The sequence below is a fragment of the Enterococcus sp. DIV1758 genome (genome assembly GCF_051711985.1).
GTDB lineage: Bacteria > Bacillota > Bacilli > Lactobacillales > Enterococcaceae > Enterococcus > Enterococcus faecalis.
In genome coordinates this window covers 1-115,343 of sequence record NZ_JBIOOA010000001.1, presented here as the reverse complement: position 1 = coordinate 115,343, position 115,343 = coordinate 1, and the positions used below count along the sequence as shown (strand labels likewise).

The 115,343-nt window shown below is 38.0% G+C and carries 98 protein-coding genes and 1 other annotated feature (1 of these 99 running past the window's edge); of the genes, 16 read left to right on the top strand and 82 right to left on the bottom strand.

All coding sequences use genetic code 11. The features are described 5' to 3' along the window. Window positions 1–361: the 3' portion of a type 1 glutamine amidotransferase domain-containing protein gene (locus IGJ52_RS00490; protein ID WP_002359260.1), read on the top strand. 320 nt of this gene lie to the left of the window's left edge; only the last 361 of its 681 coding nucleotides appear in the window; its start codon lies off the left edge, out of view; it ends in the stop codon at window positions 359–361. 90 nt (window positions 362–451) lie between these two features. Here IGJ52_RS00490 and IGJ52_RS00485 read toward each other — a convergent pair whose 3' ends face one another. The 6 genes from IGJ52_RS00485 to IGJ52_RS00460 all read right to left on the bottom strand — a co-directional run bounded on the left by IGJ52_RS00485 (window position 452) and on the right by IGJ52_RS00460 (window position 6,789). Then, on the bottom strand, window positions 452–1,903 hold the full coding sequence (locus IGJ52_RS00485; RefSeq protein WP_002383451.1) for a YfcC family protein: 1,452 nt from the start codon (window positions 1,901–1,903) through the stop codon (window positions 452–454). Between the two features lie 47 nt (window positions 1,904–1,950). Further along, window positions 1,951–2,643, bottom strand: a complete 693-nt coding sequence (locus IGJ52_RS00480) for a Crp/Fnr family transcriptional regulator (protein ID WP_002363490.1) — start codon at window positions 2,641–2,643, stop codon at window positions 1,951–1,953. A 24-nt stretch (window positions 2,644–2,667) separates the two neighbouring features. Continuing rightward, complete coding sequence (gene arcC / locus IGJ52_RS00475; protein WP_010822022.1) at window positions 2,668–3,600, bottom strand: carbamate kinase; 933 nt, start codon at window positions 3,598–3,600, stop codon at window positions 2,668–2,670. 105 nt (window positions 3,601–3,705) lie between these two features. Continuing rightward, window positions 3,706–4,728 carry an ornithine carbamoyltransferase gene (argF, locus tag IGJ52_RS00470; RefSeq protein ID WP_160747730.1) on the bottom strand — a complete coding sequence of 341 codons (1,023 nt, stop codon included), beginning with the start codon at window positions 4,726–4,728 and terminating at the stop codon, window positions 3,706–3,708. 25 nt (window positions 4,729–4,753) lie between these two features. Beyond that, a complete protein-coding gene (arcA, locus tag IGJ52_RS00465) occupies window positions 4,754–5,980 on the bottom strand; it encodes an arginine deiminase (protein WP_002356129.1) in 1,227 nt (408 codons plus the stop codon). 296 nt (window positions 5,981–6,276) lie between these two features. Continuing rightward, window positions 6,277–6,789, bottom strand: a complete 513-nt coding sequence (locus IGJ52_RS00460) for an arginine repressor (RefSeq protein WP_002387472.1) — start codon at window positions 6,787–6,789, stop codon at window positions 6,277–6,279. 218 nt (window positions 6,790–7,007) lie between these two features. On the opposite strand from IGJ52_RS00460, the gene IGJ52_RS00455 reads away from it, so the two are divergent. Continuing rightward, the gene (locus tag IGJ52_RS00455) at window positions 7,008–7,487 is read left to right on the top strand and encodes an arginine repressor (protein WP_002356125.1); all 480 of its coding nucleotides are present in this window, start codon (window positions 7,008–7,010) and stop codon (window positions 7,485–7,487) included. 155 nt (window positions 7,488–7,642) lie between these two features. Here the strand turns inward: IGJ52_RS00455 and IGJ52_RS00450 are convergent, their stop codons facing one another. From IGJ52_RS00450 to IGJ52_RS00430, 5 genes are all read right to left on the bottom strand, one after another. Beyond that, window positions 7,643–9,766, bottom strand: a complete 2,124-nt coding sequence (locus tag IGJ52_RS00450) for a peptidase domain-containing ABC transporter (protein ID WP_002416131.1) — start codon at window positions 9,764–9,766, stop codon at window positions 7,643–7,645. Further along, window positions 9,759–10,391 carry a hypothetical protein gene (locus tag IGJ52_RS00445; RefSeq protein ID WP_010714982.1) on the bottom strand — a complete coding sequence of 211 codons (633 nt, stop codon included), beginning with the start codon at window positions 10,389–10,391 and terminating at the stop codon, window positions 9,759–9,761. The genes IGJ52_RS00450 and IGJ52_RS00445 overlap by 8 nt, the downstream gene beginning before the upstream one ends. Beyond that, the gene (locus IGJ52_RS00440) at window positions 10,388–11,065 is read right to left on the bottom strand and encodes an ABC transporter ATP-binding protein (protein ID WP_002383460.1); all 678 of its coding nucleotides are present in this window, start codon (window positions 11,063–11,065) and stop codon (window positions 10,388–10,390) included. The genes IGJ52_RS00445 and IGJ52_RS00440 overlap by 4 nt, the downstream gene beginning before the upstream one ends. 15 nt (window positions 11,066–11,080) lie before the next feature. Beyond that, complete coding sequence (locus IGJ52_RS00435) at window positions 11,081–11,542, bottom strand: hypothetical protein (RefSeq protein ID WP_002383461.1); 462 nt, start codon at window positions 11,540–11,542, stop codon at window positions 11,081–11,083. Between the two features lie 86 nt (window positions 11,543–11,628). Then, window positions 11,629–11,778, bottom strand: coding sequence for a hypothetical protein (locus IGJ52_RS00430; RefSeq protein WP_002367605.1), 150 nt, complete (start codon window positions 11,776–11,778; stop codon window positions 11,629–11,631). Between the two features lie 212 nt (window positions 11,779–11,990). Here IGJ52_RS00430 and IGJ52_RS00425 point away from each other — a divergent pair, with 212 nt between their 5' ends. Beyond that, window positions 11,991–12,941, top strand: a complete 951-nt coding sequence (locus IGJ52_RS00425; RefSeq protein ID WP_438792173.1) for an alpha/beta hydrolase — start codon at window positions 11,991–11,993, stop codon at window positions 12,939–12,941. Between the two features lie 36 nt (window positions 12,942–12,977). Here IGJ52_RS00425 and serS read toward each other — a convergent pair whose 3' ends face one another. Genes serS through IGJ52_RS00405 form a run of 4 tightly spaced genes read right to left on the bottom strand, consistent with a single transcriptional unit; the run spans window position 12,978 to window position 16,972 of the window. Continuing rightward, the gene (gene serS, locus IGJ52_RS00420; RefSeq protein WP_002361511.1) at window positions 12,978–14,249 is read right to left on the bottom strand and encodes a serine--tRNA ligase; all 1,272 of its coding nucleotides are present in this window, start codon (window positions 14,247–14,249) and stop codon (window positions 12,978–12,980) included. A gap of 26 nt (window positions 14,250–14,275) precedes the next feature. Beyond that, window positions 14,276–15,169 (bottom strand): L-serine ammonia-lyase, iron-sulfur-dependent, subunit alpha, encoded by an 894-nt coding sequence (gene sdaAA / locus IGJ52_RS00415; protein ID WP_002356122.1) that lies wholly within the window; start codon window positions 15,167–15,169, stop codon window positions 14,276–14,278. A gap of 14 nt (window positions 15,170–15,183) precedes the next feature. After that, complete coding sequence (gene sdaAB, locus IGJ52_RS00410; RefSeq protein WP_002392236.1) at window positions 15,184–15,879, bottom strand: L-serine ammonia-lyase, iron-sulfur-dependent subunit beta; 696 nt, start codon at window positions 15,877–15,879, stop codon at window positions 15,184–15,186. Beyond that, window positions 15,866–16,972, bottom strand: coding sequence for a PTS sugar transporter subunit IIC (locus IGJ52_RS00405; protein ID WP_002383466.1), 1,107 nt, complete (start codon window positions 16,970–16,972; stop codon window positions 15,866–15,868). The genes sdaAB and IGJ52_RS00405 overlap by 14 nt, the downstream gene beginning before the upstream one ends. 316 nt (window positions 16,973–17,288) lie before the next feature. Here IGJ52_RS00405 and IGJ52_RS00400 point away from each other — a divergent pair, with 316 nt between their 5' ends. Continuing rightward, window positions 17,289–17,909, top strand: coding sequence for a helix-turn-helix transcriptional regulator (locus IGJ52_RS00400; protein WP_002383467.1), 621 nt, complete (start codon window positions 17,289–17,291; stop codon window positions 17,907–17,909). Window positions 17,910–17,967: 58 nt separating this feature from the next. Here the strand turns inward: IGJ52_RS00400 and IGJ52_RS00395 are convergent, their stop codons facing one another. From IGJ52_RS00395 to fss1, 7 genes are all read right to left on the bottom strand, one after another. Beyond that, window positions 17,968–18,753, bottom strand: coding sequence for a hypothetical protein (locus IGJ52_RS00395; RefSeq protein WP_002416129.1), 786 nt, complete (start codon window positions 18,751–18,753; stop codon window positions 17,968–17,970). A 155-nt stretch (window positions 18,754–18,908) separates the two neighbouring features. Further along, window positions 18,909–19,670: a formate/nitrite transporter family protein gene (locus IGJ52_RS00390; RefSeq protein ID WP_010714980.1), complete on the bottom strand. Its 762-nt coding sequence runs from the start codon at window positions 19,668–19,670 to the stop codon at window positions 18,909–18,911. A gap of 176 nt (window positions 19,671–19,846) precedes the next feature. Next, entirely contained in the window at window positions 19,847–22,807 is a 2,961-nt protein-coding gene (locus tag IGJ52_RS00385; protein ID WP_438791822.1) for a glycosyl hydrolase family 28-related protein, read from the bottom strand. Next, complete coding sequence (locus tag IGJ52_RS00380) at window positions 22,804–23,043, bottom strand: hypothetical protein (protein ID WP_002383474.1); 240 nt, start codon at window positions 23,041–23,043, stop codon at window positions 22,804–22,806. Before IGJ52_RS00380 ends, IGJ52_RS00385 begins: the two co-directional genes overlap by 4 nt. A 339-nt stretch (window positions 23,044–23,382) precedes the next feature. Continuing rightward, window positions 23,383–24,888, bottom strand: a complete 1,506-nt coding sequence (locus IGJ52_RS00375; protein WP_002419422.1) for a helix-turn-helix domain-containing protein — start codon at window positions 24,886–24,888, stop codon at window positions 23,383–23,385. A gap of 81 nt (window positions 24,889–24,969) precedes the next feature. After that, window positions 24,970–25,884, bottom strand: a complete 915-nt coding sequence (locus IGJ52_RS00370) for a diacylglycerol/lipid kinase family protein (RefSeq protein WP_002419423.1) — start codon at window positions 25,882–25,884, stop codon at window positions 24,970–24,972. A gap of 282 nt (window positions 25,885–26,166) precedes the next feature. Next, window positions 26,167–32,265: a fibrinogen-binding MSCRAMM adhesin Fss1 gene (fss1, locus tag IGJ52_RS00365; protein WP_438791821.1), complete on the bottom strand. Its 6,099-nt coding sequence runs from the start codon at window positions 32,263–32,265 to the stop codon at window positions 26,167–26,169. A gap of 710 nt (window positions 32,266–32,975) precedes the next feature. On the opposite strand from fss1, the gene IGJ52_RS00360 reads away from it, so the two are divergent. Continuing rightward, entirely contained in the window at window positions 32,976–34,463 is a 1,488-nt protein-coding gene (locus IGJ52_RS00360) for a helix-turn-helix domain-containing protein (protein ID WP_002419425.1), read from the top strand. After that, window positions 34,457–35,941 carry a helix-turn-helix domain-containing protein gene (locus tag IGJ52_RS00355; protein WP_002383479.1) on the top strand — a complete coding sequence of 495 codons (1,485 nt, stop codon included), beginning with the start codon at window positions 34,457–34,459 and terminating at the stop codon, window positions 35,939–35,941. Before IGJ52_RS00360 ends, IGJ52_RS00355 begins: the two co-directional genes overlap by 7 nt. A gap of 209 nt (window positions 35,942–36,150) precedes the next feature. On the opposite strand, the gene IGJ52_RS00350 is transcribed toward IGJ52_RS00355, so the two are convergent. The 8 genes from IGJ52_RS00350 to IGJ52_RS00315 all read right to left on the bottom strand — a co-directional run bounded on the left by IGJ52_RS00350 (window position 36,151) and on the right by IGJ52_RS00315 (window position 41,045). Further along, window positions 36,151–36,330, bottom strand: a complete 180-nt coding sequence (locus tag IGJ52_RS00350; RefSeq protein WP_002381345.1) for a hypothetical protein — start codon at window positions 36,328–36,330, stop codon at window positions 36,151–36,153. A 20-nt stretch (window positions 36,331–36,350) separates the two neighbouring features. Beyond that, on the bottom strand, window positions 36,351–37,586 hold the full coding sequence (locus tag IGJ52_RS00345; RefSeq protein WP_002356101.1) for an MFS transporter: 1,236 nt from the start codon (window positions 37,584–37,586) through the stop codon (window positions 36,351–36,353). Window positions 37,587–37,952: 366 nt separating this feature from the next. Next, a complete protein-coding gene (locus IGJ52_RS00340; RefSeq protein ID WP_002356092.1) occupies window positions 37,953–38,195 on the bottom strand; it encodes a GlsB/YeaQ/YmgE family stress response membrane protein in 243 nt (80 codons plus the stop codon). Between the two features lie 23 nt (window positions 38,196–38,218). Beyond that, on the bottom strand, window positions 38,219–38,779 hold the full coding sequence (locus IGJ52_RS00335; protein ID WP_002383482.1) for an Asp23/Gls24 family envelope stress response protein: 561 nt from the start codon (window positions 38,777–38,779) through the stop codon (window positions 38,219–38,221). Window positions 38,780–38,837: 58 nt separating this feature from the next. Beyond that, window positions 38,838–39,350 (bottom strand): Asp23/Gls24 family envelope stress response protein, encoded by a 513-nt coding sequence (locus IGJ52_RS00330; RefSeq protein ID WP_002383483.1) that lies wholly within the window; start codon window positions 39,348–39,350, stop codon window positions 38,838–38,840. 12 nt (window positions 39,351–39,362) lie between these two features. Beyond that, window positions 39,363–39,554: a DUF2273 domain-containing protein gene (locus IGJ52_RS00325; protein WP_002356087.1), complete on the bottom strand. Its 192-nt coding sequence runs from the start codon at window positions 39,552–39,554 to the stop codon at window positions 39,363–39,365. A 12-nt stretch (window positions 39,555–39,566) separates the two neighbouring features. Beyond that, window positions 39,567–40,139, bottom strand: a complete 573-nt coding sequence (gene amaP / locus IGJ52_RS00320; protein WP_002381343.1) for an alkaline shock response membrane anchor protein AmaP — start codon at window positions 40,137–40,139, stop codon at window positions 39,567–39,569. A gap of 12 nt (window positions 40,140–40,151) precedes the next feature. Further along, entirely contained in the window at window positions 40,152–41,045 is an 894-nt protein-coding gene (locus tag IGJ52_RS00315) for an SDR family oxidoreductase (protein WP_002367586.1), read from the bottom strand. Between the two features lie 273 nt (window positions 41,046–41,318). Between IGJ52_RS00315 and IGJ52_RS00310 the strand changes: the two genes are divergently transcribed. Beyond that, window positions 41,319–41,972, top strand: coding sequence for a Crp/Fnr family transcriptional regulator (locus tag IGJ52_RS00310; RefSeq protein ID WP_002356081.1), 654 nt, complete (start codon window positions 41,319–41,321; stop codon window positions 41,970–41,972). Between the two features lie 41 nt (window positions 41,973–42,013). Here IGJ52_RS00310 and IGJ52_RS00305 read toward each other — a convergent pair whose 3' ends face one another. The 5 genes from IGJ52_RS00305 to ruvA all read right to left on the bottom strand — a co-directional run bounded on the left by IGJ52_RS00305 (window position 42,014) and on the right by ruvA (window position 48,479). Continuing rightward, a complete protein-coding gene (locus IGJ52_RS00305; RefSeq protein WP_438791820.1) occupies window positions 42,014–42,931 on the bottom strand; it encodes a helix-turn-helix domain-containing protein in 918 nt (305 codons plus the stop codon). A gap of 546 nt (window positions 42,932–43,477) precedes the next feature. Further along, window positions 43,478–45,817, bottom strand: a complete 2,340-nt coding sequence (gene ygjK, locus IGJ52_RS00300; protein ID WP_192444897.1) for an alpha-glucosidase — start codon at window positions 45,815–45,817, stop codon at window positions 43,478–43,480. A gap of 178 nt (window positions 45,818–45,995) precedes the next feature. Continuing rightward, window positions 45,996–46,694 (bottom strand): N-acetylmannosamine-6-phosphate 2-epimerase, encoded by a 699-nt coding sequence (locus IGJ52_RS00295; protein WP_002370615.1) that lies wholly within the window; start codon window positions 46,692–46,694, stop codon window positions 45,996–45,998. A gap of 141 nt (window positions 46,695–46,835) precedes the next feature. Continuing rightward, on the bottom strand, window positions 46,836–47,852 hold the full coding sequence (gene ruvB, locus IGJ52_RS00290; RefSeq protein ID WP_438791819.1) for a Holliday junction branch migration DNA helicase RuvB: 1,017 nt from the start codon (window positions 47,850–47,852) through the stop codon (window positions 46,836–46,838). A gap of 12 nt (window positions 47,853–47,864) precedes the next feature. Then, window positions 47,865–48,479 carry a Holliday junction branch migration protein RuvA gene (gene ruvA / locus IGJ52_RS00285; RefSeq protein WP_002359241.1) on the bottom strand — a complete coding sequence of 205 codons (615 nt, stop codon included), beginning with the start codon at window positions 48,477–48,479 and terminating at the stop codon, window positions 47,865–47,867. Between the two features lie 218 nt (window positions 48,480–48,697). Here ruvA and IGJ52_RS00280 point away from each other — a divergent pair, with 218 nt between their 5' ends. Both IGJ52_RS00280 and IGJ52_RS00275 read left to right on the top strand, forming a co-directional pair. Continuing rightward, complete coding sequence (locus tag IGJ52_RS00280) at window positions 48,698–49,684, top strand: LLM class flavin-dependent oxidoreductase (RefSeq protein ID WP_016614448.1); 987 nt, start codon at window positions 48,698–48,700, stop codon at window positions 49,682–49,684. A 14-nt stretch (window positions 49,685–49,698) separates the two neighbouring features. Then, the gene (locus IGJ52_RS00275) at window positions 49,699–49,923 is read left to right on the top strand and encodes a DUF896 domain-containing protein (RefSeq protein WP_241708932.1); all 225 of its coding nucleotides are present in this window, start codon (window positions 49,699–49,701) and stop codon (window positions 49,921–49,923) included. A gap of 48 nt (window positions 49,924–49,971) precedes the next feature. Here the strand turns inward: IGJ52_RS00275 and IGJ52_RS00270 are convergent, their stop codons facing one another. The 20 genes from IGJ52_RS00270 to IGJ52_RS00175 form a co-directional block, all read right to left on the bottom strand. Then, window positions 49,972–51,651, bottom strand: a complete 1,680-nt coding sequence (locus IGJ52_RS00270) for a peptide ABC transporter substrate-binding protein (RefSeq protein WP_438791818.1) — start codon at window positions 51,649–51,651, stop codon at window positions 49,972–49,974. 135 nt (window positions 51,652–51,786) lie between these two features. Further along, complete coding sequence (locus tag IGJ52_RS00265; protein ID WP_438791817.1) at window positions 51,787–55,776, bottom strand: 5'-nucleotidase C-terminal domain-containing protein; 3,990 nt, start codon at window positions 55,774–55,776, stop codon at window positions 51,787–51,789. 440 nt (window positions 55,777–56,216) lie between these two features. After that, window positions 56,217–57,602 carry a bifunctional UDP-N-acetylglucosamine diphosphorylase/glucosamine-1-phosphate N-acetyltransferase GlmU gene (gene glmU, locus IGJ52_RS00260; protein WP_002356067.1) on the bottom strand — a complete coding sequence of 462 codons (1,386 nt, stop codon included), beginning with the start codon at window positions 57,600–57,602 and terminating at the stop codon, window positions 56,217–56,219. Window positions 57,603–57,803: 201 nt separating this feature from the next. After that, window positions 57,804–58,625, bottom strand: coding sequence for a pur operon repressor (gene purR / locus IGJ52_RS00255; RefSeq protein WP_002381336.1), 822 nt, complete (start codon window positions 58,623–58,625; stop codon window positions 57,804–57,806). 143 nt (window positions 58,626–58,768) lie between these two features. Next, window positions 58,769–59,608 carry a metal ABC transporter permease gene (locus IGJ52_RS00250; RefSeq protein ID WP_002383493.1) on the bottom strand — a complete coding sequence of 280 codons (840 nt, stop codon included), beginning with the start codon at window positions 59,606–59,608 and terminating at the stop codon, window positions 58,769–58,771. 161 nt (window positions 59,609–59,769) lie between these two features. After that, on the bottom strand, window positions 59,770–60,462 hold the full coding sequence (locus IGJ52_RS00245; protein ID WP_202254134.1) for an ATP-binding cassette domain-containing protein: 693 nt from the start codon (window positions 60,460–60,462) through the stop codon (window positions 59,770–59,772). A 25-nt stretch (window positions 60,463–60,487) separates the two neighbouring features. Further along, window positions 60,488–61,441: a metal ABC transporter substrate-binding protein gene (locus IGJ52_RS00240; RefSeq protein WP_002383496.1), complete on the bottom strand. Its 954-nt coding sequence runs from the start codon at window positions 61,439–61,441 to the stop codon at window positions 60,488–60,490. A gap of 167 nt (window positions 61,442–61,608) precedes the next feature. Further along, window positions 61,609–62,460, bottom strand: a complete 852-nt coding sequence (ispE, locus tag IGJ52_RS00235) for a 4-(cytidine 5'-diphospho)-2-C-methyl-D-erythritol kinase (protein ID WP_002356061.1) — start codon at window positions 62,458–62,460, stop codon at window positions 61,609–61,611. A gap of 180 nt (window positions 62,461–62,640) precedes the next feature. Continuing rightward, window positions 62,641–62,943, bottom strand: coding sequence for a Veg family protein (locus tag IGJ52_RS00230; protein ID WP_002383497.1), 303 nt, complete (start codon window positions 62,941–62,943; stop codon window positions 62,641–62,643). A gap of 57 nt (window positions 62,944–63,000) precedes the next feature. Beyond that, window positions 63,001–63,567, bottom strand: a complete 567-nt coding sequence (locus tag IGJ52_RS00225) for a sigma-70 family RNA polymerase sigma factor (protein WP_002356059.1) — start codon at window positions 63,565–63,567, stop codon at window positions 63,001–63,003. 85 nt (window positions 63,568–63,652) lie between these two features. Further along, window positions 63,653–64,183: an NYN domain-containing protein gene (locus tag IGJ52_RS00220; RefSeq protein WP_002383499.1), complete on the bottom strand. Its 531-nt coding sequence runs from the start codon at window positions 64,181–64,183 to the stop codon at window positions 63,653–63,655. Between the two features lie 14 nt (window positions 64,184–64,197). Then, window positions 64,198–65,055 carry a 23S rRNA (guanosine(2251)-2'-O)-methyltransferase RlmB gene (gene rlmB / locus IGJ52_RS00215; RefSeq protein ID WP_002378685.1) on the bottom strand — a complete coding sequence of 286 codons (858 nt, stop codon included), beginning with the start codon at window positions 65,053–65,055 and terminating at the stop codon, window positions 64,198–64,200. Further along, window positions 65,045–65,443 (bottom strand): Mini-ribonuclease 3, encoded by a 399-nt coding sequence (locus tag IGJ52_RS00210; RefSeq protein WP_002356056.1) that lies wholly within the window; start codon window positions 65,441–65,443, stop codon window positions 65,045–65,047. The genes rlmB and IGJ52_RS00210 overlap by 11 nt, the downstream gene beginning before the upstream one ends. Then, a complete protein-coding gene (gene cysS, locus IGJ52_RS00205; RefSeq protein WP_002370606.1) occupies window positions 65,440–66,852 on the bottom strand; it encodes a cysteine--tRNA ligase in 1,413 nt (470 codons plus the stop codon). The genes IGJ52_RS00210 and cysS overlap by 4 nt, the downstream gene beginning before the upstream one ends. Then, window positions 66,845–67,384 (bottom strand): serine O-acetyltransferase EpsC, encoded by a 540-nt coding sequence (epsC, locus tag IGJ52_RS00200; protein WP_002356054.1) that lies wholly within the window; start codon window positions 67,382–67,384, stop codon window positions 66,845–66,847. The genes cysS and epsC overlap by 8 nt, the downstream gene beginning before the upstream one ends. A 64-nt stretch (window positions 67,385–67,448) precedes the next feature. Further along, window positions 67,449–67,655, bottom strand: a binding site (T-box leader). After that, window positions 67,654–69,111 carry a glutamate--tRNA ligase gene (gltX, locus tag IGJ52_RS00195; RefSeq protein ID WP_010706819.1) on the bottom strand — a complete coding sequence of 486 codons (1,458 nt, stop codon included), beginning with the start codon at window positions 69,109–69,111 and terminating at the stop codon, window positions 67,654–67,656. Its footprint overlaps the feature before it by 2 nt. 52 nt (window positions 69,112–69,163) lie before the next feature. Continuing rightward, window positions 69,164–69,637 carry a 2-C-methyl-D-erythritol 2,4-cyclodiphosphate synthase gene (gene ispF / locus IGJ52_RS00190; protein ID WP_002367570.1) on the bottom strand — a complete coding sequence of 158 codons (474 nt, stop codon included), beginning with the start codon at window positions 69,635–69,637 and terminating at the stop codon, window positions 69,164–69,166. 18 nt (window positions 69,638–69,655) lie between these two features. Next, complete coding sequence (locus IGJ52_RS00185) at window positions 69,656–70,801, bottom strand: PIN/TRAM domain-containing protein (RefSeq protein WP_002383500.1); 1,146 nt, start codon at window positions 70,799–70,801, stop codon at window positions 69,656–69,658. Between the two features lie 100 nt (window positions 70,802–70,901). Further along, window positions 70,902–72,272 carry a DNA repair protein RadA gene (gene radA / locus IGJ52_RS00180; RefSeq protein ID WP_002356050.1) on the bottom strand — a complete coding sequence of 457 codons (1,371 nt, stop codon included), beginning with the start codon at window positions 72,270–72,272 and terminating at the stop codon, window positions 70,902–70,904. Between the two features lie 78 nt (window positions 72,273–72,350). Next, complete coding sequence (locus IGJ52_RS00175) at window positions 72,351–72,836, bottom strand: dUTP diphosphatase (protein WP_002361472.1); 486 nt, start codon at window positions 72,834–72,836, stop codon at window positions 72,351–72,353. A gap of 319 nt (window positions 72,837–73,155) precedes the next feature. Between IGJ52_RS00175 and proB the strand changes: the two genes are divergently transcribed. Both proB and IGJ52_RS00165 read left to right on the top strand, forming a co-directional pair. Then, a complete protein-coding gene (gene proB, locus IGJ52_RS00170) occupies window positions 73,156–73,971 on the top strand; it encodes a glutamate 5-kinase (protein ID WP_010714974.1) in 816 nt (271 codons plus the stop codon). Continuing rightward, window positions 73,958–75,211, top strand: coding sequence for a glutamate-5-semialdehyde dehydrogenase (locus IGJ52_RS00165; RefSeq protein WP_025189152.1), 1,254 nt, complete (start codon window positions 73,958–73,960; stop codon window positions 75,209–75,211). Before proB ends, IGJ52_RS00165 begins: the two co-directional genes overlap by 14 nt. A gap of 91 nt (window positions 75,212–75,302) precedes the next feature. Here the strand turns inward: IGJ52_RS00165 and IGJ52_RS00160 are convergent, their stop codons facing one another. After that, window positions 75,303–76,250, bottom strand: a complete 948-nt coding sequence (locus IGJ52_RS00160) for a helix-turn-helix transcriptional regulator (protein ID WP_002419440.1) — start codon at window positions 76,248–76,250, stop codon at window positions 75,303–75,305. Window positions 76,251–76,314: 64 nt separating this feature from the next. Here IGJ52_RS00160 and IGJ52_RS00155 point away from each other — a divergent pair, with 64 nt between their 5' ends. The 3 genes from IGJ52_RS00155 to IGJ52_RS00145 all read left to right on the top strand — a co-directional run bounded on the left by IGJ52_RS00155 (window position 76,315) and on the right by IGJ52_RS00145 (window position 80,458). Continuing rightward, the gene (locus IGJ52_RS00155; protein ID WP_002383505.1) at window positions 76,315–76,782 is read left to right on the top strand and encodes a VOC family protein; all 468 of its coding nucleotides are present in this window, start codon (window positions 76,315–76,317) and stop codon (window positions 76,780–76,782) included. A gap of 7 nt (window positions 76,783–76,789) precedes the next feature. Next, complete coding sequence (locus tag IGJ52_RS00150; protein ID WP_002419441.1) at window positions 76,790–77,299, top strand: ClbS/DfsB family four-helix bundle protein; 510 nt, start codon at window positions 76,790–76,792, stop codon at window positions 77,297–77,299. 543 nt (window positions 77,300–77,842) lie between these two features. Next, window positions 77,843–80,458: a YfhO family protein gene (locus IGJ52_RS00145; protein WP_438791816.1), complete on the top strand. Its 2,616-nt coding sequence runs from the start codon at window positions 77,843–77,845 to the stop codon at window positions 80,456–80,458. A 36-nt stretch (window positions 80,459–80,494) separates the two neighbouring features. Here IGJ52_RS00145 and mprF read toward each other — a convergent pair whose 3' ends face one another. The 5 genes from mprF to IGJ52_RS00120 form a co-directional block, all read right to left on the bottom strand. After that, window positions 80,495–83,086, bottom strand: coding sequence for a bifunctional lysylphosphatidylglycerol flippase/synthetase MprF (mprF, locus tag IGJ52_RS00140; protein WP_033600586.1), 2,592 nt, complete (start codon window positions 83,084–83,086; stop codon window positions 80,495–80,497). Between the two features lie 190 nt (window positions 83,087–83,276). After that, on the bottom strand, window positions 83,277–83,657 hold the full coding sequence (locus IGJ52_RS00135) for a RidA family protein (RefSeq protein ID WP_010714971.1): 381 nt from the start codon (window positions 83,655–83,657) through the stop codon (window positions 83,277–83,279). Window positions 83,658–83,756: 99 nt separating this feature from the next. Continuing rightward, window positions 83,757–84,971, bottom strand: coding sequence for a MalY/PatB family protein (locus IGJ52_RS00130; RefSeq protein ID WP_438791815.1), 1,215 nt, complete (start codon window positions 84,969–84,971; stop codon window positions 83,757–83,759). Window positions 84,972–84,985: 14 nt separating this feature from the next. Beyond that, on the bottom strand, window positions 84,986–86,554 hold the full coding sequence (malX, locus tag IGJ52_RS00125) for a maltose/glucose-specific PTS transporter subunit IIBC (protein WP_002378674.1): 1,569 nt from the start codon (window positions 86,552–86,554) through the stop codon (window positions 84,986–84,988). 148 nt (window positions 86,555–86,702) lie between these two features. Further along, entirely contained in the window at window positions 86,703–87,473 is a 771-nt protein-coding gene (locus IGJ52_RS00120) for a MurR/RpiR family transcriptional regulator (RefSeq protein WP_010816225.1), read from the bottom strand. Window positions 87,474–87,670: 197 nt separating this feature from the next. Between IGJ52_RS00120 and IGJ52_RS00115 the strand changes: the two genes are divergently transcribed. Next, a complete protein-coding gene (locus IGJ52_RS00115; protein ID WP_002383512.1) occupies window positions 87,671–87,874 on the top strand; it encodes a hypothetical protein in 204 nt (67 codons plus the stop codon). A gap of 46 nt (window positions 87,875–87,920) precedes the next feature. Here the strand turns inward: IGJ52_RS00115 and IGJ52_RS00110 are convergent, their stop codons facing one another. The 7 genes from IGJ52_RS00110 to IGJ52_RS00080 form a co-directional block, all read right to left on the bottom strand. After that, the gene (locus tag IGJ52_RS00110; RefSeq protein WP_002383513.1) at window positions 87,921–88,448 is read right to left on the bottom strand and encodes an HdeD family acid-resistance protein; all 528 of its coding nucleotides are present in this window, start codon (window positions 88,446–88,448) and stop codon (window positions 87,921–87,923) included. 247 nt (window positions 88,449–88,695) lie between these two features. Further along, window positions 88,696–89,073, bottom strand: coding sequence for a DUF956 family protein (locus IGJ52_RS00105; RefSeq protein ID WP_002356033.1), 378 nt, complete (start codon window positions 89,071–89,073; stop codon window positions 88,696–88,698). Window positions 89,074–89,348: 275 nt separating this feature from the next. Beyond that, window positions 89,349–90,260 (bottom strand): PTS system mannose/fructose/sorbose family transporter subunit IID, encoded by a 912-nt coding sequence (locus tag IGJ52_RS00100; protein ID WP_002356032.1) that lies wholly within the window; start codon window positions 90,258–90,260, stop codon window positions 89,349–89,351. A 22-nt stretch (window positions 90,261–90,282) separates the two neighbouring features. Further along, window positions 90,283–91,086, bottom strand: coding sequence for a PTS mannose/fructose/sorbose transporter subunit IIC (locus IGJ52_RS00095; RefSeq protein ID WP_002356031.1), 804 nt, complete (start codon window positions 91,084–91,086; stop codon window positions 90,283–90,285). 34 nt (window positions 91,087–91,120) lie between these two features. After that, window positions 91,121–92,113 (bottom strand): mannose/fructose/sorbose PTS transporter subunit IIA, encoded by a 993-nt coding sequence (locus tag IGJ52_RS00090; RefSeq protein WP_002356030.1) that lies wholly within the window; start codon window positions 92,111–92,113, stop codon window positions 91,121–91,123. 234 nt (window positions 92,114–92,347) lie between these two features. Next, the gene (locus tag IGJ52_RS00085) at window positions 92,348–92,860 is read right to left on the bottom strand and encodes a mannose/fructose/sorbose PTS transporter subunit IIB (RefSeq protein WP_002385473.1); all 513 of its coding nucleotides are present in this window, start codon (window positions 92,858–92,860) and stop codon (window positions 92,348–92,350) included. 202 nt (window positions 92,861–93,062) lie between these two features. After that, window positions 93,063–95,948, bottom strand: a complete 2,886-nt coding sequence (locus IGJ52_RS00080) for a sigma 54-interacting transcriptional regulator (protein WP_438791814.1) — start codon at window positions 95,946–95,948, stop codon at window positions 93,063–93,065. A 253-nt stretch (window positions 95,949–96,201) separates the two neighbouring features. Here IGJ52_RS00080 and IGJ52_RS00075 point away from each other — a divergent pair, with 253 nt between their 5' ends. After that, on the top strand, window positions 96,202–97,833 hold the full coding sequence (locus IGJ52_RS00075; protein WP_002359215.1) for an ABC-F family ATP-binding cassette domain-containing protein: 1,632 nt from the start codon (window positions 96,202–96,204) through the stop codon (window positions 97,831–97,833). A 238-nt stretch (window positions 97,834–98,071) separates the two neighbouring features. On the opposite strand, the gene IGJ52_RS00070 is transcribed toward IGJ52_RS00075, so the two are convergent. From IGJ52_RS00070 to dnaA, 14 genes are all read right to left on the bottom strand, one after another. Continuing rightward, window positions 98,072–98,941 (bottom strand): DegV family protein, encoded by an 870-nt coding sequence (locus tag IGJ52_RS00070; RefSeq protein ID WP_002359214.1) that lies wholly within the window; start codon window positions 98,939–98,941, stop codon window positions 98,072–98,074. A 124-nt stretch (window positions 98,942–99,065) separates the two neighbouring features. Beyond that, window positions 99,066–100,358 (bottom strand): adenylosuccinate synthase, encoded by a 1,293-nt coding sequence (locus IGJ52_RS00065; protein ID WP_002376293.1) that lies wholly within the window; start codon window positions 100,356–100,358, stop codon window positions 99,066–99,068. Window positions 100,359–100,594: 236 nt separating this feature from the next. After that, the gene (gene dnaB / locus IGJ52_RS00060; protein WP_010816223.1) at window positions 100,595–101,962 is read right to left on the bottom strand and encodes a replicative DNA helicase; all 1,368 of its coding nucleotides are present in this window, start codon (window positions 101,960–101,962) and stop codon (window positions 100,595–100,597) included. Between the two features lie 272 nt (window positions 101,963–102,234). Then, the gene (rplI, locus tag IGJ52_RS00055) at window positions 102,235–102,687 is read right to left on the bottom strand and encodes a 50S ribosomal protein L9 (RefSeq protein WP_002356023.1); all 453 of its coding nucleotides are present in this window, start codon (window positions 102,685–102,687) and stop codon (window positions 102,235–102,237) included. Window positions 102,688–102,692: 5 nt separating this feature from the next. Next, window positions 102,693–104,717 carry a DHH family phosphoesterase gene (locus IGJ52_RS00050; RefSeq protein ID WP_002363542.1) on the bottom strand — a complete coding sequence of 675 codons (2,025 nt, stop codon included), beginning with the start codon at window positions 104,715–104,717 and terminating at the stop codon, window positions 102,693–102,695. A 156-nt stretch (window positions 104,718–104,873) separates the two neighbouring features. Continuing rightward, complete coding sequence (gene rpsR / locus IGJ52_RS00045; RefSeq protein ID WP_002356021.1) at window positions 104,874–105,113, bottom strand: 30S ribosomal protein S18; 240 nt, start codon at window positions 105,111–105,113, stop codon at window positions 104,874–104,876. Window positions 105,114–105,138: 25 nt separating this feature from the next. Continuing rightward, a complete protein-coding gene (gene ssb / locus IGJ52_RS00040) occupies window positions 105,139–105,705 on the bottom strand; it encodes a single-stranded DNA-binding protein (RefSeq protein ID WP_002364599.1) in 567 nt (188 codons plus the stop codon). Window positions 105,706–105,749: 44 nt separating this feature from the next. After that, on the bottom strand, window positions 105,750–106,052 hold the full coding sequence (rpsF, locus tag IGJ52_RS00035; protein WP_002356019.1) for a 30S ribosomal protein S6: 303 nt from the start codon (window positions 106,050–106,052) through the stop codon (window positions 105,750–105,752). A gap of 174 nt (window positions 106,053–106,226) precedes the next feature. After that, entirely contained in the window at window positions 106,227–108,728 is a 2,502-nt protein-coding gene (gene gyrA, locus IGJ52_RS00030) for a DNA gyrase subunit A (protein ID WP_002361457.1), read from the bottom strand. A gap of 55 nt (window positions 108,729–108,783) precedes the next feature. Further along, window positions 108,784–110,733 (bottom strand): DNA topoisomerase (ATP-hydrolyzing) subunit B, encoded by a 1,950-nt coding sequence (gene gyrB, locus IGJ52_RS00025; protein WP_002359210.1) that lies wholly within the window; start codon window positions 110,731–110,733, stop codon window positions 108,784–108,786. Continuing rightward, window positions 110,730–111,857, bottom strand: a complete 1,128-nt coding sequence (gene recF / locus IGJ52_RS00020) for a DNA replication/repair protein RecF (RefSeq protein ID WP_113793170.1) — start codon at window positions 111,855–111,857, stop codon at window positions 110,730–110,732. Before recF ends, gyrB begins: the two co-directional genes overlap by 4 nt. Then, window positions 111,844–112,089: a S4 domain-containing protein YaaA gene (yaaA, locus tag IGJ52_RS00015; RefSeq protein WP_002356015.1), complete on the bottom strand. Its 246-nt coding sequence runs from the start codon at window positions 112,087–112,089 to the stop codon at window positions 111,844–111,846. Before yaaA ends, recF begins: the two co-directional genes overlap by 14 nt. A gap of 578 nt (window positions 112,090–112,667) precedes the next feature. After that, the gene (gene dnaN, locus IGJ52_RS00010; protein WP_002356014.1) at window positions 112,668–113,798 is read right to left on the bottom strand and encodes a DNA polymerase III subunit beta; all 1,131 of its coding nucleotides are present in this window, start codon (window positions 113,796–113,798) and stop codon (window positions 112,668–112,670) included. 201 nt (window positions 113,799–113,999) lie between these two features. Continuing rightward, entirely contained in the window at window positions 114,000–115,343 is a 1,344-nt protein-coding gene (gene dnaA / locus IGJ52_RS00005; protein WP_002356013.1) for a chromosomal replication initiator protein DnaA, read from the bottom strand.

Here is a 115,343-nt window from a genome sequence, read left to right as displayed (position 1 = left end):
GGACTTTCCTGATAACCCTCAGTTGCAAGCAATCACTCGTAGCCTTTACGAACAGGGCAAATACCTAACTTCTGTTTGTCACGGAATTGCTGGTCTTTTAAATGTCAAAGATGCGTCAGGAAATTATTTGATTGCAGATAAAACCATTACTGGCTTCACTACTGCAGAAGAAATTTTAGCCATGAAAAAAGCAGTTGTTCCTTTCTTAAACGAAACAATTGCCAAAGAACATGGTGCTACTTTTGCGAAAAAACGCCCCTATAAAGAATTTGCGTATCAAGATGGCCGTATAATCACTGGGCAAAACCCTTTTTCTGTCCGCGCTGTCGCAAGATTGTTAATTCAACAACTATCAAAATGAAACAACAGCGACTACTTTTAGGTAGTCGCTGTTGTTTCATTGCTTCTTCTTTTTTCCGAAAGCCGAAGCCCTAACATAAAAAATTTTTGATTAGCTAAAGAGTAACATCGCGCCAATTAAGATAATTAGGTTAATTAAGCCTAAGACAATCATTGGTTTGGCCATGAATTTTGTCCAAGTGGCATATTGAACTTTGGAAATTTCCAAACCACCCATTACGACACCAGATGTTGGCGTGATCAAATTAATCAAACCACAACCTGAAGCAAAAATCATAACCATCACTTCTGGACTTAAACCAATGTTTTTAGCTAACGCACCCATTACAGGAATGGAAACGTACGCTAAGCCAGAAGTTGAAGGAATTAGGAAAGATAAACCTAAGTATAAAACAAAGGCACCGATGACAAATAAAACTGGGGAGAGTCCTTGTAATAAGCCTGCCGCTTTATCAAGGATAAATGAATCTAAATACGTTTTAGACATCAAAACAGATGCCCCGCGAGCAACTACAATGATTAAAACAACGGATAACATATCTTTGGCACCGTCGATAAATGCTTCAATGGTTTCTTTTTCAGTAAAGCGACCAATCAAGGCAGCAATGATCCCTAAAAGGAAGAACCACATCGCTAAGTCGCCAAAGTACCAGTCACCGAAACTGTTGCCTGTTAAAACAGACGTCCAGCCTTTGAAAATCGTCACTCCAAAGTCGTTCCATGGAATTAAGGAAACAATCATAACGACAAAACAGAAAGCGAATACCATTAAGATTTTTTTATGACGATTCGTAAATGGCATTTCTTTCGACGCTGCTTGTCCATACGTTTTTTCCATATCCTCTTGTTCTTGTAAAGATAAAATTGTTGAACCTTTGTCAGCCTTCACTTTTTTCGCATAACGCATCACAATGAAAATAGAATAGCTGGTAGAGGCCGCCCACAAAATAGCACCGACAATTAAAATAATTCCTGTATTCGGCTGAATGCCAATACCTCGTAACGCATCCATCGCTACCCCTGTGGAGAAAGGGTTAACCGTTGAACCGATAACACCTGATCCTGCACCCAATAGCACAGTCCCCACTGCGACAAACGTATCAAAACCAGCGGCGACCATGGTGGCACTCAATAAACCATAAAAAGGAATTGTTTCTTCTGCCATTCCATAAGTCGACCCACCAATAGAAAATAAAATCATTAAAATCGGAATGATTTTCAATTCGTTCCCTTTTAACTTTTTAACGACTGATTGAATCCCTGCTTCAAGAGCCCCAGTTTGCGTCACAATATTTAAAAAGCCACCGAGTACTAAAATAAAAATATTAATTTCAATGGCATCTTTAAACCCATTGAATGGAGCCATGATAATATCCGATAATTTGGCCCCTACCACGTGGTCAACCATTTTGCCATCAATTTCTCTTGGGGTAAATGGCTGGCCATTTAGCAAGACCGTTACGATACCTAAAACAATTAAAATAATAAATAAAATACTAAAAGACGAAAGCTGTTTTTTGTTTTTCTTCTTTTTTTCTGCCATATCCTTTTATACAGGAACCTACTTTCCTGTATCTCCCTTCTCTATGATTAATTACTCAATCGATCAATAAAGAATGGTGTATCTAGAAAAGTTAAGAATTTATGACTGTAGCTAATACGGTTCATTTGGACTAATTTTTTCATAACACTGCTTGCTGTTTCCCGCGTAGTTCCACTCATCCGTGCAATGTCATTAATGGTAATTGGACAAGCAATTGCAACGCGTTCTCTGTTGTCAATTCGTTCTCCTAAATCATTTAATAACATCGCCAGTGATGTCACAATCCGTTCACATGCATCATTGGTTGTTCCTTTTTGGATTTTTATCATGCTTTCTTTTAAAAGGACCGATTGTTCTTGAATCCAATGAATCAATTGCTGGGGATTATTTTGGAGAAAACGCTCAAACAGTTTAACTGGCACAAATACAACCTCAATATCCGTATAGGCAATCGCGGAGTCGTAATGAACCTCATCTTGAAACAGTCCGATTCTCGGAAAAAGAGCCTGCTTTTTCATAAAATGCAGATAGGAAAAATTACCACTGCGATCATTTTTTTCAATTTTAATGACACCTGAAACCAATAAAATTAAATGATTTCTCGGATCACCTGGATAAAAAAGGACTTGGCCTTTTTTATAGGAGCGAACGAAACTCTCGTTACGCAATTCTGTTAGTTCTGATTCAGAAAAGTATTGAAAATCTTGATTATTTTTAGTGATTATTTTCTCTATCATCATCTTAATTCTCCTAAATACTATACTTTATTTTGTCACAACCGTTCCTACGATTTCATCGCCGCTCATACTTCCTAAGTTTTCCAAAGAAGTGATAATTGCTTGTTTATTGGGTTGGCTTTCTACAAACTGAATGGCGGCTTCAATTTTCGGTAACATACTACCTGGTGCAAAATGACCCGCTTGTTTGTATTCTTCCAACTCTGCTACAGTGACATTGGTTAATTGTTTTTCATCTGGTTTGCCATAATTAATGCACACATAATCCACGCCAGTTAAAATAACTAGTGCATCCGCATCCACTAATTCTGCTAGTTTTTCAGAAGCAAAATCTTTATCGATTACTGCTTCGACACCTTTTAATTCTTGTCCTACGACAGGGATGCCGCCACCACCACATGAAATGGTAATTATATCATTTTTTATTAAGGTATTAATAGTCTCAGCCTCGTGGATGTCAATTGGCTTAGGACTTGGAACGACTTTGCGCCAGCCACGTCCTGCATCTTCTTTAAAAATAGCACCTGCTTGCATTGCTTCTTTGGCTTCAGCTTCTGTTAAAAATGGACCGATCGGTTTTGTTGGATTTTTGAAAGCCTCATCTTCTGGATCCACCACCACCTGTGTTAAAACAGTAGCCACTTGTTTCTTGATTCCTGCTTTATTTAATTCTTGATTAAGCGCATTGGACAACCAGTAGCCGATACTTCCTTGTGTCATAGCAACACACGTATCTAGCGGCATTGCTGGATTTTTTTCAGAATCAGCTGCTTGTTGTTGCAATAATAGATTTCCGACTTGTGGACCATTGCCATGTGAAACAATCAACCGATGCCCTTGTTTAATTAAATGAACTAAATAGGCAGATGTTTGAACTAATGCTTGCTGTTGTGCATGTGCACTAGCATCATTTGAAAGGATGGCATTTCCGCCTAGTGCAACGACCATTTTTTTCCCCATTACAAATCCTTCTTTCCTATCATAATAAAGAATAGGCCGCCCTTCAAAAGAATCTCTTAAAGGGCGAAACGACTATTCTTTTTTCAATGTTTTTTCAGTTGCTTCCTACACACGAGGAATGAATAAGTTGCCTAAAGTAGCTGCCATGATTGCTTTAATAGAATGCATTCTGTTTTCTGCTTCTTCAAATTGACGGCCATATTTACTGCGGAAGACTTCATCCGTAATTTCCATTTCAGTAATGCCAAATTTTTCAGCAACCATTTCTCCGTATTGTGTTTTCGTATCATGAAAGGCTGGTAAACAGTGTAATACGATTAAATCGCCATCCATGTTTTCGGTTTTTTCTAACATAGCCATATTAATTTGATAAGGTTTCAACAGATTGACACGTTCTTCAAATTTATCTTCTTCACCCATGGACACCCAAACGTCTGTATATAACACGTTGGCTCCTTTAACGCCTTTAGCAACGTCGTCTGTAATCATTAATTCTGCACCAGATTCTTTCGCAAATTCTTTTGCGTAATTAACGACTTCATCAGAAGGGAACAATTCTTTTGGTGCACAAATGCGAACATTTACGCCTAAAATAGCACCTGTCACTAACAAGCTGTTTGCCATGTTGTTACGGCCATCGCCGACATATACTAAAGTGATTCCTTCTAAACGACCAAAGTTTTCTTTCACTGTCATAAAGTCCGCAATCATTTGTGTTGGATGCCATTGATCCGTTAAACCATTCCAAACAGGAACACCAGAATATTTCGCTAAATCTTCCACTACTTCTTGACTAAACCCACGGAACTCAATCCCGTCAAACATACTACCTAAAACAATCGCTGTATCTTCAACAGATTCTTTTTTACCTAATTGAATATCGTTGGCGCCTAAATACTCAGGATGTGCCCCTAAATCAATCGCTGCTGTCGTGAATGCAGAGCGTGTCCGTGTTGAAGTTTTTTCAAATAAAAGAGCGATATTTTTTCCTTCTAAATAGTGATGTGGAATCCCTTTTTTCTTCAATTCTTTTAAGTGAATACTGAAGTCTACCAAATACTCTAATTCTGCTCTTGTAAAATCTTTTTCTGCTAATAAACTACGTCCTTGAAATACTGAATTCATGATGATTCCTCCTATTTTTGGGTGTTTTTTAAAGATCTTCACGGTAAAGTGGCATACTCATACAACGAGGGCCACCACGGCCACGTACTAGTTCACTTCCTGGAATGTAATTCAATTTCACGCCTGCTTCTTCTAGCGCTTTATTCGTAATTGTATTCCGATCGTAAACAACAACTTCCCCAGGGGCAATTGCTAATGTATTTGAACCGTCGTTCCATTGTTCACGGGCTGCTGCGGTTAAATTCCCAGCGCCGCAACGGATTAATTGAACATTGTCTAAATGCAAGTATTTGCATAAAATGTTATCTAATGTATCTTTTTCTTTTGTAATTTGGATGTCTCCATCTGCCTTTTCAGTGATCGAGTAAACAACCAAACCACCTTCGATTTCTGGATGAATCGTAAATTTATCATAGTCAATCATGGTAAAAACGGTATCTAAATGCATGAATTTACGATGTTCACCGATATCAAAAGCCAAGATATTTTTGAATCCTAATTTTTGTTCAAAAATATTTCTCGCAATTTTTTCAATTGACGCGGCATCCGTTCTTTGAGAAATCCCAATGGCCACTACTTCTTTTGAAAGAATTAATTCATCGCCACCTTCAATTCTGGTTGATTCTGAACGATCATAAACTCTAGGAACCTCTTTTCCAGCAAAACGAGGATGATAATCAAAAATGTATTGCCCAAAAATGGTTTCCCGTTGTCGAGTTACTGAATACATATGATTTAAAGAAATCCCGTGGCCCATTGTCGCAAAGTTATCACGTGTGAAGTATAAGTTAGGCATTGGATCAATAATGAATGGATAATCCGCTTCAACCATATCTGTTAAAAATTCTTGCTCATATTTAGGTAATTCTTGTTTTTGAATGCCTGCAATCGCTTTTTGAATAAGTTCTTCGTTGTCGTCAATTTCTAACATTAACTCTCTAACTTTTTCTTTTGCTGATTCGCTGCGAATATTGGCTTCTTCTAAGAATTGGTCAATAAATTGTCGGCGGACCTCTTCATTAATCAACGCTTCAGCAGCTAAGTCCTCTAAATAGACCACTTCGATATCTTTTGATCGTAACAACTCTGCAAATGCATCATGTTCTGCTTGTGCTTTTTCTAAAAACGGAATATCATCAAACAACAATCTCTCCAGATAATCTGGCATTAAATTTTCTAATTCCTTACCTGGACGATGTAACATCACTGTTTTCAATTTCCCGATTTCAGAAAATACATTAATTGGATGACTCATGTGAAATAACCTCCTCAACTTAATTACAAACACAGAATAACAGACCTGATTAACCTAGGACGTGAGCCATTTGCCAAACAAAATACCAAATATACAACGGTATTCTTTCTTATGCATATTTCCAGCCTGAAAGAATGCGCTTTCATAGATATTCTAAAAAAATAATGCATAATTAAATAAAAAAAAATGCATTTATTCAAAAAAAAATATTTCTTCATGCACTTCATAAAGTTATAATCTTATATAGGTAAAAGGAAGGGAGTCAGCAGTCAAAACGACTTCTAGCTCCCTTCCATTTATGCGTTACTTTTTGACAAAGGTGTTGGCTGAATAAATTGTTGAAAATACTGCTCTAGTTCTTGTGCTTTTTCCTCGGATGATGAAACAATAATAACAGTGTCGAAGCCAGCGACAGAACATTTCTTTTCACACAAAGACACTTCATCAAGTACAGCTGAAAACAATGTTGCGTTGTCTGGTAATGTATGAACCACTAGTAAAAAGGCGACACGTTCAACTTTGGTCACTACCTCACGAATTGCTTGTATCAACTGTTCTTTTTTTCGTTCTTCTAAAGAAGTGAATTGTTCAAAAATCGTTAACCGCATCTCGCCAGACTCATCTAATGCTTTGACGACTTTTAATTCCCATAAATCCCGTGAAATCGTTGCTTGTGCGACATTTATCTCGCGCTTTTTTAATTCTCTTAACAACTCATTTTGACTATGAATTACGGTTGTTTGAATGATTTCTTTAATCAAACTTTGGCGTGTTTGCTTATTCACAAATAACACCCTTCCTCCAGACATTTACAAAGCAATACTAGCAGAATCTCTCTAATTAGAATAGAAAAAGGGTCGTTTAGCTAAAAGGTTCTCATTGATTTTGCCGGATATTTCGCATTTAAAAAAGTGAGACTTGCACAATTTAGTAAAACGTTGTACAGTGATTTTAGGGAATTACTGGCACCGTTTTAAATAACAGCAATGATGTTTTTCTGCATGATTAACTGAACTGGAGGAAAGTAATGAACCGATTAAAACGCCAAACGATGATTAAGCGATTGGTCACAGAAAATGAAATCCATACACAAAGTGAATTACTAGCATTATTGGAAAAAGAAAATATTCACACCACACAAGCAACTATTTCTCGTGACATTCGTGAGCTGAATTTAAACAAAGTAGACAATGGTCAAGGAGAAGCCTATTATCGTATCTTGAATAATTCTGCCCTTCGTCCAAAATATAAAACAGATGAAGAACGTCTTGTTGACATTATTATTGAAACTGGTGTTTCTTTAACACAAATAGAGTTCACAAATCTTTTAACCGTCTTACCTGGCAACGGGCAAGCCATCGGGGTTTTAATTGATCGCATACGTATCCACAACCCTCATATCTTGGGCTGCATCGCTGGGGATGATACTATCTTAATTCTTTCAAAAAATAAAGAAGATGCCCTTGAAGTTAACAACTATTTCCAGCAGTATTTGTACCACCCATAATTCGTCACTTAGTGAAATCGACTATTTTTTGACATCATTGCTATTTTTATTAAAGATAAAAATCTCCAGAGGATACTTTCCTCTGGAGATACAATTATTTCATTGAATCTCTTACTACTAATTATCAGATAACTATTTACATAAAATTAAACAGTTCAATTCAATATAATTTTCTCATCCACAAAATCTAAAGATTTTTCGTCATGAGCTATATATATCCTTAAACTCTTTGGTAATGTATCTCTGATATATTCTAATATTTTCCTTTTACTGCTCTGATCCAAATTACTCATGGCCTCATCTAAAATAAGTATTTTTGGCTTCCTTAACAATGCTCTAGCCAAATTTATTTTTTGTTTTTGTCCACTTGATAAATTAATTCCACCCTCTGCTATTACTGTATCTAATCCTAAAGGAAAGGAATTTATTACTTCTTCCAATCCTATATTTTTTAAAATATCATAAATATATTCATCATCAAATGAATCAGCTTCTAAGAACAGATTTTCTTTTACTGTTCCAGCCATTATAAACGGTCTGCTCGTTATCTGGATAACGTCTTTTCTATAGGAACTTATATTATTGAAAATATCGTTGTTACCAAGGTATATATGTCCTTGGTCTGGTTTATAAAGTGATGCTAAGATATTACTTAAAGTGCTTTTGCCACTGCCATTTTTACCGTAGATACCATATGTTTTTCCAAAATAAAATTCTTCTGAAAAATCTTTCAAAACATAAGAAGTGGCTCCGTATGAAAATCGAAGTTTCTTTACAGATAATTTTTTTGAATTATTGAAGTCTATTTGTTTTGCGATAGATTCAGTTTCTTCTTTTGTCACATGAATGATATCATTTAACTTTCTAACCATAACAACTACGTTTTGTATCTCTTTTTGATATTCAATGATGTTTTTTACTGGTGAAGTAAAATAAGTTATCAGTGATATATAGGCTATTAGTAGCCCAATACTTATACCTCCATTAATTACTAATATCCCCCCTTGCCATAATACACAAAGTGTGCCTACTGATTCGATCAAAATAATGATACTAGATTGTACGTTCTGATAAATTACACTAATTTTTTCTTGAGAAGTCAGTTTTTTTGCATTTTTTAAAAATTTTCTAGTAAAAAAATTTTCTAATTGAAAAACTTTAACTGTCTCATATCCATTTAAAATCTCATTTAATGAAGTAATTGTTCTTGAATTTATGTCTATAATTTTAGTATTAACTTTATTTAAAGGCTTAATAAACAATATAGTAATTAATAAATAACTAAAAAATATTCCTAAGGTAATACTAAAAAGTTCCTTACTTATAACAAATAAGATAGCTCCACCTGCTAATGCTATAAAAAATTCCAAAAACAGCGATAGTACTAGTCTAGTCAATATTGATTGTACTTGTGTAGCTATATTATATCTTGTCAGCACTTCTCCACTGTTTTTACTTTTTAAGTTAACTATCTCCATATTTATAAGCTTATTCAAAAAAACTGAGAACAAGCTATCATTCATACGCTTTGACATTTTAGCTATAAACAACGTACGTACTATTCCTAAAATCCATTGAAATAGATATAACAAAATGATAGCCATAAATAAATAATTAAAATTATCAAGTATATTTAGATAGATTTTTTCAAAAAAGTTATATGTATGTATTTTCTGCACGCTTTTTTCTGTCTGTAATATAAAAGTATCTATAAATTTTTGGTAAGAGAAGCTTCCTATAAAAGAAATTAATGCCATTATGATTGAAAAAAATAAAACAATGCTCAAGGTTCCTTTTTCTTGCTTTAAGCTCTCATAATAAAAATTGTGATTTTTCATCTTAGGAACAGAATTTTTTATTTTATCTATATCAAAGTTCACTATTCTTCCTGTCCAAGTAGATTGAAAATCTTTTAATTCTTGTTTTAAAATCCCCAGAGCTGGGTCAAAGATTTTGATATGCTTTTTATTTATAGCTTCCACTACTACAAAATGAGCTAAACCTGATTTTGTAATGATATGTGCTATAAAAGGCAGATGTATTTCATTATTTTGTATACCTTCAATTAATTCAGCCCAATTACCTTCAAGCCCTTCAGGATTTAAGTTTAATTTCCTTGATCCATCCAGTATTCCTTGAATCGTAGTCCCAGATTCACTTGTTTTTGTTAATTCTTTAGCTGTCACCAGAGATAGCTTCCCACCAGAAAGGTTTACGATGGTTGCTAAACAAGCTGGTCCACAATCCTTTATTTCTGTTTGTCTTATCCTTTTAAACATATCTTCCCCCTATTTTGAAATATTTAGATATTACTTTTTGATATACAAAAATAAATTGAATTCCACAAAAAATAAGTACCCCTAAAAATAGTTTCAAATCATAAAATAAGAAAAAATTGAAAGGAGTAATTAAAAAAACTTGAGCACGAGTATCGATTAAAAAGTCATACAGATAGAAATATGAAATACTTGTTATAGATATCCCTATACCACTTCCTATCCATGTACCTGTTAATAATTTTAAACAAAACTCTTTAGTCAATTGTAGCGGACTACATCCAAGGGATGTTTTTATCTGTAGTTCTTGTTGTGACAACAAGAATCGTCTCTTTAATTGCATAACAATGTAAAAAATAAAAAATAAAAATAATGCAATTATTAATACTAACAAACTCACTTCCAGCATTGCTAACAAGAAAATTAATTCTTCTGAAGTATCATTATTAAACAAATGGAAAATTGGAGAGATGTTTTGAGCATCCTTTTCTTGGCTCTTTTTAAATAAATAGACATAAAAATATAATCGGACAAACACAGTAATCCATAAGTTAATAAACATTGAAAAATAGAAATATTTACTGATTGATTTTATTTTTAATAAGTAATTAGACCTATTTATAGTCAATTCTCCACCTCTATAACTTCATTCAATTTTTTTTCTGTTATTTCGTAAATCTTCTTCTTTATTGATGGAATCTGATCATAGTCATGTGTAACCACGATTAGAGGGATATTATACTTATTACTTACACGGTATAAAATATTCATTATTTTTTTTGATGTATCTGGATCTAAATTTCCTGTAGGTTCATCTGCCAAAATAAGTTCAGGATTTTTTATAATTGCCCTAGCAATAGCAACCCGTTGTTTCTCTCCTCCTGAAAGAAGAGAGATTCTCGTGTGTAGTAACTCTGTAATTTTTAATTCCACAGCTAGTTTCTCGACCTGTTTTTTGATAATCTGACTAGGAATTTTTTTGATTTTTAAGGGATAAGCAATATTTTCATACGCACTTAACCATTCAATTAGTTGAAAATCTTGGTGAACATAACCTATGCTCCGCCTATACGATATCAATTTTTTCCTCGTATCTAAACAGACTTTTTTTTCATCTAGAACAAATTCTCCCGTAAAATACGGATGTTCACCTGCGAGTATGTTTAAAAGCGTTGATTTACCTACGCCGCTTTTTCCTATAATAAAAGAGACTTCTTTGCTAGAGAATTCAACAAAATCAATTTGATAAAGAAAAAAATTTTTTTGAGTCAGTACTTTTACATCTATCAACTTAATATTCATTATCTAACCTGCAATTCATTCTAAAAATACGCTATAATGTTTTTTTATTTGTTCTTTGTATGTGGAAGTAAATTCAAATATTACTTCTTCATCAGATACTAACAGAAATTCAACAACTACTGTGCTCGTTTTTAAAAATTTATCTCCCTCAATTTTAGTGGATAAATTTTTCAAATTAACTTCACCTTGTAAAGCCTTAACTGAAAATATATCTTTTATCTGTGTATTCTGAGGAACTCCATCATTCAATAAATTAAGTGTTAATTTTATACTATTGTTAGCTTCCTTTTTTAATCTACTCACTTCAACTAACTGAACATAATAATAGGGAAAGGCTATTTGTTCTGCTTCTGAATACGTTTCAACCACATCGATAGCCGAGTCATCATCTTGCTTATGCACTAGAGACTCAGGTGTAGCACATCCTGTAATAACTAACAAAGCTAAGATATTGTATAATACCTTCATATTTTTCATTCGTACAATCCTCATATTATCTGTGCAACTTCAAAAGAATACAATTTTTGTTGACTAAAACTGTATTCTTTTGAAAAGACAACATTTTATCTCCAATATGAAACAAAAATATGGTTATATACTTGCACATGTCTTAAGTAACCTGCTTTACTTCCACCACCTGCATTACACAACCAACAATGCCAATGAAAACCAGCTTTAACTTCTCTTGCAACCGTTTCGTTAATCTTTTTCATTTTATCACTCCTTCCTAAATTATAAAACAAATATATTATAATTAGAAAACAATGTCAATTGTTTTAATGTTAAAAAACATTGCTTGTCCAAAAGCTTGTATATAAAGTTATTTTTTGGTCAACCTTTGCATTTAGTTATTAAAGAATAAAAGCTGTAATGTAATTTTATTCTAATAAAATAATGAGTTTTTCTTTTGAACACCGTCTTTTTTTTGTATAATAATCAAAAAGCAAAGAAAGGGTTTCTTATGACTGAACAATTCATACTCACTTCAAACGATCAACAAACTCAGCTCAATGTACGTCATTGGCCCTGTCCTTCACCCAAAGCCGTAGTTCAATTGATTCACGGCATGGCAGAGCATATCCAACGTTATGATGAATTTGCTCGTTTTTTAAATCAATTGGGGTTTGCCGTAATTGGGCATGATCATCTAGGTCATGGCGAATCTGTACAACCAAGCGCACCGATCTATGGTTTTTTTGGAGAACAAGGGCCTGAAAATGTCGTTACAGATATTCATCAAGTGAAACAATGGGCTATGAATCACTATCCACAATTGCCCTATTTTATGATGGGTCACAGCATGGGGTCTTTCGCCTTGCGCAACTACCTGCAAGACTATCCTGTGACTATGCAAGGAGTCATTTTCATGGGCACTGGAACAAGTCCGTTACCTTTAACCGCCGCATTGCCTTTTATTAAAAAAATGGCCGAGAAACAGCCGAAAAAACCAGCTCCGTTCATTGATAAGCTGGCATTTGGTTCTTTTAGCAAAAAATTTCCTGAAGCAAGTTCCTTTAATTGGCTCTCTAAAAATCAAGCCAATGTGGCTGACTATGAAAATGATCCATTAATGGGCTTCGTATTTACCAACAATGGTTTTGCTACCCTTTTTTCGCTTGTTAAACGAGCCAATCAAAGGAATTGGTACCAAGCTATCCCAAAAGAATTACCTATTTTAATCATTAGTGGCGCTGAAGACCCAGTTGGTGATTTCAGCAAGGGGCCAGCGAAAATTCAAAAGCAATTAAAGCATACAGGTTTTCAGCACGTGACGTTACGGCTATTTCCCACTTTGCGTCATGAAATTTTATTAGAAACGGAAAAAGCAACAGTTTTTCAAGAAATTGGGCATTGGTTAACGGATTTAACGAAATAAAAAAGAAGGTTGATGTTGTGACATCAACCTTCTTTTTTAATCTATTTTCGTTAAACCGCCCATATAAGGACGTAGAACTTCTGGAATCGTTACAGTGCCATCTTCATTTTGATAATTTTCCAAAATGGCAGCCACTGTTCGACCAACAGCAAGTCCTGACCCATTAAGAGTATGAGCATACTGAACATGACCCGTTTTATCACGATAACGAATCAACGCCCGACGTGCTTGGAAGTCTTCACAGTTTGAACAAGAACTAATTTCTCGATACGTTTTCTGTGCCGGAATCCAAACTTCTAAATCATAGGTTTTCGCTGCCGAGAAGCCCATATCACCTGTCGAAAGAGTAATCACTCGATAAGGGAGGCCCAATTTTTCTAAAATATCTCCAGCATTGTTGGTCATTTTTTCTAATTCTTCATAGGAGTGTTCTGCATCACTAAATTTAACCATTTCTACTTTATGGAACTGGTGTAAACGAATTAATCCTCGGGTATCACGGCCTGCGCTACCCGCTTCCGAGCGAAAAGAAGGACTTAAAGCAGTAAAATAAATCGGTAACTCTTGCGCCTCTAAAATTTCATTATTATAGTAGTTAGTTAATGGGACTTCCGCTGTGGGGATCAGCGTCAAATCACTTTCTGCAACTTGGAAAACATCTTCTTTGAACTTAGGAAACTGACCGGTGCCAAACATTGCTTTGCTATTGACCAAATAAGGAGGAATCACCTCGGTATAACCATGTTCATTAACATGTTGATCTAACATAAAATTATAGACCGCTCGTTCTAAACGAGCCCCTAAGCCTTTGTAATAAAGAAAACGGCTACCAGATACTTTCGCGCCTCTTTCAAAATCTAAAATTCCTAAGGCTTCACCGATTTCCCAATGTGGTTTCGGTTCAAATGAAAAAGTTTTCGGCGTACTCCACCGCCGAACTTCTACGTTGGCGGCTTCGTCTGCACCAACAGGCACGCTCTCATGAGGTAAGTTAGGCAGACGTTCTGCAATGGCTGTGCATTGTTCTTGCAAATGAACAACTTCTTGGTCTAAAACTTTAATTTGCTCGCTAACTTCTTGCATATTTAGCAATTGTTGTGAAGCATCTTTTTGTGCACGCTTTAATTGTGCAATTTCTCCTGATACCTGATTACGGTGTTTTTTCAATTCTTCAACTTTAACAAGTAACGCTCTCCGTTCTTCATCTAAAGCCAAAAAGCGTAATAAAACTTCCTCGTCCACACCACGTGTTTTTAACTTTTTCTGCACCACTTCTACATTTTGGCGAATTTTTTTCATATCCAGCATCTTATTTCCCTCTTCATGATTAAATTTTAAACAATGGTGAATTTTACTTTTTCAAAAATCTCATTCTTCATTCGTTGGCCAGTCGCTGTGCCAGCTAAGCCACCTAAACCCGTTTCTCTCAATTCTCGTGGTAATTGACGGCCGACTTTATTCATGGCTTCCACCACTTCATCTGCTGGTATTTTATTTACAATTCCAGCTAAAGCCATATCTGCAGCGATTAACGCATTGCCTGCACCTACTGTATTTCGTTTGACACAAGGAATTTCGACTAACCCAGCCACTGGGTCACAAACTAAACCTAATAAATTCCCTAAAGCCATGGCAAAAGCTTCAGAAGATTGGCGTGGTGTTCCGCCAGCCGCTTCAACAGCTGCGGCGGCGGCCATCGCTGAAGCACTGCCTACTTCGGCTTGACATCCACCAACTGCACCAGCAATCATCGCATTGTTGGCTGTGACCATCCCAAATAAAGAACTGGTAAACAAGAAACGAATTTGTTGATCACGCGTTAAATTCAAGGTATTTTTAATCGCTGTTAAAACCCCTGGTAAGGTGCCACTTGCACCAGCAGTTGGCGTTGCGCAAACAACGCCCATTGCTGCATTGACTTCATTAGTACCTAGTGCGGCTTGAACTGCAGACATCATTAAATCACCTGATAACGTTTTGCCAGCTGCGCGGTATTTTTTTAAACGCGCCGCATCACCGCCCGTTAACCCAGTAGGAGAAAAAACGCCTGCTCCTTCTTGTGAGCGTTTAACAGCTGCATCCATGACATCCAAATTTTGACCCATCTGTGTCCAAATTTCTTCATAGCTTTTTTGGCTACGCTCCATTTCTTGCTCAATCATCAAATCAGAGATTTTTTTTCCTGTTTTTTCAGCTTTATCGATAAATTCTTCAATCGAAAGGTACATATGTCAAACTCCTATCATAATAAGATTATTTTCGATGTGTCATCTAGTGAAAACAGTTGTTCTTTCACCGAGGAAATTGGTGCCGAATCTAAGTCAAAGATGAATAAAATTTGATCCCCTTCCACATAACGAGACACAGCATTCACTTGAATATTATTTTTTTGTAACGTATCTTTAAAAGCTTGCATCGCCTGCTCTTCTTGATTAATGACTAACAAAATAGGTAAAGGACCATGTAGTTGGACATTGAAACCGTCTAATTCAATGTATTTCACCTCGATAGTGCCGCCACCTACAGAAATTCCTGTTAAATGAATTTCGTGCGTTGCATCACTGAGTGTTACACATGCTGTATTAGCATGCTTCACTGGACTTTCTTCACTCATTTCTAAAAATTGAATCTCGATTCCTTGTTCTTCCGCAAGTTCAATGGATTGTGTTACGTTGGCATCATCTGCTGCTAGTCCAAGAATTCCACCAATAATTGCAAAATCAGTCCCATGTCCTTTATGCGTGTCTGCAAAAGATTCATAGTATTTAATCACAATTTTTTCTGGCGTTCCGCCGAATAACTTTCTTGCCGCTAAGCCAATCGCTAATGCTCCAGCTGTATGCGAACTAGATGGACCAATCATAATAGGACCGATAATGTCAAAACAACTTTTGTAGTTCATTACTTTGTTCACTTTTTTAGGTTTATTGATGGCCATAGCTGTGTTCATACGTAACTCCTCCTTTGGTTTTTACTGCTTCTTTTTCTTTCTCACTGGTTACTTCCGTCGTTCCTTCAAATTCTGGTGTATTATCCACCGCTTCAATTCTGTAACGTTTAAAGACCAGCGCACCTAAAAATCCAAACATCAGACTGACCACTGTGATAATCGCTACTGCTAGTAAAGTCGTTTGAATGGCATTGTTACCTAATGTCACAAGTAAACCAGCCCACGGCGTTGCCATTCCTGTCACAGGTACTTTTAAGCCAAAGAAAGTCACTACAATGCCACTAACCATTCCAGAAAATAAATTTGTTGCGTAAATAGGTATTGGATTGGAACTGATGATATCGACTTGTGTTAGTGGCTCGATTGCTACAGCTAACGGGGTTGAAGCTGTGCCTAGTTTTAACTTTTTAAATAGCGCCGCATTGACAATGGAACTGCCGTAACAAGTCAATGCACCGACAGCCATTGGTACACCAGTCAAACCAATCAAGGCAGTTAAAACCATTGAACTTAACGGTGTCATACCAACAATCGGGATAATAGCACCTAAAATTGCGCCCATCACATATGGATTGCCATCTACTGCACTTAAAATCGTGCCCCCAATAACTTCTAGGACACCTAATACAACGGGTTGAATAAAACCAGCAACTAACGAAGCTGCGACTGGAATGACTAAAATAACGACTAATAAGTCAATCCCTTCCGGAATACGTTTTTGCATCTGCTCAACAACAAAAGATAAAAGATACGCGGTAATAAAAGCTGGTAACAAGCTGACTTTAATCAATGACAGACCTAAAATAATTGAAAAAACTGGACTAATCCCGAAAGCCAGCGGCACAAGAGCTCCAGCTGCTAAACCACCTAGACTACCCATAGTTTCACCAATTTGCGACACATAATCTAAATGAAAAACGCCGCCTACTGCATACCGCAAAAATGCCTCTGGTAGAAAGGTGGCACAAGCTGCACCAGACAAAGCACTTAAAGATTTTTTCCCTCGCGGTGCTTTAAAAGAGAATAGGGACATGCCACATAAAACTAAGACTAACATCAAGATTCCTGATAACGTTTTCATTTTTTTGCCTCCAACTATATTTTTTTATAACGGATGGTACTCCTGAATAAAATTTTTATTGCTCAACAAGTGAAAGAATGAGCGAGCATTCCGATGAACTAAAGTACAATGAGTGATAAAAATTTCATTCCACATTCAGAGTATACGACTAAACAAAAGTTTAGTCAATGTATTTTTTTAACGTAAAGAATCTTATTGCTTTTCCATTAAAAAAGTATTACACTAAAATTAATTTCAGTGTAGGGGAGGATATCACTTGGAGTCATATTTACGTTTAAGTGAAGTAGATAAACAAATCTTACATTCACATGCCTTAATGCTTGATGGATTAGGGAACTTCTTTGGTAGTACCCATGAAGTCATTCTTCATAGTTTAGAAAATTTGGAAAGTTCAGCTATCAAAGTCATCAATGGCCATTTCAGTAACCGCAAGGAAGGTGCCCCCATTACTGATATGGCGTTAAAAATGTTAAGTCAAGTAGAGTCGGAACATGATTACGCTGTGAAACCCTACTACAATAAAAATCAAAAAGGGGTTATTTTAAAATCTTCCACCATTCCAGTTATCGGTGAAAATGATCGTATTATTGGATTAATCTGTATCAATATGCATTTAGAAATGCCATTAATTGACTACTTGCAAGACTTATTACCTTCAGGACAACAAAATGATATGTCCCAAGAGCTTAAAAATTCTGAACATTTTTCTGACAATATTGACGAATTAATCACTACTTCACTGACAAAAGTAAAACAAGCAGTAGAAAGCGATCCAAATGTATCACATTTGAATCAAAATAAAGAAATTGTTATTCGTTTATATGATCAAGGAATTTTCAATCTCAAAGATTCTGTCATAAAGATTGCCGATCGATTAGGTATTTCAAAAAATACCATCTATTTACATATCCGCAATCATAAAAAAGAAGAAGCTTAAACCATCAAAGCCACCAACGCTAGTTAGCGTTGGTGGCTTTAATCACTTCTCTTCTATTTTAATTTGGTAAATCAAACAAGTAAGGTGTCCCTATTTCTCCATTTAACGTAACATCTAAGCGATTTTTTGTGCCGGGAACTAAATTACTGGCTGTGAAATTCCCTTGGGCATCCGCAGTAAAACTTGCTAAAATCACCCGCGCATCATCTGCACGTGACACTAAAATAGTTGCATTAGGTGCTGTTTTACCAGAAATTGTCCCTTGTTTCGGATCAATCGTAATATTGCTAAAAGAAAGCGCTGCTTCTTGTCCTGAACTTGGAATGTCAATTTGGACAGGTGCACTATTCCGTTGATCAACGGTTGCGATTAATTGAGTAGTCGCTCCCGCTCTGGGACTAATTACTGTAAAATTGCCATTGGCATCCGCATAAAAAACACCTGCTTGTGCAGAAGCATCACCTACTACCGTTGCTGTAATGGTTGCATTAGGTAATGTAGTACCATTAATTTCATTTCTTTCAGGATTGAAAACAACATTGGTAATTGTAATGTTTGTATCAGGTGCTTGGTTTTGAGGGACTTCATTCGTTTCATCAGTTCCTGCAGAAGGCTGCGCGGCATTTTCTGACGGATTTTCCCCTGCCACATTAGAATTTTGACCCGTGACAGACGAATGACTATTTTTCATTTCTTGTTGGCTAGAGGATTTCTGCGTGGCTTTCTTTGTTTCTTGCTTTGGCTTAGAATCATTTGTGCTTGCTGTTTTTTTGTTTCCACATCCTGCTAAACTTAAAGACAATACACTGAACGTTAACATACTGAACAAAACAATTTTTTTCATTTTTCGTTACCTCCAGAAATCTTTTTGTAACATTAATGTAACATTGTTTTAAAAATCTAGCAATAATTTTTCAACCGTTTTCCTTTTTGTTTAAAAAGAAAAAACCTACACAAAGGCATTTAGCCTTTGTGTAGGTTTTTATCTGCTAAATGGATTTAATGTTTGCGATAGCTTAAATAGTAAAAGCCAGAAACAAAAATGGCGCCACCAATGATATTACCTAAATAAACAAAAATAAAATTACGGAAAAAGTCCCCCCACTGAACGCCGCCTTCAAAAATTGCGGCTGGAATGATGAATGCATTCGCCACACTATGCTGAAAGCCAATTGCAACAAAAATCATTACTGGAAACCAGATGCCTAATAGTTTCCCCGCTGCATCTTTCGCACCATAACAAAGCCATAAGGCCAGCCCTACAAACCAGTTACAGCCAATACCTGAAATAATTGCCTGAAGCCAAGTTGCTGCAACTTTATGTTCCGCAAGAGAAAGAACCTGATTTAAATAGGCGCCGCTACTGGTTAAACCTAAATAATGGCCAAAAAAATAGGCAACAAATAGGGCACCAACTATATTTGCCAATGTGATTGTGACCCAGTTCACGATTAATTCTCTGAAAGAAACCTTTTTAGCAAACCAAGCCGTACTCACCGCCATCATATTTCCTGTGATTAACTCACCACCAGCCATTAAAATAACAATTAGACCAATTGGGAAAACCGCAGCTCCCACTAAAGCTTGAACACTGGCTAAATCTGCTGGAATAGAGGCGGAAACACGCACATAAGCCAAATAGCCGAGGGAAATCATGGCACCGCCGATAAATCCTAAAATGAGTTTTGCTACCAAAGGCTTTTGAATTTTTTTCTGACCATTTTCAATACTGATACTTAAAATTTCATCTGGTGTATACAAATATTTCACTTCCTTTGTTTTTTGTCCTCCTTTACTTTACCCTTATATCACAGAAATTCAAGTACTTTTGTGTATTTTTTCACTAAAAACTGTAGTTCTTTTAATTTTATATAAAAACATCCTGAAACAAGTCCTATTTCTTGTTTCAGGATGTTTACTTATCCGTTTTTAAAGAGTTATCTTTTCACTTTAAAACAATAGGTTGCCATGGCTAACGATAACATGCTAAGACCTAGGAAGCTCCCAACTGCTGAAGATTGTTCCCCTGTTTTGGGGAATTTTTTCTTGGCAATTTTAGTCGTATTATCCGCTTTTTTGACTGTTCCTGACGAATCTTGTTTCGTTTGTATCTGTTTAGTTGCTTGGTTTTCTGCTGCGGATTCCTTTGTTTGACTAGCCTTGGCAGAGGTCTTTGAATTACTTTGAGAGGCATTAGGATCTTGATTAGACTCTTCCGCGTAAATGACAGAGTTTTCGCCTTTGTTTTGGCTGTTTGCGTTTACAGTGCTTGGGGTGCTACTCTCGCTTGTACTGTTGGTTGCGCTGGTCGTACTTGAAGTGTTACTTTCATTTGTATTGCTTGGTTCACTTGGCGTAATTGAAGCACTGCTTTCCCTTGTACTACTTGTTTCGCTAGTTGTGCTTGGCGTGCTGCTTTCCCTTGTACTACCGCTCTCACTTATCGTACTTGAGGTGCTGCTTTCGCTTGTATTACTGGTTTCGCTGGTTGTGCCTGGAGTACTACTTTCGCTTGTACTACTGCTTTCACTTGTCGTGCCTGGAGTACTACTTTCGCTTGTACTACTGCTTTCACTTGTCGTGCCTGGAGTACTACTTTCGCTTGTATTACTGCTTTCACTTGTTGTGCCTGGAGGGTTGCTTTCGCTTGTGTTACTAGTTGTTTCTGTTGATTTTTCAACTAACAGAAGTAACGCCGTTTTTATGGTTTGTGTTAATTGATTAATACGCTTTTGCGCATCTACGGGCGTTTTAAAGCCACCAAGTGTTGGCTCTAATAATTCTTCATCTGACCAAGCAAGCAATTTTTGTAACTGTTTAGGACTTTCTTCCCCAGTTGTTGTATCTACTAAGGCTTCTTGCATGGCTTGCCAAGAATCTGTGGTATATACAGATTCGTCTAATTTGTGAACGCTCGCAAGTTCCTTTTCTGCTTCTGCACGCTCTAGCGTGATATCGGCTTTTTTGACTAATACTTTCATTGCAGATTGCAAATTACTTGTTAACTGATCCACTTGTTCTTGGGTTTTGTCCCCACTCACCTGACCTTCTGCTAACAATTGTGTCGCCTGCTGATAATAGGAAGGAACAATCGTTTTAGGCCCAATGGCAGTGAATAACTGCCAAGAGTAAACCGTATATTGGTTTGCTTCACCAATCGAAGCATAAACGGTTTGTAGTCGGGACAAATCAAGCTTTTTTACAGGGGCCTCTACCGTCACCGGTACGTTCACTGTTACCAATGAACCTGTTTCGTAAGTTAATTGAACAGTCACTTTTTGTTGGCCGATTTCATTTAAAACCTCTGGATTGACGATTTTAGCAGTTGGGACTGCTTCATCCGCATCATTTGTATTAGCAACCAGTTGCTGCGGATCGATTGATTGTCCTTGCACAATCGTTGTGGCCACAGGAGTTGCTAAAGTATTTCTAACCGGAATTGGCGTATTTTTATATTGCTCATAAAGTGTTGGTGAAATCAACGATTCCCATGTTGCTGGCATTAAGCGATAGTCCGCCTCTGTCCAATTTTCTACCAATAATTGGCCGTTTTTAAGGCCATCATCTCGAGTATTGTCTTTCACAAAACTCGTTTCTGGTCGGAAACCACCGCCACTAGCGATTAACAATTCCCGACGTCGGTTTTGCGGAATATTATGGTAGTTAACAAACTGATTGTTAATAAATACGCCATTGAACACATTGTTATTTCCCGTATGACGATTGTACTCCATTCCAATTGCATATTGATTGTCCCAATACTTCCAATCAAAAATGTTGTTAGCCACTAACCAGTTGGATAATTCTGAAATAGCTCCCTCTGCTTGCGTTTCTGCCAAACCAATCTCTGGTGTTCCATACATAATGAGACCTGTATTTCGCAAATAATTATTCATAATCGTAATATTACGACCTGATTTAAACTTAAATCCGCCAGCAGGACCATTTTGTAGTCCACGTAAATGATTCCCCACCACCGTGATATTTTGGGCACCACGGAAATAAATCGCATGATCGCCACCTAAGCCGTTTAAGTTTTCGTTGTCATAGGGTGAATAGAAAAAATTATGTTGAACAGTTACATCCTTCAACATACTATAAGAATTAACCCCTGTTGATAGATAATTTTGTTCATTAGGTACTGAAATAGCACCTGCTTCAATGGCTGTTTGTAAACGTGTAATAGTCGCTGCTAAGTCTGAACGACTGGTGCTTTTAATCGCATCTAATTCCGTCACTTTTAACCCAAATAAATTGTCCACGATGTCTACATCTGACATATACTGGAAGCGACTTGGTGTTGAATAGCCACCAATGTAAATCGCTCGGTTAAAATCAATCCCTGGCTGCATATGTGCTGTGTCACGCATGAAAATATTACCTGAAATTTTAACGCCAATATCTGCATTTAAATTGACTACGAATCCTTTTAATGGATTATAAAAAATATTGTTTGCTAGGATTAATTGATTCGTTAATTTCAAAGTCACATTAATTCCATCAAAGGCAATATTTTGAAGTCGTACATTAGTTTTCGTTCCATAAGTTGTATCTGTCAGCTGAATCGGGGCACCTGTAGCATTATGTAAGATAGTGGCTCCTGTTGTATCGCCAATTAATTGATAATTTGAAGAAATCGCAATATCTTTTGACAGAGCATAACTTCCCTGTGGTAAAAATAATGCCTGTCCTTCCTTTGCTGTCTGACTCAGCAATGCCTGTAACTTATCTGTTTGATCCTCCGCACTATTAGGCACCATTGCTTGTGCGCCAAAAATTGTTGCATCTGTTGCGTTAACTGGCTCAACCGCTTCGGTCACCATTGGTAGACCAGCCACTGTTAATAAACCAAATAGAAGAATGAGCATTGTTTTCTTCATGTGTTTCCCTCTTTTCATTCCGTTACTTCCAACGGCTTATTTTGTAAAAGTTGATACAGCGTAATGACACGACTGTCTTCGTATGCATAAATTTTTTTAAATCTTGGATTCATATGTAAAACACTTGTTACTTTTAACAAATTTTGATTCGTGACTTCCAATTCTAAAGCTTCAACCAATTCCTTTAATCGGACGCCTGCACTATTTTCTTCACAACCTAAAATTTCTTCAATTTGTTCCATCCGTTTTTTCATCTCATCCCGCCTTTCTTTGCTCCTTCTATTATATAGAAAAATCCTTGTGAGAAACCTCAATATTTTTTAACCACCTGTTAAAAAAAGTAACAGTTCCTTTACTATCAAGGGTTAATAACCTACTATTTACAATAAAAAAACAAAAAAAGTGCCTTTTCGATATGATTTCCAAAGGAACCTGTGCAGGATTTATTAAAAAATAGCAAGAAAACGTCAATAGATAGGTGTTAATCACCTATCTATTGACGTTTTCTCTTTGTCTTTTTTTACTTTTCAAAAAAAATTTTTTACAATTTATCGAACATATGCATCAAAAAAGCCCATTTTTTTGATTTTTTATTAAAGTGACCTAGTTCTTTTTTCGTTAATTTTTACTATTTTTTGGTTCAAACGATTATATTGCTCAAACGTTAACTCACTTGAAAGTAAAAAGATCTCTGGATGCCCTGTTTCCACATCTGTCAAAGAAGTCACTAATAGTAAATCAATATTTTGCCAGTCTTCTTTGCTTGCTTCACTGTATCGTAAAACTTCCAATGCATAAAATCGACGAAAATTATTTTCAATCGAGAGTTTCACCCGTTCTTCTTCTAGCACTGGCAAGCCTGATTTTAACCCTAAAACAATTTTTTGTTCACGATGAATTAAATCATTGGAAAGCGCCAAAACACTAGAATAACGCAGAGCCAAAAATTCTTTATTTGTAAATAATTCATTGCCTGTTTGTTCGTAAAGTTGATTTAAGCCTTTGCTTAATTCTTCTAAAAGAACCGGATATTTTTCTTTGACTTTATTCCAAAAGACATTATACATTTTCACATTTTGGACATAGTAAAGTTCGGCAAATAAATGTGTAGCAAACAAATAATAAAAAATTTGCGGACGAATTTTTTCCAATTGCGGCGTCATTTGTATTTCTTCTAATAAGAAATGTTGGACTAAATGAGTCAACATATAAACAGGCGCTTCAGACTCATCAAAATGCGCTAAAATAGCTTGTGCAGTGGCTTCGTCTTGATAAAATTGGTCATTGGCTAACAAGAAAAAGTACACAAAAGTTAAATCGTTTTTATTAAGGAAAAGGGTAGTAGCTGTCATCTCTTCTATAAAGGCTTGGTAATGTTTATTTCCTTCTAAATAAGTTTCTTGCTCGGCTGAAGGTCGGTATTCAGCACCTTGCGCACTCCGGACTTTTGAGATAGCGACCATATACTTAACTCGGCGTAACACCGTTTCCGCAACTTCTACGTTGAAAAAAGCCATCACTTTTTGGACAGTTTGTGCGACTTCCGTTTCTTGTATATAGTCAAAAGGCCACGTATCACGGATTAAGTCCATAAAAATAGTGTAAGCAAAATGGCGCAAATATGCTTCATTGCCTTCAATTTTCCAGGTGCTTTTATTAATCACTAACCCCAATGGCGCTAAAATTTCTGTAAACCCTTTGAGCAAGCGCCGAATCGTGGCATCACTGGTATGATATTTTGTTGTCGCTGGCACAATCCCATTAAATCGCCCCCAGAATAAATCTTCCATTACTTGATAAGTTAAACTATCTTGAAAAATTGCTGTATAAAGTTTCTGGAAGGCTTGGCTAGACGCCAAGTTCAAGCGATAGCCATGCCCCTTTTCAAAAGCCAAAGAAACATCATTATCTACGGCATAGTACGTAATGTCATCTTTTAGAAGCTCTACGTATTTTTTGACTGATTTTTTGTTTAATTGTAATTCTTCTGCTAACTCATTGATGTCAATCCAACCTTCATTAATTGGCAAGTTTCTTAAAATAATAATTTTAGAAACGACATCTGTATCGAATATATCAACATATTCATCCCATTTCACTGTTCACTCAACTGCCTCTCTTCTGTTCTATTGTACACAAAATGAGAAATCTATTCCACGAAAAAATAACAGTTGTTTCTTTTATTCTTTCGTAGATGTGGACGTTTCAGGAACAAACACGTTGAGTCCCCCAGCTTCCACCGTTACTTTAATCGGTAAATCATCGGTAGGATCGCCATCTGTTCGTGTTTGGACTTTCTTGTCTTTTTCGCCCCTAATTTTAAATTGACTCCCAGAGAAATACACGACACCAGGAATTTCATTTAATTGTCCTCTGATAATTTTAGGTAAGTAATAGACAAACTTGTAAAAAACTAACTTAGGCAAAATGATAATGTGCACTTCGCCGTCATCTGGCGTGGCATTGGCATCGAAATTGGTAAAGCCACCAGCAGAATTTGTCATGGTCATCGTTAATAATTGGGCTTTGCCATGCCAACGTCTTTCATCGCCATCAATTTTTAGTTTGTACTTTTTCTTTTTCACTAATAAGCGGAAAAATTGCTTTGTAAAGGCTAACGGACCATATTTTTGTTTCTCCTGTTGGGTCACATTCGCTGCTGTGTCCGCTAATAAGCCAATCGTTAAGGTTGAAATCATTACATCTTGATTTACCATCCCAAAGTCAACTGGTGTTGTCTTACCTGCCAAAATGGTTTCAAAGGCATCTTCTTCTTTCAAAGGAATACTTAACACACGCGCAAAATTATTGACTGTTCCGCCTGGAATAATCCCTATTTGATAGTCACGAATGGTGTCTTTAAAATTTTGAACGGCATGATGAATGGTCCCGTCACCACCAATGACGACCAAGACACCCACTTGATTTTCTTTGGCATTTTTCCGCATTTCTTCAGGATCAATGTCTGGATTGGAAGGTTGCAAAATAACCGCTTCCCCTTTCGCTTCTGCAGCTTTTTTAAAGCGTTCTGCAATCTCTTTACTTTCACTACTTCCTGAAGTTTCGTTGTATAAAACCATCATCTTTTTCATCATTCTATCCTCATATCTCTAACTAAATTTCTTGCACATGTAAAGTGTACAATATTTTAGCCAAAATACCTAAAGATAGCATCGAAAAATAAAGGCTGAGGCACAAGCGGTTTGCTCCAAGAACTCAGTAAGTTCTGTTCAAAGGCTAAACTGCGATGAAGGCTTACATGAGAATGTCAATAAGAAGGAGCTACTTTTGTTCAGTTGATTAGCTTAAGATGGAAAAAAATAGGCCATCCGTCCTTTCGACGGATGACCCACTCTCTGTTTTTTTATGGCTTTAGCTTATTTCTTGCTCTTTTTATAAAAGAGCCAACTTGCCAAACCGACCAACAGGAGGCCGATAAAGACAAAGAAGTAATTGACTTGTGTGTTGGTTTTCGGTAAACCAAGCCAACCTGTCTCTCTAGCTGCTTGTTTCGTTGTTGGCTGATTTGGTTTTATTTTTTTGGATACAGGTTGTTTCTCGTTAACAAACGTGCCCGCATCCACGAGTTCAGGTTTGTCTTTCGCTGTTGCTGCAATAGTAAATGCGACAGCTTGCTTAGACAGTTGGTAACCATCCGGTGCTTTTGTTTCCACAAAGGTATATTTTCCTGGTTGTAAGTGGTTCACTTGAACTAACCCTTGGTTGTCAGAACGTAATGAACGAGCGACAGTTTTCCCTGTCTCTGCATCCGTCACTTTAAATTCAGCGCCTGCTAAGGCATTCTTTTGCTGGTCAATTTTCACCAGCTTGGCAGCACCTTGGTAATTAATAAAAGGTGCTTTAAGTACCACAGTGGCTGGTTTGCCCTGGTTGTCTTTCGCAATCGTAAAGCTTGCGCTTGGCGTTTCATTAAGAAGATAGCCAGTTGGCGCTTGTGTCTCCACAAAACGATACGTTCCCGGTGCTAAATTTTTCGCAATGACTTTGCCTTGCTTGTCGGACATCAGATTGGTTTGTCCAGCCACGGTTTGCCCTGCTTCATCAATGACCTTAAACACCGCACCAGCCAATGCTTCACCTGTTTCGTTTTCTTTGGTTAATTGAGCAGTTCCTTGATAATTGATAAGATCGCCTAAAGCAATTGGCTGCTCTTTTCCTAATTGGGCGGTTACATCAAATGGATGTGGCGTTGTGTCTAACAGATAGCCTGTTGGTGCTTTCGTTTCCACTAAAACGTAATGCCCTTCATTCAGCCCTTTAGCGTAAATTTCGCCAGTCTTATCCGTTGTTATTTCAGAAACTTTTTCTCCTGCACGATTCAAGAATGTGATTGGTGAACCTTGGGGCTGATTCTGCTCATCGGCATTGTAAATTGCAAAAACTGCACCCGCTAAGGTTTGACCTTGCTCGTTGACTTTACGTCCCGTTACTTCCGCTTGATAATTTACAAACTCTAACTCATCTAGTGGTTGTTTATCATTTGAATTCTTCTTCACTACAAAATAAATGGGTTGTTTATTGACGATATAGCCATCCGTTGCATCCAGTTCATCTAATTCATAGCTACCAGCGCCTAAATCCTCCATAGCCAATGAACCATCTTTTTCAGCAGTTACTTCTCTTTCAAAGATTTTTTCCCCATTTTCGATTCGATACAATTTAAAAATCGTTCCTGGAAGTGGGTTCGCATTGGCATCGATTTTCTTAAAGACAGCACGTCCTTTGAAATTGGCGAAGGCCCCTAATTGGAAGATCTCCGGATCACCTTTGAAATCACCACGAATTTCTACTTTTACTAATTCAGGATAAATAATATACTCTGAGCCATCTGGTAATTTTGGTGCTTTGATTTCTTTGTAATAATAGGTACCTGGCGCCAAGTCTCTAAAGATAATTTTGCCATCTTTGCCACTCGTTGCTGTAATCCCTAATGATTGTTTATTGTGATCATATAATTCAAAAACAGCGCCTGCTAATGGTTGGTCTGCGCTATTCGTTTTCACGATTTGGAAAGCCCCTTTGTAGTTCACAAAGTTGTCACTAGCAACCACGACCGCTGGTTCACCAGCATTTTTCTCAGCAATTTCAAATGGGACTGGCGTGGTATTTAACAAATAGCCTGTTGGCGCTTTGGTTTCTACAAAGCGATATTTACCTGGGGCTAAGTGCTCTGCAACAATTTCCCCTTGATTATTTGTCGTCAAGCCTGTTTGAATCGTTTGTCCCTTCGCATCGAGCACTTTAAATGTCGCACCACTTAACAAGTGTCCCTTCACATCTTTTTTGATTAATTTAGCTGCACCTTGATAGTTAACAAAGTTAGCCGTTGCTATAACTGTTGCTGGTTTGCCCCGATCGCTTGCTGCAATCGTGAAAGTACTTGGTTCAGTGTTTAAAAGGTACCCTACTGGCGCTTTGGTTTCCACAAATTGATATTTGCCTGGGGCTAAATCCGTCACTGTGACTTTTCCGTCTGCATCCGAAACTAAGTGTTCTCGAACCACTTGTCCTGTGGCATCAAGGACCGAAAATTCAGCACCTGCTAATGGATTGCCTGCTTGATCTTTTTTAATTAGTTCAGCAGAACCTTGGTAATTAAGCATTTTGACATGAACATCACGAATTTGTCCGCTCGTGTTTTGTGTCACGATGAATCGTTTTGGTGTAGTGTCTAAAAGATACCCTGTCGGTGCTTCGATTTCTGTGAACTGATAAAGCCCTGGTTTTAAACTATCCACCTCTAACTGGCCATTTGCGTTGGTTCGATCCGGCGCAAGGGGAACTTCTTCCCAATGAGTAAACGGCGTGGTTACGGCATGCTCTAATTTAAAGCGTGCATTGACTAATTTTTTGCCCTTCTCATCTGTTTTTTCTAAAATTACTTTATTGACATCGTTTTTAATAATAGTTGGTTGTGCACCATCTGCTGAAGTTTCTTCATCAATAGTAATGACTCGGCCTTTAGCTAATTCGTCCGAAACTGTATAACCTTCTGGTGCTTTCGTCTCCACCAAAATGTATTGCCCTTGCGGCAACCCACCAAATGTGATAACCCCAGTGGCGTCTACTGTACCTTCACGTAGGACTTGTGTTTTGGCTTGGTCCCAAATTTGGAAATGGGCGCCTGCTAAAATAGTCGTCCCATCCATGGCTGTTTTCTTCAGCTGAATTTTGCCTTTGGTCCCTGTGGCATGCCCGCCACTGTGATCGATGTCAACGACCACATCGCCATTGTCATCTCCATGAACGACTTCTGAACCATTTCCAGTAATTGACACTTGGTTGGATACCGTGTCTGTACTCCCCGCCGCTGAAGAAGTCACTAAACTACGATATTCCATATAATAAGGTGCTTCAATATGGGCCATTTTAACGACAATTTTTTGTTGTCCTGTTTCATTATCGGTGGTAACTTCCAGTGTGTAATCTTTTCCTTCTTCTAAAATAACAGATTTATCTGGCGTAATCGTTCCGTCTTCTGTTACGTTGGTACCGTAAATCACCAATGACTCGGGATCTAACACTTGGTTTGGTGAGGGTGTATCAGTGATAACCACATCGTCTAAAACCGATTGGGCGCCATTGATCATTACATGCCAGTACACATGATCTGGATCATCTTTGTGGTATTCGCCACCTTTTTTCACTGATTCGCCACCATGTTGAATAGAAACTTTTCCTGTCACATCACGTGAAGAACCTTGGTTTGTATAAGATGCGGTATTGTCATAGCTAGCCGAACCTTCGATAACTTTTTCATCAACAGACGTCTTAAATTCAATCACATACGTACGACTATCATTAGGAAAGTCAACACGCCAAGTATTTTTGTTTTTCTCGCTTGGTTCTTCCATTTTGATATCCGTCAACGGTTGCGTTGGTTTCACTTTTTCAACCGAACCATCTGGCTTTGTATTGCCTTCATAGACTTTCAAGCTCCCAGCCAAATAGGTTTGATTGGCTAAAATTGGATCCGTCAAAAAGGCGTCGACTAAACGGTTATTACTTAAATTCACCGCAATCGTCCAAGTGATTTCTTTAGTGACGGCATTGTAAACACCACTTTTTTGCGCATTTAAATCAAAAGCAGGTAAAGGTTTAAACGGTTTATTATCCTCTGAGTGATGATTGTTTCCTGCTTCATCCATCCAATCAATGGCAGCGGTATTTCGGTAATGGTCCAATGCAGGGTTGTTAGCATCTAACTCGGTAACATCGAAAAAGGTATTGTAGGTTACGTAAAAGGCATCACTTGTTTTGGCATACGCCCCCATGAAACTTAACTTAAAGCCTGTTTCACCTTCTGCATTACGAGTTATTTCTACCATGTAATCTTTACCTAACGTCAACTGAGCACCAGTAGTTGTATCTTTAACAACCAACGAATTGGGTACCATGGTTAAGCCAGGAACTGGTTCGTATGTGTCCGTAATCACGGCATTTTCCATCAAATAATTATTTTGATTCACAGCTAACGTCCAACCAATCGTTGAATTTTGATAATCCACTGCACCAGTGTTTTTAATAATATTTTGTTGATTGGCTGTGCCATCACCTTCTGAATGCTGACCAGTGCCGACATCCACACGATTATTCACGGCAACATCGCCTTCGACAATTCCATCAACTTTGGTTTTATAATCAATCTTGACTGCGCCAGTCACATCATGCAAAAAGTCAATCACAAAGGAGCCATCATCGTTAATTACCACTTTGTAATCTTTTCCTTCCACAAGTTCTGCTCCAACGACTTCATTTCCTTTGTCATCAAACGTCACTGAATATAAATGTAAAGAATCTGGTTCAAACGTTAAATTATCCCCCATTGTGTCTGTAATGACTGCTTGGTCTTTTGGAATGGTTTGTTCGCCATAGTTGTAGTTAATTTCCCAAGTGAATTCTTGATTGGTTTCATCGTAATCTATATTGCGCTTGTCTAGCATTTTGCCATATGTGGCGGTAACGGTTGCTTCAGCATCTAACCCATTTGGATTATTATCACTTGTTAACGTCGCCTGATTTTTAAAAGGCACATCACCCCCGCCATCTGGAATAACCGCCTCGTCAATCGTCGTTTGGTACTCAAGACGATACGCTTTATTCGTGTCACCTTTAATTGTCACATTGCCATTTTTATCAACGGTATATTCATCTGGACTAAGTTCGCGACCCACTTCTTTAATTGTTCCATCAAGATTCATCACTAACTCATAGACTTTCACTGACTTAAAGGTATTCCCTGTTGGCCACGTTTCCGTCACAGTTGGATTTGTTTGATCTTTCATCGCTTGATTGATATCTACCGTCCAAGTAATCGCACTAGGATTGGGCGTTCGATCAAAATGGCCTTGTTTATCAATTTGTTGTTCGGTATCCGGGACAATCGGAATCACTACAGGCGGCAAATCTTCTTGCGTAGGAATATCAATCACCCAGTCTCCTGGGCCTCGACCATCTGAATCATTCAAATGAGTATCTAAAGAAAAGTCCCCGTGAATGTCACTTTCAGACGTGATGCGCTCATTAAAGGTAAAACGAACCGTACCATCTTCACTAATTGTGTAGGTTCCATAGACATTGCCTTCCGTATCAACTAAATCACCTGAACCTGGTTTATTAGGTTTCAAATTGCCAGGTAATTGAAACTCGAAGTAATCGCCTGCTTTCATTTGTTCCCGCACATCTTCTGGAATCGACCAGTTAAAGTTCCAATGGATGGTCACATCTTCTTTGTACGGTGGTGTTGCTGGTGTGCCATCAGGATTTAAATAAATCGGATCCTCAAAATTATCGATAATCGTTGTTTCATCACCTGTAAAATAGTCATTGATATCTGTTGGTCCTGCTACACGTGGTTTGACAGTTGTCGATTCAGTTGTTTTACTTTCTGTCGCTTTTGTCGTGCTGGCGACAGTTTCTTCGGACGAACGAGGAACAGAGGAGTTTGCAGATGCTTCTTCTGTTGAACCTTCATTCGCTGTTGTGACTGTAGAACTCGTGATTGTCGTTGATTCTGTCGGATCAGTACCAGTATTTAACGTCAACGCTCGTTGTTGTTGTCCATAAGAAAACGTCACATCTTCTGTAGCTGTGAGGTTCAACGTTAAGACTAACGTATCTGCTAACGCTTGCTGATTCAATTCAATTTGAATCTGTTTCTTCTGGTCATCCACTTGAATCTTGCGCGTATTATTGGGCGCTGCCCAATGTGCAGCTTTGATTGACACATTGGCACTGTAATGCACTACAACCTCTTGTGTTGCTGGTTGTGCTTTTCCTTGAAGCGCTAAGGTCATTTCTTGCTGACTGGTTTGCGTCACTTCTCCTAACGTTAGCTGGCCATCGCTGTTAACATCTTCCGCCAAAGCCATGAGTGGTGTGCCGTAATTTAAAACAAGTAACAAACACATCAACCCATAGAGCCAACGGTTTACCATTGGACCATTCTTTCTCATTTCTTTCATCCTTCCTCTACTAACGACACATAGAAGAGAACGTTCACTTCGTACCAATTTTTTATTTTAAGCCAAATAAGTGAGTGCTCTTCTGTTGTCTTTCTTCCTTGCTAAAACAGACAGCCAACACGCCTTTTCTTTTTATCTCCTCAAAACGCAGTCTTACTTCGAATGCGGATTCATTTTTTGCTTATTCCTATAGACTCTTCTATAAGAATAAGAAGAGTATAACGAGATTTTTCAGCAAAAATTATCAACAACTTCTCCTCCAAATAGAAAAAGTTGATGAAATGCTAAAAACCCTTTTCACCTTTATAAAAACACTCCCTTAATCCTTTCTTATTTGTACTAGTCCTTCTTCCACTATACCGTTTTTTTAAACTTTTTCACAAGAACTGCTTAGACAAAAAAGCCTATTTGTATAAGCTATTTAAGCTAAAAAAACAACAGACTTAAATTGTCATTTTTGTTATTTAAATGTTTTATATAAACCATTTGTTTTTCTTAATAATTTGTTTCTCTATCATTTTTTGTCCGCTTTTTCTTTTATTTGACACATTCAGTTCTTCTTGATTTTTAAGAATAGATACAGTAGCATAAGAACAACTAGTTCTTTCACTAACAATTATCGAATGTTACTTAGAAAAGAATGTTCTATCTGTATTATCTGAAAAATCAAACAATCGTAACCAATTAGAAAGGTGGTTATTATGCATAACTTATTAACCAAGCAGGAAATTCAGTTGCTTTCCCTAATTGAATACTTGTATGACAGTAAAGAAAAAGTCCCCATGCAAGTACTCCGGCGAAAATATGAATTTTCCCATTACAATATCAATAATTTATTGAATCAATTAACTTTATTAATTTCTCGAGTCAATACACATGAAAATGTACATATTCGCATTATTAATAATCAACAGTCCATAGAATTAGTCGCCGATGAAAATATCCCGATTGAGTTAATGAAAGAAGCCGTGGTCCGCGGGTCGTTAACCTATATGTTAGCCTTAGATTTACTTTTAAAACGTTACACTTCAGCCAAAGATTTTTGTGAAGAGCATTTCATTAACTTTTCTATTTTTAAACAAGTTAGTGACCGTTTAAACAATTATCTAGCTAGATTTAATTGTTATTTAAACTTAAAAAGGCGAGAAAAAATTTGTGGTGCTGAAAAAGATTTTCGCAGTTTCTTTTACTCTCTATTTTTCATTTCAGGAACGTCTCTTGTTCCTTTTTTATCTAAAACCAATCAAGCGCAATTACAGAATTTTATTGAAATTATCAAAAACCGTTATCCTTACTTTACATATACCGATTTACGCAAATTAAAATTAATTATGTCCATAGGTTTACTCCGTTATCAATCTGATTTTACAATCAGCGATTATCCTGAAATTGCGGCAATCAATTTAGCCATTCCTTATTCAGAATTTCAATTATTAGTGAATGATTGTTTTATTAATGAACAACAAGAACCCGACACTTGGCGGGCTGAAATTCGTTTCTATTATGATTTTTTCAGTACATTAACGATGTACTCGCTTGAACAAATGGAAACCATTAACTTTGCTAACTTAGCAATCATGGGAATGGATAACAGTCCCCACGTCACTTGGATTTTTGAAAAATGTACGCAATTACAGTTGGATTTAAGCGCAATAGAAGTTGTCTTTTTGTTGGTTAATTTATCCAATGCCAGTGAGCGTCTCATCCATTTTCCTGTGGAAGAGGAGTTGAGTTACGAAATTGCTAATGTCTCTTTGTATGAAAAGCAATACCCAAACGTTTCACGAACAACTAACTATTTCTTAAAGCGTTTGCCTTTTGACAAAGAGCACCCACTAGATGCGTTATTTAAAGAAACCATTTTTTTAATTATTCGGAGTGTTTTATTAAACAAACAAATTCCGGTTAAAATTTTGCTTCATTCATCTATTAATCAAATACAAGAAAATTGGTTAGCAAAGGAAATCAATAATTATTGTGATGTTCCTTTGAAATTCGTCAATCATATTCAAGAAGTGCCTGACTTAGTCATTACCGACAAAAACAATCCACTTTTCCATGCCAGTAAAACCTTTTATTGGCATCCTGTTCCTTATTTAGACGAATACCATAACTTAAAACAAGTCGTCCGCAAAATTTATTTTGCCAAATTACGTGGGGAAAATAGTTTGGAGGGAATTGGATGTTAACAGAGTTACTTGATGTACCTTATCGTAAAAGTTTTGCTCTTTTAGAAGAGTTACTCGAACGTCGTGAAGCAGAAGAACAAACATTGGCGATTTCTACTTTAGCCACCCAATTAAAAATGCAACAAACTACCATTCTACAGTCCGTGGCTTTGCTCCAAACAGAAATTGAAGAAAACGGCTGGGAGAACTTATTTTCTTTATCAGCAACTGCCAAAGAAATCACATTTTGGTTTGCACCCTATTTCCAACTGTCGTTTTTGATGCCCTACTTTGTCAAAAAAAGTTTCGCGTATCAAGTGCTGACCTATGCCTTTAACCATAATGCAATTGATAGCAAACATTTTGAAAAAGTTTTAGAAATTTCTTCGTCAACCTTTACACGAAAAATTGGTCAACTAAACCAATGGCTCCAAAAATATCAGATTGAAATCAATTTAAAACGTACCAACGTGTTGGTGGGCAAAGAAAAAGATATTCGGATTTTCTTTATGATGCTTTTTTGGAACAATTACTCTGAAGAGGATTGGCCATTGCATACAATCACAAAAAAAGAAGTCCATAGTCTCTTTCGACGTTTAAAACATTCTGTTTCTTTCAATACAACACAAGATTTTACAAAAGACTTGATTTTTTCTGCGGTGATTTTAGCGCGTTGGAAAGAGGGCTTTTTTATCAAAGAAACTTTCGTAGAGGAAGAAGCGATTGTTAATCCCTTTGTTAATCTGAATGAATTTGAATTATTTTTTAAAGAAGAAGCCTTACACCAAGTTCCAACAAAATTTATCCAAAAAGAAGGCCTTTTTGCCTTTTTCTTATTGACGATTAGTGTCAGCTACGCCACACAAGATATCTTGGAAATTCCAGCAGCACGGATGCATATGGTCCAACTATTAGGCTCGCCCATTAAAGAGATCATTTATCAACTGACGTCTTTTTATCAAATTAAATTGACATTTCACGAGTATCTTTATCTGTATACTTCTATCCAAAATTTAAGTGTCTTTTTTAAAACCTTTGTCACGATTGCCAATCCATTTGTGCAAGAAAGCTTTTTAAAAGAAGCACTTCAAAAAAATCCGAGTCTCTACAAAGATGTGAAGCGACTTACAATTGAAATGCTTCCAACATTGATGGGCAATGAAAAATTGTTAGTTGACTGCTTGTTTATTCTTTTTTGTACACTGAAAACGAAATCTTTACCACCGATTCGTGTCTTAGTACGGACCAACCAAAGTAACTTAATTTTAGATACCCTTTACGAAAAGCTAAGTAAAGCCGTGGATAAAAAATTAATTTTTGTCGCTTCACCAGAAAAGCCTTTCGATGTAATTATTACAAATATCTTTTCAGAAATTAGTGTCAAATCAACGATTCCTACTTATTATGTTGATTTTTCCGCTAGCATTGGTGAACTAGCGCAGAGCTTAGAAAACTTAAATACACAAATTGTCACCAAACAAAGTCCACGCCACTTTTAAAAGTTTTCACGTGAAACATTTTAAGTGTTAAAAATAAGCAAGAGACATAAGTTAACATAGCTTATGTTTCTTGCTTATTTACTTTAAATTAGAAAAAACGCCAAAAGGTAGCAGTTTTTCTGCTACCTTTTGGCGTTTTTTACGAAAATTTTCAATGTTCCACTCTAGTGATACCGAAACGTGGAACGTTCATTTACTAACTACTCATTTTACATGACGTTGTTATTTTCTGTCACCAATTCTAGCTCTTGCAAGTAATGATCCAAAGTCGCGTGATGTTGATCGACATCGGCTAACTCTGTTTCAATTTTAGCTAAACGCGTGTTCATGCGTTGAATTTCCGTTAGTGTTTGTTGTAAAACGTTTAAAATTCGTTCATCGTTAGGCATTGAAATCACTCCTTGTCCATTTATAGTTCTGAGCCGTGTTCAATCTCTTCAATCGTTTCAAGAGACAAATCTTTGGCATCATTTTTAGCTTTGTGGAAGACCATATATAAAATGGTACAAACGATTGGGATACAACCTGCTAAGAAGTACATTTGTTGGAATGACATAAAGTTACGTAACTCACCTAAAACGTACGGACCAACCCCTAATCCAAGGTCTAAACCGATGAAATAAGTCGATAAAGCAATCCCGATACGGTGAGGACTTGGGCTTTCTTGAAGACAAACCGCTTGGCCATTTGACATGAAGGTACCATAACCTAAGCCAATTAACCCACCTGAGACTAATAACATCCAACCAGACGTAGTCATACTTAATAAGAATAAGCCTAGTGTTAAGAAAATGTAGCTCGGATACATGACGTAGCGTTCACCTTTGACATCGAAAATCCGACCTGTTGAAGGACGTGTTAGGGTAATCACGACCGCATAGACGATAAAGAAGAAAGTGCTGACGTCAACTAAATCGATTACTTTGACATAAGAAGATAAGAAAGATAAGACACTTGAATAAGCAAGACCCATTAAAAAGGCGATAAATGTAATAAATAAAACTTTCTTTTCAACAAAACTATCAAAGTTCCATTTAGATAAAGCTTCACGATGTTCAGGTGTTAACTCAATATTTTTCACTGGGAAAATGAAGCAAGCAATGGTTGTTAACAAAATTAAAATAATTGAAAAGTTAATAATGACATGGAAGTTGGAAACATTTAACAATAACATCCCAATAAATGGCCCAATGCCGGCTGCTAAACTAGTACTCAACCCATAATAATTGATCCCTTCCCCTTTTTTATTTTTAGGGATATAGGCGGTAACAATTGCGTTGGTCGCTGTCGAAACGGTTCCGTAACCAAACCCATTTAAAAAACGGACCAAATAAAGAATACCCATGCTTGGCATATACATATACGCAACAGTCGTTAAAAGATAAAACAAAGCCCCATAACGTAAGACTTGTTTGCGCCCAATCAGTTCAAGGAGTTTTCCCATGAAAAGTCGTGCAAGCAATGTCCCGATGATGTAAATTCCTGAGGCCAAACCCGCTTGACCTAAAGTAGCGTGTAAGCTATCTTGCGCAATCACCGCAATAATAACCATTAACAAATAATAAACAAGATAGACAATGAAATTAATCACTGTAATGCTGATAAAGCCTTTATTCAAAAGCTTTGTTGGTGTTTGTTCTGTCATAATTCTTTGAATTCCTCTCTCTTTTGTTCTGTTTATTTTGTGTTGCTATTTTTCAATAAAAGACCGCTATCCCCTCACTTTGATGACTTATCAAAAAATTTTCTGAAATTCATTTGCAGTTATTACTATACGAGATATCCGTTACAAAAAAATGTAAATTTGTGAATGATAAACGTTATCTACAAATAACTTCAACAAATGTTGTTGATTTTTGTTGAAAACTCAAAAATGACTAATGATTTTAATTAAAATAAGCTCTTAGCTAATTGCTCAAAATTTACTTTTCATATGATACTTCCTCATACATAGAAAAAGAAAAATAGGGCATAAGTCGAAACGACTTATGCCCTATTTTTTAAACTTTCTCTATTTTCGTCCTAAAATCCATGAAACGATGGCAACTAAAATCACTGCCCCGATAATCGATGGCACAATAGCCATCCCAGCTAAGCTTGGTCCCCATGTGCCTAAAATGGCTTGACCAATTGTTGAACCAACTAACCCTGCAATGATATTGGCAATAATGCCCATCGATGATCCTTTTTTAGTAATTGCTCCAGCGATTGCCCCAATGACACCACCGACAATTAATGCCCAAATAAAGCCCATGATTGTTTCCTCCCTTTAACTGTTTATTCTACACGTGGTTCCATATTTTCTTTGACTTGTTCTGTTCCTTTATTCACAGCTTTTTTTGCTTTTTCTGTTTGTTCAGAAGCAAATTCACCGGTACTTTTGGCAGCGCCTGTGACTTTATCTTGAACCGTTTCGCTATCTTCTTCGTATTCTTCTTTTGATTTGATATCAACTACGTTAACATTCACTTCAATCACATCTAAGTGGGTCATTTTTTTCACTTCACGGCTGATTAATTCTTTCATTTTTTCGTAAATGTCTTGAATATCTTTGCCGTATTCTACCACGATATCCATATCAACAGCGACTTGTTTTTTACCAACTTCGGTATCAATACCAGCTGTGACGTTATCTGTGTTTACTAATTTTTCAGCAATATTTGAGAAAAAGCCGCCATCGACTGTCAATAGACCATCAACATTTTCTAAGGCTAAACCGATAATTTTTTGAACGACTTTATCTTCAAATGTTAATTCACCTTTGATTGCATGATTTTCTGGTGTGTGTGGTCCGTTTCCTGCTGGTTTTGGTACATTATTGAATTTTTCGTTACTCATGGTTCATTCCTCCTAGTTTCTTCTATTATTGCTTTATTTTTAATAAAATAATAACCCATTATTGAACACGAGGTGCCGTGTTTTCTTTGACTTTTGTCTTGCCTTTAGTTACCGCATGTTTGGCTTTGTTGGTTTGTTTTGACATAAAACTACCTGTCGCTTCAGCGGCGTTGCCAAGTTTATCTTGGACTGTTTCACTTTCTTCTTGGTACTCTGCTTGTGTTTTGATATCTACTACGTTGACATTGACTTCGATTACTTCCAAGTGAGTCATTTGTTGGACTTCACGAGTAATAACCTCTTTCATTTGATCATAAATGGTCTCGATATCTTTCCCATATTCGGCTACAATGTCCATATCCACTGCGACTTGTTTTTTGCCGACCTCGGTGTGAATGCCTGTTGTAACATCTTCACTGTTAATCATTTTATCTCGTAAATTCGAGAAAAAACCACCGTCCACAGTTAACAAACCGTCGACTTCTTCCAAAGCAATGCCAATAATTTTTTGGATTACTTTATCCTCAAACGTCAACTCACCTTTAACAATCGATACATTTGCATTTTCCATAGCCAAAACCTCCTATTTATGATGAAAATAATTTTTGACAATGCCTGTCTGTTCCAAATACAAACCTAGCCAAATACCTAGTCCTGTCAGGAGTACCACTAACAATGTTTTAAAGAAGCCGATTGACAGAAACAAGATTGCAAAAACCAAACCGACTAGGCCACCAATTAACGGAACGGCATATTGTTTTATCCATTCAACCATTGTACATCCCTCCTACTCCACACGTGCTTGTGTTTGCTGTTGTTGTGGTCGTTTCATTGATTGAATATCTTCAAAATGAACATCAATCGTAATCTTGTGACCAGTTCCCACCAAACGAGCAAGCCGTTCTTCCATTGTTTTTGACCAAGCTTCTGTTTGTCCAATTAAATCCGCCGTTCGTTTCAGTGTGCCTTTGACATTGACCTTAATGCGCCGTTTTGTCGCCTTTACACGAATGGTTGGTGCTTCCAGAAAGTCACTGTCTTGCAAGCTAGAGCGTACAAATCCTTCGATGGCTTTACGGTGTAACACTAACTTTCCTTGCTCTTCTTTTAATTCAAACGTGCCTTTTCTTCTTGGGAATAAAAGAATGAATAAAAATAGAAAGAGCATAATTCCTAGTAAAACCAGCGCTACCCAAAAGATTGCTTGACGTGCGTACTCGTTGTCTTGCAAGAACCATTGGACATTATCTGGTGGTTGCCAAGCTGTATCGGCTGACCAAGTGGTAATGGCCACCGCGCCAAATAATGCCATTAAAATCAGTGAACCTAGAAGCAAAAGTATTTTAACAACTTTATTCACGGAACATCCCTCCTAAAGATTAATTGCTTCTCCACCAGTTACGCCATAAACTTGAGCCGTAACATAACTTGCATCATTGGACGCCAAGAAAACATAAACAGGGGCTAATTCAGCAGGCTGACCCGCACGTTCCAGTAAAGAATGTTGCCCAAATTCTGGCAACTCTTCAATTGGTTGTCCATGATCTAACTGTAACGGTGTCCAGATTGGTCCTGGAGCCACGCCATTTACCCGAATGCCTTTTGGTGCCAGTTGTTTTGCTAAACCAACGGTAAAGTTGGCAATTGATGCCTTCGTTGCTGCATAATCCAACAAATGCTCACTGGGATTAAAGGCTTGGACGGAAGTCGTTGTCACAATACTACTTCCGGCAGGCAAGTGAGGCACTGCTGCTTTGACAATGCCAAACATCGCAATAATATTGACATGGAAAGTGTCTATCACTTGTTCCATTGGTAATTCTTCAATAGCGGCACAGGAAATTTGTTGGGCAGCATTTAAAACAAGGGTATCCAAGCCGCCTAATGCTTCACGAGCTTGTGCAACCAATTCTTCAGGTGCCTGTTTATCTCTTAAATCTGCTGGCAAAAGAAAGACTTTTCGGCCAGCTTCTCGTATATAGTGCGCCACTTCTTCGGCGTCTTTTTCTTCACCTGGGAAAAAATGTAAGGCAATATCTGCACCTTCACGAGCAAAAGCAATCGCCGCCGCTCGTCCAATCCCAGAATCACCGCCTGTAATTAATACCCGACGATTTTCTAATTTGTGATTTCCGACATAGCTGTCTTCCCCACAATCTGGTTTAGGAACCATTTTGTCCTGTAATGCGGGAGTTTCTTGATCTTGTTGCGGAAATCCATCACTATAAAATAACTTTCTTGGGTCTTTTAAGTTTGGTTCTGTCATGAAATCTCCTCCCTTTCTACTATTACCTTAATACAATTTTTTCTTTTTGAAAAATATTTGAGCACATAAAATAAAAAAAATATTTTTAATACTCATTAAGCGAAATTTTTGGCAAAATTATCTAAAAGCTGATTTTATTTTTCAAAATAGCGTTTAATTGACCTTTTTTATCAACATTTGTTATTGACATATGATGTCCAATTCGCTTAAATAAGAAGGAAGCCCAACAGGCAAAAACAAAAATATTTAGAGATAATTGAGGAGTTACCGCCAATGAGAAATGTTTTACAAGACTACTTAGATGAACATTCTTTTCGAGTCGTTGTAAAAAAGAAGAAAAATTATTTAACTTATGAAGGACTGCAAGATCGTTATGCCTATATTTTAAAAAGTGGCATCATCAAAACTAGCGTTATTTCCAAAGACGGTCGTGAATTTAATTTACGTTATATCAACAATTTGGAAATTGTTTCATTGCTACGTGATGAATATTCAGAATTTATTGATGCACCTTTTAATATTCGCATCGAATCTCCACAAGCAGAACTTTATCAAATCGACCGTGTTCAATTTTGGCGGGATATCAATAATAGTAAAGACTTGCAAATGTATGTCAAAGAATACTATCGGGACCGTTTAATGCATTCCATGAAAAAGATGCAGCAAATGTTAATGAATGGCAAATTTGGGGCCGTTTGTACACAAATCTATGAAATGTACGATTCATTTGGCGTAGAAACAGAGGAAGGTATTTTAATTGATTTCGTGGTGACCAATGAAGAAATTGCGCATTTTTGTGGGATAACTTCTGCTAGTAGCGTTAACCGGATGATGCAGCAACTAAAAGAGTTAGGGGCAATCGAACTACGTAACCGCAAAATTTTGATTAAAGATTTAGATATGATTAGAGATAACATTATTGTTTAACATCAGCACCCCCCGCAAGTTTGACCTTGCGGGGGTGTTTTTTATTTTTCAGTGACAATATTCACAGGAAATTGTCCATAATCTAAATTAAATGTCCGCCCAGCCGTCAGCTGAAGCATTTCTTTTTTCATGCCTTCCGCCAAACGTACATCGCCAAAACTTTCAATCATATCGATAACGGCGATCACTTCTTTATAGTATCTCATTTTGCCAGTGTACAGATAATACGTAAGGTTTTTTAAGTAACGTAAGTTAAAATGAATATAGTAAATTTCAGCAGGAATCGTGGTAACACTCATTAGCGCTAAATACTCCCGGGCTTTCGCATAATTTTTCTTATAAAGTTGCGCTGTAATGATATTTAGATAAAAACCATAGGCGACATTTAATGTTTGGGTATCACGTAATTCAGCATCTTTGACAGGAAACATCTGCTCAAGAATCTGAAGGACTTCGTTTTCAGAAAATAACGCTCCTGTATTAGTCACCATTTGATAATCGTAATATGTATAGTAGCTTTTGCTAGAGATAAGTGCTAGAATTGCCATTCGATCAGGTTCGTCAAATTCTGGAATTTCCTCCCAATCATTACTGAAAGTTAGCTTAATATCTGTATAAATAGACATCTCCACTGCGTTTTTGTGGGGATTGCGCTCTAATTGATAAAAGTAATGAATCAGGTTCTTTTTTTCACTTGTATTGTTCACTCCCATTTGACAACATTCAATTTGATGCATAATTTTAGATGAAGCCGTACTTCTTGTTTCAGAGACCATATGAAAAAATTCATTAAAGGTAATCCCCAGTGACTGTAATGCTGTCATTAAATCCTCGTAACTTAGCTTGGCTTCACCAATTTCGATTCTTCGATAGGTTTGTTTCTCTTTTTTTGGTAAAACATCTTTCTGAGCAATTTTTTTCTTTTTTCTAAAATACTTTAATGCCTCTAACACATCCATAATATGCTCCTTTCTATTAATAAGTTAATATTAAGTATTATTTTTTTTATTAACTAAAATATAATATTTTATAAAAAATTATTTTTACGAACTTTAATATTACCAAATAATCAAATAATATATTTGTTTAAATTATTTTTTTGCACATTATAATTGTTAGACGTCAACAAATTTAAAAAAACTTTTCTAATTCGTTCTTGAAGAAACTAAGATATCTGTCTTATAATGAAATTCAATATAACTTAGAGCAGGAGGTGTCGCAATGTTTGGTTTCAATATTAGTTTATTTCTTATTACTCGGTTCCGTTAAACCCACTCTTCACTAATCATTGTACAATCAATTCCATCGAATATCTATTTCATTTTTATTAAATAACATTTTTAATAAAAGTACATATATTTTTATTTTTAGATATTTTCTTTAATTAAATGAAATATATTTATTAAAACAAATAAATTACATTCAATTAAATTCAGAAGGAAACAGATTGTAGCAAGTGAAGAAAAAAACAGCTCTTGAGTGATATTTCCTCAAGAGCTGTTTTTCTATTTTATCTCAAAAGCGGTTTGCGTTGTGGGGTTATTACTTAATAAGGTGTTTTTATACAGTAAATAGTACGCTGCTGCTGACCAACTAAAGTTTTTCGTACTTAAGCCCTTCCCTGTCAGTGGATCATAATTTTCATGAATAGGGCCTTCTCCCATCAATCCTTCGGCATGTAAGAAGAGTTTTTGTGTCATTTCTTTTGCTTCTTTTGTATAGTCATAGTTTTGAAGAGCTTCTACACCAAACAAGGCTTGATCAAGCCAAACTGGTCCTCGCCAGTATTTCGTTGCAGCAAATTTTTCATTGTCTTTGGATGCCGTTGGGAATGGCATAAAGGTATTAAACATTTCTTGATTCATCATGTTTTTCTTAACTGCCGCCGCCTGTTCTTTGGTCGCTACTTTTGCCCAAAGCGGCAACCAGCCTTCTGTTCCTTTGCCACGATTGACTAACAATTTTGTTTTCGAGCCGTCTTCATTTATTTGTAAGTCATAGAAGAAGCCCGTTTTTTCATCAAACATATTTTCTTGAATATATTTTTTTAGTTTCTTCGCTTCTTTTTGATAGTTCTTATAGTCCTCTTTTTTGCCTAGTTCTTCTGCTATCGAAGCTAAATAGCCCTTTTCAGCGTAGAGATACGCATTCAAATCCACTGATTCTTGATTAATCGAATACCCCACTACTTTTCCTTTATTTTTATTTTCAAAAACTTTAACTCCGTCATCGCCTTTGCCCACACCTTCTTTGTCAAACCGTGTAGCGTTATCCATACCACTTTCCCACGCGGCTGCTTCAATAACAGCATCATCGTCCACTTTAGGTTGGCCATTTTTATCTTTAATGATTTGATCCTTGTCGTCTTTTTGCCAGTGGGCATCACTGACCATGCTTCCATATTCTGCTATCCCATTTTTATTGTGGTCTCGGTTGGTATACCACCAATTGTGATAAGCTACAAGTTTGGGGTACATTTCTTTTAAAAATTCCTTATCTTTGGTTTCTTGATAAATATGCCAAACTGCCCATGCAGCCAATGGTGGTTTAGAATTTCGTTCATTCCAGTTGCCACCTTCACCACCACGCGCACTGTCTTGATTGTAAAAGACAGCATCAATGATCGCTCCTGCATCTTGTGGACGTACGGTATCATCTTTTTGAATTTGATAATCAAACAAGGCCCGCATATTATTTTTAGCTAACTCAGGATTAAAATCAGCCGTTGCTACATCCGCTTTCCACGAATCCCAAGCCCACATACCAATAAACCATTTATAAGACATGGACGGAACAATCCCGTCATGCTTAAAGGCACCTGCCGCACTTCGCCAATTGGTATTAATCGTTTCAATCGATTTGACTAGCGCATTTTGATATTCAGGAAATTCTGCTGTTTTCTTTTGATCAAACGTTTTATCTAGATATCCTTGCCATCTTTGCTTGTTCTCTTTGAAATAGCGTGCCGCATTTTTGGTATATTCGGGTGCTTGTTGTTGTTCCTTTGCCTCTTCTTCTTTTGTAAAAGTATAGCTTTCTGTCGTATAGGTGTTGTACGTTTGTTTAGGCTTCAATTCAATTGGTTCAGCGGTCGCTGTATAATTCCGATTATCAATTTTTGTTGAAACTTTATCCGCATGATGAATCGTATATTTTGTGTCTTTCGTAGCAAAATAATTCCACGTTTCTCTGACTTCACCAAAATTCACTTGAATGTCATTGTCTTTAGCAGTTAAACGAGTGCCAATATCTAAGGTTTCCGTTCCCTCTTGAATTTTGTCAAAGACCGCACCTGTCCAGCTTGCTTCAAGTGACAAGGGATCTTCACCAGTGTTTTCAAGTGTCGTTTGGATAAGCGCCGTTCGATTGCTGACAAAAATTAAAGCTAAATGAATCGTTACATCGTCTAATTCATAGGTTTGCTCTAGGCGCCCAGGATAATAAGACAGGTCCATGCGGTTGCTTTGGCTTAAATCATAGGTTTCTCCCGTTTTTTTATTTTTGACCGTTAATTTGTTTAAACTTGCCGCCAAGTTTACTGGATATTCTTCCGCAATAATCAATGGCCCCGCAAAACCCCCCAGTAGCTCTTTATTGCTTTTTTCAGGTAAATAGTAGCCATGCCATGCACCTAAATCAGAAAAATTATTAAAATAATTGGTATCGTATACGCCATTCGTCCGTTCGGTTGGTGATGCACTCACATCTAAAACATTCGCAAATTCATCAACTTTTGTTCTTTCAACACTTGCTTGCACTTCCCCGCTTAACGCAAAACAGCTGACTACGGTGATTCCTAACGCTAACCAAGTAGACACCCGTTTCTTTTTTGATAAACCCTTCATAAAACCCCTCCCATAAAAATGATAGCGCTTTATACACTGATTTATTATCAGCAAGGACTATGCCAAACGGAGTGTATCCCTTTTCATTATTGAAAGATTCCACTTTCTCTAGAAAAAAAGCGACCGTATTGAAGTGTATTGATCAAAAAATAACAAGTGTATCGATAGTGTATTTAGTTTATGCTTGATTCTGTTTTATTTTCGTAGCTTCCACAAATTTTTCAGTAATTTTTTGCGGTCGTGTAATAACAGATCCCACCACCACGCTATAAGCACCTAGCTCCAGAACACGTTGGACTTTTGCTGGCGTATCAATCATTCCTTCTGCAATGATTGGTGTAGTAAAATGCTTCTTTGCTTCTCTTAACAGTTCAAAATCATTTTGTTCAATCCGCTGATTTTCACTTTGCGGCGTATAGCCGACTAACGTTGTGCCAATATAATCAAAGCCTAACTCCGCCGCTTCAATCATCTCTTCCAGCGTGGAACAATCCGCCATCCATTCTTGGTTAGGATACTTTTCTTTTATTCTTTTGAAAAATGTGGCTAACGTTTCGCCATTTGGTCGTTTCGAATGGGTTGCATCGAGAGCGATAATTTCTGGCTGAACAGCCATTAATTCATCTACCTCACGCATAGTTGCGGTAATATATACTTCTGCGTCAGGATAATCTCGTTTAATAATCCCAATGATTGGTAAATCTACCTCTTTCCGGATTGCTCGAATGTCTACCACAGAATTTGCTCGAATGCCTTTAGCCCCTCCTTGTTTAGCGGCCAAAGCCATCTTGGACATGATAAAAGAACTATGCAACGGTTCGTCTGCCAACGCTTGGCAAGAAACAATTAATGCCCCTTTGATTTCTTTATTCAACATTGATCCCTCCAATTTAAAAGCGATTACAAACACAGTATACCTACAACAGCTGAAATATGCCACTCTCCCAAATAAGAACAAACGTTTCACGTGAAACAAAAGAAAGCAAGCGGTTAAGGCTTGCTTTCTTTTGACTTATTTTTAATTTTTATGACCCTCTAAATAATCATACCCAAAATGTGCATACGCAAATGGCGTTGCAATTCGTCCTCGTGGTGTTCGTTTAATGAAACCTTTTTGAATAAGATAGGGTTCATACATATCTTCCACCGTTTCGGTTTCTTCACCGATATTTACAGACAAGGTACTTAAACCAACTGGACCGCCGCCGTATAAATCAATCATTGTTTTCAACAATTTTTGATCGACATAATCCAAGCCTTGATGGTCCACTTGCAGCAAGGTTAACGCTTTGTCTGCAATCGCTCGGTCGATTTTGCCATCTGATTGGACTTGAGCAAAATCACGGACACGTTTTAACAAACGGTTAGCAATTCGGGGGGTCCCTCTCGAGCGGCGCGCAATTTCAAAGGCACCTTCCTCAAAAATCTCCGTTTGAAAAATATCCGCGGAACGGAGAACGATTTCTTTTAAATCCTGCTCTTGATAATACTCCATGTGAGAAATAATCCCAAAACGATCTCGTAATGGCGCTGAAAGCATCCCTGCCCGTGTGGTAGCTCCCACTAAAGTAAAAGGCGGTAACGGAAAATGAACGGGATGTGCCGTGGTTCCTTGACCGACCATGATATCAATGTAAAAATCTTCCATTGCGGAATACAGCATTTCTTCCACCACTCGCGGCAAACGATGAATTTCATCGATAAATAACACATCACCAGGCTCTAATTCGTTCAAAATAGCGACTAAATCTCCCGCCCGTTCGATGGCTGGTCCACTTGTGGTACGAATGTTCACATTCATTTCATTGGCGATGACCATCGCCATTGTCGTTTTCCCTAAACCTGGCGGACCATAAAGAAGGGTATGATCCAACGCTTCATTCCGATTTTTCGCCGCTTCAATATAAATCGTTAGTTCTTGTTTTACTTTGTCTTGACCAATATATTGTGCTAAAAATTGTGGACGTAACGATTTTTCAATTGAAGCTTCTGCTTCTTGACTTGTAGCTGAAAGCAACCGTTCTTCTTCTGTCATCGTTATTCCTCCTTAGCGTTTCATCATGAATTTTAACGCATTGCTTAAATAAACATCTGTCGTTGTCTCACCTAACGCTTCCAATTGCTTAGTGATACGCTTAATCTCTCGGTCACTGTAGCCTAGGGCACTTAATGCTTCTAACGCTTCTGCCAATGCTTGATTGCTTGTTGTCACCGCTTCGGTTGCGGTCATGGCCGCAACCGCTGCTTCGGAAGACTCTAATTCGCCTAATTTTCCTTTTAAATCTAAAATCATTTGTTGGGCTGTTTTCTTGCCAACACCTGGGAACTTCGTTAAATATGTAACATCTTCCCCTTCAATTGCATTGATTAAACCACCATGATCAGCCACAGAAGCCATGATAGCTAAGCCACTTTTAGGGCCAATTCCAGAGACACTGATTAATTTTAAGAACAATTGTTTTTCTTCTAAACTGCCAAAACCAAATAAAAGTTGTGCATCTTCCCGCACGACTTGGTGAAGATATAGTTTAATATCCGTATCCATTTTTCCTGAATAGCGATACGGGTTATCGACTGAAATCTGATAGCCAATGCCATTTGTTTCAACGACAATATAGTATGGGCTAACAAACGTTACTTTTCCAATAATATATTCGTACATGTTGTCACCTTTCCAATTGCTGATTGCGTACATATGTTCCATTTTAACACAAAGCATCAAAAAGCCATAGTGGAGAATTTTTTATCATCGACCTTGGCTACATCTATTTGTTACTTTTCGCTCACTAGGGAATTAAAAAGTGCGTACTATTTTTTTTGACATGTTTGCGTAATAATAGCGGTAGCTTCAAAAAAACAACCAAAAAGGAGACTACATACATGAAATTAAGTATCTTAGATCAATTAACGGTTCCTAAAAATCAATCAGCAAGCGACACATTACAAGAAGCCAAAGAACTCGCTCAATTAGCGGAAAAACTTGGTTACACAAGAATTTGGTATGCCGAACATCACGGCTCAGACGCCTTTGCCAGTGCAACGCCAGAAATTTTAGTTGCACATATTGCTAGTGCCACCGAAAAAATTCGTGTTGGCGCGGGTGGCATCATGACCATGCATTATGCGCCATTTAAAGTCGCAGAAACGTTTAAAACGTTAGTAGCTTTATATCTTGATCGAATCGATTTAGGCATGGGCCGCTCGCCTGGTGGCAGCCCATTAACTACGTTGGCGTTAAATAATGGTCAGCCACCACAACTAGATCAATTTGATAAATTACCTGAAATTTTACTCTTTTTAAAAGAGGAATTTCCTGAAGATCATTTATATTCTAAAATTTCAGCTGTTCCGCGGGAAGTTCTATTACCACAACCTTGGTTACTAGGTGCTAGTAAAGAAAGCGCACGTTCAGCTGGTGAATATGGCATTAATTTTTCCTTTGCACAGTTTATTCATGGACATTTGTCCAAAGAAGTATTGTCAGCATATTACAAGCATTTCCGACCAGTAACTGAACAACAAGAGCCTCAAGTGAGCGCTGCGTATTTCACTTTTGCCGCCGACACGAAAGAAGAAGCAGAATACCATGCGGCTAGTTTCGAGCATTATATCTTTGCCACCGAACATGGGCTTCCTAATAAATTTTTATCGCCAGAAGAAGCCCTAGCTTTCCCTTACAGTGAAATGGACAAACTGGTTTTAGAACAGAATAAACAACGCTTTGTCATTGGTAGTAGCCAAGAAGTTGCGGAGTTTTTCCACCAACAAGAAGAACTAGGGTTGACAGAAGCAATGCTAATCACCCCAGGTTATGACAAACAAACGCGCTTTCAATCGTTTGAACGCCTAGCAAAAGAATTATTATAGAAAGGAAATGAGAAATGTTAGAGGTTTTAAAAAGAATTAATACGCTTGCACAAAAAGAGCGTGAACAAAGTTTAACATCTGAAGAACAAGCTCTTCGTGTCGATTTGCGACAAGAATATTTGCGAACCATTCGTGAACAATTCAATAAAACATTAATGGGCGTCACTATTTATGATCCTACTGGTGAAGATGTAACCCCAGAAAAATTAAAAGAAGAACAGCAGAAATATTTTGATTAAAAGAGACACAGAACAGTCGATTTGACTTGTTCTGTGTCTCTTTTTTAACTACTCTTCTGTTACATATGTCCACTTATAATCATATTGTGCACCAGCACCATGGGCAACGACACCTTTTACTTCTTTACTGCGTAGATGGGCAGTCGCCTTTTGATAAAGTGGGGCTAAAGCGGTCTCTTCACCAATCAATAACTTCTCAGCCTTAACCATGTCTTCCCAACGTTTTTCAGGATCTGAAGCATCTCTTGTGGCTGAAGCCTCGATCAACTCATCGTAGGCTTTACTTGAAAAACGCCCGCGATTATAGTTATTACCAGTAACAAAAAGGTCTAAGAAACTACTTGGATCTGCGTAATCCGCAGCCCAACCACCTAAGATTGTCTCAAAATCGCCGCGACTGCCTCGATCAATTCGAACTGAAAACGGCACTGGGCTCACTGTTACATCAATGCCCTCTAAAGTATCCTTTAACGTACCTTGAATATATTCCGCTAACTTTTTCGTAGAATCGACATCATCGGCAACAATATCCATTTTGAGTGTTGTTATGCCCAATTCTTTCTTAGCTTTTGCCCAATGTTCTTTTGCTTTTTCTGGGCTATATTCAACAATTTTTTTATTTTCATCAGCAAAATCTTTGTCATCTGTCGGCGAATACGACATCCCTTCTGGAATTAAGCCGGTAGCGACTACTGAGCCGTCGCCTAAAATTTTATCTACTAATGCGTTGCGATCAATCGCTGCTGAAATTGCTTTGCGTAAATTCACATTATTATACGGTGAATTTTTATCTCGCTGATTAAATTCCAAATAGCTGGTTCGTGCTTCTTTTTCGATAACCAATTCTGGATCCTTCGCCATTTGCTGGGCCAATTCGCCACTTAAAATAACATCGTCTGCTTGACCATCTTGGAATAAGTTCAAGGCAGTTGGCGCCTCCTTGACAACATCAAAATTGATTTTATCTAATTTGACATTGTCTTTATCCCAATAGTTTTCATTTTTTTCCAAAGTCCAATTGGTATCTGAGCCAGCCCCTTCAAAGTTAGCTAAGACAAACGGACCATTATAGACTGCTTTTTCACTGGAAGCAGCGTAATCTTTGCCATATTTCTCTACGGTTGCTTGATGTTGCGGGAAAAATAGTGGAAAGGCCAGTAAATAATCAAAATATGGTGTTGGTTTTGCCAGTTTAATTTCTAGCTCGTAATCTCCGTTTGCTTTAATGCCTAATTCAGAAACTGGTTTCTTACCAGCTACAATGTCTGCACCGTTTTCAATCATTTCTAGAAAATAAGCATACTCAGCGCCAGTCTGAGGATCTGCTGTACGTTGCCAACTAAAAACATAATCGGCAGCTGTGACAGGATCACCATTGGACCATTTTGCTTCTTCTCTTAGTTTCACTGTGTACGTCAGACCATCATCACTGACTTGCACTTTTTCTTTAGCTCCTGCTGGTTGCGGCTTGCTTTTATCATCTAAACGATAAATTCCTTCATACGCATTATTCAGTGCCGTAAAACTAATTGTATCTGTTCCTAAAGATAAATCTGCAGAAGGCATTTCTTGTTGAACCACTACTTTAAATTCTTGTTTAGCGGCAGTTTTCTCTGATCCGCCCTTTGCTTTTTCGGCGCCAGCTCCCCCATCACCACCACAAGCAGCTAAAACTAATAGCGTTGTTAAACTTAACCCGATAAGTCCTTTTATACGTTTACTTTTCATGCCTTTCTCCCTTCACAGAAAAAACTCTTCATTTTTTAATTTTTGGAATATTCTTATAATACTAAAATTAAAAACAAATGGCAAGCATTAAAATAAAAAAAGAACCAATCCCGAAGGACGGTTCTTAAAAAATGACTAACTAGCTTTGTTACATCGTTTATAAATATACCAGCCAGAAGAAGAAAGTCCAACGAACAGTAAACCATATAATGCAAGCGTTTCTGTTTCTGTACCCGTTTTAGGTAAAAAGCCGCCATACTTTTTCTTCTCTGTTACGGATGGATTGCTCTGTCTTGCTCCCGCTTGGTTTTGTTTATTGGTTGCTACTGGTGTTTCTGGTGTTGGTTTCGGGTCTGATTTTGGATCTGGTTTTGGATCTGGTTTTGGATCTGGTTTTGGATCTGGTTTTGGATCTGGTTTTGGCGTCTCTCCTCCACCGATTAACTCTTTGTAAGCTTCTTCCGAAATAGAAACAATTCGTTCGCCTGGGAATGGTTCTTTATATTGTGCTAAATCAATCGTCGTTGCTGCACGATACAACCGCAAGCTGGTTGCACTTTTCAAGTATTCAATTAAGACAGCATCTAGTGAAATCCCTTCTTCTCGTTCACCACCTAGCATATCGTAACCATCACCACCAGCAGCTAAGAAATCATTGGTAGCCATCCGGTATTGTTTCTTCTCATCCAATGGTTCAAACTTTTGTGTTTGCCGATTTTTAATTTCTATTCCTAATACGCGACTACCGACAATCGTTTGTCCTGTTTCATTGCCTTCGTCACTAGCCAAGCGAGTACCTGGTTTTGTGGAATCATAGTGGATACGAATGGAGCTTGAAACATGTAGGAAACCACCATTTGCGCCAAGTTTTGGTTGGCCAGCATCATCTAGTAAAATTGTGCCATTCTCATCTTTTTGTGGAATCGAACGAACAGACATTTCAAACATTTCTTTAACTTGAGCGCCGGTTACTTGAATTTGCGCAATGCTATTGCCAAAAGGTAACACAGCAATGACATCCCCAACTTTAATCGGTCCTTGCTTAATATCAGCGCGAATGCCGCCACCATTAGTTACTGCAAAATCAGCAGGTTGACTAAACGCGTCTTGACCATATGACATAATTGCATCACCAATCAAATTCCCTAAGTTGGTCTCTCGTGTGCGCACATTTTCTCGTTGTCCATCCAATGTGAATGGAATATAATCGACAATTACTTTTTCATTTTCAGCGTTAAAATTCGTTCGTGCTTCATCAACGATGGCTTTAACTGCCGGGTTTTCTGGCAATCCTAGCAACTCTTCTGCTGGAATCAATTTTGCTGCTTTCTTAGTTGGTTCATTCTCTGGTGCTGTGACAATTCCAACATTATTTAAATAATTACCTGTTTGAGCATAGATCACTTTGCCATAACGTTTGCCACTTTCGACGGCTGTATGCGAATGTCCATCAATCACATTAATATCTAACTCAGGATATGTTTGACTAAGGGTTTCTGCTAGCGTATCACCACGCCAGATATGCGGCGTCGTTTCATCTACGCCTAAATGCCCAGTAACCACGAAAGCTTGAATATCCGCGTACTTCTCTTTAATTTCATTAATCACCGCTTCTACTTCTGGAATCGGGTCTTTAAATGTCACCTTCTCTACGTTTTTCGGGTGTGTTTTCGTTGCTGTTTCTGGGGTCGTCACACCTACAATGGCAAACTTTTTCCCGGCTTTTTCTACGATTGTATACGGATCAAAAACCCTTCCACTGCCATCTTTGTAATACGTATTACTAGATAAAATCGGAAAATTCAGTTGGTCTTTATAACCTAGTGCAATCTCTAAACCAAAATCAAACTCGTGATTTCCCACCGCCATGGCATCATAACCAACTTCATTCATTGCTTTGGCCATATCCGCGCCTTTGGAGAAATTGGAGATTGGTAATCCTTGGAAAACATCCCCTGCATCCACCATCAAGGTTGGGTTTTCTTGGTCTTTAAAAGTTTTTAGACGCGCCATACCTAATTCGCCTTTCCCTGCTTCTAATCGTCCATGAACGTCATTTGTATGCATAACGGTATATGCATTATCTAAATCAAAGCCCGCATTACGGACATCTTGTTTCGTAATAGCGGCGGCGTTTGGTGTACGTCCATCAGGAGAAGTCGGAATTTGAAGAGTGCCGTCATTCACTAATTCGATTGCTTTGGCACGCCATTTTTCATCAAAATTTGTCCCAATAATTGACCAATTTCGTTCGATTTCTTGTTCTGGATCAAGCGTTCCTTTTTTCTTAATATAATCAACAATCATTCCTCGTAAGGTTTCTGGATCAGAATTTTTAATAGGTTCCCCTACTTGAATCCCTTGGCTAGCTAAACCGCCGTAACGATAATTATTCATAGCAAGCGTATATTCTTTGGCAGGATCCAACGGTTGGCCGTCAATTTTCGCATCTACAATTCGTTCACCCACTGGTTTTGAAATGTCAATCTTGTAGTCCACTCCAGAAATCATGTCATAGTTATATACACGAATGTTTGGATTAAAACTAATGGTCAAATCATCTGGCTGTGTTTGGTTATAGTACGCCCCTTGTTTTTCTAAATACTTCAGTAAGTTTTCACCGTTAATGGGAACACTCACTAAGGTATTCGGGTATTTGTAGATATCAAAAATCGTGGCATAGGAAATCTTCCCCGCAGGTAATTTACTGTCGTATTTAAACAGCGCTGCCGCACTTAATTGTGCACCTGTCACTTCTTTTTGAACGTTATTAATTAAAGAAATCATCGCTGTTGGTTGTAATTGTGCTTCGGGAATTCCTTTAATTTCTTGTTTTGGTAAAAAATCAGCTGTTGCTGTGCCGATCTCCTCCTGAATAAACGCTCGCGTTTGCTCATGGTATTCTTTTGTCGCTGCCTTAACTGCTTCATCTGCTGGAACATTCGTTGTTGGTACAATCGTTGCTGTACCTTCTTGCACTTCCCACTTATCGGCATTTTTAGCAACTGAAAGATCAATTTTGACAACCTCTGTCCCCGTATCTTTCGGTCCCCCTACCGGTACAGTTTTTCCATTCGGCGCTGCTCCTTGCTTGGTAAAAGAAAGGTGGTCATGACCCAGAATATACGCATCAATCCCCGCGACATTTTCAATTACTTGGTCGGCGCTGGCAGCCGGATCACTATTTTGTTGTCCCGCATGAATCGAGGCAACAATAATGTCAGCCTGATCGTTAGCTTTCAACTCAGTAACTGCTTTTTCTGCTTCTTCTTTCAAAGGTAAAAAATTAAGCGAAGTAACACGAGGGCCATCCCAGAAAGGAATGTGCGGAATTGTTAAGCCGATAATCCCAACTTTTAAATCTGGCTGCCCATCTTGATTAAAATCAAGTTCCTTCGTGGTAGTCCCTTCAACAAAACGAAGACCATCTTCCTTATTGTAGGTATTCGCAGACAAGATTGGAAAAGTGGCTTCTTGTTGAATTTTTTTGATTAACGGTAAACCAAAATTAAACTCATGATTCCCCAAAACCATTGCATCATACTTCATCACATTCATGGCGGTAATCATTGGATGGGTCTTTTCATTCACTAAAGGCGCTTTATTATACAAGTCATCTGTTAAAATAGTGCCTTGAATATTGTCGCCATTATCAATTAAAACGGTGCCTGCTGGGTTTTGTGCCCGGACTTGGTTGACGACTGTACTTACTTGGGACAAACCAACTGGTAGTTCTTTATCATCTTCATAAGACCAATTCCATAATTGACCATGAACATCTGACGTACCTAAAATTGTTATTTTTTGCGGCGTGCTCGTTTCTTCTTTTTCAGCGGTTGACGTTTCTAAATTCGTCGTCTCTGTTGGTGCTGTGGTTTCTTGTGACTGCTTGACACTGTCACTCGTAGCCTGATTTGGTGCTTCTTGTTTGATGTCTGTTGTTTCCTGTGTAATGACTGGTTCTTGTTTTCTACTTGAATCGGTGGTACTTGTTACTGCTTCTGAACTTTGTTGACTCGTTGTTTCTACTGCATATGCCGTACTAGTAACGCTTGGCGCTATCAACGCAACAGCCATTAAAAAATGCATGCCCCACTTCACTTTTTTAAAGCTCAACTTTTTCACAAATTTCCTCCTTGTGTTTCAACCCATTTGCAACAAACAATTGTCAAAGTAACAAACAACAAAAAGAGCCTTCCCCCATCACGCTGCTCTTCTTTTCCTATCATAATATATCCGTTAAATAAAAAACAGTAAATTCCGTTAAAATAAGATGTTTTTCCTGTAAATTGTTTTTATTTTTGGACAATACAGCGGATTTGTTTGTGAAAAAAATAGTAATTTTGACCAAAACACGAACTTTATAAAAAAGAAAGTCTTTTTATATTGGAAAAGCAGAACAAAAACTATTTTTTTGAAAAAAATAACTAAAAATACCGAACAAACAGCATTGGTCTAGTCCTTGAATGCCTCTAAACAAATATTAGCAGCAATTGGTCTAGTCTTTAAGGAGGAAAAAGAACGCTCTTTTGCTTAAGCAAAAGAGCGTTCTTTTTTATTTGAGGTTAATCCTTCATGTAAGGTAACTTTTTAGCATAGCCTTCTTTATTCACTTGACGTGCCCGGGCAATCGCCAAATCTTCTGAAGGGACATCTTCTGTGATAGTTGAACCAGCAGCAGTCACCGCATGATCACCAATCGTGACTGGCGCAACAATGTTCGTTGCAGAGCCAATAAACGCGTGATCACCCACGACTGTTTGGTGTTTATTTTTGCCATCATAATTAACAAAAACAACGCCGCAACCGACATTAATATCTTTGCCTAATGTTGCATCACCAACGTATGTTAAATGGCCCACTTTTGTTCCTTCATCGATTGTTGCATTTTTTACTTCCACGAAGTTACCAATGTGTACGTTTGCCCCCACATCTGCTTTAGGACGTAAATGTGCATACGGACCCACATCGGCCCCCTCGCGAACCACACTTTCTTCAATCACAGACTGTTTAACAACCACTTGATTGCCGATGTGACTATCAACGATTTCTGAATGTGCGCCAATCAAGCAATCTTCGCCAATCACTGTTTTTCCTTTGATAGTGACTCCCGCTTCAATGACTGTGTCTGAACCAATTACCACACCTTCATCAATATACGTTGTATCTGGATCAATAAATGTAACACCATTTCGCATATGCATTTCATTTAAACGACGATGCATAATTTTATTAGCAGTGGATAAAGCGACGCGATCATTTACACCCATTGCTTCGTCAAAGTCTGCCATTTGGTAAGCAGCGACAGCTTTGCCTTCTTTTTTCAAAATTTCAATGATATCTGTTAAATAGTATTCCCCTTGTGTATTGTTTGTATCTGTTTTCGCTAACGCTTCAAACAATGATTCATTATCAAAACAGAAGGTTCCTGTATTAATTTCTTGAACACGTGCTTCTTCTTCACTGGCATCTTTTTGTTCCACGATTCGTTCAACAATGCCCACATGATCACGAATAATTCGACCATAGCCTGTTGGGTCTTCTGCATGCGCTGTTAAAATAGTCGCACTTGCATTCTTACCTTGATGGTAATCGAATAAATTTTTCAAGGTTTCCGCAGTTAATAACGGCGTATCCCCTGTAATAACTAATGTTGTTCCTTGTTTACCACCTAATAACTCTTGTGCTTGCATGACTGCATGCCCAGTTCCCAATTGTTCAGCTTGTAAGGCATATTGACTACGTTCGCCTAAATGGCTTTTAATCATTTCCGCCCCATGTCCAACGATTGTCACGATTTCTGTTGGTTCTGTTTGTTCTACCTGATCTAAAATATGTTCGACCATTGGTTTACCAGCAACTGGATGCAATACTTTATAAAGTTTAGATTTCATGCGTGTTCCTTTACCAGCTGCTAAAATAATTGCGTATCTATTTTCCACGTTTGCCACCTCAAATTAACTAAATTGTTTGATTTTCTTCTAAATCGTCCTCATTATACCTTTTCTAGTTTATCTTACTCTTTTGTCTTTTTCAACAAAATAAGGCATTTAAAAGGTAGACCAATTTATTTTCTCATCTTTTTTTAAAGGAATAAAACAGAAAAAAAGAACCTGAAAATGGAATGGACCATTTTCAGGTTCTTTTTCAAATTATTTCTCTGTGAAATAGTTTCCTGGGACTACGCTAATCGTTTTTGTTTGTGTATCCACATCTTCCACATATAATAGCGAAGTGTAGTCATCGATTGCACGACGGCCATTGAATTTTGACTCAGCAAAAACGGTAATGCCCACAAGTTCTGCTTCAAATTCTTCAATCATACTCTTCATACCATTGACGGTGCCGCCGCCTTTCATGAAGTCATCCACGACTAAAACTTTTGAGCCGCGTTTTAAGCTGCGTTTTGAAAGTTCCATTTTTTCGATACGTTCTGAAGACCCTGATACATAGTTCACGCTCACCGTTGAACCTTCAGTAATCTTAGAATCGCGACGAACAATCACAAACGGAACATTTAAGTAATAAGACACAGCTTGCGCAATTGGCACTCCTTTGGTCGCAACGGTCATTACCGCATCAATTTGTTTGCCTAAATATTTAGAAGCAATAATCCGGCCCACTTGTCTTAATAAATTCGGTTCCCCAAGTAAATCTGAAAGATAAACATAACCCCCAGGTAATAAGCGATCTTGTTCTGACAAACGATCACACAAATCCATAATCAACTGCTCCGCTTCCTCATAAGGAATTTCAGGGATAAAGCGGACACCGCCTGCAGCGCCTGGAATCGTTTCTAAAATACCTGTTCCACGTTCTTTAAATGTTTTTTTAACAATTGCTAAATCTTCACTAATGGAAGACTTGGCAGATTGGTATCGGTCAGCAAAATATGTCAAAGAAACCAATGTATGGGGATGATCTAAAAGATATTGGGTCATATCGATTAATCGTTCACTTCTCCGAATTTTCAAATTCGTCACTCCTTTTCATTCTATCGTTCCTTATTATAAGGGGTTTAACCGAAAAATTCGAGGATTTTTTTCAAATAACTGAAAATAGTTCGCCATTTCTTTTAAAAAAAAGAAATAAAGGAGAAAAACTTTCGTTTTTCTCCTTAGTTTCTTTGCATTTTTTGTTTTCGTTGGACCATAACAACCACTCGGCGATAAATATTGACTAATAAGAATAAACCAATAAAAATTAGGGTAATGCTTGCACTCGGTGGTGTTTCCAAATAATACGAGCTAGTCAACCCTGTTAGCATGCCAATCAAGCCCATAAACACACTGATGATGATTACCGTGTTGAAGCCTTTACCAATTCGCATACCTATCGCAGCTGGTAAGACCATAATTGCTGAAATTAACAAGGCTCCCGCGATCGGAATCATCACAGCAATCGCCACACCAGTAATTACATTAAAAAGCATCGACATCCAATGAATAGGTAGCCCATCAACATGAGCAGTATCTTCATCAAATGTTAAAACATACATTGGGCGTTTAAATAACATAAACAATAGAACTAAAACTACGAATAAAATTGCCAACATAACCACTTGATCCCACGTAATCGTGACGATGGAACCAAATAAATACGATTGAATACTAGCAGCTGAATTGCCTCCTGTTAAATTCATTAAAACTAACGCCAAAGCCAAACCGCCTGACATTAAAATAGCAATCGAAATTTCTGAATAGGTGCTATAAATCATTCGTAAATATTCTAGAATGATTGCAGCCACAATCACGACAATTAAGGTCATTAAATTAGGATTCCAATTAAAAAAGAAGCCTAGTGCCACACCGGCTAATGACACATGTGAAAGGGTATCTGCCATTAAAGATTGTCGGCGAATAACTAGAAAGACGCCGAGCATTGGAGCAATCACTGAGATAAACAGTGCTGCTAAAAAGGCTTTTTGCATAAATGCATAAGAAAGCATTTCTGCCATACGATTCACTCCTTACCGCTAAAATGAACACTACCATTGTAGCGACGTTTAAGCGAATTAATTTTTTAATTCCTGCTTATTTTTTAAATTTTTCCAACATTTCTTTAAGCTGTTCCTAGGCTTTCGTTATTATCGAGCCAGATAACGTTTTATTGGAAAATTTACGTATACGATTCTTCACTCATATGGAAGCAACGCCATTTCGAATCTTCTTTGCGGACAAGACGAATTTGACGATCTACATAGGTTTTGATATCTTCATGATCATGCGTAATCATCAAAATAGCTTTTCCATGTTCATGCGCACTGTGTTGCAACAATTGATAAAATTCGTTTCGCGATTGTTCATCCATACCTGTTGTTGGCTCATCTAAAATAAACAAATCTGGATCAGTCGCAAACACTCGTGCTAAACTAATTCGTTGCTTTTGCCCGCCAGAAAGCTCGCCAATTCGTTTGTGGCGCATTTCCCACATGTCCACTGATTTCAAAGCTTTTTCCACATGAAGATGATCTTTTTTCGACAACGGTTTGAACCAACGATTTCTGGGAAAACGACCTGAACGTACTAATTCAATGACGGTGCTAGGAAAGCCCGCATTGAAAGAAGCGACTTGTTGTGGAATGTAGCCAATGCTGATTTTTTCACCAGCACTATTTTTTTTAGCGACCGTAATTTTGCCACTTGTTGGTTTTAATAACCCTAAAGTACTTTTGATCAGCGTTGACTTGGCAGCGCCATTTTCTCCTGTTAAAATAACGAATTCCCCTGGATCAACATAATAAGAAACATCTTCTAAAACAGGTTCATCATCATAATAGAAGGTTAAATTTTCGACTTCAATATAATGCATAAGTTGGCTCCTTTCTGTTGCCAGATTAATGAATGCTTTTTTGTAAAGCGGCGAGGTTTTCTTTCATGACAGACACATAGTTCTCGCCTGCTTCTTGTTCTTTTTGAGTTAAACTCTCTAAAGGATTCAATACGGCTAATTCGACGCCTGTCTCATCTGCCAATGTTTTGGCTACTTTTGTAGAAGCCGATGCTTCAAAATAGATCACAGAAACATTGTTTGTTTTAATATATTTTTTTAATTCGGCTAAACGACTTGGCGAAGGTTCTTGGTCTGGAGAAATCCCAGCAATCGGTTCTTGGGTCAAGTCATATTGTTTTGCCAAATAGCCAAATGCAGCATGTTGCGTCACAAAGGTCCGATTTTTAGCGCCTGCAAATGCAGCTTGGTATTCCTTATCTAGCGCAGTCAATTTTTCCAAATAAGCAGCGGTATTTTTTTCAAATACGGCTTTTTTCTCAGGATATTTTTTGATAAGCGCATCCCGAATCGCTATCACTTCTTTTTGCGCTAACACGGGATCTAACCAGACATGCGGATCCAGTTCGTGAGAATGGTTATGGCCTTCATGACCTTCTTCGCCAGATTCTTCCTCTTCTGTTCCTTGCATCAATTGAATGGATTGACTGGCTTCCACGATTGAAACTTTTTTCGTGTCCAAGTTTTCAATAACATTCGGAACCCAAGTTTCTAGCTCTTTACTATTATAAACAAAGACATCCGCATCAGTAATTTTCGCTAAGTCTTTTGCGCTTGGTTCATAATCGTGTGGTTCCGTTCCAGCTGGAATCAACAGCTCAACCTCTCCCTCATCACCAACGACTTGTTTTGCGAAGTCGTACATCGGATAAAAAGTAGTCATTACCGTGAGCTCTTTCTTCTCTTTTGGCGATTGTGTGGTTTGCCCACAACTAGCTAAAAGAAAAGCGCTGATTGCTAAAGTAACGCCGATTATCAAACGGCGGTAGATTTTCGTCATGTTCTGTCCTCTTTTCGATTTACCTATTATAAACCGTAATATTTACGATTTGCCAGGAATAATGTACCAAATGGATCACGGGACGTCAAGGAATAAATTTAAAAAAACAACAGAGCGTGGGACAAAAATCCAAAGTGATTTTTGTCCCACGCTCTGTTGTTTTTTATTTATTTCAATGTCCGAACCAAATAAACTTCTTCGCAAAAGCCTTTGAGTCCATTATAAATCCGTTGTGCTCGTGTTTTCTTTTCACATAAAGCAAAGACTGTCGGTCCACTGCCGCTCATCAACGCTGCATCAGCGCCGTACTTCAGCATGCGATCCTTGATTTGTTGCACGATTGGATGTCTGGCAATCGTGACACTTTCCAACGCATTGCCGACCGTCTGGGTCATCCCAGTATAATCACCATTTTCAATAGCTATTCTTAGTCCAGCAATATCTGGATGGTGCAATTCATCTACCGCTAAATCATTAAAAACGGTACTAGTAGATACACTAATTCTTGGTTTAACTAACACAATCCAACATTGAGGCATGGTCGGTAATGCTTCAATTTTCTCCCCACGTCCGTTTGCAAAGGCTGTTCCGCCCCTTAAACAATAAGGAACATCCATACCAATTTGGCTACCAATTTCACAGAGTTCGTCCATCGTCAACCCCAGATTCCACAGCTTGTTCAAGCCTCGTAATGCTGCGGCACAGTCACTGCTACCACCTGCTAAACCAGCTGCCACGGGGATACGTTTTTCAATATATATTTTAATTCCTTTATGAATATTATAGGTACGCTTTAATAAGTCAACTGCTTGATAGACATGATTCCGTCGATCCACGGGTAAAAAAGAGCTGTCCGTTTCAATACGAATGATGTCTTCTTCTAGATTTTCAAAAGTTAAATGATCGGCTAAATCTACACTTGCAAAAATAGATTCAACTTCATGATAGCCATCCACACGTTTATGCAGAACATCTAACCCAAGATTAATTTTCGCAGGAGCTCGTTCGATTATTTCCATCGGTTCCCTGATTCACCTTCCTTAATCTTTTGTCTACCAACATTTTAATCTTTTAGATTCTATCATATGTCCATGAAGAAGTACACCGAAGATTGCTCTTTCTCTGACGACAGATGGCTGAAATTAAAAAGAGCTTAGGAACGAAGGGCTCTTCCTTCACTCCTAAGCGGACTTTCTAAATTATACGGCTTGACCGATGAATTCGATTTCAACGGTGCGTGTTAAAACATCTGAATAGCTATAAGATACACGTTCAAATGAGTTCTCGTCTGGATCCAAGTCAACAACAAAAACAGATGGATAAGTCTCCGTTAAGATTCCTTTACGTTCTGTTTGGCGCTTTCTTCCAGTCTGAGCAACTAACATAATTTCACTGCCGATACGGCCTTCCAAATCTTTCTTAATTGACGATAACGTTGTTGGCATTGCATTCACCTCGAGAAACATTATATCACTTTTTTTAAAAAATTTCAAGTTTATCATACTAGAAGTCTGTTTGCAACTACTTTTGCTCGACAAACCGGCTGTTTTGTCGAATTTTTATTCATTTTCTAATGTATATTTCATTTTTGCTTTGGCACGATCATAGGCACTTCGGACAGCTGAAAAAGTTCCCCCACGTACTTTAGCGATTTCTTCTAACGTGTAGCCTTTTAAGTATGCGTTTAAAATTTGTTGTTCCAACGAGGAAAGACGTGTCGGAAAAGCTGCCAATTTTTCTTGAATCATTAATTGACCTAATGGATCGGTGGCCGCTGTCCCTAAATAGTCCACTAACTCTTCACCAGCGCTTTCTAAGCGTTGTTCCAGAGAAATAGACAAGGTATCTGTTCGTCGCTTATAGGCGCATTGATGGCGAATTAAGCTATGTACGTGATTTTCAAAATTTCGTTTAAAAAACTTTCCTAATGATGCTTGTTTTTCTGAATCAAATCGTTCTAACGTCCGAAAGAAGACAATTCGCCCTTCTTGAAGCCAGTCCTCAGTATCATAATCTTTTAAATAGTATTTTTTCATGCACTTATAAATCACTGGCTGATATTGCCCATATAAAGCTTGAAATTGTTCTTGGTCTCCTGCTAATGCTTGTTGAATCTGTTCTAACATAAAAAGCCCTCCTTTTCGATAAACGTATCGAATGATTTAGGAGAGCATAGCATGTTAGAAATTTATGACTTAAGCGAACATTTGTTTAATCTTTTTTTTGAGACAATTCTTCTAGCTTCTCAGAAAGTTTTGATAACTGCTCCACGTTCCATGGAGAATTTCGACGAAATTGCTGAAAATGGATATCCGTTGCATGAATGGCAATCGTCTTTTCTGTTTTCTGGACAGCTTTGTAAAGTTCATTGGCCGAAGTCCGCAATGCACCTTGTGAAAAGACCACCCATTGTTCAGCCAAATCACTCGTTGCGACTGTTACTTGCGTTAAACGATCATTTTTTTCACCAGCTAGACGTTCAATATAACTATCTGCTGTTTCATCTTCTTTGGTGAAAACCACGGTCAAAAGGTACTTTTTGTACGTTTGCTGAATACCTGGGACTAATTGGGCATCAAAGACCACAATGATTTCCACCCCTTCATATTTGGCATAATTGGACAGACGACTAAGAAGCAGTTCACGCGCATCCTCTAAACGCTCTTGCTTTTTCAACTGGACCAATTCTGGCCAAGCACCAATCATGTTATAGCCATCAACGATTAACAATTGTTTTTTCATACAATCGCCTTCTTCTATAATGGGTTGCGGCCACGATAGACTTCATACATTAGCAAGCCTGCAGCCACACCAGCGTTTAAGCTTTGAACGTGTCCAGTCATTGGAATCGTTAATAATTCATCCACTTCTTTATGAAGACCTTGACTCATGCCACGACCTTCATTTCCGATGATTAAGGCAATTGCGCCTTGTGTATTCCAGCGACGATAATCCGTCCCAGACATATCTGTACCAAAAATCCAAAATTGATTCTCTTTTAGCGTTGCAATACTTTGCGCTAGATTCGTTACACGAGCCACTGGAATATGTTCCACGGCCCCTGTTGACGCTTTGGTTACGGTTGGTGTAATTCCCACTGCGCGATGTTTCGGAATGATAATACCGTCCACGCCTGTCGCATCAGCTGTTCGCAAAATTGAGCCAAAGTTATGTGGGTCCTCTAGACTGTCTAAAATTAGGAAAAATGGTGTTGCTGTCTTTTCTTTTGTTTGTTCCAATAATTCTTCTAAAGTTAAATATTGATACGCTGTGATTGCTAAAACCATGCCTTGATGCACGCCGTGATCACTCATCGTATCTAATTTTGCTTTAGGCACCCATTTGACTGGAACCGCCTGTTCTTTCGCTGCTTGTTTTAATTGCTCAATTTTCTCGCCACGAGCATCTTCTTGTAAAAACAATTTATTCCCGCGTCCTTGCTGCAACGCCTCAACAGTGGCATGGAAACCAAAGACAAAGTTATCTGCTAGCTCTTCTGAGGTTCCATCAGCACCTGCTGTCGCTGGTCGTGGGTTCCGTTCTTTTGAACGCTTGTCTGAACGCTCTGGACGTTTCTTACCTTTTTTAAAAGGACGAGATTTTTCATTTTTCATTGGTTTCACCTACTTTCTTGATACACCAGTTAATTAATTCTTCTAAACGTTCTTTTTGTTGTGTTAAATGTAAATAACCCATCAAGGATTCGAAACCGGTCGCTACCCGATAGGTCGTCACATCAGCATTTTTAGCAAAGGTGTGACTTTTAGCATTCCGACCGCGTTTGTACATCACTTCTTCTTCCTCCGTTAGCATTTCTCCCGCTAACATCGCTTGCATTAAGCTTGCTTGGGCTTTTGCTGACACGTAGTGTGTCGCCATGCGATGCAAAACATTCGGTTTCGTTTGTCCCAAGGAAACTAAATAATCACGAATGTAAATTTCATAAATCGCATCGCCAACATAGGCCAAAGCTAAACCGTTTAATTGTTTGTAATCTCTCATTCACTTCTTCTCCATCTCGTTCCTTGCGGAGTATCTTCTAAAACAATGCCTTGTTCTTTTAATAAATCGCGGATTTCATCACTTCGGGCAAAATCACGGTCTTTCCGTGCTTGGTTCCGTTCTTCAATTAACGCATCGACTTGTGCATCCACTAATTCTTCGTTTTTAAAGAATAAACCAAAAATAGCTAACCAGCCACTGAAAAGCTTATCCATCGCCACTAGAACTGGTTCCGAAACTGTCGCTTGTTCACTGTACTGATTCATCATCTTCGCTAATTCATAAACGACCGTAATCCCGTTAGCTGCATTGAAATCATCGTCCATTTCCGTAATAAAACGTTGTTCTAATTCGTTTAATTGCGCTAAATAGTGTTCATCCTCTGGCAAACTTGCGACCGCATCTGCTTGTCTAAATCGTAAATTTTCAAACGCATTTTTCAATTTTTGATAATTGGCTGCTGCCTCTTTTAGAGTGCTTTCGCTATAACGAATCGGGCGACGGTACTGGGTAGTGGACATAAAGAAACGTAAAATTTGCGGATCCACTTTTTGAATCATTTCATGAACAGTAATGAAGTTACCTAGGGATTTGCTCATTTTTTCATCGTCTTCACCAATTGTGACATAGCCGTTATGCATCCAGTAATTGGCAAAGGTATGGCCTGTTTTGGCTTCGCTCTGTGCAATTTCATTCTCATGATGTGGAAATTCTAAATCTTGTCCACCGCCATGAATATCAATCGTCTCTCCCAAGTGTTTTGTCGCCATGACAGAGCATTCAATATGCCAGCCGGGACGTCCTTTCCCCCAAGGAGAATCCCAAGAAATTTCATCTTCTTTGGCACTTTTCCAAAGAGCAAAATCCAATGGGTCTTCTTTTAATTGTTGTTCAACGCCAGTTCGTTGACTTGCCCCCACTTCTAATTCATCAATCGATTGATGGCTTAATTTACCATAATTAGGGAATTTACGGGTGCGATAATACACATCACCTGCGACCTCATAAGCAAAACCTTTTTCAATTAAAACGTCGATAAAAGCTAAGATATCAGGCATGTGGTCCATCACCCGAGGATGTAACGTTGCTGGTTGGACATTCAATGCTTGCGTGTCTTCTTCAAAGGCTTTGATAAAACGCTCCGCCACTTCCGGCGCAGTAATTTTCAATTCTTTGGCTGCCTTGATAATTTTATCATCGACATCTGTAAAGTTCGAGACATAATTCACTTCATACCCACGATATTCAAAATAACGACGAATCGTATCAAAGGCGATCGCACTGCGCGCATTACCGATATGGATATAGTTATACACGGTTGGTCCGCAGACATACATCCGAACTTTATGCGCCTCAATTGGCGTAAATACTTCTTTTTCTCTGGTCAATGTATTATAAATTTTAATCATGCCCTTTTTCCACCTTTCTTCCATTTAGACGAACGACTTTCGCAGGAACACCCACAGCTGTGGCATCTGCTGGGATGTCTGAAATAACAACAGCACCCGCACCAATTTTTGAACGTTCACCAATCACAACTGGCCCTAAAATTTGAGCTCGTGCCGAAATCATCGCTCCTTTTTTCACTGTTGGATGGCGTTTACCCGTATCACGACCGGTCCCACCTAACGTCACTCCGTGAAACAAAACAACATCTTCTTCTATTTCCGCGGTTTCCCCAATCACAATGCCCATGCCGTGATCGATAAAAACTCCCGCACCAATTGTGGCTCCGGGATGAATTTCTACGCCCGTTATGAAACGCCAAAATTGTGCATGAATCTTCGCCAACAAAAACAACTGATGCCTATATAAGAAATGAGACAAGCGATGCCAAAACAGGGCGTGCAAGCCAGGATACGTTAAAAGAACTTCTAGTGTGGTCCGCGCTGCAGGATCGTTTCTTTTAACAGCTGCGACGCTACGTTTCAACCAACTCATAGGGTGAACTCCTTTCTATTATACAAAAATAAAAAACGTCTTTTAAGCAACAAAAAAACGTTGCTTAAAAGACGCCCATGCGTGGTTCCACTTTTCTTCACAAGAACTAGCTCTTGCCTCGATACAGTTAACGCCTGCCGACGTCTTCGGTTACTTTTTTCACCGAAGCCACTCATAGATGCATTTTGACAAAAGATGCTCGCTGTTCTCACCACCCACAGCGTCTCTGAAATCCATCTGATTGTCTACTTCTTCTATTCTTTGTGTTTTTATAACACTTTATTTAAATGATCTAATGCTTTTTCTTTGCCTAATAATTCGATAGTTTCACCTAATTCAGGACCATGCATTTGTCCAGAAACAGCAATTCGAATTGGCATAAACAAGTTTTTGCCTTTAACGCCGGTTTCTTTTTGGACGGCTTTAATCGCTGCTTTAATACTTGGCACATCGAAAACGTCCAAGGCTTCTAATTGTTCTTTAAACGCATGTAACACAGTTGGCACTGTTTCTCCTTGCAAGAATTCTTTCGCAGCATCATCTAAAACTGGATGTTCATTAAAGAACAAGTTTGATAGTTCCACAATTTCAGCTGCATAACTCATTTGTGGTTGATACAAGCTAACTAATTGTTTTAACCATTCGATTTTTTCAGGAGATGGATTTTCTTCAACACGACCGTCAGCGACTAAATAAGGAATACACATATCTGTTAGTTCACTTAAGTCCATTTGTTTCATGTATTGATTGTTAATCCATTCTAATTTTTTCGCATCAAAGGCCGCTGGTGACTTGCTTAAGCGTTGTTCATCAAACAATTTAATCAAGTCTTCTTGTGAGAAGATTTCTTCTTCGCCAACAGGAGACCATCCTAGTAAAGCAATAAAGTTGAACATGGCTTCTGGTAAGTAACCTAATTCACGGTATTGTTCAATAAATTGTAAAATTGTTTCATCACGTTTGCTCAATTTTTTGCCAGTTTCTGAATTAATGATTAAGGTCATATGGCCAAAGACAGGTGGTGTCCATTCAAACGCTTCGTAAATCATTAATTGTTTTGGTGTGTTCGCAATATGATCATCGCCACGTAAAACGTGAGAAATTTTCATTAAGTGATCATCTACTGCAACGGCAAAGTTATACGTTGGCATCCCATCACGTTTTTGGATGACAAAATCGCCACCAATGTTATCTGACTCAAAAGTAATTTCACCTTTTACGATGTCATCAAATTTGTATTCTGTGTTACGTGGCACACGGAAACGAATCACTGGTTCTAGACCAGCCGCTTCTTTGGCTGCTTGTTCAGAAGGTGTTAAATTCGCACAAGTGCCTGCGTAGTGAGGCATTTCCCCACGAGCTTGTTGTGCTTCACGTTCTGCTTCTAATTCTTCTGGCGTACAATAACACTTATACGCACGATTGCTACTTAATAATTGATCAATCAATGGTTGGTAAATTTCTTTACGTTCTGATTGACGATATGGACCATATTCTCCCGGATGAGCAGGTGATTCATCCCATTCCATCCCTAACCATGCTAAGTTTTCCAACTGACTTTTCTCGCCGTCTTCGATGTTCCGTTTTTGGTCGGTATCCTCGATACGAATGATAAATTCTCCGTCATTGTGGCGGGCAAATAAGTAGTTAAATAATGCTGTTCTTGCATTCCCAATGTGCAAGTGTCCAGTTGGACTTGGTGCGTAACGCACACGAACTTTCGTCATGTTCATTCCTCTTTCCATTTTTTAAAAACAGACGGTTTAACGTCGTTTTCAGTTATTTTTCCAATAAAGCAACGGCAATTGCGCCGATTCCTTCTTTTTTACCAACAAAGCCCATCGTTTCCATGGTCGTTGCCTTAATGTTCACTTGTGTGACCGCTAAGTGGCAACTCGCGGCTAGATTCTTTTTCATCTCTGCCAAGTATGGGCTCATCTTTGGCTCTTCCGCTAAAATTGTACAATCAATATTGCCAATAGTAAAGCCCGACCGCCCAACTTTTTCATTTACTTTTTTTAATAAGTTTACAGAATTCGCATTTTTGAACTGCGGATCGGTTTCGGGAAACAGTTGCCCAATATCACCCAGACCAGCGGCACCAAGGATTGCATCAATAATTGCATGTGTTAAAACATCGGCATCTGAGTGCCCTAACAGACCTTTTTCATAAGGAAGAGTAACCCCACCAATAATTAAAGGTCGTTGCGGAACTAATTGATGAACATCAAAACCTTGACCGATTCGAATCATACTAAGTCCTCACTTTGCTTAATTTTTATCGTTTTTAGGATGGTTATCCTTGCGATCATTAATCCCGCGACCCGCATGCGCCGGTTTGGCAAAAATCATACGCCCAGCTGCGGTTTGTAAAGCACTTGTGACGACCACTTCGATTTGCTCATTCATGTAATGCTGGCCATCTTCTACCACAACCATTGTGCCATCATCTAAGTAAGCGACCCCTTGTTGACGCTCTGTTCCAGCTTTTACAACCATCACATTCATCGTTTCACCTGGAATCACCACTGGTTTCACAGCATTAGCTAAAGCATTAATGTTTAAAACAGGCACATTTTGAAATTCAGAGACTTTATTTAAGTTGTAGTCATTGGTCACAACCACGCCATCTAATAATTTTGCTAATTTGATTAATTTACTATCTACTTCAGAGATATCCTCGAAATCTCCGTCATACATCTCAACGGAGATACCTTCTTCTTTTTGTAAAGCATTTAAAATATCTAAGCCACGACGACCTCTCACCCGTTTTAAACTGTCTCCAGAATCAGCAATGTATTGTAATTCATATAAAACAAAGTTAGGGATGAGCAAAACACCTTCTAAAAATCCTGTTTTCGCGATATCGTAGATTCTGCCATCAATGATGACACTGGTGTCTAAAATTTTGTATTTATGGAAGTTGTCTTCCACTTTACGTTCCAACATTTGTCCTTCGGCGTCTTCCGTATTTGCTTTCTTTTGGCGAGGTGTGAAAACTTTTTTCCATTCCTCAATCCGTGTTGTTCCCATTCGGAAACCTAAGTAACCCAGAATAATCATAACTAGAATTGGTAGTAAACTATTCACGACAGGAATTTGTAAGTTGTACATTGGAATGGAGATAATGACGCCAATTGTTAAACCAATGATGGCACCAATACTTCCAAATAATAAATAGGTTAAACTCATTTCATTTAAAGCTGCTTCGATTTTTTTGACAGCGGAAACAATATACTTTGCTAACCCTAAAGATAAAATAAAGAAAATAATTGCACCGATTAATCCGTTCGTAAAGTTATTGTTTAACCAACTGTTATTGCCTTGCTTAGCCATTTCCCAAGCCATGGGGAAAAGAGAAATTCCTAAACTTGCACCAGCAATGATCATCAGCAACGTGATGATTCGTTTTTGCATATAGCCATCCTCCTCGTTTATTTAATAAAGACGTCTAGTGTTGTGGGGCGTATAAAAATCATACGCCACCAACAACCTAAACGGATTATTTCTACTTTCATTATTTAAAAACTTTTCTTAACGTTTCACCAATTGTTGAAACGCCAATAATTTCAATCCCTTCAGGCGCTTCCCAGCCACCAAGGTTATTTTTAGGGACATAGACTTTTGTAAAGCCTAGTTTTTGCGCTTCACGCACTCGTTGTTCAATACTATTCACGCGGCGGATTTCACCAGTTAAACCAATCTCACCAATGAAACATTCTGAAGATGAGGTTCCTTTTTCTTTATAGCTAGAAGCAATACTGATTGCTAACGCTAAATCAATAGCTGGTTCATTAATTTTGACTCCACCAGCCGCTTTTAGATACGCATCCTGGTTTTGTAATAAAAGGCCTGCCCGTTTTTCTAAAACCGCCATGATTAAAGAAACGCGATTAAAGTCCAACCCGGTGGTCGTTCGCTTGGCATTGCCAAACATCGTTGGGGTAACTAACGCTTGGATTTCCACCAAAATGGGGCGTGAACCTTCCATTGCTACCACAATCGAAGACCCAGTGGCTCCTTCTAAACGTTCTTCTAAAAAGACCTGAGAAGGATTCATAACTTCAACCAATCCATGTGTCTGCATTTCAAAAATACCAATCTCATTCGTTGAGCCAAACCGATTTTTGACAGCCCGTAAAATTCTAAAGGTGTGATGCTTATCTCCTTCAAAATAAAGAACCGTGTCTACCATATGTTCCAACATCCGTGGCCCTGCGATAGACCCTTCCTTCGTTACGTGTCCGACAATAAAAATGGCAATCCCATTCGTTTTTGCCAGTTTCAATAATTCGGCAGTTGTTTCTCGGACTTGACTGACACTACCAGCAACGCTGGTAACATCTGGCTGCGTCATTGTTTGAATCGAGTCAATAATGACATAATCTGGTTCTAATTTTTCAATGGCTCGTGATATTTCGTGCATATCTGTTTCTGCGTATAAGTAAAATGTCTCGTTGACGGTGCCTAGACGCTCCGCTCGTAATTTAATTTGCTCAGCACTTTCTTCACCAGAAACATATAAAACCGTGCCACCTGTGGCTGCTAATTGTTGCGATACTTGTAAGAGCAATGTTGACTTACCAATTCCGGGATCGCCACCGATTAAAACTAACGAACCTGGGACAACGCCACCACCTAAAACCCGATTCAGCTCCACTAATTCAGTTTTTACACGAGGCTCTTTTTTAGGTACGACTTCAGATAGCCGTTGTGGTTGTGTCTTTTTACCAGTCAAACTTACTCTAGCACGACGATCAGAAGTATCTTGAATAACCTCTTCCACCATCGAATTCCATTGTCCACAATTAGGACAGCGGCCGAGATATTTTGGAGACACATACCCACAGCTTTGACATTCAAATTGAACTTTTGCTTTTTTTGCCATGTAGAATCTCCTTATCTGTTGTTTATTTTAACATTTATTAAATGGTTTGAATAACGTTGCCTACTGAAAAAATGGGCTTTATTTTTGTCCAGACGAACCAAAACCGCCCGTTCTTTCTGCCTCGACTTGGTCATCATCCGCTAATAAAAACGGCTTAAAAATCCCTTGGCCAATTCGTTCACCTTTTTCAATGACAACATCTTCATATCCAAAGTTTAAAAATTGGAACATGATATGTCCTTCGTTATTCTCGTTATTATAATAATCACTGTCAATGACTCCGACACCATTCGCTAAAAGTAGGAACCGTTTTAGCGGGTTCGAAGAACGACTCACCAATTCTAAATATTCAGAATCAGGCATATACGCCTTAATTCCTGTTTTAACTAAAATTGGTTTGGGATTTTCTCCAGCTTGTTGTAACTTCCAAAGACTTGGTACAACGACCGTTTCGGCTGCTTGAAAATCATACCCAGCGGCACCTTTTGTTGCTCGTTGTGGGACACTCAAGCCCTCTTCTTGATACTTAGAAATAATCTCAAAACCACGTTGTTTCATATTCATTCTCCCCTACTGTCTAAACTACTCCTATTTTACCATAATCTCTGATACTCTGGTTGTTTTTAGTAAGTTTCTCATTTCTAAAAGCCCAGTTAATCTAGACTACGCAAAAAAGAGGAGAATTTTTGTTTATTTTCCTTCTTTTAGTCTATCATCTTCTCTTAAAATAAACAGACCAAATCCCAAAAAGTCCCAAGATTCCCTCAAAAAGTTCACACTTTCATTAAACTTTCTTTACTATTCATTATTTAGCACTTTCTAGTAGCCGCTGATTTTGTTATAATGAGTGTCAAATTTTACTGTAAAAAGAAACGAGGCACTTATGAGAAACAAACTCCAACAGGCCAAACGAATTGTGATCAAAGTCGGAACCAGTTCTCTGATTTATCCCAATGGCAATATTAACTTAAAAGCAATTGATCAATTAGCCTTTACTTTGAGTGATTTAAGCAACCAAGGCAAAGAAATTATTTTAGTTTCTTCTGGCGCAATTGGTGTCGGACTGAATAAATTAAATCTATCTGTGCGCCCAACGACAATTCCAGAACAACAGGCAGTCGCTGCAGTCGGCCAAGCAGAATTAATGAACATTTATAATCAGCGGTTTTCAACCTATAGCCAACAAATGGCACAAGTTTTATTAACTCGTGATGTTATTGAATATCCTGAAAGTCGCAATAATGTTACCAATACTTTTGAACAACTCTTAAAAATGAATATTATTCCTATCGTCAATGAAAATGATACTGTCGCAATTGAAGAATTGGATCACTTAACCAAGTTCGGGGATAACGATCAATTGTCAGCCATTGTCTGCCAAATTGTTCAAGCTGACTTGTTAGTTATGTTATCAGATATTGATGGTTTCTTTTCAGATAACCCTACTGTCAACAAAGAAGCCACGTTATTTTCTGAAATCAATGAAATTAATAAAGACTTGTTCCAATTAGCCGGTGGTAAGGGGAGCCGCTTTGGCACTGGTGGGATGTCTAGTAAATTAAAAGCTGCTGAACGTGTGTTAGCTAATCAACAGGCGATGATTTTAGCAAACGGAAAGCAGCCAAAAATCATCTTTGAAATTTTAGAAGGAAAAGATATCGGTACGTTATTTATTAAAGGAGGGCATGAAAGTGACTGATTTAAAGCAACTAGGGCAACAAGCTAAAGAAGCCTCTTATACGCTAGGCTTGATGGATACTCGTCAAAAAAATACTTTGTTAAACAAAATGGCCGCAGCCATTGAAGCCAATGCGCCCCGCATTTTACAAGCAAACGCATTAGACTTAGAGCAAGCCGCTACCCACGGAATTTCTGAAACAATGCAAGACCGCTTACGTTTAACAGAAGAACGGATCACAGCGATGGCCGAGGGCATACGCCAAGTCGCTACTTTACCCGATCCAATTGGGGAAGTAGATAAAATGTGGCGCAATGAAGCGGGGCTGTTAATTGGGCAACAACGCGTGCCTTTAGGTGTTATTGGGATCATTTATGAATCGCGGCCAAACGTGACAACAGATGCCGCTAGCCTTTGTTTTAAATCGGGAAATGTTGTTATTCTTCGAGGCGGAAAAGAAGCGTTTCACTCCAATCAGATATTGGTGACAATTTTACAAGAAGCGCTAATACAAGAAGCCGTTTCTCCCCATCTCATTCAATTTGTTGATGATACTTCTAGAGAAAAAGCCCAACAACTTATGCGCTTAAATGACTACTTGGATGTCCTCATTCCACGTGGCGGCGCCAACTTAATCAAAACTGTTTTGACGACGGCCACTGTTCCTGTTATTGAAACGGGCACAGGCAATTGTCATATTTACGTGGACAAAGACGCTCAGTTAACAATGGCAACTGAAATTATTGTCAATGCTAAATGTCAACGTCCTTCTGTCTGTAACGCCGCCGAAACGTTATTAATTCATCAAGAAGTGGCTGAAGCCTTTTTACCAACAATTGAAAAAGCCTTGAAGGAGTTTCACGTGGAACTTCGGGCAGATGAACGTGCGTTAGCAATTTTTGAAGAAGCCATTCCAGCGACTGAACAAGATTGGGAAACGGAATTTCTCGACTTTATCTTAGCAGTGAAAGTCGTTGATTCTTTAGACGAAGCCATCCAGCATATTAATCGCTACAATACAAAACATTCCGAAAGTATTATTAGTGATAATTACTTTGCCACACAACAATTTTTACAACAAGTGGATGCAGCCGCTGTTTATGCGAATGCTTCAACTCGTTTCACGGACGGTTTTGAATTTGGATTTGGCGCCGAAATCGGTATTAGTACGCAAAAATTACATGCCCGTGGACCTATGGGTCTAGCAGAGCTTACTTCGACAAAATATGTTATTTATGGAAATGGGCAAGCACGTTCTTAGAAAGAAAAACCCTTGATTTAAAAATCAAGGGTTTTTCTTTCTCCTCCCCAATGTGCATCTTTACACATGGAATTGTTCACAGTTCCACAATCTATTCTTGATATTTTTTTTGAATCCTCATTATACTTTCTACATATGCTTGTTTCACTTGGACTGGCTCTAAAATTGTCACTTCTTCACCAAAGCCCATAAAATAGTTGGCTAAAAATTGTGTTTCTGTTGGATGAATCTGTCCAACTAAAAAACACTCCGTGGGCGTTTCTTCCAACTGAATATTGTCAAAGCGATGTTTATAAAAAAATTCTTTGCCTTTTTCTGTAATGATTGCTTTAAATGGAATCGTACGTGCCGTCGTTTGTTGATGGCGATACGATTCTTTCAATTCTTCATTCGTAAAATCCAGTGCTTGGTTTAACTGCTGAATAGCCTCCATAAAATCACAGCGGTAAGTACGCCAAGCCTTTTTAGTCACATCATAGCCTGAACAATACCAATACCCTTCTAAAATAGTTAACCGGGTTGGTAAGATTTTTTTCGTTGTTGCTTCATATCTGGTATAGTTAAACTGAATTACTTGTTGCGCCAAAATACAATGAAACAGCTGCTCTAAATTGCCTGGTGCTTCTACTTGTTCAATTCCTTCGTAATAGACGACCTTACTCATTTGACTGATTTTAAATTGGGTTGGTTCATCTAAAGAATGCAATAATTTTTGCTTAATCTGCTGATAGGAATGACCAAACGGTGACTCTGCGACTAATTTCAGTAATTGTAATGAAAAAAAGATCGCTAACACTTCGTTTTCATTAAAATAAATCGGCGGCAACAACGGTTTGTTTAAAACTCGATAGCCACCATAACGACCATTCTCCACATATAGCGGCACGCCTAAATTTTCCAAAGCTTCAATATCCCGCAAAGCTGTGCTTTTAGAAATCCCAAAAGTTTTCATTAACTGATTTAAATTAAACTGAGGATGGGTTCTCAAGAAAAAAAGTTCCTGATTTAAACGTTCTGATTTTTTCATTTTTCCCTCCATCGGTGTCACTTTTTGACACCTTTTATTGTTATGCTTATCTTATCAATCTTAGGAGGTTCAAACAATGAAAAACACACAATTTGCCCTTTTTATGGTCTTAAATGGACGAGCAACGGAAGCCTTGACGTTTTACCAAGAAGCCTTTGCTGGTGATATTCTTTTTAAAATTACTAATCAAGAATTTAAAGAGCGCTTAAATCCTTCTTTGACCATTCCCGCTGGCGAAGAACACTGGCTTTCTCACTCGATTTTACAAATGGACACTTTTCAATTACAACTAGCTGATAATCCTTTGTTTGCAGGAATGAATACCACGCCCACAGAACAATTGACCCTCAGCTTAACCGTCGACAGCCGTCACTCTGCCAAAACAATTTTTGAAAAACTCACGTGCCATCCCGAATCCTGTATTATCCAAGAACCAATTGAAAATGAATTTGCAACATTTTATGCGATTGTGAAAGATCCTTTTGGTTTAGTCACTCAAATTACTCATGAAAAACAAGCAGATCCTACCAAGAAAGGACGTTAGCCGAAGAATGCGAACCTATGAATCAAAAGAAGCCTTGATTGAGGCCATTCAAATAGCTTCACAAAAATATTTAGCTGAATTTGCAGAAATTCCTGAAACACTTAAAGATCACCGAATTGAAATAGTAGCTAAAACACCTTCAGAGAACTTAGCCTATCAATTAGGCTGGCTCAACTTGCTGCTTTCTTGGGAAGAACAAGAACAACGTGGTCTGACCGTTCAAACGCCAGCTGAAGGCTATAAATGGAATCAACTGGGCGCTCTCTATCAATCATTTTATCAAACCTATGGACAAATGAGTTTAGAAAGTCAGCTGATTGCGTTGCAAGACACCTTAGAAAAATTACTTCATTGGATTGACTCGCTTTCCGAAGACGAATTATTTTTACCTCAACAACGGGCTTGGGCGACCACCAAAGCACAATGGCCTCTTTGGAAATGGATTCACATTAATAGCGTTGCCCCTTTTACTAGTTTCCGAACGCAAATTCGCAAATGGAAAAAAGCGTGTCTTTAAAAAGTTATCCACATTTTTTCAAAAAAAGCTTGACAAGCATTTTTAAATTCTCCACAGAAAACTTTGTGGATGAAATTTCTTGTTTTTTCCAAAAAACTTTTCCACAGTGCTTATTTGTTCGACATTAAATCTTTGTAAATTCTAGAAAAAAGAAGATGAAAACGTTGTTTTAATAACGTTTTCATCTTCTTTCAATTTTATGGGTTCCTTTACTTTTAGCAAGCAGGACTTCTGAACTTACGTCTATTTTTTTTAGCAACTCGAAAACTTATCCTTGTGGATAAACCGAGATAAAAAGCTCTTTTGTGGTTTTCAACAGAGTTATGCACAAAGTTATCCACAAGGTGTTTTCAGCAATTTTTCGGAGAATATTCGTTGGTTAATCTGGTGATTTAGCATTTGAATGTCAATCTCTTACTACTAATTCTTCTTCACTCCACCCTTAGGATCCTAATAAAATTTTAAAGTTTTTCTTCTATTGGTACATCAAATAAAGAGTATGATAAACTATAGGTACTTTCGAAAAATCAGGTGAGGTTATTTATGAAAAATAAAAGTAGGCAGTTTTTAAAAAACAACTGGCCTTATATGTTAGCCAGTTTCTTCATTCCATTTTTAATTATGGCAATTATCTATTTGAGTATTGGGATTTATCCAGGAAGTAGTCGCAGTGTTTTAGCCAGCGATGCCTTTTCTCAATTTTCAAATTTTCACGCAAGCTTTAACAATGTCCTTCATGGAAAACAAAGTCTTTTCTATACGTGGAATGCTTCTTTGGGACTAAACTACTTGTCCTTAATTTCCTATTATCTTGGTGGCTTATTTACGCCGCTCGTCTTTTTCTTTAACAATCAAAACATGCCTGATGCGCTCTATTTCCTAACGTTGTTGAAAATTGGGAGTGCTGGCTTGAGTTTTTGGTTCTTGGCAAAACAAACCTTTAAGATTCCTAAATGGTCCCATGTGACTTTAAGTGTGTCTTATGCGCTAATGTCCTTCATTGTGGCCCATTCAGAATTAATTATGTGGCTGGATGCCTTTATTTATCTGCCACTCGTAATTTTAGGAATTCATCGTTTAATGGACCAACGAAAGCCGACATTATTGTTTGTCAGTTATTTCTTGCTTTTCATTACCAATTATTATTTTGGCTTTATGATTGGGTTGTTTTCCTTCCTGTACTATTTTGCACGAACGTTTACAGACTGGCAACGATATAAATCTCGAATCGTTGCGTATTTTACTACTTCTCTTTTAGCTGGTGGAGCATCCATGATTATGGTCTTACCTGCTGTCTTAGATTTACGAACCAATGGTGAAACTCTTTCTGAAATTACAACCTTTAAAACAGAAGCGACTGCCTTTTTAGATATTATTATGAAAAATATGATTGGCGTTTACGATACAACCAAATATGGGTCCATTCCTTTTATTTACATTGGGTTGTTGCCTTTGATTTTTTGTCTCTTCTATTTCGTTACGAAAGAAGTTCCATTGAAAAACAAACTACTTTTTGGCAGTTTGTTTGTCCTATTGATTGCTAGCTTTTACATCACGCCCTTAAATTTATTCTGGCACGGTATGCATGCGCCGAACATGTTTCTTTTCCGCTATAGTTTCCTCTTTTCATTCTTAGTTATTTTGCTTGCAGGTTATGGTTGGGAGAAATTTGAAAAGGATGATCTCGGCGTCTTAAGCGGCTTGATTTTGATTCTTTTAGCAATTTTTGCTCTTGCAATGGGCACAAAAGGTGCTACTAGTTATACGTATGTGACTTTAACCTCTTTCGTACTAACAGCAACTTTTTTACTATTATACTTTTTCGGAATTGCTTTTTATCAATTGAAAAAAGCGCCTATGCAATACTTAGTGATTTTGTTATTGCTGCTCGTTTCTGGTGAAGCAATCATTAACACACGGGCGATGGTCACTGGTATTTTAGATGATTGGAACTACGCATCACGTAGCTTGTATTCTGAACCTTATCCTGACCTAAAAAATCTAGTCGATCAGACAAAAAAAGAAAATGATACCTTTTACCGCTTGGAAAATTTAAATGGTGTTTCGGCCAATGACGGCATTAACTATGGCTACAGTGGCATTAGCATGTTTTCTTCCGTACGGAACCGACATTCTTCAACATACCTAAACGCCTTAGGTTTCCGCTCACGAGGCACGAATTTAAATATTCGTTACCAAAATAATACCTTGTTAATGGATGCTTTGATGGGCATTAAATACAATATTGCTGAAAACAATCCAATGAAATTCGGTTTTGAACGACAAGCTGCTGCTGGTAAATATCAGCTTTATCGTAACGAAAATGCTTTGCCGTTAGGATTTTTAGCAGACAAAGAGATTTACAATGTCCGGCAACCTCTCAATGATAATTTAGGTAGTCAAACAAATTTACTAAATGCTTTAGCCAATACCAATGAACGGTATTTTACCTTTTATCAACCAACGATGACGCTTCAAAATAACGTGACAATTACGCAAAATACAGCTGGCGTAACTTTTACGGAGAAACAACATAACGTAGCCAAAGAGATTTCTTATACAGTCAATGTGCCCGCCAATACGCAAGCTTATTTGAGTTTATTCCCAACGGATTTTGCTCAATTGGAAAGTTCCACTGCGACGGTCACCGTGAACGGCACAAGTCAGCAATCACAAATTGGCATTACTGGCCAATATTATAATTTAGGCTACTATCCAAAAGATACAACCGTTAACTTCAAAGTAAGTTTTTATGGAACCAAAGCAGTAAGTTTTGTTCAGCCGCAAGTGGTTGGCTTAAATACCAATGCATTTGAAAAAGCCATTTCCGCCGTGCAAGAAAAAGGCGTTGATTTAACCACTGGCAAACGCTCTGCTTCAGGTACCTTTACCGCCGACAAAGATCAAGTACTCGTCACTACAATTCCTTATGACAAAGGTTGGCGTGTCAAAATTGATGGCAAAAAAGTTACCCCAAAAGCCTTTAAAGATGCCTTTCTAAGCGTTCCTGTCAGCGCTGGAACCCATACTATTCAGTTCTCTTATTTACCAGAAGGATTGATTCCTGGCATCGTGTTATTCGTTCTATGTACTGGTGGTTTCGTTGCATACGTAACCTTGATTCCTGCTAGACGAAACCGTAAAAAAGAAGACAAATAAAAAATCACGCGATGGCTAAGTCATCGCGTGATTTTTTTAAATTTCAGTCATTGCTTCTTCCACAAGCGAAACACTTTGATGTCTTCCTTTCGTAATCAACAAGGAAAGTTGCACAAAAGCAAAGAGTACACTGGTCCGCTTAGGATAAGCAAAATAACGTGGTTGCCAACTAGTGACATATTGTTCTTTGCGCTTGCGTGTATCTTGAAACGCATAAATTTGATAACTATACTTGTAAAAAATATTAACAAAGCGTTCTTTTAAGAAAGAGTACTTGCTCTCCCCTACGTTAGCCAACGGCGCCATCCCAATATCAATTAATTGATAGCCCTGCTGTTGATAGGTTTCAATAAAATGAGTGAACAAATATTCTCTAGTAAAAGCAGGTGCTTCTGAACGAATACGTAACAAATCATACGAAATACTTTTGCCTTTTTCCATTTCTTTTCCCGTAATAAAACCGATAACCGTTTGTTTCTGTCTCACCAAGCCCACGCTACTGCATTTCAAGTACTCGGGATCCAACCGTCCACCAATAAAGTAGCGCTCTTTTTGATTCCGTGACCAGTCCGCAGAAACTCGTTCTAACTCTTGATATAAGGCATCACTAATCGTTTCGGGATAAAATTCAAACTGAAAATCCGCTACTTCTGCTGCTATTTTTTCAGTCACTGTTTCCGTCCAGGCTGTTTGATTCACTGTTGACGGCTCATCAAATTGAATCAAGCCTTCTTCCCCAACTTTCATAAATTCAAAGCCGCAATCGTGAAGATTCATAACATATTCTTCCGAGATACGATAAAAAACTAATTGATAACCTAACAAATCAGCTTGATCCATAAACGCCAGTGTCGCCGCTGTCCATTTCTCTCGTTGCCCAATTGGATCCGCCAAGACAAAGCATTTATTAAACTTCATTTGAAACCCAAAAAGTACTTGATCTTCGCCTTCTTCTTGGTAATAAAAATGACCATAATCCTTTAAATATAAAAATTGACTGCCTTCGTTGCCACCAAATTTTTCCAAAAAGCGTGTCAACCGCGCTTCTTCAAACCCCTCACCTAAAGTAACAGTTGTTTCGGCTAAATATTGATACAAAAAGAATAAACCAATCAAGGAAATACTTAATCCAATCAATCCGTTAAACCAAACATCATCTGACGGAAACAACAAAAAGTGATTGATAACTTGATTGCCACCAGCTGGTCGTGCGGCGTAATAGCCAGCAACCGCATAACCGATAAACAAGCAGCCAAACAAAATACTATCTACCGTTAAAGCGCCCCATGAATAAACAAACTTTTCACGATAAAATTCTTTACGAGCCAAAATAACCGCCAATAAAATAACAGCATAAACAGCAATTAACTGCCACGAAGTCGTTCGTGCCACCGTATTTACAATACAAAATCCTAGTAAAATAATTGTAGGCCAATAAGCTTTTTTCACTTTCATAGAAATGCCTCGAGCTAAACCTAATAACAAGAATCCTACAAATAAATTCAATGTTTGATCTAAAAAATTAAAAGAAAAGGGAAGTAACACTTGGAATAAACGACTGACATTCGACAAATTCGTCACAGTCGATAATAGAACCATCATAATTCCTGCAAAATATAACGCCGCCACCAAAATAAAATGCGCCACTTTTTGTGAAAATAACCGAGGTAAATTATCAAAAAATTGATTAACTTTCATGCCTGCTTGTTGCAAGAACAAAATAACTCCTGTCATAAAAGGCGTCACATAATAGAACAAACGATAATACAACAACCAGACGACCGCTTGTGATCGATCAATCCCTAATTGTGATAAGCCCAAAATCATTAAGACATCAAACGTTCCCATACCACCAGGAACCATAGTTAACATCCCAATCAACGTAGCGATAACAAACATTGGGTAAACAGAAACCATCGAAACTGGCACCTGCATCAAGCGACCTATCATCAAGAAAGCAAACATTCCACCTAGCCATTGACCTAATGAAGCGCCGAATAAAAGGAGCACCGCTTTTGGAAAAAATGTTTTAAACAATGTTCGCCGTTTTAAATACGTGAAAAACCAGAGCGCGGGCGCAATCAGGCTGCCCAATAATAACCAAACCCAATATTCACGAAAAACATTTTGGGTTCGAATAAAAAATAAATCAACAAACGCCACAAAAGATAAAATAGATAACCCTGAAATCAAGAACAGAGCAACTTTTGAGACCGTTGCTACAACCTTGCCCCGCGGTACATCTTTTCCATAAAAATTAATCCGTAGCGTTGCCCCAACCACGCCGCCAAAACCCGCTAAGTTATTAATGGTATTAGTGACCCAAGCCGAAGTTAACCAATCCATTCGTTTCATTGGTGGCTTACCTTCTTTTTCCAATAATTTAACGACTACATAGTCATAAAGGAGCATTGGAATAACCCCTAACAGTCCTGCCAAGACCATACCAATTAAACGTCCCGTACTTTGTTGTTCCATCGTGGAAAAAATATCCGCCCAGGTCATGCCTTGAGCGATATGTGTCACTTGGTTAGCCACGAAAACTAATACAGAACCAAGAAAAATTAGTTTCAATAATAAACTGTGTTCTTTCAACCACTGCGTTAGTTGGCTAATATTTTTTTTCATCTTATAGCCTCTTTCATATCTCTTTTCTATTCATTTAACTTTCGTTTTATCGATTTTCTTCCATGGTAGCCTATTTGCTGAAAATTTTCCAGCACGGCTAGACATTTTGGCTGAATCGTATTGTTTTATTGAAAAAAAAGAGTGAAAAAAAATCTAAGACGATTTTTTCTCACTCTTTTAACTGTATTTTTTACGCCACTACTTCTGCGATAATCTCAATCTCCACCAACACATCCATCGGTAATTTAGAGATTTCAATCGTTGTGCGTGCAGGATATTCCGCACTAAAATACTCAGCATAGACTTCATTGAATGCCGTGAAATCCGCCATATTTTGTAAATAGCATGTCGTTTTGACTACATGAGCAAAATCACTACCAGCTTCTGTTAAAAGCCCTTGAATATTTTTCAGTACTTGATTGGTTTGTTCTTTAATCGTTGTACCAACCACCTTACCTGTTTCAGGATCCAGTGGAATCTGACCAGAAGTAATCAATAAACCATTCACAATTTTTGCTTGTGAATATGGCCCAATTGCTTGTGGTGCTTGCTTTGTTTTAATTGTTTTCATTTCTTTTCCCCCAGTAGATGACAAGTTGTTACTTTTTGTTATTTTATTTGTTTCTATTTTTCCATTGTACTGCAACCATTTTCGGAATGCTATCTTTTCTCAATTATTCCCAAGCGCTGATGTTGTGCCATCCTTTTGTAAAACAGCTTCAAAACCTTGGCGCATCCTTTCAAGTCCCTCGTGTAGTTTTGCTTGCGAACAGCCAATATTTAACCGTAAAAATCGCTGTCCATTACCGCCATAAATTGAGCCGTCCATAATGGCGACTTTCCCCACAGAAACTAAAGCCTCTTGTAAGCGGGCCACATCTGGAACTGCCGCTGATACGTCCAACCACATTAAGTAAGTGGCTTCCAGCTCCGTCACTTTAATTTTTGGCAAATATGTCTGTAAAAAATCTTTCACGTAACGTTGGTTCTCCGCTAAATAATCATTCAACTCGTCCACCCAAGTACCACATTTTTGATAGGCCGTCATGGTTGCTAGCATTCCCAAAATACTTGTTGATGATAGACCATCGGCGTTTTTTAATTTGAGCTGAAAAGCGTCACGCAATTCGTTATCTGGAATTAAGGTGTAAGCAAAAATCAGCCCTGGAAAATTAAAGGTTTTCGTGCCACTGGTAATAATGGCAGATTTTTTATAACCAAATTGCGTAATTGGTCGATGAACTTGGCCTTTATTAACGATATCCATATGAATTTCATCAGAAAGTAAAAACACATCATACTGTTGGCACAATGAAACCATTCGCTCTAATTCCCATTGCTCCCAAACACGTCCTGTTGGATTATGCGGGGAACATAAAAGCAAACAGCGATTTTCTGGTTGCGCTAGTTTTTTTTCTAAATCAATAAAATCAATGCTGTAGCGCTTCTCTTGATAAAGCAGTTCATTTGCCACTACTTGCCGCTTATTTTCCTGAATAACTTTAAAAAATGCATCATACGCAGGTGTTTGTAAAATAATGCCCTCCCCTTCATTAGTTAATAATTGGATCAACGCAGAAATCCCATAGATAACGGTCGGGGTATACATAATCCAGTGTTCTTCAATCTTCGTCTGGAATCTTGTCTGGTACCACGTTTGAATTGCTTCTTTTAATTGCGGATGGTTCCACCTCGTATAGCCAAATACGGGATGTTTCAAACGCTCCTGTAATGTTGCCAGAACTGCCTCTGGCACAGCAAAATCCGTATCGGAAATAGTGAAGGGAAGCAAGTCCGCTTCCCCAAATCGGTCTTCTACAAAATCCCACTGTGTACAATACGTTCCTCGTCGATCAATTGCTTTATCAAACGACACACTCTTCACCTTCTGTCTTTTTTCTAACCTAAAATCATCTCTAATTGATTACGGACCGTTGTCACTTTGGTTCCGATAATCACTTGCACATTCTGCGCATCTAAATGCACGACGCCTAAAGCCCCTAATTGCTTTAATTTGTCATCATCTACTTTATTAGCATCTGCTAACACTAAACGTAAACGCGTAATGCAATTATCAATAGCTTGAATATTCTCTTGCCCACCCAAAGCCGCTAAAATCCCAGGCGCATCATAGCCACCCGTTTTCTTATATTGAACTTCTTGATCGGTATATTCAGTCTCATCTAAGACCTTGTCTCGTCCAGGTGTTTTTAAATCAAAGGTTACAATGACTGTTTTAAAGACGAAATAATAAACAACAAACCAGATAGCGCCGACAATGAGAACCCACCACCATTTTGTATAAGTTCCTTGTAACAAGCCAAAAATAACAAAGTCCAGTAGCCCGCCATCAGTGTTTCCAATCACAACACCCAATAAAGCCATTACCATGAAACCTAGACCAGTCATAATGACATGAAACAGCCATAATAATGGACTAATAAATAAGAATAAAAATTCAATTGGTTCTGTAATGCCAGTGATAGCCGTAGCAATTACACCTGAAAGGAGTAAGCCTTTAATCTTATGTCGATTCGCCGGAGCTGCAGTATGATACATCGCAAGCGCCGCCGCTGGTAAGCCAAAAATAAAGGTCGGCATTTTCCCTTGTGACAAGAAAGCTGTTGCGCTTGGTGAAATCGGTAAATTATTTTGCAATTCTGCATAGAAAATATTTAACGCACCAAACACTTCTTTGCCAGCCACCACCGCTGAACCCCCTGCTTCAGTAAAACGAATCATGGAAACCAAAATATGATGCAACCCAAACGGTAACAGTAGACGTTCCCCTGACCCAAACAGAAAAGGCCCAAAAATACCAGAACGTTGGATAAGTTGGCCAATCGCCATAATCATTAGCGCGAAAAGTGGCCAAACTAACGGAATGACTAAGCCCACGAAGGCCATCACTAATGAAGTAATAATTGGCACAAACCGTGCGCCAGAAAAGAAGGCAAAACTATCTGGTAGTTGCACCGTATAAAATCGATTATGCAACTTATAGACAATAAGCCCCGCGATAATTCCACCGAGAACGCCCATTTCAATCGTTTGAATCCCAAAAACCATTCCTTGGCCAGCTTCCCGCAACTGTTCAGGATCCACGAGGCGATTCGTCTGCACTAAATAGAAATTAATCGCTAAATTCATCACCGTATAGCCTACGAAACCTGAAAACGCAGCAATTCCTTTTTCTTTCCGAACTAACCCCAACGGAATGGCCATTGCAAACATGACAGGTAAATAGGCAAACGCAAAACCACCAATTGTCGACATAAATTGGAAAATAATTTTTACTGCGGGCTTTCCTAAAAATGGGATCGTTTCAATCATAGATTCACTGGAAAAAGAACTTCCTAATCCCAACAAAATCCCCATAAAAGCTAATAAAGCCACTGGTAACATAAACGTTTTGCCTAATCCTTGGAAAAACTCCCAGAAAGTCGCTTTCTTTTTCTTTACTGCCATTTCTTAACTCCTCCATTCATTCTTTACAAAACTAAAAATGATTGCGTTTACATTCATTGCCCTCATTATAACTAGCCCAAAACAAAGAAAAAAGAGGCTACACTTTTTCTGTATCCCCTTACATCATTTAGTATGGTGTTGCATAAAATTACCGCGGCTGCTTTGCCTCTGCGTACATTAATAAAACCGTATCGAACAAACAAATGACAGCAATTCTTGAACTTAAATCCACGCGCTGATGATAACGTGTCGTCCCTTTGGCAAATAACGTCGTCGTCGACAATTTTTCCAAGGTGCTTCCTTTAGTCGAAATCAAACTAATCATCGGCACTTGCTGTTCCTGCGCTACACGTGCATACGCTAAAATCCCCTTAGTTTCTCCTGTATAACTGACAAAAATGGCTAAATCCCGTCCATCCAGATTCTTAACTGCTGCCGCTTGTTCATCCCAATCAGATCGTGCATAGGCTTTTTTTCCTAAAAATGTTAGCTTTCGTGCAAAATCAGTACAAATAGGAAAACTGCCACCAACACCGAACACTTCAATCGTATTCGCGCACTCAATCATTTTTAGCATTTCCGCGACTTTGGCTTCATCCATCTGTTGAAAACTATCTTGCACGTTGGCGATCAACTGTTGCGTAATGGCTTGAAAACTACGACTATCGCTTTCTGTGCTCTCGCTCTGCACCGATTGGACGATCGCATATTTTAATTCTTGGAAGCCTCGATAACCTAAGTGTTTGGCTGTCCGAGAAATAGTGGCTGTTGAAACAAACAACGCCTGCGCCACCTCATAAATGGTTTGTGAACTAATTTCCGTCATATGCGTCAAAATATAATCCAGTACTTGATTTTCAATTTTACTTAAATCATTTCGTTTCTTTTCTAACAAAGCGATTAATCCCTCAGTCGTCATCCAATCCCTCACTTTAAATCCTTTTTTATAATTATACACCAGAATATTCTGATTATTTCAATCAGAAAGTCCAAAATAACCAACAGCGGCTCCATCATTCGCCAGAGAAAAAAATCAGCCTTCCGATGGAGGTGCTTGTTGCGCATTCTTGCTATACTCTGTATATAGAAAACAGGAAAAATTTGGAGGTAGTACGTATGAATAATCAACGACCAATGTTTATAAATATTCTTTTAGTGGTCCTTTTATTTTTAGTTGTCGGTTCACTCTTTAGTGCCGTTGTCGGTATCGTGGGAAGCTTATTGTGGCTAGCAGTAAAAATTTTAGTTCCCGTAGCGATTATCGTGTGGCTTGTTCGAACAATTTCGGGAAATAATGGCAACTGCCACCGTCGTTATTAAAAAAAAACAGGTTTTCCTTTTCGGAAAACCTGTTTTTTTACTTCTTTTATCTAAAAGCATATACAATATTGCTAATACCAAACATCATAAAGTAAAAGCCAACTAAGAAGCTTAAAGTTAATGCTGAAGACAATGGATTAAATAATAACATTACACCTAAGATAATCCCTAAAACATCAACAATTAATGTGAACCAGAAGTAACCTGTGCTTACTCGTTTAGCAAAATCTAAAGTAAATAAGCCGAAAATTGAGTCGAATAAAAACCAAATTGCAAAAACAAATGGTAACACAGCGACACCAATATTTAAGTTAAACAATAAGTAAACACCAATTAGGATATCAATAATCCCTAAGATGATTGGTGCATAAGCTTTGTAGCCTAGCAATTCTTTCATACGATTACGTACAAAAATTTCGAAAATCCCTTTAATAATAGCAAAAATCGCAAAAACCATCACAATGGCAATTAAATTACCGGCAGGATTTTGGAAGGAAATTAATGCAGTCAGAACAAATAGAATTCCTAATACTAATGAACCCCAGTCTATTCCATGATGTTGTCGTTGTTCCATGACACTCACTCCTCTATAAAATAATTTATTACACTTATTATGTTACTACTATTTTACAAGGTGTCAAATATTTTCATCGTGCTTTCTGAAAACCATTTCAATGATAACTCCATTAAAAACAACGTATCGCTTGATTGTCTCTTTTTTGGTGCACAATTGTGCCTTTTTTGTATAAATAAGTCCCTCGTTTTCCCACAAAAAAACCGCTACTTTTTCATCTAGTTTATAAAAAAGTAACAGTTATAAATTATTTTTTCTTTTTCCCAATCGAGAGGATCCCTCTTTTTATGACATCAAAGAAACTCAAAGATTGGACCATGTGATCTGGATCAACATATTCACGAATAGCTCGTAACACTCGCTTCGGCTCTTTTGAAGCAAACGTATACGTCCCATTTTTCTTGGTTTGAATCGCATAACGAGGAATCCATTTTCCTTTGAACATTACTGAAGCCAACACGTAATCGACTTCTTCCCACGGAATTTGGATAAACTTACGTGGATCTTTGGCATGGTAAAATTCAAACCCGCGGTCACCTATCATAATTTGTCCATAATCTGTTAATCCTGTAAATGCCGTCGCATCTATAACTAAATCAACTTTTGTGTTTAATGATTGTACCATGTTATCTGCTCCATTTCATTCGACTAATTCCTCTTTATTATACGTTTCTTTCCTGATCGAAACAAACAAAATTACATCTTTGTTTAAAAAAGCGGAAGAAAAGTTTCTCGACTTCTCTTCCGCTTTTTTGTTCCAGAATCAAAAACTGATAAACGGCGGAAACAGAACCAGCTCCTTCGGAAATAAGCCGAAATTCTCCAAAAATTAAAGAGCAATTTTCGAAAATTTCTTCTTATTTCTCGGAGCTAAACGGTGCTGTCCCGACCTCGTCATTCTTATAATAAGCCGATTAAGTGGCCGACAACGCCGACTACGAATAAACCAAGAATGATAACGATTGGGCTAACTTTTTTCTTCAATAACCACATACATAAGAATGTAAGTAGTAATGGTGCTAGACCTGGAATCAATTGATCTAAGTTATCTTGTAAAGTAGTAACTTTCGTTGGTGAAAGCGCCAAGCCTTGGTTCACTTGTTCAAAGGCTTTATGCATTCCTTCACCGCCAGCAGGAAGTTTATCCCACTCGATATAAGCACCTTTGTCTAACTTAACTTGTGAAACAATTGGTAAGAACTTAATCGATACCCAACGTTGAACTAATGCGGCCAGTACGAACATCCCTAAAATAGAAGCACCTTTTGTAATATCTTGTAGTAAACCACCTGAAAGGTCATCAGTAATTTTAGAACCTGCTTTGTAACCAAACTCTTGTGTATACCACATGAATGACCAACGAATTAAGTTCCAAGCAACGAAGAATAAGATTGGGCCTAAGATGTTACCACCCATTGCTAAGGAAGCACCTAAAGCGCCTAACATTGGACGAACAGTAAACCAGAAAACTGGGTCACCGACACCGGCTAAAGGACCCATCATCCCAACTTTAACCCCTTGAATCGCTACGTCATCAACTGGTGCGCCATTGGCACGTTCTTCTTCCAAAGCTAATGTTACACCAAGAATTGGTGAGGCAATGTATGGGTGTGTATTAAAGAACTCTAAGTGACGTTTTAACGCCGCTGAACGTTCTTCTTTCGTTTTATATAATTTTTTGATTGCTGGAATCATTGAGAATGCCCAGCCGCCGTTTTGCATACGTTCATAGTTCCAAGAACCTTGGATAAATGTTGAACGCCAAGCTACAGCTAAACGATCTTTTTTAGTTAATTGAATTTTTTCTGCCATTTTCTTTGCTCCTCCTTCAGAATTAGTAGTCGTTTAAAATATCGCCTAATGGGTCGCCAGAGTTGCCTCCGCCATTTGAGTTAGAAGAACCGCCCATTTTAGATAAGTTCAAGTAAATAAGAGCTAAAGCGACACCTAAAGCACCTAATGCGATTAATGTTAATTGAGAAATCGCTGCGACTACGAAACCGATAATGAAGAATGGCCATACTTCTTTTGTTGCCATCATGTTGATTACTAATGCATAACCTACGGCAACGACCATACCACCACCGATAGCCATACCATCAGTTAACCAAGCTGGCATTGATTCTAAGAAATTACGAACAGTGTCAGCAGGAATGAATAGTAAAGCACCTGCTGGAATCGCAATACGAATACCTTGTAAACATACAGCGAAAATGTGTAACATTTCAACTTGTTTAATGTTGCCTTTTTCAGCAGCCGCGTCCATCATGTGAACGATTGGAACCGCAACTGTCCGAACGATCATTGTTAAGAACAAACCTGCAACCGCTAAAGGAACTGCGATGGCAATCGCTGAAGGAACACCTTTAACACCTTGGCCACCTAAAACTAAAATAATTGCTGAGGCAACAGATGCTAAAGCGGCATCCGGTGCAACGGCAGCCCCGATGTTCGCCCAACCTAACGCGATCATTTGTAAAGTACCACCTAAAACAATTCCGGCTTCTAAATTACCAGTAACTAATCCGATTAATGTACATGCTACTAACGGTTGGTGGAATTGGAACTCATCCAAAATCCCTTCCATACCAGCTAGAAAGGCAACGAGTAAAACTAAAATAATTGATATAACAGACATGATAAGCCTCCTATTTTGATTTGTATTTGGCGAGTTACGCGTTTGCTAACTCATTTTTTGCTTTTTTCAAAATTTCGTCCATATTCGCTTTTGAATCATTTGGCACTTTACGCACATCAAATTTGATGCCTTTGGCTTTTAATTCATCAAACGTATCAACGTCTTCTTGACCCATTGATAATACTTTGCTTACAACGACTTTTCCAACAGAGTGAGCCATTGAACCAACGTTTACTTCTGGGATTTCTACGCCGCCTTCAACCACTTTTAAGACGTCTTCAGGATTTTCAAATAATAATAATGCTTTTGTATTGCCAAAACGTGGATCTTTCGCTACTTCAATCATTTTACTGATTGGAATAACATTGGCTTTTACTCCTGGAGGAGCTGCTTGTTCGATTAATTTCTTACGTAAGTCATCTTTTGCAACGGCATCAGAAACAACAATAATTCTGTTTGGTTGTGTTGCTTTTGTCCAAGCTGTTGCTACTTGACCATGTAATAAACGTGAATCAATACGTGCTAGCACAAATTTAATTTTGCCATCGCCAACAACTGTACCTGGTGGTAACGAACCTTTTGGCTGTGCATCTTCTGTCGCAGCAGCTTTTGGTGCTTCTGCTGGTTGTAACTCTTCTGGTTTAACTTTGACACCATCTTTTGCTGTTTCAAGAATGTGTGTCGCAATTTCTTGTGCTGATTCCATAGAGAAACGAGAAGCATATGCTTCAATAACCATTGGTAAATTCATACCTGCAACGATTGCCCATTTGTCTTTATGATCTTCTAACAATGAGTTCGCTTGGTTAAATGGTGTTCCTCCCCATAGGTCAACTAAAAATAGTACTTCGTCTTGATTGTCAAACGATGCAATGGCTTCTTGCATTTTTGCTTTTACATCATCGGGACCTTCGCTAGGCATTAACGTAACTGCTTTTACATTTTCTTGTTCGCCAAAGATCATTGCACCAGATTGCAAGATCCCTTCAGCAAATTCACCGTGACTTGCTAGGATAATTCCTACCATTTTTATACCTCCTGTATAATTGATGTTTTTTTTCATGGTTGTACTGCTAAACGCTTTCACTTTTTGAAAAAAATCAGATAAATCAGATTCTGACAAAAATAAATGAAAAAATTTCAATAGTTCTTGATTTTTTTCAACATCAGCACTTGCCTTTATCAATACAGTTCATGAAGCAATGATGTTGGTCCTAGGCCACCACATCCTTTCAATGTCTTTCGTCTGTAAAAATAAACGTCAGCTGGCGTTATTTTCTTTGCTACGCTCTTTTTTCAGTAAATCCATCAAATTCACTTGGCTGTCTGCTGCGACTTTTCGAATTTCCAATTCAATACCTTGTTCATTTAAAAACAGAAATGCTTTTAAATCGTTGGCATCCACTGCGACTGCATTCGTAATCATTCGCTTGCCTGTGCTGAAACTCATTCCGCCAATATTCACAGAAGTTAGTTGTACACCGCCTTCGACCACTCGTTTCACGTCCAAAGGATTAGTGAATAACAACATGGCTCGAAACGAATCAAAACGAGGATCAGGGTAAACATCAATCATTTTTTGAACAGTGATGACATTTACTTTGACACCAGGTGGAGCAGCTTGAACCAACAAGGCTTTTCTCAAATTGTCATGAGCAACGGAATCACTAACCACTAAAATGCGATTAATGTTCGTCAATTTTGCCCAAACAGTTGCTACTTGGCCATGAATTAATCGATCATCAATTCGAGCTAAACGAATATCCATTACCATCGGGAATGCTCCTTTAAATTCATTTTTAAAGGTTAGGACCTTTGTCTTTTTACTTAAAAATTTTAGGTAAAAAGGGACACCTTATTATAAGCAAGTTTCGTGCCAACTTTAGTGTATCGGTTCGAAACCTAGAAAATTATAGGTTTTTTTAAGAAAATCAAAAAATAGATACACTAATAAATAGTGTATCGATTTTTCTGTATTAATCTAGTGTATCAATTTCGGTGATTTTATCTTCGATACACTGGGCATTTTTGACTAACTGTGCGATAAAATAAATTTCTTCTGCTGGAACATCCATATTAAGAGCTTCTTCCATAGTCTCAATTGAGGCCACAATCACTGGATAAATTGGCTCTTGAACCAATTGACCAAGTTCCTTTTCTGAAACCGTCAGTGTATCATTCCGTAAAATACGCTCCAACATGCCTGATGTGTGCATAATCAAATTGATGTAAAATGTGTACTCTTCTGGCATCGCTAATTGGGTTTGGATATTTTTAGCGAATGACCACAACAGATCAATGATTTTTTTTCCATTAATAAAAGTGAAACTTTGCTCCATATATTTGAGACAAATTTCTTTTGCTGCCGCTTCGTCCAACGGCTTATTCATTACTTCTTCTTTCCGCTCTGCTAGTAATTGCTGAATAATTTTTTCTGCTTCACCGGAAAAGAAATTTTCCATGGAAATATAAGGAACTCCAATTTTGGGATTGGTAATCCCAGTTGTCGCAATAATTTCATAGTCTTCTTGAATTTTAGGCAAGACTTCTTTCATATTTACAATGGACAAAGGAATCACTTCTAAATGCCAGTCTATTTGTGGCAAGACAGCTTCCTCAATAAGCTCTTTCATTCGGCGCGCAGTTCCTTCTCCAGAAGCGCAGATAGCAATAATTGCTCTTGTTTTCCAATTTTCAATGATTTGTTTCGTTTCACTTTGGCGAATATCGGCATAGCCATGAAAGTTTTTTAAGGACTCGTGAAGTGTTTCCAATTGTGTATCAATTAATGCGGTTTTGCGGGCCGCTTCAAGCACAATTGGCGTAGTCACCATGTCTACTGTCCGCACATCAATGCCTGTCTGGCGTACAATTTCTTCTGAAAACGTACTTAATGAACCCATATCCACCAATAATAGTACGCCATTCTCTTCATTCACTTCACCAACTGCTTCAACGATTTTACGCAAAGCTTCTTTCGGTGGCATATCTAACGGCATATCCACAGCCTTCAAATTATCAACATTTAACAATTGAGAAACCACTTGTACCATACTGCTAGCGGTACTATTTCCGTGCGCAGCCACGACAATGCCAATCCGGCCAGCCTCAGGATTTTCTCTTAAAGAAATGAGCAAAACAGCTAAATAGTAACTTTCAGATTCAGGAATCTCCATCTGATAACTACTTTCAATAATATTTTTAATTTCTTTCGCTATTTCAAACTCTGTTGGATAATCTAAAACCATATTTCGAATACTTTCATTTAAAGGATGCTTAGGATCTTTGCCTAATTGGATGCGTTTCAAGAAAGAACTAATGTGTAAACTCATTGCATAAATAAAGTTGGGTTGAAACGAATACGATAACCGCTTCGCTGCAAAATTATAAATTTTCTTAGTGACATCAATAATTCGTTGGTCCACAATTTCAGCCAATTTATTTTCTGTATCAAAGGTGAATCCATAATCTTTGTAGAAAGATTTTAAATGAACATTGATATCCGTTGTAATAAAATTATTAATTAGTTCTTGGTCCAAGCCGTCTGCTTTTAAGAGAGCCGCTTTATCTCCAATAATCTCATATAGATTGTAAGGCAATTCATAGGCATCTGACTGAATAGCTACTAAAGATTCATTTGGTGATACCACTAATTGCGGTTCCAGATATTTCGACAACTCCGACAATACTTCTCGATTACTGGCAAGTTGCATAATGCCTTCTTTAATATTGTCCGTTAATTCGTCCATCGTAATCATTAATTCCTCTTGTTCCATCTGATTAAGGAACCCTCGCGCAGTCACAAGTTGCACATTCGATTTTAGCTGACCGACATTTCCATAAGAAACACTTCCGATTAACGCTTTGACCACATCTTCTGACAAAGAGATTCGCCGTTGAATCCGCGCTGCTTCCATTGAAACCATCACTTTTAGGAGGTCAATTTTTTCTTTCGCAGGACGGTCACTAAAGTTCGGTAATTGAATGATAATCGGAATGCGTCGCACAAAAGTATTCAATAAAGAAGAAGTAGGATTCTCCGTCGTAGCACAAATAATCCGAACATCCGCATGATGTGATTTCACTGTTTCACCTAAACGCGCGTACACGCCGTGATCCATAAAATAAAAAATCATTTCTTGTCCTTCGGGTGGTAACCGATGTACTTCATCTAAAAACAGAATGCTGCCATCTGCTTCATCAATAATCCCTTCTTTCGCTTTCGTAGCGCCTGTGAAGGCCCCTTCTACATACCCAAATAAATGCGACATCAAAAGTTCTGGATTATGCGCATAGTCTGCACAGTTAAACACCACAAACTCTTTTTCTTTGGCCACAATTTGGTTCAGCTTCGCAAATTGAAACATGGCATGAGCAAAATAAGTTTTCCCAGAACCTGTTGGTCCAGTAATTAAACAATTCAAGCCTTTTGGCGGATATAAAATCGCTGCTTTGGCTTGTTCAACCGGCGTTTTCATGCTTCCAGCTGAACCGATAATTTTTTTGAAAATATCTTCAACTTCTGGGGTTTTACTTGTCGTGACTACTGGTTCAACCAATGGTTCGATAAAAGCTTTTGTGGAGTGATCCATTGATTTTTCCCGATAACTTTTAACTGGCTTGGTTAATGGTCGATGCTGAAACGCCACCTGCGCGACATATTTTACTGGTCGACCAGATAATTTTTTCAAGCGCCCTTCACGAACGAGTTGATTCAAATCTTTACTAGCATTGGTCCGCTGAATGTTTAAACGTTCTGAAATTTCTTGTGTCGTGACTCCCGCATCACTTGTTAAGGTCATTGGCGTTAAATTCTTCGTTTGCTCTTTAACATATTGATAGATTTTTTCAATCCGCTTCATTTTTGATGGCTCCTTTAATCGATACACTAATTAATTTACATGATACAGTGTATCATTAAAAAAATACACTAAAAACCCTTTCATGAAAAAATTTTCTGTTTCACATGAAACATTTTAAAAAAACGCCTTTTTTTCTATAAAAAACCCACCTTTTTATTCGTTTCTGTAAAAAGATTGAAACTCCTTGAAAAAAGGTTCTGTAGCCGATATAATGCAGAGAGGTTCAAGAATATATTAAAAGCGAGGAAAACAATTGATTACTGTTAATGATGTAAGTTTACAATTTCCAGATCGTAAACTTTTTGAAGAAGTGAATATTAAATTTACTCCTGGCAACTGTTACGGCTTAATCGGCGCAAACGGTGCAGGAAAATCAACGTTTCTTAAAATTTTATCAGGTGAGATTCAACCGACAACTGGCGTGGTTTCAATGGGTCCTAATGAGCGACTAGCAACGCTGAAACAAAATCACTTTGACTACGAAGACTACACTGTTTTAGAAACTGTAATTATGGGACATAAACGTCTTTACGAAGTAATGAAAGAAAAAGATGCTATCTATATGAAAGAAGATTTTTCAGATGAAGATGGGATTCGTGCCGCAGAACTAGAAGGCGAATTTGCTGAACTTGACGGTTGGGAAGCAGAACCTGAAGCAGCTGTTTTACTCCAAGGGCTAAACATTCCAGAAGAATTACATGATCAAAAAATGAGCGAATTAACAGCTGGTCAAAAAGTCAAAGTATTATTAGCTCAATCTCTTTTTGGTAAACCAGATGTCTTACTATTAGACGAGCCGACAAATGGTTTAGACACCCGCTCAATCAATTGGTTAGAAGAATTTTTAATCAACTTTGAAAATACCGTTATCGTGGTTTCCCATGACCGTCATTTCCTAAACAAAGTCTGCACCCACATGGCAGATTTAGACTTTAGTAAAATCAAACTTTACGTTGGTAACTATGATTTCTGGTTGGAATCAAGCCAACTAGCGACAAAATTGCAAGCACAATCTAATGCCAAAAAAGAAGAACAAATCAAAGAATTACAAGACTTTATCGCTCGTTTTAGCGCCAATGCCTCAAAATCAAAACAAGCAACGTCACGTAAAAAAATGTTAGATAAAATTACCTTAGATGACATTCAACCTTCCTCTCGTCGTTATCCATTCGTTGGTTTTACACCAGAACGTGAAATCGGCAATGACTTATTACAAGTTGAAAATGTCTCTGTAACGATTGATGGCAAAAAAATCTTAGATAATATCTCGTTCAACTTAACAAAAGATGATAAAGTGGCATTCATCGCTGACTCAGATATTACAACGACTACGTTATTCAAAGTGATTATGGGCGAAATTACTCCCGATACAGGTTCTGTTCGTTGGGGCGTTACAACTAGCCAAGCTTATTTACCAAAAGACAACAGCAAAGACTTTGAAGAGCCATTAACTATTTTAGATTGGTTACGTCAATTTGCTGGTAAAGAAGAAGATGACAATACGTTCTTACGTAGTTTCTTAGGTCGGATGTTATTCTCTGGTGAAGAGGTACTAAAACCAGTCAATGTTCTTTCCGGAGGCGAAAAAGTGCGCGTCATGCTTTCAAAATTAATGCTTTCCAAAGCCAATGTCTTAGTTTTAGATGATCCAACGAATCACTTAGACTTAGAATCAATCACTGCGTTAAATGATGGGTTGATGGCTTTCACTGGTTCAATTCTTTTTGCTTCACATGACCACCAATTTATCCAAACATTAGCGAACCGAATTATTGCTGTTTCTGATAAAGGGGTCATTGATCGAGCAGAAACAACCTATGATGAATTCTTGGAAAACCCAGAAATTCAAAAACAAATGGACGTTTTATTCAGTTCAGATTATTAAAAAATGAGGTCGGGACAGAAACGTTTAACTCCGAGAAATAAGAAGGAATTTCCGAAAATTGTTCTATAATTTTTGGAGAATTTCGGCTTATTTCCGAAGGACCTTCAACTCTTAGAGCTTTAGCTCTTAGAAGTTGTTGAGATCGGAGCAACGCGTAGTGTTGCTTCTGTTCCCGCCGTTTATCAATTTTTAAGCCTAGGACAAAAATCCAAAGTGATTTTTGTCCTAGGCTTATTTTTTATTTTCTTTTTTCACCAAAAGAAAACACAGCAATACAACCTATTCCAGTATGACTAGTAATAGTGGGTCCTAGAGGATAAATCAGTATCTCATTAACTTCTATTTCTTTTTCAATTAATTCTTTGACTTTTTCCGCGTCATCTTTCGTTCCTGCATATGCAATCAATAGTGTTTGTTTCATTGGCTCTACAATGCCTTGAATCGTTTCTTGCGCAATCTTTTGCAAGGACTTGTTTCGTCCACGAGTTTTACCAACGGATGCTAGTTTGCCTGCCGCATCCACGCGAATAATTGGTTTAATGTTCATTAAGCCACCAAGCGCTGCCGCTGTTTTAGAAATCCGTCCGCCACGTTCTAAATGTTTTAAATCATCTACCGTTACCCACGAGTGAAGTTTCATTTTTTGCTCTTCAAGATAGGCAACAACTTCTCCTAATGAATGACCATCTGTTTGTAATCGAATGGCTTCTCGGACTAACATCCCTTGACCTAAGCTAGCTGCTTTTGTATCAATAATATGAATTTCTACATTATCGTACTCTTCTTTTAACATCTCTACTGATTGCAACGCACTTTGATAAGAGCCACTTAACCCAGATGAAAAAGCTAAATAAATTACCGGTAACCCTTGCTCCACAAAAGGACGGAAAAATTCATTGTAGCGTCCTACATTAACTTGAGAGGTAGTGGGCATACTTCCATTTTTAATGGCCGTTAAGAAGTTCTGATAATCAAACGTTTCGCCTAAATCATCGCGATATTCTTTCCCGTCAATTTGAATATTCATGCTAATAAAAGGTACTTGGTTTTCTTTTAAGTATGTATACGGCAAGTCACAACAAGAATCTGTCACTAATTGATAATTCACGGACAATTGCCCCCTTCATGTTTTCTTTTATTTTACCATAGTTTTTCATTTTTATATAAAATTAAAAAAGAACGTAAAGGCTGAATTGGCATAAGCCATCCTTTACGTTCCCTTAAAAATCTGCTTAAATTTGTGCCCAAACGCTTTCTAAAACGTTCGTTTGGTTACGGTCTGGACCTACAGAGAATGTTGAAATGCGCACACCAACTAATTCTGAAATCCGATGCACATAGTTACGAGCATTAGCTGGTAAATCAGCTAAAGTTTTGCAACCAGTGATATCTTCAGACCAACCTGGTAATTCTTCATAAACTGGTTTACAGCGGCTTAATTCTTTCAAGCTTGCTGGATAATGATAAATTAATTCACCATCAAGTTCATAAGCTGTACAAATTTTCACCGTTTCTAAACCACTTAACACGTCAATCGAGTTTAATGACAAGTTTGTAATCCCTGATACACGTTTTGAATGACGCATAACTACTGAATCAAACCAACCGACACGACGCGGACGTCCTGTTGTTGTTCCGTATTCTTTACCGACACGACGAATGGTTTCTCCTGTTTCATCAAATAATTCTGTTGGGAATGGGCCGTCACCGACACGTGAAGTGTACGCTTTGCAGACACCAACCACTTTATTAATTTTTGATGGACCAACGCCACTACCGATAGTTACGCCACCAGCTACTGGATTAGAGGAAGTAACAAATGGATAGGTTCCTTGATCGATATCCAACATGACACCTTGTGCCCCTTCAAATAAAACCCGTTTTCCAGCATCTAATGCATCGTTTAAAATAACCGAAGTATCTGTAACATATTGTTTAATTTGTTGTCCGTATTCATAGTATTCTTCAAAAATATCATCAAATTCAATGGCTTCGCTATCAAACATTTTAACGAATTGACGATTTTTTTCTTCTAAGTTAATTTTCAAACGTTCCGCAAAAATTTCTTTATCCAATAAATCAGCGATACGGATTCCCACCCGTGCTGCTTTATCCATGTAGGCTGGGCCAATTCCTTTAATCGTTGTCCCAATCTTGTTTTCACCTTTCGCATCTTCTTGCAATTGATCCAATTTAATATGATACGGCAAGATGACATGGGCACGATCTGAAATACGTAAATTATCAGTGGCAACATTATTTTCTTTTAAATAAGCTAATTCTTTTACTAAAGATTTTGGATTCACAACTACGCCGTTACCAATTACACTAATTTTTTCTTTATAGAAAATCCCTGAAGGAATTAAATGTAATTTATACGTTACGCCGTCGAATTTAATGGTATGTCCGGCGTTATCTCCGCCTTGGTAACGAGCGATCACTTCTGCGTTTTCACTTAGAAAGTCTGTAATTTTTCCTTTACCTTCGTCGCCCCATTGCGTTCCAACAACTACTACTGATGACATTCGAACACCTCGTTCATAATTTTTTTGTCCTGAATCATTGTACCAGTAAAACCAGTCCCTTTCAAGGGTAAAAATCGAATATTCTTTCACAATCAAAAGCGTTTCTGTCAAAAATACGAACATTTTTAGTTATGTTTTTGTAAAATAATAAAATATACGAATATTGTTCGTGTTTTACTCTCTGATTTTAATCCCTTAATAAGCAAAAAAACGAACTCAAAAAATGAGTTCGTTTTTTAAAATTCTGTCCTCGGCGAAAGCGAAGAAAATTTATTATATTCTTTAATGAAAAGTAATTCGACCGTTCCACGCGCACCACTACGGTTTTTCTCAATGATGACTTCTACAACATTGTCAACTTCTGGTGGCTCATGATCGCCGTCTTCTCCTTCACCACGATCATAGTAATCATCACGATAAAGAAAGGCAACGATATCGGCATCTTGCTCAATGGAACCTGATTCACGAATATCACTTAACACAGGACGTTTATCTTGACGTTGTTCCACGCCACGAGAAAGCTGTGACAAAGCGATAACCGGGACTTTTAATTCTTTCGCTAATTTTTTTAATTGACGTGAAATATCAGAAACCTCCTGTTGGCGGTTCTCTTTTCCAGTTCCTTCAATCAATTGTAGGTAGTCGATCAAAATTAGACCTAGGTTGCCTTTTTCTTGTGCTAATTTACGACATTTCGCACGAATTTCGGTAATTTTAATCCCTGGTGTGTCATCAATATAGATATCCGCACGGGACAAACTACCCATCGCAATAATTAAGTTTTGCCATTCTTCTTCAGATAATTGCCCTGTTCTTAAATGGCTGGCCTCAATGGATCCTTCTGCACAAAGCATCCGGTTCACTAATGATTCTGCCCCCATTTCTAAACTAAAAATAGCGACAGCTTTATCTGTTTTGGTGCCGACATTTTGGGCAATATTTAATGCAAAAGCAGTTTTCCCTACCGCTGGACGGGCCGCTAAAATAATTAGCTCTTCCGCTTGCAAGCCGGCAGTCATTTTATCCAATGCTTGATAGCCTGTAGGTAAACCAGTAATCTCTTCATCATTTTGGTATAATTGGTCAATATTCGCAATAGTTGTATTTAGAACATCTGAAATTGATAAAAAGCCACTGCGATTCCGCTTTTCGGAGACTTCTAAAATGCTTCGTTCTGCATCATCCAAAATAGATTCAACATCTTCACCTTGCTCAAAGCCTTTAGTTACAATCTCTGTAGCAGTTTGGATTAAGTTGCGCAGCAACGATTTTTGTTCAACAATTTTTGCATAATAAATGACATTGGCAGCTGTCGGTACAGCTAAAGCTAAATCTGACAGATAACTTAGTCCACCAACATCTTCTAACAAATTCTCTTGTTCTAGGCGATCTTTGATTGTTACCACATCAATCGCTTCATTTCGGTCGCTTAAGGTCATCATCGTTTGGAAAATCAACTGATGACTACGACGATAGAAATCTTTAGGTTCCACATATTCCATCGCTTCTATTAGCACATCTGCATCTAAGAAAATAGAACCTAAAACGGCTTGTTCCGCTTCAATATTTTGTGGCGGTACCCTATCTTGCAATAATTCATTCATTTTGTTCTCTCCCACGATGTCTTACTTTCTGGTTCATTTAGTCTATCCATTTTAACACAATTTCATTAAAAAAAGTACATTTTTTCTCTGCTGATTTCTCTATCTTTAGTTCACTTTCCAATTTTAAAAAATACACAATTAATAAAAATATAATATTTTTATTAATTTAAAGTGTTGTTTATTTTATTTTTAAACATTATAAAAATAATTCTATTAATTTATTTGATATAAAAAAGAAGCCGGGGAAATCGGCTTCTTTTTTATCAATTGTATTATTCCGCTACGACATGAACCTTAATTTTCGCTGTAACTTCATGATGTAGTTTGACTGGTACGTTAGTGTAACCTAGAGAACGAATTGGGTTGGCTAATTCGATTTTGCGTTTATCCAATTTTACATTGTATTGTTTGTTTAAGGCTTCTGCAATTTGTTTTGAAGGAATTGAGCCAAATAAACGGCTGTCTTCTCCAGCTTTTGCCTTGATCTCTACAACAGTCTTTTCATCTTCTAAAAAGGCTTGCATTTCTTTTGCTTGTGCTAAAACTTCTGCTTCATGTTTTTCTTGGGCTTTCTTTTGACCCGCTAACGCACTCATGCTTCCTTTATTGGCTTCTTTCGCATAGCCGTTTTTAATTAAAAAGTTTTGGGCGTAACCAGTTGGCACTTCTTTTACGTCCCCTTTTTTTCCTTTTCCTTTAACGTCTTGTAAAAAAATGACTTTCATTTCCTTCACTCCTGTTCATACATTTCATTAATATTTTGACGAATTACATCAAGTAGTTGCTCTTTTACTTCTGCTACTGTTACATTTGATAATTGTACTGCCGCATTAGTAAAGTGACCGCCACCACCTAAATTTTCCATAATAATTTGGACATTAATTGAACCATTACTCCGAGCACTAATGCCAATCTGTTGATCCGTCCGCTTGGTAATGACAAATGCTGCATTAATCCCTGCCATAGAAAGTAATGTGTCCGCTGTTTTGGCAGCTGTGACACTATCATATTCTTTGTCTTCACTCCCTGCAACAACGACGGTATCTTTTGTGACATATTCGCTTTTAGAGATTAAGTTGTTCATTTCCAGATAGCTTGTAAGATCAGAACTTAATAGATATTGTACTAAAGATGAGTCTGCTCCACAAGTTCGTAAATAACTAGCCACATCAAATGTTCGCGCTGTCGTTCGTGTATTGAAACTTTTCGTATCAACCACAATTCCCGCCAACATCATGGTTGCTTCAAAGGCCTGCAGTTTATTTGCGCTATTACTTTGGTATTCGATCAATTCTGTGACTAATTCTGAAGCAGAAGAGGCCGAAGATTCAATATAAGAAAGCAAGGGTTTTGCTGGAAATTCGTCTCCTCGTCGATGGTGATCAATGATTACTACTTTATCAAAACGCTCATAGAGCTCTTGTGAGATCGATAGAGACGGTTTATGGTAATCTACCATAACTAATAAGCTACTTTCTTTCTTGCGCTTCATGGCCTCTTTAGGACTAATAATGCGCTCTTCTAATTCTGGGTACTCTTTAATCGCCTCTAACACTCTTTTGACATCGGGAATGATTTCATTTTCGTCTAAAACAATCCACGCTTTTCGATTATTAAACGAAGCTAAACGAGCAACACCAAATGCTGAACCTAACGCATCCATATCTGGATAACGATGGCCCATAATATAGATGTCAGCTGATTCCGCAATAATTCCCTTAATTGCCATGCTCATTGCGCGAGAACGTACTTGGGAACGTTTCGTCGTTACTGCCGTTTTTCCACCAAAAAATAACGGCTTCGCTTCATCTTTGGCTTCTTTTACAACCACTTGATCGCCACCACGTACTAAAGCTGTATCTAGGTTTGTTTGAGCCGTGGTCCCGGTTTGATCTAAGGTTGGCCCCCCATAAGCAATCCCCATACTTAACGTAATGGCTACTTCATGGTTAGCTGATTCCTTACGGATCGTATCCAAAATAGAAAATTTTTCGTCCATCATTTTTTGAATATCTTCCCATTGGGCAATGAAAAAATAACGTTCTGCGTTGATTCGCTTATAAAAAACTTTGTATTGGTCCATCCAATCAGAAACCATCGTCGTAATGAAACTATTCAAATAAGAAATTTCTTTCTCGTCCATTGTATCGGTGACATCATCATAATTATCGACAGACACAATGCCAATAGCCGTTTGCATTTCGACTTTTTCTTGATACAAATTACTTTCTTTAGTGATATCTTCAAAAGTAATTGTATGTTGTTCTTTATTGACGCTAAAGCGATAGGTATTTTCATCAATCGTAAAGATATCTTGGTTTCGTTCTGCTAATTCTAAATAGGACGTCACTTGGCTAGCGGTTAACGTTAGCTGATTGTCTTTATTAAAAATAGAAGCAGCATAAGGATTAAGCCATTCTACCGCGCGTGTTTCCCCGTTATACGTAATAATTCCCACAGGTACTTCATTCACAACATAATCCAACGATTGTTCAGCAATGGAACTTGCTTCTTGAATCTTTTCTACGTTCGTAATTTCTACATCTCTAATCAACAGCCGAATAACCACTAAGAGAAAGATATCTAATGCGATAATTACCGCCAATAGCAGCCATTTATTTGTTAGTAAGAAATAGAGGAGAAATTCTACTAAGAGAAGACCCACAACAATTAAGAAACCGTTTTTTTGAATTCTCTTCTTTTGCATTTTTTTGCCTCCAATCTTTCTGCAGACCTTTGAGGCGACTTGTTCCAACGAGCATATTGCTCTGGTGATTCACTAGTTATTTCATCCTTTATTTTATCACAAAACACTTCATTCTGCGAACCTTGTTATGTTTCACGTGAAACACTAGTCAAGATAAAAAAGAACCAAAGAGCAGGCTCTTTGGTTCTGGAAATTGTCATAAAATTATTGTTCGTCACTAACGAATGGTAATAATCCCATGATACGTGCGCGTTTAATAGCAATCGTTAATTTACGTTGGTTTTTAGCGCCAGTACCTGTAACACGACGTGGTAAAATTTTGCCACGTTCTGAAATGAATCGTTTTAACAATTCAGTATCTTTATAGTCGATGTATTCGATGTGGTTTGCTGCGATGTAGTCGACTTTACGACGTTTACGTCCGCCTCTTCTTTGTTGTGCCATTCTTGTTCCCTCCTATCAAATTCGTTTAGAATGGTAAATCATCATCTGAAATGTCGATAGATGAACCTGAGCCACCAAATGGATCAGAATCTTTATCGAAATCAGGCATACCGTTATTGTTTTGCGACTGAGAAGATGATGGATTGAAACTATTGTTGTTGTTATTAAATCCAGAACCGGCATTGTTATTACCAAAGCTACGATTTTGTGATTGATAACCATTTTCGTTGTTATTAAAGCTACCGCCGCCAGTTCCTCTTTGTTCTGAAGCAGAACGAGATTCTAACAATTGGAAGTTTTCACAAACCACTTCAGTTACGTAGACACGTTGACCTTGTTGATTCTCGTAGTTACGAGTTTGAATTCTTCCGACAACACCTAATAATGTACCTTTACGGGCATAATTAGCCATTGTTTCTGCGGGTTTACGCCAAATCACACAGTTGATAAAGTCTGCTTCACGGTCACCATTTTGATTCGTAAAGTTACGGTTTACAGCAAGTGTAAAGGTCGCAACAGCTGAACCACTAGCGGTGTAACGTAAGTCAGGATCTTTTGTCAATCTTCCGACTAATACAACGTTATTAATCATTCAAAACATCTCCTTTCGTCAATAAATGTTTCATGTGAAACAAATTATGCTTCTACCTTCACGATCATATGACGGATAATATCGTCATTGATTTTTGCTAAACGATCAAACTCGTTGATTGCGCCAGCTGTTGATGGAGAAGTAACGTTAACGATATGATAGATGCCTTCACGGAATCCGTTCATTTCATATGCTAAGCGGCGTTTTTCCCAATCTTTAGATTCGATAACTTCTGCTCCGTTATCTTTTAAGATTGTGTCGAAACGTTCTACTAAAGCAGTTTTTGCTTCTTCATCAATGTTCGGACGAATAATGTACATGATTTCGTACTTCGTATCTTGACTCATTGATTTTCACCTCCCTATGGACTTCAAGGCTCTTAGTTGGCTAAGAGCAAGGAGAACATACCTAAAAAGGTAGTTCACAATCTCTAATTATATGCTAATTGATGGACAAAAGCAAGAAATAGTTTTGAAAAGCCCCAATAAAAAAGTTTCGCCAACTGGCGAAACTTTTTTATGTTATTCTTCTGTTTCTGATGTTGTTTCGTTTTCTGTTGTTTCTACAACTTCAACGATTTCTTCTTCCACTTCTTCTGGTTCTACAACAGCCATTGTTACCACTTTGGCACCATCTTCCATTCTCATTAAACGAACCCCTAATGTTGCGCGTCCTGTTTGAGAAACAGAATCAACGTTAAAGCGGATAATGACGCCTTTGTTCGTAATCAATAAGATATCTTCATCCCCATTGACCGTGGTTAAACCAGCTAATGGACCATTTTTCTCAGTGATATTTGCTGTCTTAATCCCTTTACCGCCACGTCCTTTAACTGGATATTCAGAAGCTTTTGTACGCTTACCATAACCATTTTCAGTAATGACTAGGACTTCTTTATTTTCATCCAGAATCGCTGCGCCGACCACATAATCATTTTCGCGGAGACGGATTCCCCGAACACCTGATGCTGTCCGGCCCATATCACGTACAGTATTTTCATCAAATGTGACAGAGTATCCTGCATGTGTTCCGATAATCATCTTCTGATTGCCATTAGTCGTTACCACGTTAACTAACTCATCATCTTCTTTTAAGCTAATGGCGATTAATCCATTACTACGGATATTAGAAAAGGCTGTTACGGCTGTCCGTTTGACGGTTCCTTTTAAGGTTGTGAAGAACAAGTATTTACCTGCTTCCGCTTTGCCCTCAACAGAAATAATCGCTTGAATTTTTTCTGCAGAATCAATTCCCAGTAAGTTGATCACTGGAATTCCTTTTGCTGTTCTACCGTACTCAGGGATTTCGTAACCTTTTGCTCGGTAAACTTTCCCAGTGTTCGTAAAGAATAATAACGTGTCGTGTGTTGAACAAGAAACTAGGTTTTTCACGAAATCATCATCATGAACGCCCATGCCTTGGACACCACGTCCGCCACGGCGTTGCGCCCGGAATTCAGAGTTTGCCATCCGCTTAATGTAGCCGTTATTGGTTAACGTAATCACGACTTCTTCTTCTTCGATTAAATCTTCATCTTCAAGACTTAAGACTTCACCTACTAATAATTCTGTGCGTCGTGCATCACCAAATTTTGTACGAACGTCATTTAACTCTGTTTTAATGATTTCAATGACGCGTTCTGGGCGGGCTAAAATGTCCTCTAAGTCCGCAATGAATTTCAATAGCTCTTGATATTCATTTTCAATTTTGTCGCGTTCTAAGCCTGTTAAACGGCGTAAACGCATATCTAAAATCGCTTGCGCTTGACGATCTGAAAATTCAAAGCGTTCAATTAACGTTGCTTTTGCTTCGTCATCTGATTGTGATCCACGGATAATGGCAATGATTTCATCGATATGATCTAAGGCAATTCGGAGACCTTCTAAAATATGTGCCCGTGCTTCTGCTTTGTTTTTGTCAAAAATCGTCCGGCGAGTAATGACTTCTTTTTGATGCTCGACGTAGTTTTCTAAAATACGTTTCAAGCTTAAAATTTTCGGTACACCTTTTTCAATGGCTAACATGTTAAAACCAAAAGATGTTTGTAAGGCAGTCATTTTGTACAAGTTGTTTAACACAACAGAGGCACTCACATCTCGACGAACATCGATGACAATCCGCATGCCTTCACGAGAAGATTCATCCCGCAAATCAGTAATTCCTTCAATTCGTTTATCTCTGTGTAATTCAGAAATTCGTTCGATTAATTTGGCTTTATTCACCATATAAGGCAATTCAGTTACTAAAATACGTTCTTTTCCATTCGGCATTTCAGTCAATTCAACTTTTGCACGAACTGTAATCGAACCTTTCCCCGTTTCATATGCTCGGCGAATCCCTGATTTCCCCATCACTAAACCGCCTGTTGGAAAATCTGGTCCAGGTAACACTTCCATCAATTCATTCGTCGTTACATCAGGATTGTCCATCAATAAACTTGTTGCATCAATCACTTCACTTAAATTGTGTGGTGGAATATTTGTTGCCATCCCCACCGCAATCCCCGTTGTTCCGTTAACTAGTAAGTTTGGAAAACGAGCAGGTAAAACTACTGGTTCTTGTTCTGAATCATCATAGTTTCCTTGGAAATCGACTGTATTTTTGTTAATATCTCGTAGCATTTCTAAAGCAATTTTACTCATACGTGCTTCGGTATAACGCATAGCGGCAGCGCCGTCACCATCGACAGAACCGAAGTTTCCGTGGCCGTCAACTAACATAGCCCGATAACTAAAAGGTTGTGCCATCCGCACCATTGATTCGTAAATCGCACTGTCCCCATGGGGGTGATATTTACCCATAACATCCCCAACAATCCGGGCTGATTTTTTGTGTGGCTTATCAGGGGTTACCCCTAATTCGTTCATTCCATATAAGATTCGGCGATGAACAGGTTTTAAACCGTCACGAACGTCAGGTAAAGCGCGGGCTACGATAACACTCATTGCGTAGTCAATGAAAGATTCTTTCATTTCGCTGGTCAGATTGACGTCTTGAATGTTTTCTTTAATTTCTTCACTCATGAATTTTTTCCCCTCTAAATATATGTTCTAGCGTCTCTTACAACGTTGCGACACATTAAATATCCAAGTTTTTCACGTAATGGGCATTTTCTTCGATAAACGCACGACGTGGTTCCACACGATCGCCCATTAGCATTTCAAAAATTTGGTCAGCTTCAATGGCATCATCGACACTCACTCGCGCCATTAATCGTTTTTCTGGGTCCATTGTTGTTTCCCAAAGTTGGTGATCATCCATTTCACCCAAACCTTTGTAACGTTGAACACTTGGTTTTGGTGAAGCAGGTAATTCTTCTAACACTTTTGCTAGTTCCTCTTCAGCATGTTTGCCCGGTTGGACGTAGGTGATGTTTTTCCCTTGTTTCACACCATATAGTGGTGGTTGGGCAATATACACATAACCAGCTTCAACAATTGGCCGCATGAAGCGATAGAACAAGGTTAATAACAACGTTCGAATATGCGCACCATCGACATCGGCATCGGTCATAATCACTAGTTTGTGATAACGTGCTTTAGAAACATCGAAATCTTCGCCGAAGCCTGTTCCCATAGCTGTAAATAATGACCGAATTTCTTCATTGGCTAAAATTTTATCCATGCTGGCTTTCTCGACATTCAAGATTTTCCCACGAATTGGTAAAATGGCTTGGAATTCACGGCTACGGCCTTGTTTTGCTGAACCGCCGGCCGAGTCTCCTTCGACGATAAATAATTCGCATTTTTCCGGATCTTTACTTGAGCAATCAGCCAGCTTCCCTGGCAAGTTGCTAATTTCTAAAGCGCCTTTACGACGGGTGACTTCACGGGCTCTTTTAGCGGCTAAACGAGCTTTTGAGGCCAACATGCCTTTTTCGACAATTTGTTTACCGACTGTTGGATTTTCCATCAAGAATTTTGTAAAGTATTCTGAGAATAAACGATCCGTGACGGTCCGTACTTCTGAGTTTCCTAATTTCGTTTTGGTTTGTCCTTCAAATTGAGGATCTGGGTGTTTGATGGAAACCACTGCGGTTAAGCCTTCACGAACATCTTCTCCAGTTAATTTTTCATCGTTTTCTTTCATCAATTTTTGTTTACGTGCATAGTCATTAATCACACGTGTTAAAGAAGTTTTAAAACCAGATTCATGCGTTCCGCCTTCATAAGTATGAATATTGTTGGCAAAACTTAAAATATTTGAGTGGTAGCCATCTGTATACTGCATTGACACTTCCACTGTAATATCTTGTTGCTCTCCTTCAATGAAGATTGGCTCTGGGAAAATAACGTCTTTATTGGCATTTAAATGCTCAACATAACTCTTAATCCCGCCTTCATAGTGATACTCTTTTTTATCTTCTTGTCCTTCACGACGGTCTTCAATTGAAATGTGTAAGCCTCGATTTAAAAAGGCTAATTCACGAACCCGTGTTGCTAATTTATCAAAATCATAAACGGTTGTTTCTGTAAAAATTTCAGGATCTGGAATAAAGTGAACAGTGGTTCCGTGACGATCCGTTTCTTCGATAACTTTTAGGTCATCAACAACCGCACCACGACGATATTCTTGGTAATACACTTTGCCATCTTTATAAACACGAACATCTAAACTGGTCGATAAAGCATTAACAACAGAGGAACCAACACCGTGCAAGCCACCTGATACTTTATAGCCGCCACCGCCAAATTTCCCGCCGGCGTGTAGCACTGTAAACACTGTTTCCACAGCTGGGCGACCTGTTTTGGCTTGAATCCCGACTGGAATTCCACGACCATCATCGATAACAGTAATACTATCGTCTGGTTCGATAATTACTTGAATTGATTTAGCAAATCCTGCTAAGGCTTCGTCGATAGAGTTGTCAACGATTTCCCATACTAAGTGGTGTAACCCTTCGCCACTAGTAGAACCTATGTACATACCAGGACGTTTCCGGACAGCTTCTAAGCCCTCCAAAACTTGAATCTGACTAGCGTCATATTCTTGCGCACGTTCTCTCATGTTTTTTTCTTCTTCTGTCATGTCGCTGAATTCCTTTCTATCTTGCCTTGTTGAACATAAAAAATATCTGGTTCAACTGTTAGCTTGTCTTTTATGTGATCTAAACTAGTTGTCGTTAAGAACGTTTGAACTTTGCCTTCAATCGTTTCTAACAAGTGAATTTGACGTTCATTATCTAATTCACTCATGACATCATCTAGTAATAACACAGGATATTCTCCTGTTTCTGAATGCATCAAATCAATCTCTGCCAATTTAATACTTAAAGCTGTCGTTCGCTGTTGGCCTTGTGAGCCATACGTTTGAACATTTTGACCATTGACAATAAACAGCAAATCGTCACGATGAGGGCCTAAAAAAGTATTCGCTTTAAACAATTCACGCTTACGATTGTTCATTAATTGTTGGAGCAATTGATTTTGAAGTGCTTCTAAGGAAAAATCCGTGTTGTCAATTGGGATGCTTGATGCGTAGTCAATGGTGAGCGTTTCGCGTCCATGACTAATTTTTTGATGGAGTAAGTTTGCCCAGTGTTCTAATTTTTTAAGAAAACCTAACCGAGCGTATAGAACTTTCCCGCCAAATTCAGCTAGCTGCTCTGTCAAAATATCGAGATAAACAGTATCTGTTTGTTTCTTTTCAGCTAGTTGTTTTAGGTATTGGTTCCGTTGCTTTAAAACAGACTGATATTGGACAAGATCATAAAGATAAATAGGACTCACTTGTCCGAGTTCCATGTCAATAAATTTCCGGCGGACTTGAGGTGAGCCTTTCACCAAAGATAAATCTTCTGGGGCAAATAAAATAACATTCAATTGCCCAATGTACGCACTGAGCCTTTTTTGCTCAATGTGGTTAACCTTGGTTTTACGTCCTTTGTTGGAAATTAAAATTTCCAACGGCACGGTGCCTGTCTTTTTTTCAACTACGCCACTAATTTTAGCTGCTGCTTGTTCCCAGCCAATTAATTCTTTTTCATTGCTGGTTCGATGACTTCGTGTCATTGCTAGAACATAAATGCTTTCTAACAAGTTGGTTTTTCCTTGGGCGTTTTCGCCTAAAAAAAGATTTAACGTTTTTGGAAAATCTAAGCTGACTGTTTCATAATTACGATAATGCTGAAGTGTCAGCTCATTCAGCCGCATCGTCGGACTCGTTTCCGTTTTTCACCATAAAAAAAGTACCTTCTTCAGGTATCTCAATCATCATGCCCGCATAAAGTTTCCGTCCGCGACGATTTTCCAACTCGCCATCAACAAACACGCTATTGTCTGCCAAATACCATTTGGCTTGGCCGCCACTACCAATGACGTTGATTTCTTTAAGAAACTGACCAAGCGTTATATACTCAGTTGCTAAAACAAACGTTTTTTTCAATGTGCATCCCTCTTTTTTCTAATACGTTCTCATATATATTATACCCTTTTTCATAAGAGAAAACAAATTTATCTGTCTAATTTTCATTCTAAGCAATTTTAATTCTAAATGACCGAAAATATTATTAGGATAAAAAAACTCTTAAAAAGCATTTTAAAACGGAAATTGATATTTTCTTGAGAAAAAAGGGGCCTGATTTGGCAGAAATGACGAGTAGCGTTTAACTAAAAAACAATTTGGGGTAACTCAAAGACAAACGAAGAGGGCATGCATTGAAGAAAAGTAGCTTGTAGAGGTCTGAGCGTCGTTTTAAGCAACGTAAACTTCTTTCACTAGGAAATGTTCATAAAAAAATGAACAGCTCTTAAACGAAAAATTAAAGGGCTTTTTTCTTTATCCATGAAAAAAAAGCTGAATTTATTCGTCAAACGATAGTTCAAACATTCACAATCATATTAGCGTAAAAGCTATTCCAGTTTTAAAAAGCTTATCTAGCAGCGTTTATCGGCTTTAAACAGACGACAAAAAAGAACCTTCGGCGATCATAGTGATTTTCCGAAGGTCTTTTTTAAACATGATTAATTTGTACGAACCGGTGTAATTAGTTGAATGAAATCTAGTTCTGTTTCGGTTGGCTCCAATGTAAACGGACGAATTGGGGAAAGGAATTTCACGGTAATATTCATATCGCCAAACGCTCGCAATGCATCTTTCATATAATCTGGGTTGAAAGAAATATCCAACGCTTCACCAGAAACATTTTCATAGTTTAACGCTTCTTCGACTTTTCCAATTTCAGGTGAATTTCCATATAAAACAACAGAATCTGGTGAAATTGAAAGGCGAACAATATTGTTACGTCCTTCATGAGAAAGTAAAGAGGCACGTTCGATTGCTGAAAGCAATTCTGGTACATAAAATTCAATTTGCGTGTTATGGCTAGTTGGAATTAAACGGTTGGTATCAGGATAATTTCCTTCTAACAAACGAGAATAGAAGTACATTGTTTCTGTTTTAAATAGCACTTGGTTTTCCATAATGCTGATTTCAACCATTTCTTCTTCATTGGTTAATGAACGAGAAAGTTCAGTTAAACTTTTTCCTGGAATTACAATGTTAAAGTCTTCTACTGCTTGTTCTGTCGGGATCACACGTTGACTTAAACGATGTGAATCTGTCGCAACGGCAAGTAATTTTTGATTTTCTAAAATAAAGTGGACCCCAGTTAAAATTGGACGACTTTCGTGCATCGAGACAGCAAAACCTGTTTCACTAATAATTTTTGTCAATAAATGAACAGGTAATTTCATTTGGTTTTGAGTATCAATTACTGGTAAGTGCGGATAATTGTCAGCATCTAATCCATTAACCGTAAAATCAGCTTTTCCTGAAGTAATTGCAACTTGATTGTTATCTAGAACTTCCATTGTGAACATATCTTCTGGTAATTTACGAATAATTTCGCCAAAGAAACGAGATTGTAAAACGATGCTACCTGTGCGTTCAATGGTCATTTGAGCTTTTTCATCATCTTTACTTAAAAAACTTTCAATTGAAATATCCGCGTTACTCCCAGTAAGTGATAAGCCATCTTCTGATAACACAATTTTAACACCTGTTAAGATTGGAATCGTTGTTTTAGAAGAAATTGCTCGTTGAACAGTTTGTAATTCTTGTAAAAAGACACTTCGTTTGACCGTTAATTTCATAATGTAAACTCCTTTTTAAGTATTTTCAATACGTTCTAATTTTGTATGCCACTGTTTTGTATATTATATATAAATAAATAATAAAAGTAATAGGGCATGTTGATTCTGTGGAAAAGTCAAAAGAGCATTGTTTTTACTAAGTTATCCACTTGTGTATAAGTTGTGGATAACTTTGTTCTTTTTTGTTTAGTTTTCCACATCCTAAGAGTTCAATAAATTTTTAATTTCACTGACTTCTTTTTGAATCGCTGGATCTTTTTCCAATAATTGCTGAATCTTTTCGTGCGCATGAATCACCGTTGTATGATCTTTGCCGCCAAATTCGGCACCAATTTTTGGCAAGGAATTGTCGGTCATTTCTCTAGCAAGATACATTGAGATTTGACGAGGAACCACAATTGTTTTCACTCGTTTTTTCCCTTTTAAATCCTTAAGAGGCACATGATAATATTTGGATACTTCTTCTTGAATTTGTAAGATGGACAATTGATTTTTACTACCAACTGATTTTAGAGATTTCAAGGCGTCCGCCGCTAAACTAGTGGTAATATCTTCTCCATTAATAGTTGCAAAGGCTTGAACGCGGACCAAAGCACCCTCTAATTCACGGATGTTGGAATCAATTTGACCAGCGATATAACTTAGTGTATCATCCGGAATTTCTAAACGCTCGGCATCTGCTTTTTTGCGCAAAATTGCAATCCGTGTTTCTAAATCAGGCGGAGTGATATCGACAGACAAACCCCAAGCAAAGCGAGAAACTAATCGTTCAGGTAATTTTGGAATATCATTCGGCGGGCGATCACTTGTTAAAACAATTTGTTTATTTTCATTGTAAAGATCGTTGAAGGTATGGAAAAATTCTTCTAATGTCGCTTCTTTTTCCGCCAAAAATTGAATATCATCGACTAATAATAAGTCAACATTGCGATATTCTTTCCGAAATTGTTCGGATGTCTTTGTTTGAATTGAGTTGATAAATTCATTCGTAAACGTTTCGCTACTAACATATTTGACTTTGGCATCTGGTTGATTCACTAACATTTGATGACCAATGGCATGCATCAAATGGGTTTTCCCTAACCCTACACCACCATAGAAGAAAAGGGGATTGTAAATCGAACCCGGATCCTCGGCAACAACAAGCGCTGCAGCATGAGCCATTTGGTTTCCTTTACCAATAACGAAGGTGTCGAAAGTGTACTTAGGATTAAGCATCGCTTTTTTACTTTGTTCACTAAAAACAACTTCTTCTTCGGCAGGTTCTTCGAGTTCTTGTGCCAGTGCTGCGTCTTTTTCATCGGCAACAACAAAATGGGGCATCACTTCTGCACCGGTCAATTTAAATCCAGTTTCGACAATTTTTGCCGAAAGATTTTTTTCCCAGTAATCACGATGAACTGCAGAAGGGACTTCTAGCCACAATTGATTGTTGTCTAATTTCAAAGGGCGTGTGGTTTTAATCCAAGCATCAAAACTTGGCGCCGACAAAATCGCTTGATAGGCTTCTTCAAGGCTATGCCAAAAACTTTCCACGTCGGGCAT

Excerpts from the sequence above, each read along its gene's own strand:
- IGJ52_RS00485 (WP_002383451.1), bottom strand. The coding sequence starts at position 1,903 with ATGGCAGAAAAAAAGAAGAAAAACAAAAAACAGCTTTCGTCTTTTAGT.
- IGJ52_RS00480 (WP_002363490.1), bottom strand. The coding sequence starts at position 2,643 with ATGATGATAGAGAAAATAATCACTAAAAATAATCAAGATTTTCAATAC.
- arcC (WP_010822022.1), bottom strand. The coding sequence starts at position 3,600 with ATGGGGAAAAAAATGGTCGTTGCACTAGGCGGAAATGCCATCCTTTCA.
- arcA (WP_002356129.1), bottom strand. The coding sequence starts at position 5,980 with ATGAGTCATCCAATTAATGTATTTTCTGAAATCGGGAAATTGAAAACA.
- IGJ52_RS00460 (WP_002387472.1), bottom strand. The coding sequence starts at position 6,789 with ATGTCTGGAGGAAGGGTGTTATTTGTGAATAAGCAAACACGCCAAAGT.
- IGJ52_RS00455 (WP_002356125.1), top strand. The coding sequence starts at position 7,008 with ATGAACCGATTAAAACGCCAAACGATGATTAAGCGATTGGTCACAGAA.
- IGJ52_RS00450 (WP_002416131.1), bottom strand. The coding sequence starts at position 9,766 with ATGTTTAAAAGGATAAGACAAACAGAAATAAAGGATTGTGGACCAGCT.
- IGJ52_RS00440 (WP_002383460.1), bottom strand. The coding sequence starts at position 11,065 with ATGAATATTAAGTTGATAGATGTAAAAGTACTGACTCAAAAAAATTTT.
- IGJ52_RS00435 (WP_002383461.1), bottom strand. The coding sequence starts at position 11,542 with ATGAAAAATATGAAGGTATTATACAATATCTTAGCTTTGTTAGTTATT.
- IGJ52_RS00430 (WP_002367605.1), bottom strand. The coding sequence starts at position 11,778 with ATGAAAAAGATTAACGAAACGGTTGCAAGAGAAGTTAAAGCTGGTTTT.
- serS (WP_002361511.1), bottom strand. The coding sequence starts at position 14,249 with ATGCTGGATATGAAAAAAATTCGCCAAAATGTAGAAGTGGTGCAGAAA.
- sdaAA (WP_002356122.1), bottom strand. The coding sequence starts at position 15,169 with ATGTACCTTTCGATTGAAGAATTTATCGATAAAGCTGAAAAAACAGGA.
- sdaAB (WP_002392236.1), bottom strand. The coding sequence starts at position 15,879 with ATGGCCATCAATAAACCTAAAAAAGTGAACAAAGTAATGAACTACAAA.
- IGJ52_RS00405 (WP_002383466.1), bottom strand. The coding sequence starts at position 16,972 with ATGAAAACGTTATCAGGAATCTTGATGTTAGTCTTAGTTTTATGTGGC.
- IGJ52_RS00400 (WP_002383467.1), top strand. The coding sequence starts at position 17,289 with ATGCTTGATGGATTAGGGAACTTCTTTGGTAGTACCCATGAAGTCATT.
- IGJ52_RS00395 (WP_002416129.1), bottom strand. The coding sequence starts at position 18,753 with ATGAAAAAAATTGTTTTGTTCAGTATGTTAACGTTCAGTGTATTGTCT.
- IGJ52_RS00385 (WP_438791822.1), bottom strand. The coding sequence starts at position 22,807 with ATGAAAAGAGGGAAACACATGAAGAAAACAATGCTCATTCTTCTATTT.
- IGJ52_RS00380 (WP_002383474.1), bottom strand. The coding sequence starts at position 23,043 with ATGAAAAAACGGATGGAACAAATTGAAGAAATTTTAGGTTGTGAAGAA.
- IGJ52_RS00370 (WP_002419423.1), bottom strand. The coding sequence starts at position 25,884 with ATGATGAAAAAGATGATGGTTTTATACAACGAAACTTCAGGAAGTAGT.
- fss1 (WP_438791821.1), bottom strand. The coding sequence starts at position 32,265 with ATGAGAAAGAATGGTCCAATGGTAAACCGTTGGCTCTATGGGTTGATG.
- IGJ52_RS00360 (WP_002419425.1), top strand. The coding sequence starts at position 32,976 with ATGCATAACTTATTAACCAAGCAGGAAATTCAGTTGCTTTCCCTAATT.
- IGJ52_RS00355 (WP_002383479.1), top strand. The coding sequence starts at position 34,457 with ATGTTAACAGAGTTACTTGATGTACCTTATCGTAAAAGTTTTGCTCTT.
- IGJ52_RS00350 (WP_002381345.1), bottom strand. The coding sequence starts at position 36,330 with ATGCCTAACGATGAACGAATTTTAAACGTTTTACAACAAACACTAACG.
- IGJ52_RS00345 (WP_002356101.1), bottom strand. The coding sequence starts at position 37,586 with ATGACAGAACAAACACCAACAAAGCTTTTGAATAAAGGCTTTATCAGC.
- IGJ52_RS00340 (WP_002356092.1), bottom strand. The coding sequence starts at position 38,195 with ATGGGCTTTATTTGGGCATTAATTGTCGGTGGTGTCATTGGGGCAATC.
- IGJ52_RS00335 (WP_002383482.1), bottom strand. The coding sequence starts at position 38,779 with ATGAGTAACGAAAAATTCAATAATGTACCAAAACCAGCAGGAAACGGA.
- IGJ52_RS00330 (WP_002383483.1), bottom strand. The coding sequence starts at position 39,350 with ATGGAAAATGCAAATGTATCGATTGTTAAAGGTGAGTTGACGTTTGAG.
- IGJ52_RS00325 (WP_002356087.1), bottom strand. The coding sequence starts at position 39,554 with ATGGTTGAATGGATAAAACAATATGCCGTTCCGTTAATTGGTGGCCTA.
- IGJ52_RS00315 (WP_002367586.1), bottom strand. The coding sequence starts at position 41,045 with ATGACAGAACCAAACTTAAAAGACCCAAGAAAGTTATTTTATAGTGAT.
- IGJ52_RS00310 (WP_002356081.1), top strand. The coding sequence starts at position 41,319 with ATGAGAAATGTTTTACAAGACTACTTAGATGAACATTCTTTTCGAGTC.
- IGJ52_RS00305 (WP_438791820.1), bottom strand. The coding sequence starts at position 42,931 with ATGGATGTGTTAGAGGCATTAAAGTATTTTAGAAAAAAGAAAAAAATT.
- ygjK (WP_192444897.1), bottom strand. The coding sequence starts at position 45,817 with ATGAAGGGTTTATCAAAAAAGAAACGGGTGTCTACTTGGTTAGCGTTA.
- IGJ52_RS00295 (WP_002370615.1), bottom strand. The coding sequence starts at position 46,694 with ATGTTGAATAAAGAAATCAAAGGGGCATTAATTGTTTCTTGCCAAGCG.
- ruvB (WP_438791819.1), bottom strand. The coding sequence starts at position 47,852 with ATGACAGAAGAAGAACGGTTGCTTTCAGCTACAAGTCAAGAAGCAGAA.
- ruvA (WP_002359241.1), bottom strand. The coding sequence starts at position 48,479 with ATGTACGAATATATTATTGGAAAAGTAACGTTTGTTAGCCCATACTAT.
- IGJ52_RS00280 (WP_016614448.1), top strand. The coding sequence starts at position 48,698 with ATGAAATTAAGTATCTTAGATCAATTAACGGTTCCTAAAAATCAATCA.
- IGJ52_RS00275 (WP_241708932.1), top strand. The coding sequence starts at position 49,699 with ATGTTAGAGGTTTTAAAAAGAATTAATACGCTTGCACAAAAAGAGCGT.
- IGJ52_RS00270 (WP_438791818.1), bottom strand. The coding sequence starts at position 51,651 with ATGAAAAGTAAACGTATAAAAGGACTTATCGGGTTAAGTTTAACAACG.
- IGJ52_RS00250 (WP_002383493.1), bottom strand. The coding sequence starts at position 59,608 with ATGGCAGAAATGCTTTCTTATGCATTTATGCAAAAAGCCTTTTTAGCA.
- IGJ52_RS00245 (WP_202254134.1), bottom strand. The coding sequence starts at position 60,462 with ATGCATTATATTGAAGTCGAAAATTTAACCTTCTATTATGATGATGAA.
- IGJ52_RS00240 (WP_002383496.1), bottom strand. The coding sequence starts at position 61,441 with ATGACGAAAATCTACCGCCGTTTGATAATCGGCGTTACTTTAGCAATC.
- ispE (WP_002356061.1), bottom strand. The coding sequence starts at position 62,460 with ATGGAAATAATCGAACGAGCTCCTGCGAAAATTAATCTTGGGTTAGAT.
- IGJ52_RS00230 (WP_002383497.1), bottom strand. The coding sequence starts at position 62,943 with ATGATAAACTTGAAATTTTTTAAAAAAAGTGATATAATGTTTCTCGAG.
- IGJ52_RS00225 (WP_002356059.1), bottom strand. The coding sequence starts at position 63,567 with ATGTTAGAACAGATTCAACAAGCATTAGCAGGAGACCAAGAACAATTT.
- IGJ52_RS00220 (WP_002383499.1), bottom strand. The coding sequence starts at position 64,183 with ATGAAAAAACAATTGTTAATCGTTGATGGCTATAACATGATTGGTGCT.
- rlmB (WP_002378685.1), bottom strand. The coding sequence starts at position 65,055 with ATGAAAAATGAAAAATCTCGTCCTTTTAAAAAAGGTAAGAAACGTCCA.
- IGJ52_RS00210 (WP_002356056.1), bottom strand. The coding sequence starts at position 65,443 with ATGAGAGATTACAAACAATTAAACGGTTTAGCTTTGGCCTATGTTGGC.
- cysS (WP_002370606.1), bottom strand. The coding sequence starts at position 66,852 with ATGATTAAAATTTATAATACATTGACCAGAGAAAAAGAAGTATTTACG.
- epsC (WP_002356054.1), bottom strand. The coding sequence starts at position 67,384 with ATGAGTTGGTTGAAACGTAGCGTCGCAGCTGTTAAAAGAAACGATCCT.
- gltX (WP_010706819.1), bottom strand. The coding sequence starts at position 69,111 with ATGACGAAAGTTCGTGTGCGTTACGCACCAAGTCCAACTGGACACTTG.
- ispF (WP_002367570.1), bottom strand. The coding sequence starts at position 69,637 with ATGATTCGAATCGGTCAAGGTTTTGATGTTCATCAATTAGTTCCGCAA.
- IGJ52_RS00185 (WP_002383500.1), bottom strand. The coding sequence starts at position 70,801 with ATGCAAAAACGAATCATCACGTTGCTGATGATCATTGCTGGTGCAAGT.
- radA (WP_002356050.1), bottom strand. The coding sequence starts at position 72,272 with ATGGCAAAAAAAGCAAAAGTTCAATTTGAATGTCAAAGCTGTGGGTAT.
- IGJ52_RS00175 (WP_002361472.1), bottom strand. The coding sequence starts at position 72,836 with ATGAATATGAAACAACGTGGTTTTGAGATTATTTCTAAGTATCAAGAA.
- proB (WP_010714974.1), top strand. The coding sequence starts at position 73,156 with ATGAGAAACAAACTCCAACAGGCCAAACGAATTGTGATCAAAGTCGGA.
- IGJ52_RS00165 (WP_025189152.1), top strand. The coding sequence starts at position 73,958 with ATGAAAGTGACTGATTTAAAGCAACTAGGGCAACAAGCTAAAGAAGCC.
- IGJ52_RS00160 (WP_002419440.1), bottom strand. The coding sequence starts at position 76,250 with ATGGAGGGAAAAATGAAAAAATCAGAACGTTTAAATCAGGAACTTTTT.
- IGJ52_RS00155 (WP_002383505.1), top strand. The coding sequence starts at position 76,315 with ATGAAAAACACACAATTTGCCCTTTTTATGGTCTTAAATGGACGAGCA.
- IGJ52_RS00150 (WP_002419441.1), top strand. The coding sequence starts at position 76,790 with ATGCGAACCTATGAATCAAAAGAAGCCTTGATTGAGGCCATTCAAATA.
- IGJ52_RS00145 (WP_438791816.1), top strand. The coding sequence starts at position 77,843 with ATGAAAAATAAAAGTAGGCAGTTTTTAAAAAACAACTGGCCTTATATG.
- mprF (WP_033600586.1), bottom strand. The coding sequence starts at position 83,086 with ATGAAAAAAAATATTAGCCAACTAACGCAGTGGTTGAAAGAACACAGT.
- IGJ52_RS00135 (WP_010714971.1), bottom strand. The coding sequence starts at position 83,657 with ATGAAAACAATTAAAACAAAGCAAGCACCACAAGCAATTGGGCCATAT.
- malX (WP_002378674.1), bottom strand. The coding sequence starts at position 86,554 with ATGGCAGTAAAGAAAAAGAAAGCGACTTTCTGGGAGTTTTTCCAAGGA.
- IGJ52_RS00120 (WP_010816225.1), bottom strand. The coding sequence starts at position 87,473 with ATGACGACTGAGGGATTAATCGCTTTGTTAGAAAAGAAACGAAATGAT.
- IGJ52_RS00115 (WP_002383512.1), top strand. The coding sequence starts at position 87,671 with ATGAATAATCAACGACCAATGTTTATAAATATTCTTTTAGTGGTCCTT.
- IGJ52_RS00110 (WP_002383513.1), bottom strand. The coding sequence starts at position 88,448 with ATGGAACAACGACAACATCATGGAATAGACTGGGGTTCATTAGTATTA.
- IGJ52_RS00105 (WP_002356033.1), bottom strand. The coding sequence starts at position 89,073 with ATGGTACAATCATTAAACACAAAAGTTGATTTAGTTATAGATGCGACG.
- IGJ52_RS00100 (WP_002356032.1), bottom strand. The coding sequence starts at position 90,260 with ATGGCAGAAAAAATTCAATTAACTAAAAAAGATCGTTTAGCTGTAGCT.
- IGJ52_RS00095 (WP_002356031.1), bottom strand. The coding sequence starts at position 91,086 with ATGTCTGTTATATCAATTATTTTAGTTTTACTCGTTGCCTTTCTAGCT.
- IGJ52_RS00090 (WP_002356030.1), bottom strand. The coding sequence starts at position 92,113 with ATGGTAGGAATTATCCTAGCAAGTCACGGTGAATTTGCTGAAGGGATC.
- IGJ52_RS00085 (WP_002385473.1), bottom strand. The coding sequence starts at position 92,860 with ATGGTAATGGATATTCGTTTAGCTCGAATTGATGATCGATTAATTCAT.
- IGJ52_RS00080 (WP_438791814.1), bottom strand. The coding sequence starts at position 95,948 with ATGAAGCGGATTGAAAAAATCTATCAATATGTTAAAGAGCAAACGAAG.
- IGJ52_RS00065 (WP_002376293.1), bottom strand. The coding sequence starts at position 100,358 with ATGTCATCAGTAGTAGTTGTTGGAACGCAATGGGGCGACGAAGGTAAA.
- dnaB (WP_010816223.1), bottom strand. The coding sequence starts at position 101,962 with ATGAATGAATTATTGCAAGATAGGGTACCGCCACAAAATATTGAAGCG.
- rplI (WP_002356023.1), bottom strand. The coding sequence starts at position 102,687 with ATGAAAGTCATTTTTTTACAAGACGTTAAAGGAAAAGGAAAAAAAGGG.
- rpsR (WP_002356021.1), bottom strand. The coding sequence starts at position 105,113 with ATGGCACAACAAAGAAGAGGCGGACGTAAACGTCGTAAAGTCGACTAC.
- ssb (WP_002364599.1), bottom strand. The coding sequence starts at position 105,705 with ATGATTAATAACGTTGTATTAGTCGGAAGATTGACAAAAGATCCTGAC.
- rpsF (WP_002356019.1), bottom strand. The coding sequence starts at position 106,052 with ATGAGTCAAGATACGAAGTACGAAATCATGTACATTATTCGTCCGAAC.
- gyrA (WP_002361457.1), bottom strand. The coding sequence starts at position 108,728 with ATGAGTGAAGAAATTAAAGAAAACATTCAAGACGTCAATCTGACCAGC.
- gyrB (WP_002359210.1), bottom strand. The coding sequence starts at position 110,733 with ATGACAGAAGAAGAAAAAAACATGAGAGAACGTGCGCAAGAATATGAC.
- recF (WP_113793170.1), bottom strand. The coding sequence starts at position 111,857 with ATGCGGCTGAATGAGCTGACACTTCAGCATTATCGTAATTATGAAACA.
- dnaN (WP_002356014.1), bottom strand. The coding sequence starts at position 113,798 with ATGAAATTAACGGTCAAACGAAGTGTCTTTTTACAAGAATTACAAACT.
- dnaA (WP_002356013.1), bottom strand. The coding sequence starts at position 115,343 with ATGCCCGACGTGGAAAGTTTTTGGCATAGCCTTGAAGAAGCCTATCAA.